The sequence below is a fragment of the Marinobacter halodurans genome, from assembly GCF_004327985.1.
GTDB lineage: Bacteria > Pseudomonadota > Gammaproteobacteria > Pseudomonadales > Oleiphilaceae > Marinobacter_A > Marinobacter_A halodurans.
The window spans coordinates 1-83,462 of sequence record NZ_SJDL01000023.1; the positions used below are offsets into that span (position 1 = coordinate 1).

General features: G+C 61.5%; 88 protein-coding genes and 1 pseudogene. 39 read left to right on the forward strand and 50 right to left on the reverse strand.

Annotated features, from left to right (window positions below; translation table 11 throughout):
• The 4 genes from EZI54_RS14230 to EZI54_RS14245 all read left to right on the forward strand — a co-directional run.
• Positions 1 to 1,133, forward strand: a 1,133-nt coding sequence (locus tag EZI54_RS14230; protein WP_207389221.1) for a hypothetical protein, incomplete at its 5' end; no start/stop codon positions are given.
• A gap of 8 nt (positions 1,134 to 1,141) precedes the next feature.
• Positions 1,142 to 1,579: a hypothetical protein gene (locus EZI54_RS14235; RefSeq protein WP_131482552.1), complete on the forward strand. Its 438-nt coding sequence runs from the start codon at positions 1,142 to 1,144 to the stop codon at positions 1,577 to 1,579.
• Positions 1,572 to 2,036: a hypothetical protein gene (locus EZI54_RS14240; RefSeq protein WP_131482553.1), complete on the forward strand. Its 465-nt coding sequence runs from the start codon at positions 1,572 to 1,574 to the stop codon at positions 2,034 to 2,036. The genes EZI54_RS14235 and EZI54_RS14240 overlap by 8 nt, the downstream gene beginning before the upstream one ends.
• A gap of 62 nt (positions 2,037 to 2,098) precedes the next feature.
• Positions 2,099 to 2,626: a hypothetical protein gene (locus tag EZI54_RS14245; RefSeq protein ID WP_131482554.1), complete on the forward strand. Its 528-nt coding sequence runs from the start codon at positions 2,099 to 2,101 to the stop codon at positions 2,624 to 2,626.
• Positions 2,627 to 2,852: 226 nt separating this feature from the next.
• Here EZI54_RS14245 and EZI54_RS14250 read toward each other — a convergent pair whose 3' ends face one another.
• Positions 2,853 to 4,028: a GNAT family N-acetyltransferase gene (locus tag EZI54_RS14250; protein ID WP_131482555.1), complete on the reverse strand. Its 1,176-nt coding sequence runs from the start codon at positions 4,026 to 4,028 to the stop codon at positions 2,853 to 2,855.
• A gap of 66 nt (positions 4,029 to 4,094) precedes the next feature.
• Complete coding sequence (locus tag EZI54_RS14255; protein WP_131482556.1) at positions 4,095 to 4,637, reverse strand: Spy/CpxP family protein refolding chaperone; 543 nt, start codon at positions 4,635 to 4,637, stop codon at positions 4,095 to 4,097.
• A 213-nt stretch (positions 4,638 to 4,850) separates the two neighbouring features.
• Here EZI54_RS14255 and EZI54_RS14260 point away from each other — a divergent pair, with 213 nt between their 5' ends.
• Both EZI54_RS14260 and EZI54_RS14265 read left to right on the forward strand, forming a co-directional pair.
• On the forward strand, positions 4,851 to 5,537 hold the full coding sequence (locus EZI54_RS14260; protein ID WP_131482557.1) for a response regulator transcription factor: 687 nt from the start codon (positions 4,851 to 4,853) through the stop codon (positions 5,535 to 5,537).
• A complete protein-coding gene (locus tag EZI54_RS14265) occupies positions 5,534 to 6,862 on the forward strand; it encodes a sensor histidine kinase (RefSeq protein WP_131482558.1) in 1,329 nt (442 codons plus the stop codon). Before EZI54_RS14260 ends, EZI54_RS14265 begins: the two co-directional genes overlap by 4 nt.
• On the opposite strand, the gene EZI54_RS14270 is transcribed toward EZI54_RS14265, so the two are convergent.
• Positions 6,818 to 7,030, reverse strand: coding sequence for a hypothetical protein (locus EZI54_RS14270; protein ID WP_131482559.1), 213 nt, complete (start codon positions 7,028 to 7,030; stop codon positions 6,818 to 6,820). The two genes, EZI54_RS14265 and EZI54_RS14270, sit on opposite strands and share 45 nt — an antisense overlap.
• An 86-nt stretch (positions 7,031 to 7,116) precedes the next feature.
• Between EZI54_RS14270 and EZI54_RS14275 the strand changes: the two genes are divergently transcribed.
• The 8 genes from EZI54_RS14275 (at position 7,117) to EZI54_RS14310 (ending at position 12,192) form a co-directional block, all read left to right on the forward strand.
• Positions 7,117 to 7,737 (forward strand): YigZ family protein, encoded by a 621-nt coding sequence (locus EZI54_RS14275; protein ID WP_131482560.1) that lies wholly within the window; start codon positions 7,117 to 7,119, stop codon positions 7,735 to 7,737.
• A gap of 76 nt (positions 7,738 to 7,813) precedes the next feature.
• A complete protein-coding gene (locus tag EZI54_RS14280) occupies positions 7,814 to 8,335 on the forward strand; it encodes a DUF4136 domain-containing protein (RefSeq protein ID WP_131482561.1) in 522 nt (173 codons plus the stop codon).
• Positions 8,336 to 8,348: 13 nt separating this feature from the next.
• Positions 8,349 to 8,699 (forward strand): putative signal transducing protein, encoded by a 351-nt coding sequence (locus EZI54_RS14285; RefSeq protein WP_131482562.1) that lies wholly within the window; start codon positions 8,349 to 8,351, stop codon positions 8,697 to 8,699.
• Positions 8,700 to 8,747: 48 nt separating this feature from the next.
• Positions 8,748 to 9,104 (forward strand): translation initiation factor Sui1, encoded by a 357-nt coding sequence (locus EZI54_RS14290; RefSeq protein ID WP_131482563.1) that lies wholly within the window; start codon positions 8,748 to 8,750, stop codon positions 9,102 to 9,104.
• A 26-nt stretch (positions 9,105 to 9,130) separates the two neighbouring features.
• On the forward strand, positions 9,131 to 9,889 hold the full coding sequence (locus tag EZI54_RS14295) for a glutathione S-transferase family protein (RefSeq protein WP_131482564.1): 759 nt from the start codon (positions 9,131 to 9,133) through the stop codon (positions 9,887 to 9,889).
• Between the two features lie 57 nt (positions 9,890 to 9,946).
• Positions 9,947 to 11,032 (forward strand): DMT family transporter, encoded by a 1,086-nt coding sequence (locus EZI54_RS14300; RefSeq protein WP_278248726.1) that lies wholly within the window; start codon positions 9,947 to 9,949, stop codon positions 11,030 to 11,032.
• Between the two features lie 100 nt (positions 11,033 to 11,132).
• Positions 11,133 to 11,798: a glutathione S-transferase gene (locus EZI54_RS14305; protein WP_131482566.1), complete on the forward strand. Its 666-nt coding sequence runs from the start codon at positions 11,133 to 11,135 to the stop codon at positions 11,796 to 11,798.
• On the forward strand, positions 11,785 to 12,192 hold the full coding sequence (locus EZI54_RS14310) for a hypothetical protein (RefSeq protein WP_131482567.1): 408 nt from the start codon (positions 11,785 to 11,787) through the stop codon (positions 12,190 to 12,192). Before EZI54_RS14305 ends, EZI54_RS14310 begins: the two co-directional genes overlap by 14 nt.
• Before the next feature lie 57 nt (positions 12,193 to 12,249).
• Here EZI54_RS14310 and EZI54_RS14315 read toward each other — a convergent pair whose 3' ends face one another.
• The 3 genes from EZI54_RS14315 to ppnP all read right to left on the reverse strand — a co-directional run bounded on the left by EZI54_RS14315 (position 12,250) and on the right by ppnP (position 15,052).
• Positions 12,250 to 12,768 (reverse strand): DUF2780 domain-containing protein, encoded by a 519-nt coding sequence (locus tag EZI54_RS14315; RefSeq protein ID WP_131482568.1) that lies wholly within the window; start codon positions 12,766 to 12,768, stop codon positions 12,250 to 12,252.
• 196 nt (positions 12,769 to 12,964) lie between these two features.
• On the reverse strand, positions 12,965 to 14,611 hold the full coding sequence (locus tag EZI54_RS14320) for a fatty acid--CoA ligase (protein WP_131482569.1): 1,647 nt from the start codon (positions 14,609 to 14,611) through the stop codon (positions 12,965 to 12,967).
• Positions 14,612 to 14,770: 159 nt separating this feature from the next.
• Positions 14,771 to 15,052, reverse strand: coding sequence for a pyrimidine/purine nucleoside phosphorylase (gene ppnP / locus EZI54_RS14325; RefSeq protein ID WP_131482570.1), 282 nt, complete (start codon positions 15,050 to 15,052; stop codon positions 14,771 to 14,773).
• 66 nt (positions 15,053 to 15,118) lie between these two features.
• On the opposite strand from ppnP, the gene EZI54_RS14330 reads away from it, so the two are divergent.
• Positions 15,119 to 15,625, forward strand: coding sequence for a DUF4112 domain-containing protein (locus EZI54_RS14330; RefSeq protein WP_131482571.1), 507 nt, complete (start codon positions 15,119 to 15,121; stop codon positions 15,623 to 15,625).
• 1 nt (position 15,626) lies between these two features.
• Here the strand turns inward: EZI54_RS14330 and EZI54_RS14335 are convergent, their stop codons facing one another.
• The 6 genes from EZI54_RS14335 to EZI54_RS14360 are packed head-to-tail and all read right to left on the reverse strand — an operon-like array spanning position 15,627 to position 21,426.
• Positions 15,627 to 15,959, reverse strand: a complete 333-nt coding sequence (locus EZI54_RS14335; protein WP_131482572.1) for a Na+/H+ antiporter subunit G — start codon at positions 15,957 to 15,959, stop codon at positions 15,627 to 15,629.
• Positions 15,960 to 15,976: 17 nt separating this feature from the next.
• Entirely contained in the window at positions 15,977 to 16,246 is a 270-nt protein-coding gene (locus tag EZI54_RS14340) for a K+/H+ antiporter subunit F (RefSeq protein WP_131482573.1), read from the reverse strand.
• Positions 16,243 to 16,734 carry a Na+/H+ antiporter subunit E gene (locus tag EZI54_RS14345; RefSeq protein ID WP_423227001.1) on the reverse strand — a complete coding sequence of 164 codons (492 nt, stop codon included), beginning with the start codon at positions 16,732 to 16,734 and terminating at the stop codon, positions 16,243 to 16,245. Before EZI54_RS14345 ends, EZI54_RS14340 begins: the two co-directional genes overlap by 4 nt.
• A 5-nt stretch (positions 16,735 to 16,739) precedes the next feature.
• Entirely contained in the window at positions 16,740 to 18,263 is a 1,524-nt protein-coding gene (locus tag EZI54_RS14350; RefSeq protein WP_131482575.1) for a monovalent cation/H+ antiporter subunit D, read from the reverse strand.
• Positions 18,260 to 18,631 (reverse strand): Na+/H+ antiporter subunit C, encoded by a 372-nt coding sequence (locus EZI54_RS14355; RefSeq protein WP_131482576.1) that lies wholly within the window; start codon positions 18,629 to 18,631, stop codon positions 18,260 to 18,262. The genes EZI54_RS14350 and EZI54_RS14355 overlap by 4 nt, the downstream gene beginning before the upstream one ends.
• Positions 18,631 to 21,426 carry a monovalent cation/H+ antiporter subunit A gene (locus tag EZI54_RS14360; protein ID WP_131482577.1) on the reverse strand — a complete coding sequence of 932 codons (2,796 nt, stop codon included), beginning with the start codon at positions 21,424 to 21,426 and terminating at the stop codon, positions 18,631 to 18,633. The genes EZI54_RS14355 and EZI54_RS14360 overlap by 1 nt, the downstream gene beginning before the upstream one ends.
• Before the next feature lie 577 nt (positions 21,427 to 22,003).
• Between EZI54_RS14360 and EZI54_RS14365 the strand changes: the two genes are divergently transcribed.
• Positions 22,004 to 22,336 (forward strand): EF-hand domain-containing protein, encoded by a 333-nt coding sequence (locus tag EZI54_RS14365; RefSeq protein WP_165495758.1) that lies wholly within the window; start codon positions 22,004 to 22,006, stop codon positions 22,334 to 22,336.
• Between the two features lie 77 nt (positions 22,337 to 22,413).
• Here EZI54_RS14365 and EZI54_RS14370 read toward each other — a convergent pair whose 3' ends face one another.
• On the reverse strand, positions 22,414 to 23,226 hold the full coding sequence (locus EZI54_RS14370; RefSeq protein ID WP_131482579.1) for a crotonase/enoyl-CoA hydratase family protein: 813 nt from the start codon (positions 23,224 to 23,226) through the stop codon (positions 22,414 to 22,416).
• A gap of 86 nt (positions 23,227 to 23,312) precedes the next feature.
• Here EZI54_RS14370 and EZI54_RS14375 point away from each other — a divergent pair, with 86 nt between their 5' ends.
• Positions 23,313 to 25,367 (forward strand): NADPH-dependent 2,4-dienoyl-CoA reductase, encoded by a 2,055-nt coding sequence (locus tag EZI54_RS14375; RefSeq protein WP_131482580.1) that lies wholly within the window; start codon positions 23,313 to 23,315, stop codon positions 25,365 to 25,367.
• 184 nt (positions 25,368 to 25,551) lie between these two features.
• On the opposite strand, the gene EZI54_RS14380 is transcribed toward EZI54_RS14375, so the two are convergent.
• On the reverse strand, positions 25,552 to 26,526 hold the full coding sequence (locus EZI54_RS14380; protein WP_131482581.1) for a GlxA family transcriptional regulator: 975 nt from the start codon (positions 26,524 to 26,526) through the stop codon (positions 25,552 to 25,554).
• 110 nt (positions 26,527 to 26,636) lie between these two features.
• Here EZI54_RS14380 and EZI54_RS14385 point away from each other — a divergent pair, with 110 nt between their 5' ends.
• The 5 genes from EZI54_RS14385 to EZI54_RS14405 all read left to right on the forward strand — a co-directional run bounded on the left by EZI54_RS14385 (position 26,637) and on the right by EZI54_RS14405 (position 31,671).
• Positions 26,637 to 28,442, forward strand: a complete 1,806-nt coding sequence (locus tag EZI54_RS14385) for an acyl-CoA dehydrogenase (protein WP_131482582.1) — start codon at positions 26,637 to 26,639, stop codon at positions 28,440 to 28,442.
• A gap of 126 nt (positions 28,443 to 28,568) precedes the next feature.
• On the forward strand, positions 28,569 to 28,811 hold the full coding sequence (locus tag EZI54_RS14390; RefSeq protein WP_131482583.1) for a hypothetical protein: 243 nt from the start codon (positions 28,569 to 28,571) through the stop codon (positions 28,809 to 28,811).
• A gap of 205 nt (positions 28,812 to 29,016) precedes the next feature.
• Positions 29,017 to 29,334 carry a hypothetical protein gene (locus EZI54_RS14395; RefSeq protein WP_131482584.1) on the forward strand — a complete coding sequence of 106 codons (318 nt, stop codon included), beginning with the start codon at positions 29,017 to 29,019 and terminating at the stop codon, positions 29,332 to 29,334.
• Positions 29,335 to 29,406: 72 nt separating this feature from the next.
• Positions 29,407 to 29,931 (forward strand): DUF4136 domain-containing protein, encoded by a 525-nt coding sequence (locus EZI54_RS14400; protein ID WP_131482585.1) that lies wholly within the window; start codon positions 29,407 to 29,409, stop codon positions 29,929 to 29,931.
• Between the two features lie 108 nt (positions 29,932 to 30,039).
• Positions 30,040 to 31,671 (forward strand): methyl-accepting chemotaxis protein, encoded by a 1,632-nt coding sequence (locus EZI54_RS14405; protein WP_131482586.1) that lies wholly within the window; start codon positions 30,040 to 30,042, stop codon positions 31,669 to 31,671.
• Here EZI54_RS14405 and EZI54_RS14410 read toward each other — a convergent pair.
• The gene (locus EZI54_RS14410; protein ID WP_131482587.1) at positions 31,668 to 32,576 is read right to left on the reverse strand and encodes a LysR family transcriptional regulator ArgP; all 909 of its coding nucleotides are present in this window, start codon (positions 32,574 to 32,576) and stop codon (positions 31,668 to 31,670) included. The two genes, EZI54_RS14405 and EZI54_RS14410, sit on opposite strands and share 4 nt — an antisense overlap.
• A gap of 89 nt (positions 32,577 to 32,665) precedes the next feature.
• Between EZI54_RS14410 and EZI54_RS14415 the strand changes: the two genes are divergently transcribed.
• Both EZI54_RS14415 and EZI54_RS14420 read left to right on the forward strand, forming a co-directional pair.
• The gene (locus tag EZI54_RS14415) at positions 32,666 to 33,298 is read left to right on the forward strand and encodes a LysE/ArgO family amino acid transporter (protein ID WP_131482588.1); all 633 of its coding nucleotides are present in this window, start codon (positions 32,666 to 32,668) and stop codon (positions 33,296 to 33,298) included.
• 48 nt (positions 33,299 to 33,346) lie between these two features.
• Entirely contained in the window at positions 33,347 to 33,709 is a 363-nt protein-coding gene (locus tag EZI54_RS14420) for a DUF4870 family protein (RefSeq protein ID WP_131482589.1), read from the forward strand.
• A gap of 10 nt (positions 33,710 to 33,719) precedes the next feature.
• Here the strand turns inward: EZI54_RS14420 and EZI54_RS14425 are convergent, their stop codons facing one another.
• Positions 33,720 to 34,016, reverse strand: coding sequence for a DUF6316 family protein (locus EZI54_RS14425; protein ID WP_131482590.1), 297 nt, complete (start codon positions 34,014 to 34,016; stop codon positions 33,720 to 33,722).
• A gap of 787 nt (positions 34,017 to 34,803) precedes the next feature.
• On the opposite strand from EZI54_RS14425, the gene EZI54_RS14430 reads away from it, so the two are divergent.
• Positions 34,804 to 36,291 (forward strand): thrombospondin type 3 repeat-containing protein, encoded by a 1,488-nt coding sequence (locus EZI54_RS14430; RefSeq protein WP_131482591.1) that lies wholly within the window; start codon positions 34,804 to 34,806, stop codon positions 36,289 to 36,291.
• A 75-nt stretch (positions 36,292 to 36,366) separates the two neighbouring features.
• Here the strand turns inward: EZI54_RS14430 and EZI54_RS14435 are convergent, their stop codons facing one another.
• The 5 genes from EZI54_RS14435 to EZI54_RS14455 all read right to left on the reverse strand — a co-directional run bounded on the left by EZI54_RS14435 (position 36,367) and on the right by EZI54_RS14455 (position 42,760).
• Positions 36,367 to 37,674, reverse strand: a complete 1,308-nt coding sequence (locus tag EZI54_RS14435) for an MFS transporter (protein ID WP_131482592.1) — start codon at positions 37,672 to 37,674, stop codon at positions 36,367 to 36,369.
• 73 nt (positions 37,675 to 37,747) lie between these two features.
• Positions 37,748 to 38,851, reverse strand: a complete 1,104-nt coding sequence (locus EZI54_RS14440; protein ID WP_207389222.1) for a DUF1513 domain-containing protein — start codon at positions 38,849 to 38,851, stop codon at positions 37,748 to 37,750.
• Between the two features lie 3 nt (positions 38,852 to 38,854).
• The gene (locus EZI54_RS14445; RefSeq protein ID WP_165495759.1) at positions 38,855 to 39,889 is read right to left on the reverse strand and encodes an imelysin family protein; all 1,035 of its coding nucleotides are present in this window, start codon (positions 39,887 to 39,889) and stop codon (positions 38,855 to 38,857) included.
• A gap of 16 nt (positions 39,890 to 39,905) precedes the next feature.
• Positions 39,906 to 41,309 carry a di-heme oxidoreductase family protein gene (locus tag EZI54_RS14450; protein ID WP_131482594.1) on the reverse strand — a complete coding sequence of 468 codons (1,404 nt, stop codon included), beginning with the start codon at positions 41,307 to 41,309 and terminating at the stop codon, positions 39,906 to 39,908.
• Positions 41,310 to 41,461: 152 nt separating this feature from the next.
• Entirely contained in the window at positions 41,462 to 42,760 is a 1,299-nt protein-coding gene (locus tag EZI54_RS14455; RefSeq protein WP_131482595.1) for an imelysin family protein, read from the reverse strand.
• 166 nt (positions 42,761 to 42,926) lie between these two features.
• Here EZI54_RS14455 and EZI54_RS14460 point away from each other — a divergent pair, with 166 nt between their 5' ends.
• The 4 genes from EZI54_RS14460 to EZI54_RS14470 all read left to right on the forward strand — a co-directional run bounded on the left by EZI54_RS14460 (position 42,927) and on the right by EZI54_RS14470 (position 45,597).
• A complete protein-coding gene (locus EZI54_RS14460) occupies positions 42,927 to 43,769 on the forward strand; it encodes a 23S rRNA (adenine(2030)-N(6))-methyltransferase RlmJ (RefSeq protein WP_131482596.1) in 843 nt (280 codons plus the stop codon).
• 74 nt (positions 43,770 to 43,843) lie between these two features.
• The gene (locus tag EZI54_RS14465) at positions 43,844 to 44,254 is read left to right on the forward strand and encodes a DUF1330 domain-containing protein (protein WP_131482597.1); all 411 of its coding nucleotides are present in this window, start codon (positions 43,844 to 43,846) and stop codon (positions 44,252 to 44,254) included.
• Position 44,255: 1 nt separating this feature from the next.
• Positions 44,256 to 44,546, forward strand: coding sequence for a hypothetical protein (locus EZI54_RS24455; RefSeq protein WP_165495760.1), 291 nt, complete (start codon positions 44,256 to 44,258; stop codon positions 44,544 to 44,546).
• Between the two features lie 31 nt (positions 44,547 to 44,577).
• Entirely contained in the window at positions 44,578 to 45,597 is a 1,020-nt protein-coding gene (locus EZI54_RS14470) for an META domain-containing protein (protein WP_165495761.1), read from the forward strand.
• 82 nt (positions 45,598 to 45,679) lie between these two features.
• On the opposite strand, the gene EZI54_RS14475 is transcribed toward EZI54_RS14470, so the two are convergent.
• Complete coding sequence (locus EZI54_RS14475; protein WP_131482599.1) at positions 45,680 to 46,798, reverse strand: TRAP transporter substrate-binding protein; 1,119 nt, start codon at positions 46,796 to 46,798, stop codon at positions 45,680 to 45,682.
• A 66-nt stretch (positions 46,799 to 46,864) separates the two neighbouring features.
• On the opposite strand from EZI54_RS14475, the gene EZI54_RS14480 reads away from it, so the two are divergent.
• Both EZI54_RS14480 and EZI54_RS14485 read left to right on the forward strand, forming a co-directional pair.
• A complete protein-coding gene (locus EZI54_RS14480) occupies positions 46,865 to 47,605 on the forward strand; it encodes a TRAP transporter small permease (RefSeq protein WP_131482600.1) in 741 nt (246 codons plus the stop codon).
• A 43-nt stretch (positions 47,606 to 47,648) separates the two neighbouring features.
• Positions 47,649 to 48,929, forward strand: coding sequence for a TRAP transporter large permease (locus EZI54_RS14485; RefSeq protein ID WP_131482635.1), 1,281 nt, complete (start codon positions 47,649 to 47,651; stop codon positions 48,927 to 48,929).
• 75 nt (positions 48,930 to 49,004) lie between these two features.
• Here EZI54_RS14485 and EZI54_RS14490 read toward each other — a convergent pair whose 3' ends face one another.
• Positions 49,005 to 49,385, reverse strand: coding sequence for a DUF4168 domain-containing protein (locus EZI54_RS14490; protein WP_131482601.1), 381 nt, complete (start codon positions 49,383 to 49,385; stop codon positions 49,005 to 49,007).
• A 274-nt stretch (positions 49,386 to 49,659) separates the two neighbouring features.
• Between EZI54_RS14490 and EZI54_RS14495 the strand changes: the two genes are divergently transcribed.
• Both EZI54_RS14495 and EZI54_RS14500 read left to right on the forward strand, forming a co-directional pair.
• The gene (locus EZI54_RS14495) at positions 49,660 to 50,562 is read left to right on the forward strand and encodes a DMT family transporter (protein WP_131482602.1); all 903 of its coding nucleotides are present in this window, start codon (positions 49,660 to 49,662) and stop codon (positions 50,560 to 50,562) included.
• The gene (locus tag EZI54_RS14500) at positions 50,559 to 50,837 is read left to right on the forward strand and encodes a GIY-YIG nuclease family protein (protein WP_131482603.1); all 279 of its coding nucleotides are present in this window, start codon (positions 50,559 to 50,561) and stop codon (positions 50,835 to 50,837) included. The genes EZI54_RS14495 and EZI54_RS14500 overlap by 4 nt, the downstream gene beginning before the upstream one ends.
• On the opposite strand, the gene EZI54_RS14505 is transcribed toward EZI54_RS14500, so the two are convergent.
• Both EZI54_RS14505 and EZI54_RS14510 read right to left on the reverse strand, forming a co-directional pair.
• Entirely contained in the window at positions 50,838 to 51,605 is a 768-nt protein-coding gene (locus EZI54_RS14505) for an SDR family oxidoreductase (protein ID WP_207389225.1), read from the reverse strand.
• Positions 51,605 to 52,504 (reverse strand): alpha/beta hydrolase, encoded by a 900-nt coding sequence (locus EZI54_RS14510; protein ID WP_131482605.1) that lies wholly within the window; start codon positions 52,502 to 52,504, stop codon positions 51,605 to 51,607. The genes EZI54_RS14505 and EZI54_RS14510 overlap by 1 nt, the downstream gene beginning before the upstream one ends.
• 301 nt (positions 52,505 to 52,805) lie before the next feature.
• Between EZI54_RS14510 and EZI54_RS14515 the strand changes: the two genes are divergently transcribed.
• Together EZI54_RS14515 and EZI54_RS14520 are read left to right on the forward strand one after the other, a co-directional pair.
• Positions 52,806 to 53,840, forward strand: a complete 1,035-nt coding sequence (locus EZI54_RS14515; protein WP_131482606.1) for an alpha/beta hydrolase — start codon at positions 52,806 to 52,808, stop codon at positions 53,838 to 53,840.
• A gap of 24 nt (positions 53,841 to 53,864) precedes the next feature.
• Positions 53,865 to 54,524, forward strand: a complete 660-nt coding sequence (locus tag EZI54_RS14520; protein WP_131482607.1) for a YiaD family glycine zipper/OmpA-like lipoprotein — start codon at positions 53,865 to 53,867, stop codon at positions 54,522 to 54,524.
• 218 nt (positions 54,525 to 54,742) lie between these two features.
• Here the strand turns inward: EZI54_RS14520 and EZI54_RS14525 are convergent, their stop codons facing one another.
• Both EZI54_RS14525 and serA read right to left on the reverse strand, forming a co-directional pair.
• Entirely contained in the window at positions 54,743 to 55,027 is a 285-nt protein-coding gene (locus EZI54_RS14525; protein ID WP_131482608.1) for a sll1863 family stress response protein, read from the reverse strand.
• Positions 55,028 to 55,240: 213 nt separating this feature from the next.
• Positions 55,241 to 56,470, reverse strand: coding sequence for a phosphoglycerate dehydrogenase (gene serA, locus EZI54_RS14530; protein ID WP_131482609.1), 1,230 nt, complete (start codon positions 56,468 to 56,470; stop codon positions 55,241 to 55,243).
• A gap of 222 nt (positions 56,471 to 56,692) precedes the next feature.
• Here serA and EZI54_RS14535 point away from each other — a divergent pair, with 222 nt between their 5' ends.
• Positions 56,693 to 58,087 (forward strand): FAD-binding oxidoreductase, encoded by a 1,395-nt coding sequence (locus tag EZI54_RS14535; RefSeq protein ID WP_131482610.1) that lies wholly within the window; start codon positions 56,693 to 56,695, stop codon positions 58,085 to 58,087.
• 154 nt (positions 58,088 to 58,241) lie between these two features.
• Positions 58,242 to 58,919, forward strand: coding sequence for an SIR2 family NAD-dependent protein deacylase (locus EZI54_RS14540; RefSeq protein WP_131482611.1), 678 nt, complete (start codon positions 58,242 to 58,244; stop codon positions 58,917 to 58,919).
• Between the two features lie 130 nt (positions 58,920 to 59,049).
• Here EZI54_RS14540 and EZI54_RS14545 read toward each other — a convergent pair whose 3' ends face one another.
• The 4 genes from EZI54_RS14545 to EZI54_RS14560 form a co-directional block, all read right to left on the reverse strand.
• A complete protein-coding gene (locus tag EZI54_RS14545) occupies positions 59,050 to 60,489 on the reverse strand; it encodes a carbon starvation CstA family protein (RefSeq protein ID WP_131482612.1) in 1,440 nt (479 codons plus the stop codon).
• Positions 60,490 to 60,600: 111 nt separating this feature from the next.
• Positions 60,601 to 61,293, reverse strand: a complete 693-nt coding sequence (locus EZI54_RS14550) for a response regulator (RefSeq protein WP_131482613.1) — start codon at positions 61,291 to 61,293, stop codon at positions 60,601 to 60,603.
• The gene (locus tag EZI54_RS14555; RefSeq protein WP_242674474.1) at positions 61,290 to 62,942 is read right to left on the reverse strand and encodes a sensor histidine kinase; all 1,653 of its coding nucleotides are present in this window, start codon (positions 62,940 to 62,942) and stop codon (positions 61,290 to 61,292) included. The genes EZI54_RS14550 and EZI54_RS14555 overlap by 4 nt, the downstream gene beginning before the upstream one ends.
• 233 nt (positions 62,943 to 63,175) lie before the next feature.
• Positions 63,176 to 65,212 (reverse strand): NADH:flavin oxidoreductase, encoded by a 2,037-nt coding sequence (locus EZI54_RS14560; protein ID WP_131482615.1) that lies wholly within the window; start codon positions 65,210 to 65,212, stop codon positions 63,176 to 63,178.
• 188 nt (positions 65,213 to 65,400) lie between these two features.
• Here EZI54_RS14560 and EZI54_RS14565 point away from each other — a divergent pair, with 188 nt between their 5' ends.
• Complete coding sequence (locus EZI54_RS14565) at positions 65,401 to 66,033, forward strand: TetR/AcrR family transcriptional regulator (RefSeq protein ID WP_131482616.1); 633 nt, start codon at positions 65,401 to 65,403, stop codon at positions 66,031 to 66,033.
• 100 nt (positions 66,034 to 66,133) lie between these two features.
• On the opposite strand, the gene EZI54_RS14570 is transcribed toward EZI54_RS14565, so the two are convergent.
• The 17 genes from EZI54_RS14570 to EZI54_RS14650 form a co-directional block, all read right to left on the reverse strand.
• Positions 66,134 to 67,060 (reverse strand): pyridoxal-phosphate dependent enzyme, encoded by a 927-nt coding sequence (locus EZI54_RS14570; RefSeq protein WP_131482617.1) that lies wholly within the window; start codon positions 67,058 to 67,060, stop codon positions 66,134 to 66,136.
• 62 nt (positions 67,061 to 67,122) lie between these two features.
• Positions 67,123 to 67,614, reverse strand: a complete 492-nt coding sequence (locus tag EZI54_RS14575) for an aspartate carbamoyltransferase (RefSeq protein WP_207389223.1) — start codon at positions 67,612 to 67,614, stop codon at positions 67,123 to 67,125.
• A 184-nt stretch (positions 67,615 to 67,798) separates the two neighbouring features.
• On the reverse strand, positions 67,799 to 68,725 hold the full coding sequence (locus tag EZI54_RS14580; RefSeq protein ID WP_131482618.1) for a tetratricopeptide repeat protein: 927 nt from the start codon (positions 68,723 to 68,725) through the stop codon (positions 67,799 to 67,801).
• Positions 68,726 to 68,790: 65 nt separating this feature from the next.
• Entirely contained in the window at positions 68,791 to 69,750 is a 960-nt protein-coding gene (locus tag EZI54_RS14585; RefSeq protein ID WP_131482619.1) for a type II secretion system F family protein, read from the reverse strand.
• Between the two features lie 12 nt (positions 69,751 to 69,762).
• Entirely contained in the window at positions 69,763 to 70,746 is a 984-nt protein-coding gene (locus EZI54_RS14590) for a type II secretion system F family protein (protein ID WP_131482620.1), read from the reverse strand.
• Positions 70,747 to 70,749: 3 nt separating this feature from the next.
• Entirely contained in the window at positions 70,750 to 72,111 is a 1,362-nt protein-coding gene (locus EZI54_RS14595; protein ID WP_242674475.1) for a TadA family conjugal transfer-associated ATPase, read from the reverse strand.
• A gap of 10 nt (positions 72,112 to 72,121) precedes the next feature.
• The gene (locus tag EZI54_RS14600) at positions 72,122 to 73,306 is read right to left on the reverse strand and encodes a CpaE/TadZ family protein (RefSeq protein ID WP_131482622.1); all 1,185 of its coding nucleotides are present in this window, start codon (positions 73,304 to 73,306) and stop codon (positions 72,122 to 72,124) included.
• Positions 73,307 to 73,330: 24 nt separating this feature from the next.
• Complete coding sequence (locus tag EZI54_RS14605) at positions 73,331 to 73,819, reverse strand: TadE/TadG family type IV pilus assembly protein (protein WP_131482623.1); 489 nt, start codon at positions 73,817 to 73,819, stop codon at positions 73,331 to 73,333.
• Positions 73,816 to 74,277 (reverse strand): TadE/TadG family type IV pilus assembly protein, encoded by a 462-nt coding sequence (locus EZI54_RS14610; RefSeq protein WP_131482624.1) that lies wholly within the window; start codon positions 74,275 to 74,277, stop codon positions 73,816 to 73,818. Before EZI54_RS14610 ends, EZI54_RS14605 begins: the two co-directional genes overlap by 4 nt.
• A gap of 51 nt (positions 74,278 to 74,328) precedes the next feature.
• Complete coding sequence (locus EZI54_RS14615) at positions 74,329 to 75,537, reverse strand: Tad domain-containing protein (RefSeq protein ID WP_165495762.1); 1,209 nt, start codon at positions 75,535 to 75,537, stop codon at positions 74,329 to 74,331.
• A gap of 34 nt (positions 75,538 to 75,571) precedes the next feature.
• A complete protein-coding gene (locus EZI54_RS14620) occupies positions 75,572 to 75,844 on the reverse strand; it encodes a hypothetical protein (RefSeq protein ID WP_131482626.1) in 273 nt (90 codons plus the stop codon).
• A 10-nt stretch (positions 75,845 to 75,854) separates the two neighbouring features.
• Positions 75,855 to 77,291: a type II and III secretion system protein family protein gene (locus EZI54_RS14625; protein ID WP_165495763.1), complete on the reverse strand. Its 1,437-nt coding sequence runs from the start codon at positions 77,289 to 77,291 to the stop codon at positions 75,855 to 75,857.
• 104 nt (positions 77,292 to 77,395) lie between these two features.
• A complete protein-coding gene (cpaB, locus tag EZI54_RS14630; protein WP_207389224.1) occupies positions 77,396 to 78,190 on the reverse strand; it encodes a Flp pilus assembly protein CpaB in 795 nt (264 codons plus the stop codon).
• Between the two features lie 5 nt (positions 78,191 to 78,195).
• Positions 78,196 to 79,518 carry a P-loop NTPase family protein gene (locus EZI54_RS14635; RefSeq protein ID WP_131482628.1) on the reverse strand — a complete coding sequence of 441 codons (1,323 nt, stop codon included), beginning with the start codon at positions 79,516 to 79,518 and terminating at the stop codon, positions 78,196 to 78,198.
• 29 nt (positions 79,519 to 79,547) lie between these two features.
• A complete protein-coding gene (locus EZI54_RS14640; protein WP_131482629.1) occupies positions 79,548 to 80,069 on the reverse strand; it encodes an A24 family peptidase in 522 nt (173 codons plus the stop codon).
• A gap of 71 nt (positions 80,070 to 80,140) precedes the next feature.
• Positions 80,141 to 80,323 (reverse strand): Flp family type IVb pilin, encoded by a 183-nt coding sequence (locus tag EZI54_RS14645; protein ID WP_131482630.1) that lies wholly within the window; start codon positions 80,321 to 80,323, stop codon positions 80,141 to 80,143.
• A gap of 143 nt (positions 80,324 to 80,466) precedes the next feature.
• Positions 80,467 to 81,294, reverse strand: a complete 828-nt coding sequence (locus EZI54_RS14650; protein WP_165495764.1) for a response regulator transcription factor — start codon at positions 81,292 to 81,294, stop codon at positions 80,467 to 80,469.
• Positions 81,295 to 81,690: 396 nt separating this feature from the next.
• Between EZI54_RS14650 and EZI54_RS25455 the strand changes: the two are divergent.
• Positions 81,691 to 82,328: pseudogene (locus EZI54_RS25455) on the forward strand (IS91 family transposase); the annotation flags it as partial.
• A 266-nt stretch (positions 82,329 to 82,594) separates the two neighbouring features.
• Here the strand turns inward: EZI54_RS25455 and EZI54_RS14660 are convergent.
• The gene (locus EZI54_RS14660; RefSeq protein ID WP_242674476.1) at positions 82,595 to 83,065 is read right to left on the reverse strand and encodes an antibiotic biosynthesis monooxygenase family protein; all 471 of its coding nucleotides are present in this window, start codon (positions 83,063 to 83,065) and stop codon (positions 82,595 to 82,597) included.
• Between the two features lie 7 nt (positions 83,066 to 83,072).
• A complete protein-coding gene (locus tag EZI54_RS14665) occupies positions 83,073 to 83,441 on the reverse strand; it encodes a hypothetical protein (protein ID WP_131482633.1) in 369 nt (122 codons plus the stop codon).
• Positions 83,442 to 83,462 lie beyond the last annotated feature (21 nt).

The window sequence follows — 83,462 nt, forward strand, 5'->3', positions numbered from 1 at the left end:
CAATGAAGAACATACCAAGCCCGATTTCTCCGAAACGGACAGGGTTTTCTGGTTTGATGAAAAGGTGGTTCAACGTGGATAGTGTTGTGGAAATGCCGAGGCAGACAACTGGTTATTATGCCGATACTGCCTATCGACCGGATCGGATACCGGCGCAATCACCCCAACACGAGGACCACAACCAATCCGCGCTGGAGCGTTTTGGCACCGCGCGTTTGCCTTGGGGGCATACGGAACTGGTTGTTCCCATTTTTATTTTCGCGAAGGCCCCCCCAAAACTACTGCGTTGGTATGAGGAGCATGGGGATCCCCTGGAGGGCACTGGCTATCAGGGCCAGATGGATCACGAATGTTTTCGATATGCGCCGCTGGCCAAGCGTTTTCAGCTACTTAACTTGGCAGAAATTTTCTCAAGACTAACGGTTCTTGTTCTTGGTCCTCTGATGATCTTGACACTGATAATTGGATCATTTTTGACCTCGAAAAGTAATTATTGGCACAGCTTGGTATACGATGAATGGCTCTCGACCGCCTTAATCTTTGGTATCCCGATCGGAACTTGGTTGATCTCAAGAGTTCTGGCTAAGTTTTGCTTAGGCTGGTTCCTAAAAGCAGGAAAAGGCCCTCTATGGGAGCTGAACCGCCGCACCGGCATGGTCACCGTATGGACCTATCCTCCCAAATTCCCCTTCATTCCGCGCGGCAAGCCAGAAGTCTTCAAGGCGCCTTTTGTGGAGTTTGACGCCTGGGTCAGTACCCGTGGTGACCGGGCCGGGATCCTGAACCGTCTCCATCTGTTCCATCGTTACAGCACATGTGAAGCAGGTGTGGGGGCTGTCGGTGGAGCGACCAGCATGCCTGAGCCCTGCTACGCCCTTTGGGACTTCGTCCAGAACTACATGGACGTGACCCAGCCCTTGCCTGATATCCCGATCTGGGAAGCCTACCGCCACCTGGACCCGGTCACGGCCGAGCACGACCGGCAAACCAATCGCCCGGAACGCTACTGGCGCGATATGGACGACGATACCTTCAAGGCCTGTGAACGGGAAATGCACAACAGGGTCCGAGCGCTAAGCACACTGGGTCGGCCAAACATCATGGCCGAGAAGACGGTTTACGCGAGCTACTAGCACTCAAGTTGTTCGAGAATCAGGATCCGCTGGTGGTCGAGTCTCACCTGCGCATGGTGGAAATGCGGTCACCGGCCAATTTGGGGCCGGGTATGGTCAAGCTCTGGCGACTATTTCCGCTGGATATTCGAGGAACCAGGGAAAGCATTCTATATAGTGAGCCAACCGACAATGGATACCTTTTTTATCTGGAAGCGCCCGGGGTACATATGGAGGAGCAAAAGGGCATGTTCGGAAACGTGGTCAGTCGGGAAATCGTGACGTACTCATGGAGCGCCCGTGTCCAGATCCGCATTGGCAAGAAGGACGACCTGATGGTTTTCCCTGCGCCCTTGCCGGACTCTTCATTAACGTACGATAAAAACAATGAAGAACATACCAAGCCCGATTTCTCCGAAACGGACAGGGTTTTCTGGTTTGATGAAAAGGTGGTTCAACGTGGATAGTGTTGTGGAAATGCCGAGGCAGACAACTGGTTATTATGCCGATACCGCGTATCGACCGGATCAGATACCGGAGCAACCTCCCCAATATGAGGACCATAACCAATCCGCGCTGGAGCGTTTTGGCACCGCGCGTTTGCCTTGGGGGCACACGGAACTGGTTGTTCCCATTATTATTTTCGCGAAGGCCCCTCCAAAACTACTGCGTAGGCATGAAAAATATGGGGATCCCCTGGAGGGCACTGGCCATCAGGGGCAGATGAATCATGAGTGTTTTCGATACGCTCCGCTCGCCAAGCGTTTTCAGGTTTTAAATCTTGCTGAGATTATATCCAAGTTTATAACGCTCCTATTCGGCCCATTGCTAGCCCTGACGTTAGTTGTCATGTCCTTTGCTACGTCAGATCGTGATTACTGGCAGAGCGTTGTTGATGACTGGTTTTTTTTGCTGTATTCATAGGAATCCCGGCGGGAACTTGGTTAGTTTCATGGATCATGGGGAAACTTTTCTTAGGTTGGTTCTTGAAAGCCGGAAAAGGCCCTCTCTGGGAGCTTAACCGCCGCACCGGTATGGTCACCGTGTGGTCCTACCCTCCCAAATTCCCCTTCATTCCGCGCGGCAAGCCAGAAGTCTTCAAGGCGCCTTTTGTGGAATTTGACGCCTGGGTCAGTACCCGTGGTGACCGGGCCGGGATCCTGAACCGTCTGCATCTGTTCCACCGTTACAGCAAGTGCGAAGCAGCTGTGGGGGCTGTCGGTGGAGCGACCAGCATGCCTGAGCCCTGCTACGCCCTTTGGGACTTCGTACAAAACTACATGGACGTGACCCAGCCCTTGCCCGACATCCCGATCTGGGAAGCCTACCGCCACCTGGACCCGGTGACAGCCGAGCACGACCGTAAAACCAGCCGTCCGGAACGCTACTGGCGCGATATGGACGACGACACGTTCAAGGCCTGTGAACGGGAGATGCACAACAGGGTCCGAGCGCTAAGCACCCTGGGTCGGCCAAACATCATGGCCGAGAAGACAGTTTACGCGAGCTACTAGCACTCAAGTTGTTCGAGAATCAGGGACCGCTAGTAATCGAATCTCACCTGCGCATGGTGGAAATGCGGTCGCCGACCAATTTGGGGCCGGGTATGGTCAAGCTCTGGCGACTATTTCCGCTGGATATTCCAAGGACCAGGGAAAGCATTCTACAGTCCGTCAGCTGGATATAAGTTTTTGCTCAAGGGGGGCTTAAGGCGGGACATTCTCGCACCCTTCCGACAAGTCAGTTTTCCCGCCGGTACGGCAGCGCCTCCAGGGCCGCATCCCGATACCGTTCTATGTCCTCCGCTTCCTCGGCACAGAAATCCGCAATCGCCTCGGCAAACCCGGGGTGGGCCACCCAATGCCAGGAATGGGTGAGCTGCGGCTCGAAGCCCCGCACCAGCTTGTGCTCGCCCTGGGCGCCGGCGTCGAAGCAGCGCAGGCCGCGTTCGATAGCCAGCTCGATGCCCTGGTAGTAGCAGGTTTCGAAGTGCAGGTGCTGGTATTCCTCCAGGCAGCCCCAGTAGCGACCGTAGAGCGTGTCCTCGCCGATCAGGAACAGGGCGCCGGCGATCATCTGGCCGTCTTTGACCGCCATGATCACGTGCATCTGTTCCGGCTGGTGATCGCGCAGGGCCTGGAAGAATTCGCGATTGAGATAGGGGCGTTGCCCGCGTTTGAGGTAGGTGGCCTGGTAGAACACGTGGAACGCATCCAGTACGTGGTCGGGCAGCCCGGCGCCGGGAAAGTGGGCGAACTGGATGCCCTGTTCGGCGACCTGGCGGCGTTCCTTACGGATCGATTTGCGTTTGCGCGACGTGAGCCGGGCCAGGAAATCCTCGAAGTCGGTGTAGTCCCGGTTGAACCAGTGGAACTGGCAGCCCTGGCGGTGAAGGCGGTCCGGCGCATCCAGCAGGGCCTGGTCATTGGCATTGGGAAACAGCAGGTGCCAGGAATGGCAGCCCAACTGGCCGGCGGCCTGATCCAGCAGGTGGTGCAGTGCATCGGGTGTCAGGCATTCGCGCAGTTCGGTATCGAACAACAGGCGGCGGCCCTGGGATGGGGTGAAGGGCACCGCCATCAAGAGCTTCGGGTAATAGTCCATACCGTAGCGGGCGTAGGCGTCGGCCCAACCCCAGTCGAACACGTACTCGCCCATGGAGTGGGATTTGCGGAAGGCCGGGATGATGCCGGCCAGCCGGTCGCCCCGGAAGAACATCAGGTGGGCCGGTGCCCAACCGGTGTCGGCCGTCGTGCAGCCGCTGTGTTCCAGGGCGGCAAAGAACGCATGGCGCAGGAAGGGATTGCCCGTGCCGCTCAGTCGGTCCCAGTCCTCTGCGCGGATGTCATCGATGGAGCCGGCTGACTCCAGGCGCAGGGCCGGGACGTTACTGGCAGAAGTTGAAGTGTCGGTCATGCGTGGTCAGGGAGCTCATTTTAGTGAGAAACGCTCCCCAACCATACGCTATTTCCTGACGTTCGATCACGCTCCGTCGCGATCATCCGAACCGTGGGAGTCTTTCGGACCCGGGCCGTGATGCTCCGGGCCGCCGAAGAGCTCGCGCTCTTCCTGCATGTTGGCCCAGGCCTGGCGCTGTTCGTCGTTCAGCACCTTGTAGATGGCCTGATATCGCTCGGCGCGGGCTTCGACACGCCGGCGGGCTGAATCGGCAGCCTGTTTGGCGGCGGTTTCCACGCGATCCTTGTACTCATCGCTGGTGGGATCACCGCTGTTGAGCATTGGGCGGTCCTGGTCACGCAGGGCTTCGAACTGTGCCTTGCGGTCCTCCCGCGACTTCTTGAAGATGTCGAGGACCTGGCCGCGCTGCGCCTCGGTGAGCTTCAGGCGCTCGGCCATCTCGTTGAAGCGGTGCTTCATCATTTCGCCGCGGTCGCCGTGATGCTGCGGTGGTGGCATGTCGCCGGGGCCGCAGTCCCGGTGTTGTCCGGACCAGGCCAGCGGACTGGCAACGAGAGTGGCGGCGAGGGCAGCCGGGACGAGCAGGCGATGTGTCTTGGCTCTCATGGATGTGCTCCTTGAATGGCTGGGTGGGCAAGCGGGTGCAGCCCTGTGACAACGGTCATGGTATCCACCGCTGTGTCAGCCACTGTCAGGCTCGTGTAAAGGTTGGGTAAATGTGCTGGAGGGTGACGCGCGCGTGCTAGACTGCGTTGCGAACCTGTTTCCGAAACCCAGGTACCGTGGTCGCTTCCCGTTTTTCGAGGAGATGGTTGGGGCATGCAGAACCGGATTCTGCTGGTTGAAGACGATGAAGAACTGCGAAGCCTGCTGTCGCGCTACCTGGGCGGGCAGGGCTTCACCGTGCGCGAAGCGGCCAACGGCAACGACGGCCTCGCGCTGGCCCAGGACGAGCTGGCCGACTTGGTGGTTCTCGACATCATGCTGCCCGACATCGGCGGTCTCGATGTGCTGCGCAAACTACGGGCCCGCACCCGCCTGCCGGTGATCCTCCTCACGGCCCGGGGCGAAGAAACCGATCGTATCGTGGGTTTCGAGGTCGGCGCCGACGATTACATTCCCAAGCCCTGCAACCCCCGGGAGCTGGTGGCGCGCATCCAGGCGACGCTGCGCCGGGTGGCCTGGGACCGGGAAGGGCAGCCGGACCACGGGCGCCGTATCGGCGACCTGCGCATCGAACCCGACCAGCGCCGGGTGTACCAGAACGACAGGCCGGTGGAGCTCACCGCCACCGAGTACGAAATTCTCCGGGTGTTGCTCAGCCGTGCCGGCTCGGTGGTGCGCAAGACCGACCTGATGCAGTGGGCCCTGGGCCGGCGCCTGACCCCGCACGACCGCGCCCTCGACATGCACGTCAGCAACCTGCGGCGCAAGCTCGATCCGGAGGGGGCAAACCGCATCGAGACCCTTCGTGGGCTCGGCTACAGCTATCGGAGTCCGGAATGAAGTGGCGTTTCTACTGGCCGCTGTCCTGGCGGATCTTTTTCCTGGTGTGGTTCGCCATGGCCATGGCCGTGGTGTTGAGTAACGTGGCCATCCAGGAACTGGCGCGCCAGGAGCGTCTGCAGTTGGAACAGCGCGCGGATCTGGCGAAACTGGCCGAGCGCGCTGTCGTCATCCGGGAGTCCGGCAAACCCCGGGAAGCCTTCCGGTTCCTGCGCGAGCAGGGCGAGCGCCATCGCCTGCGGTTGTTGCTGGTGGAAGGCGATAACATGCGTCGTGAGCGGGACGGCGATGGCGAGAGGCCGCCCCACCGGCGTGGTGACTTCTTTGAGCGTCAGCCATTCCAGCCTGCCGTTATCGATGCGCCCGACGGTTATCGCCTGATCGTCTGGCCCCAGGCCGGCGGGGATGGGTGGCTGGATCCGCGCCTGTTCCGCTCGTTCGAACTGGCGCTGACGTTCCTGCTGATCACCCTGGCCTGCTGGTGGATTGCCCGCCGGATCAGCCGGCCGCTGCGGGATGTGGAAGCGACCGCCCGGTCGATAGCGGCCGGTGACGGCTCGTTGCGGGTCCGGGACCGGATTGCCAACCGCCGTGATGAGATCGGCGCCCTGGCCCGGGCCTTCAATGCCATGACGGACCGGCTTCATGCGCTGCTTGAACGCCAGCAGCAGCTGCTGCGCGATATCTCCCACGATTTGCGCACGCCGCTGGCCCGGCAGCGGGTCGCCATTGAACTGGCGCGCGACAGCATGGGCGACCAGGACATACTGGATTCGATCCAGCGCCAGAACGAACGCCTGGAAGCCATGACCGCCCAGATCCTTACACTGCACCGGGTCGGGCAGCAGGACCAGTCCATGGCCCAGGAGCCGGTCAATATGACCCGGGTGTTGACCGAGGTGTTACAGGGCGCCACGGATTATGCCGAACAGCAGCGCGTCGACTGCCACCTGGAAATTGCTGAAGATGCGCGCAACGCCACCGTGCTGGGGGATGAAGCACTGATTTACCGGGCGCTGGACAATGTGCTGCAGAATGCGCTGGACCATACACCGCCGGATCGCACCGTGATGATCCACCTGATGCTGACGGATCGCTGGCTGACCTGCGAGATCGCCGACCAGGGCCCGGGCGTTGCCGAAGAAGACCTGCCCAACCTGTTCGAACCCTTCTTCCGTTCCGACCAGGCCCGTGGTGGCCAGGGCTGGGGGCTGGGGCTGGCCATCAGCCATGACATCATGCGGGCCCACGATGGCCGCATTTCCGCGACCAATGGGCCCTCAGGAGGACTGGTCGTCCGGCTCGACTGGCCGGTCTTCACCTGAATCGTCCGCCATCGGTCGCAGGCGTTCAACGCCGTCGAAGGCGATGCCCTCGGCCAGCTCTTCCTCATCGAACCGGATGCCGCAGCCTGCCTTGACGGTACGTGCCGGCGGTGCCGTGCCGGGGCCCGGGCCATCGGGATCGTCATTCCTGTCATCGCCCTGGTGCATGTCGATTCTCCCGCCGCGCTGTTACTATCCGGAGTGAAGGGCCGGCTTCCGGGAAGCCGCTTGATTGAACAAACGAAATGGTTTGCATGTCTAAAGATTATCCCATTCCCGCCGAGTCGATCGAGCGGGAAATCGAGATCAGGAAGAGTCGCTTTATTGCCAGGGTGGCGCCGGTCAGTAGCCGGGACGAAGCCATGGCCTTCCTGGAACAGGCGCGGGCGGACTTCCCCGATGCGCGCCACCATTGCTGGGCCTACCAGATCGGTCGCCCCGGGGCCGCAACGCAGGCAGCCATGAACGATGACGGCGAGCCGTCGGGCACGGCCGGCAAACCTATCCTGAATGTCATCCAGCATAAGGACATGGGCGATATCATGGTGGTGGTGATCCGCTACTTCGGCGGTATCAAACTGGGTGCCGGTGGTTTGGTCCGCGCCTATGCCGGCGCCACCGAGGCGGTCTTGTCGGACGTTCCGCGTCGTACCCAGGTGCCGGTCCGCCGCCTGCTCGTGACCCTGGATTTTGCGCTGGAGCAGCCGGTCCGGCATTGGTGCGACCAGCATGAGGCGCAGGTGGAAGGGGTGGACTATGGTGAAGGTGTATCCATGCGGGTTGCGATCCCGGAGGTCTGTTTCCCGGATTTCGCCGCCTTCTGCCGGGCCGGGGGCGTCAGGCTCCCGGTTGACGAAGACGATGACTCCGAATAGTAAAGAGTCACGTATTCGCCCGAGGGTGACATGCTGAGAGGGGCCGCATTTCCAGGCTGATACAACGGAGGAATCTATGCGCTACCTGGTGTTGGTGATGTGTCTGGGCCTGTTGTCGGGTTGCGCCAGCATCGTGTCGACCGACTACGATGCCGGTGCCACGTTCAGCCAGTACCAGACCTGGGCGTTCGCTCCCGACAAGGGGCAAGGCAGCTACCTGAGCCTGGACGGCGCCCGGGTCGAAAGCGCGCTGGAGCGTGAGCTGCAGGGCGAATCCCTGAAGAAGGTGGATCCGGGCTCGGCCGACCTGCTGGTGACCTATCGCGTGGAGGAGGCCGAGAAGCTGGAAAGCCGAGGCTTCACCTACGGGCTCGGTTTCGGCCGCAGCAACTGGGGCTGGGGCGTGGCCACGGCACCGGATGTACGCCAGGTGAAGCAGGGCAAACTGGTGGTGGAACTGGTGGATCGCAAGACCCAGCAGGTGGTCTGGCGCGGTGTAAGCCGGCGCTACCTGGATGAGTACCAGTCGCCGCAGGACCGGGTCGAGCTGATCGACGAGGTGGTGGCCGCCATGTTCGAACGCTACCCGCCGGCCTGACGGGACGCCGAGCATGAGCTGGGTCACGGTCGCTCGCTATTCCCTGCCCGTCGAAGCCCACATGGCCCGCGCGCGCCTGGATTCGGAAGGCATCGAGGCGGTGGTGGTGGATGAGCACACCATCGGCATGCAGTGGCTGTTCTCCGACGCCATGGGTGGCGTGCGCCTGCAGGTGGAGGAGGCGCAGGAGGATCGCGCCCGGGCCATCCTGGAGGAGGACCGTTCCGACCTGGTGGATGAGTCGATTGCACCCGGTCAGGCGTCCCGGGACTGTGGTGAAGTACCGCCCCTGTCACGGCTGGTCGAAACCCGCCGCCGCCAGGGATTTTTTATGGCCTTCCTGTTCTGGTTTATCGGCTCGTAAGGTAGGGTTTGGCCCGGTAACACTCGGTTTGTTTCTGGAGATCGTATTTTGAAGAAGAACGCATCAGGGGGCCTGGTCTTCTCCACGGATCAGGGCCGCATGTGTCCGGATTGCCGGCAACCCCTGTCGGAATGTACGTGTGGTGAGCCCCAGGCGCCGACCGGAGACGGCGTTGTCCGGGTCAGCCGCGAAACCAAGGGCCGCAAGGGCAAGGGCGTGACGCTGATTACCGGCATCCCGCTGGCGGGCAAGGAGCTGAAGGATTACGCCAAGACCCTCAAGGCACGTTGTGGCACCGGGGGAACGGTCAAGGAGGGCGTGGTGGAGATCCAGGGGGACCACCGCGATCTGCTGGTGCCCCTGCTTATGGAGAGAGGCTGGACCGTCAAGAAGGCCGGCGGCTGAGTTCGCCCAACAGGAACGGAACGCTTATGGCCAAACCCGTGCTCTACCAGTTCCCGGTTTCCCACTACTGTGAGAAAGTGCGCTGGGCCCTGGATATCAAGAAAGTGGACTACGAGGCGCGCAACCTGCTACCGCTGTTCCACATGCCCGTGATCTTCCGTCGGACCCGACAGAATAAGGTGCCGGTGCTCAAGCTGGATGGGCGCTACATCGCCGATTCGGCCACTATCATCCAGACTCTGGAGGAGCGTTTCCCCTCGGCGCCGGCCCTGTTCCCGAAAGACGAGTCCGAACGGGAAGAGGCGCTGGAATGGGCGGCGTTTGCCGATCGGGAGATTGGCCCGCACATGCGCCGGACCGCCTACTATTACCTTCTCGATCACCCCCGCCTCATGTTCGAGATCCTGACGGAAGGGCAGAATACGGTGGGGCGCATGGCCTTTCGCACCAGCCAGCGGGTGGTGATCCGCGCCATGAAGGAAGGCATGGGGATTACCGAAAGGGGTTACAGGCGCAGCCGGGACCGGTTGGTTGCGGCGCTGGACCGCCTTGACCAGGCCCTGGCAGACCGGACGTATCTGGTGGGCGAGCGCTTCAGCGTGGCGGATCTGACCACGGCGGCTTTGCTGTCGCCCCTGGTCCTGCCACCGGAGGCCCCGTTCCAGTTCCCCGGCGAGATACCGCCAGAGTTGCAGCAGTTCATGGACGAGTTTGCCGAACGCCCCAGTGTCGACTGGGTCCGTCGGATGTACCGGGAGCACCGAGGGCGTCCGGCCACAGCCTGACCCGTCGCCGCCACACGGGTATCATAGACGCCCCTGCCGGACGCGGGGCGTTGCTTCTTGTACAAGGAATCCTCTATGCACATGACTGTTCTCGGCGCGGGTGTGGTGGGCACGACCACGGCCTGGTATCTGCGTCAGGCCGGGCACGAGGTGACGGTCGTGGAGCGTCAGCCCCGGGCCGCCGACAACCTGGAGCAGACAATACGGAACCGGGCGGGGCGTGGTAGCGGTAGAGTTTCCGCCAGGAAACGAGAACCGTCAGAAGGAGTGGGTATGGCGCTGCATCCGGGTTCCCTGCGTATCGTGTCACTGACGACCCTGGCCATGCTGGCCTTTGCTGCCAATTCGGTCCTTGGCCGGCTGGCGTTGGATTCCGGCACCATTGATGCCGCCTCCTTTACCTTCATCCGGTTGTTGTCCGGGACCCTGATGCTGGCGCTGCTGGTGCGTCTGCGCCCGTCATCCGGCGAGGGCAACAGCCGCGGCAGTTGGCTGTCCGGGGCTATGCTTTTCGTTTATGCCATCTGCTTTTCCTACGCCTACCTGTCGCTGGATACCGGGGTCGGTGCGCTGATCCTGTTCGGCATGGTGCAACTGACCATGATCGGCTGGGGTCTGGTACGGGGGGAGCGTCCGTCGCCGATGCAGTGGGCCGGTTCGGTGATGGCCGTTGCCGGACTGGTCTATCTGCTGTCGCCCGGGGTCACGGCACCGTCGTTGGTGGGTGCCTTGCTGATGGCGCTGGCCGGCGTCGGTTGGGGCGTGTATTCGCTGCGTGGGCGGGGCGTCAGCCGGCCGCTGGTGGTCTCCGCCGACAATTTCCTGCGGGCCGCACCCCTGGCGCTGGTGGTGCTGCTGATTGCGATGCCTGCCTGGAAAGTCGACCTGCATGGCACGGTGCTGGCGATCCTGTCCGGCGCGGGCGCCTCCGCCATTGGCTACGCCATCTGGTATACCGTACTGCCGTCGCTGAGTGCCACCCTGGCGGCCAGCGTCCAGTTGTCCGTGCCGGTGATTGCCGCTGCGTTTGGGGTGATCCTGATGGCCGAGCCGGTGACCGTGCGCCTGGTGGTTTCCACCGTGGTGATTCTCGGTGGCATTGGCCTGGTGATCCTGTCGAAGCGCCCGTCGGCGAAGCGGTGATCCAGCACCGTTCACGGTTCGAATAACGGACGGTCGTAACGCGATCAACGATAGCGTAAATTGAGACGCTTGATGCCCAAATTGCCTGCAGGGAGGCTGAATGCTCACCGTCCACCACCTGAATAACTCCCGTTCCCAACGGGTTCTCTGGATGCTCGAGGAAATTGGGCAGCCTTACGAGATCAAGCGCTACCAGCGCGATCCCAAGACCATGCTGGCCCCGGCAAGCCTCCAGGAGGTGCATCCGCTGGGCAAGTCGCCGGTGATCACCGACGGCGACCTGACTATTGCCGAGTCCGGCGCCATCATCGATTACCTCGCGCACAGCTATGCCCCGTCGCTGCTGCCGGAGCGGGGGACCCAGCAATGGATCGACTACACCTACTGGCTGCACTACGCCGAGGGTTCCCTCATGCCCCCGCTGCTGCTGCGTCTGGTTTTCGAGAAGGTCAAAACGAACCCGATGCCGTTTTTCGTGCGTCCCGTTGCCCGGGGGATCGCCGACAAGACCAACGAGATCTTCATCTCGCCACAAATCCGCAACCACATGGACTTTGTCGAGAATCACCTGGCCAGGAACGAGTGGTTCCTCGGTGATAAGCTGAGTGCGGCCGATATCCAGATGAGTTTCCCGCTGGAGGCGTCCCTGGCCCGAGGTATTGTCGGGCGCAACCGCCCGGCGATCCGTAACTACGTGAAACGGTTCCAGGCTCGGCCGGCCTATCAGCAGGCCCTGGAAAAAGGAGGCACCTATGATTTTGCGTAACGCCGGCGCCCGATCCGCCGCGCTTATCGCATCCGTCGTCATGCTTGGTGGCTGTGCCGCCATGCAGCCGGACCTGACGGACAAGCAGCGCGCCAAATTGCAGGGCAGCCTGCAAAGTCAGTTTGGCGTCTACCAGGATTGTATGGTGGCCCAGTCCGATCCCTACGTGACGGTGACATCCGCCCCGCCTTCCGATATTGCCGAAGCGGCGCAGGGCGCGTGCGATGGCCCGTTCCAGGCCTATGAGAAAGCCGTCGTGCGTTACTTCACGTCGGTCGTATCGGGGTCGGGGCAGGATGAGGCCCGGCAACGGGCCCATGAGCACGCCGCCGAGGCCGGCTTGCAGACCCGGCGTCAGATCATCAAGCGGGTACTGGACCAGCGGCCGGAATGAGCCCGGATACAGCGCGGGGAGGACGGTCCTCCCCGGTGCAGATTGGCGCTGCCGTGATCAGGCGGATGATTCCGGCATCCACAGGGAACTGAGGTTGCCCAGCATTTCCTGGCCGACCCCCTGGCCTTTCAGGAAATTGAGCACCAGCGGGGCAAATTGTTCAATTGCGCTGGATTGCAGCCCCAGGGCGCTGAAGGCCTTTTCCACGTCGTCCATCGACGAGATGTTCGAGAGGGCGGAACTCAACAGGTTGTTGGACTGCTCCCCCGAACCGCCCAGCAGGCTGCCCAGGCCGGAGACCTTGTCGGTGATGTTATCGAACGAGGAGGCGCCCAACTGGCTCTTGGCCAACTGGAGCAGGGCGCCGGCCCCACCGGCTGCCTGGGTCCGGGTAACACCCAGGTGGTCCTGCAGGCTGGTGACGAGGGAGCTGGCTTCGCCGCTGACCTTTACGGCGTCCTCGGGCATCAGTACACCGCCGGAATCCAGCTTGTTACCCAGGTCCAGGGCGCCCACGGACGGGGCCAGCAGGTAGAGGCTCGAGACGATCAGGAAGCGTTTGAGAATGGTGTTCATTGTGGCTCCGGCATGTCCATTTCGGAAGAGAAGGGGAAGACGTCGGACATACTGCAGACGCCGTCTTCGCAATGCGTAATCAGCCTTATATATAAGGACTGTGACGTCGGAATGAAAGTTCCGGCGGGTTACGGAAACGCAAGAAAATAAGGGGTTGCCGGCGCCAGGGTCCAGGGTCCCGGCGCCGGCAGGCAGGTCAGGCCAGTTCGTCGCGGATCAGCTTCTTGTTGATCTTGCCGACGCTGGTCTTGGGGATGTCGTCCACAAAATCGATCTGCTGTGGAATCGCCCACTTGTTGATCTCGCCGCTGTCGACGAACTGTTGCAGGTGTTCCTGGATGTCTTCCAGGCTGGCGTCCTGACCCGGGATCAGGACGATCAGCGCGTGCGGGCGCTCTCCCCACTTTTCATCCGGCACACCCACAACGGCGGTGGCCGCGACGGCGGGATGCTGGCTGATCAGGTTTTCCAGGTCGAGCGATGACAGCCACTCGCCGCCGGTCTTGATCACGTCCTTGATGCGGTCGCGGATCATCAGCGTGCCATCCGGATCGATGGTGCCGACGTCACCGGTATGCAGCCAGCCGCCTTCCCACAGGGCTTCGCCCTTCTCGGGTTCCTTCAAGTAACCCTGGGTCAGCCAGGGCGCGCGGGCCACGACTTCCCCCTTGGCGACACCATCGTGAGGCTGCGGCTGACCGTTGGCATCGACGATTTCCAGATCCACCATCGGGTTGGCGATGCCGGTCTTGACCCGCTTGTTGATCTGCTCGTCCAGCGGCAGCCTAACGTCCTCCTCCGTGAGGTAGGTGGTGCTCAGCAGCGGGCAGGTCTCGGACATGCCATAACCCGTGTACAGGTGGATGCCCAGCTTCGAGCCGGCCCGGCACAGGCCCTCGGTCATCGCGCTGCCGCCAATCAGGACGTGCCAGTTGCTCAGGTTGGCGGTCTTGATGGACTCGGTGTCCAGCATCATCTGCAGGATGGTGGGCACGCAGTGGGAGAAGGTGACCTGGTGCTTCTTGAGCAGGTCGACCAGCAGTTCCGGTTCATAGCGGCCCGGATAGACCTGCTTCACGCCCATCATGGTGGCCGCGTAGGGCACGCCCCAGGCATGCACGTGGAACATCGGCGTGACCGGCATATACACGCTGTTGGACCGCAGCAGCGGCATCTGTTCATTGAAGCCCAGGGTACCGGTCTGGGTCAGGGTGTGCAGGACCAGTTGGCGATGGGTGAAGTAGACGCCTTTCGGGTTGCCGGTGGTGCCGGTGGTGTAGAAGGTGGTGGCGACGCTGTTCTCGTCGAAATCCGGAAAGTCGAAGTGGTCGCCGGCCTGGGCCAGGAGCGCCTCATACTCGCCCTTCACCGTATCGAGGGAGGTACTCTTCGCCGAGGTGTTGTCGGTCAGCTGGATATAGCCCTTTACGGTTTCCAGGTTGCCGCTGACCTGTTCCAGCAGCGGCACGAAATCGTCGTGAACCAGCACCAGGTCGTCCTCGGCGTGGTTCATGGTGTACACGACCTGATCCGGTGACAGGCGGATGTTCACCGTATGCAGGATGGCGCCGATCATGGGGATGGCAAAGAAGCACTCCAGGTAGCGGGGGGTGTCCCAGTCGAGCACGGCCACGGTATCGCCCGCCTGGACGCCGGCAGCGGTCAGCGCGTTGGCGAGCCGGTGGATGCGGGTCACCAGGTCGCTGTAGGTGTATTCGCTGCGGTCTGCGTAGACAATTTTCTGGTCGGGGGCGTAGCGTGGTCCGGAAAGCAGTAACCGCTTGATCAAAAGCGGGTAGTTATAGGCGTTGCTGACCGGCGGAATTATTTTTGTCTGCGCCATCGTGAAACAACCTCTTCGTTTTTCGGAAGTGAGTTTTATTTTGGTTGTAGAGGTAATCTGACACAGTTCACGAAAAAGGCAAGGCTGGAACAGGAAAGGATAGGGGCGAATTCGGAGGGGAGTCGGCGGCACTGCAAAGCGCCGCCGCAGGGGACAGCGCTACTCGTAGGTACAGAGGTAGGCCGTATCCACGTCGGCCTTGGCCTTGAAGCTGGCCTGGCCGGCCACTTCAAAGGTTTCGCCCGCGCCGTAGGTCATCCACTTGTCCATTCCGGGAAGGAGAACCTCCAGGGCACCGCTGATCACCGTCATGGTTTCTTTCTTGGTGGTGCCGAACTCATACTCACCCGGGCTGATCACGCCCACGGTGGCCGGCAGGTTCGCCGTCTGGAAGGCAATGGATTTCGCGTTGCCATCGAAGTATTCGTTCACTTTCAACATAGAGATGTCTCCTGAAAATCGGATCGCCTACTATACGGGAAAATTGTTGCCCTGGGATGAAAAAATATGCCTGATCAGACGCCGTCGAATGCCCCGCCAGGCCCGCAGGAGCGCGAGAAGCTGGAAAACGCGCTGGCCCGTCTGGAAAGCTCGGCCCGGCTTCTCGACAGCCAGTTCCGGATCCCCTTCACCCGCATCCGGTTCGGGCTGGATCCGCTGATGGGATTGCTGCCCGGCATTGGCGATGCCGCGGGTCTGGTCCTGTCTCTCTACCTGATGGTGGAAGCTGTTCGCCTCGGCGCCGGCACCCGCCAGGTGGCACGAATGGCAGGCAATGTCCTGCTGGAATTCGTGATCGGTATCGTCCCGATCGTGGGGGACCTGTTCGATTTCGCCTGGAAGGCCAACGACCGTAACGCGGCCCTGCTGCGCCGCCACATCGAAAAGCGGCTGGATCCACCACCCCGGCGCCGGCCGTGGATACAGTACACGCTCATCGCCGTTTTCGGCGCGATGCTGCTGTTCCTGTTGGTGATGATCTGGCGCGCGCTGTTCGTGGCCAGCGGCGCGTAACCTACTGGTCCCAGGGGTGGCCCTTGGTGCCCTCCATCCGGTCCACCTTCAGGTGCATGGCGGCCTTGGCCAGCATGTTGGCGCTGATCGGTGCGGTCAGGAACAGGAAGACCATGATCAGGATTTCCTCCACTTCGAGCGATTTGTTGCCGAACGAGAAGAAAATCATGGAGCTGAACACGATGCCGCCCACGCCGAGGGTCGTGGCCTTGGTCGGCGCGTGCAGCCGGGTGTAGAAGTCCGGCAGGGACAGCAGGCCGATGGCGCCGGCCAGGGCGAACAGGCCGCCGGTAATCAGCAGTACGACAATCAGTATTTCCAGGGCAAGGTGCATGGGTCCTCCGGAGTGGCCTATTCGATCACGCTGCCGCGCTTGAGGTGTTTGGCCAGGGCAATGGTGCCAACAAAGCCCATCACCGCGATCAGCAGTGCCGACTGGATGTAGAGTCGGGAATGGATCAGCATGCTGAACAGCACGATCAGCGCGATGGCATTGATGTAGAGGCTGTCCAGGGCCAGGATGCGGTCCGGGGCATCCGGTCCCTTGATCAGCCGGATCACGTTCAGGATCACCGCCAGGGTGACCATCGCCAGGGTGACCTTCAGTGCGATCGTAATCATTTGAATATCTCCCGCAGCGGGCGTTCGTAGTGTCGCTTGATGGTTTCCACCAGATCGGCTTCGTCGTCCATATCCAGCACGTGGATCAACAGCAGGGTGTTGTCATCGCTGATGTCGGCGCTGACCGTGCCCGGGGTCAGTGAAATGGTGCCCGCCAGGGTGGAAATGGCCAGTGGATGCTCCAGTTCCAGCGGGAAGACGACGAACGCCGGTCGCGGTTTGCGCGTCGGATTAAGGACCAGCATGGCCACGTTCACGCTGGCGACGGTGATGTCCCACACCACGCGGACGATATAGGTCAGGAACCGGAACGGCCGCCGGATGGCCGGGTTGTTGGGCCAGAAGTTTCGCGTAAACAGGGGCAGCAGCCAGGCCAGGGCCAGCCCCAGCACCACGCTGCCGCCGCTGATGCCATTGCTGAGTGCCTGCCAGATCAGGAACAGGGTGATGCTCAGCATCGGATGCGGCAGGCCGAAGCGGCCATTCAGCGCCTTCATAGTGACTCCCTCCGGGTGACCACCGGTGTCTGCAGGATCTCGATGTAGGCCGACGGCGTATGCAGTTGCTCGGCTGTGGCGTCGGCATATCGGTTGATGGGCTCGGCCAGGGCGACGATCACCAGGCTCAGGCTGATCAACGCCCCCGCCGAGACGGTCACGGGCAGGGTCAGGTGCCCCGGATCCTTCACGTGGCCTTCAACGTTGCGCCAGAAGACGATGCTGCCGGCCCGACTGTAGGCGATGACGGTCAGGAAGCTGCCAATCAGTATGACGCTCCACAGCCAACCCATTTCAGGGCTGGGCTTGACCGACTCCAGGATCAGGACCTTGGCGAAGAAACCGCTCAACGGCGGCAGTCCGGCTGCGGCTGTGGCGCCAATCATGAACAGCACACTGAGCAGGGTTCGGCTGCGCATGCGCGGCGCGGTAACGATCCGGTCCGCGGCACTGCCTCGCTGGCGGGCGATCAGGTCGGTCACCAGGAACAGGCCACCCACCACCCAGGTGGTGTTGAGCAGGTAGAACAGGGCGGCGGAGGTGCTGGCCTCCGAGTGCAGGCTGATGGCCGCGAGCAGCGTACCCACCGAGATGATGACCTGCCAGGCCACCAGTTTGCGCAGACCATCAGCCCCCAGCGCGCCGATCACGCCAAAGGCCAGGGTGACCAGGGCCAGCGGGAACAGCCAGTCCATGCCCAGGTTGGCCAGTGGGCCGGCCTGGTCGCCGAAGATCAGCGAGTAGACCCGCAGGATGGCGTAGATCCCCACCTTGGTCATCACCGCAAACAGCGCCGCCACCGGCGCCGTGGCGTTGGCGTAGGCCCGGGGCAGCCAGAAACACAGCGGCAGCAGGGCCGCCTTCAGCGCAAACACCACCAGCAGCATCATGCCGGCGGCCTGCACCAGCGGCAGGTCCTCCGGCGCCACCTGGGGCACCTTGACCGCGAGATCCGCCATGTTGAGCGTGCCCACCACGCTGTAGAGCAGGCCCACACTGATCAGGAACAGGGACGACCCGATCAGGTTGAGCACCACATAATGCAGTCCCGGTACCGAGCGGGCCGTACCGCCGCCGTGCATGAGCAGGCCGTACGAGGCAATCAGCAGCACCTCGAAGGCGACAAACAGGTTGAACAGGTCGCCGGTCAGGAAGGCGATGTTCAGACCCATTAGCTGGAACAGGAACAGCGCGTGGAAATGCCGACCCTGGGCATCGGTGCCGCGGGTCGAATAGATATGGCAGAACAGCGCCAGCAGCGCCGTCATGAACAGCATCAGCGCGGACAGACGATCGAGCACCAGCACGATGCCGAACGGCGGCGCCCAGTTGCCCAGCGCATAGACCCGGTAAGCGCCATCGTCGGCCAGCAGCAACAGGCTGATGGACACCACTAGGATCAGGCTGGTGGTTGCCAGGCCCAGCGTCCGACGCAGGCCCAGCGGGGCGAAACTCAGGAAGATCTGGAGGATCCCTCCCAGCAACGGCAACAGGATGGGGGCGGTCAACCAGTGATTCATCGAGTTTCCTCCGGAGCCGGTTTCGCGCCGGGTTCGGGCCAGAACGCTTCCTTCTGGCCATCCACGTGGTCGTCACCGGTGTCGGCGCGACTGCGCAGGGCCAGCACGACAACAAAGGCGGTCATGGCGAAGCCGATCACGATCGCCGTCAGGACCAGGGCCTGGGGCAGCGGGTCGGTGTAGCTTTTGGCGCTGCCAATGATGGGTTGCCCGGCGGTCACCAGCCGACCGGTGGCGAACAGGAACAGGTTCACGGCGTAGGACAGCATGGTGAGACCCACCACTACCGGGAACGTCCGGGCACGCAGGATCAGGTAAACCCCGGAGGCGGTCAGCGTGCCGATAACGAAAGCAAACAGGATTTCCATCAGGAGTCCTCCGGCATGGCGTTGGATTTCATGGACAGACGCCCAAGGCTGGCCAGGATGGTGAGCGTGGCGCCGACAACGGTCAGGTATACCCCGACATCGAAGGCCATGGCCGAGGCCAGTTCGAAGTCACCGACCAGCGGCCAGTGCATGTGACTGAATGTGGACGTCAGGAACGGGAAACCGAAGGCAAAGCTCGCCATCCCGGTGACCGTGGCGGCCAGCAGCCCCAGGCCGATGGGCGTGGTCAGGCTGAATGGCATGCGCCGGTGGCTCCAGTGCATGCCGCTGGCAATGTATTGGACGATCAGCGCCACGGACGTGACCAGGCCGGCGATAAAGCCGCCGCCGGGCAGGTTGTGGCCCCGCAGGAAGATGTAGACCGATACCATCAGCGCCATGGGCAGCAACGGTCGGGAAATCTGCTGCAGCATGGTCGGATGGGCGTCGGTGGACCAGGGGTGGCCCTGGCCGTCGGTAGGCGGCGCGGCCAGCTTGGCGTCGCGCAACATGGCGAATATGCCCAGTGCGGCGATGCCCAGGACAGTAATCTCGCCCAGGGTATCGAAGCCCCGGAAGTCCACCAGTATCACGTTGACGACGTTGGAACCACCGCCGCCGGAAACGCTGTTCTCCAGGAAATAGCGGGAGATGGAATCGAACGGCCGGGTCAGCATGGCCAGGGTCACCAGGAACATGCCGGCGCCGGCCAGCAGCGCGATCACGATGTCCCGCCAGCGCCGGAAGCGACTGGCTTCCACGGGCGTCCAGGAGGGCAGGTAATACAGGGCCAGCATCAGCAGCACGATGGTGACCACTTCCACCGACAGCTGGGTCATGGCCAGGTCCGGGGCCGAGAAACGGGCGAAGGCAAGGGCCACCATCAGCCCCACCACGCTCAGCAGGATCAGGGCGTAGAGCCGTTCGCGGTGCATGGCCGCGGTGCCTACGGCGCAGGTGATGAGGATCAGACCGGCGACCACGGTCGGGGCGTCCACCGGTGAAATGCCCATCGAGCCAATGGACAGGCCCAGTTCGAACATCGGATAGATGGCCACCACGATGGTAGCCACGATTAACAGCATGGCATAGCGCTGCAGGGAGCCGTTCTCGATGAAGGACGTCAACGCCCGGGCTTTCTCGGATAGGCGGGCAACAACCGCTTCGAATACGGCTTTTTCGTCGATCTCCCGGAAACGTTCATGGAAATCGAAGAATCTCTGGCGCTGGGTATACATCAGCAGACCGCCGAAGAATGCAATAAAGCTCATCACCAGCGGCAGGTTGAACCCGTGGATGACCACCAGGTGATAATCCGGCACATCGCCGGCAAGCGTCGCGGCGGACGCCGCGTTGAGCAGCGGGCCCACGGAAATGGCCGGGAACATGCCTACCATCACGCAGGCAAACACCAGGATCTCCACCGGAATCTTCATGTAACGCGGTGGTTCGTGAGGCGGGTAGATCGGCAGGTCCACCGGCTTGCCGTTGAAGAAGACGTCATGGATAAAGCGCGCCGAGTAAGCCACGGCGAAAATCCCCGCCAGGGTCGCTATGACCGGCGGCACATAGGCCCAGAGCCCGGGCAGGTTCAGTTCCAGCGACTCGGCGAAGAACATTTCCTTGGACAGGAAACCGTTGAGCAGCGGTACCCCGGCCATGGAGGCGGCTGCCACCATCGACAGCGTGGCGGTGTAGGGCATGAACTTCCACAACCCGTTGATCTGCCGCATATCCCGGGTGCCGGTCTCATGGTCGATGATGCCGGTGGCCATGAACAGCGACGCCTTGAAGGTGGCGTGGTTGATCACATGGAAGACCGCGGCCACCGCGGCCAGCTTGGTGCCCATACCGAACAGCAGGGTAATCAGGCCCAGGTGACTCACGGTGGAATGGGCCAGCAGGCCTTTCATGTCATGCTTGAACAGCGCGACATAGGCCCCGACCAGCAGGGTGACCATGCCGGTGAAGCTCACCAGGTAGAACCATTCCGGCGTGCCCGCCAATACCGGATAGAGCCGGGCCATCAGGAAGATGCCGGCCTTGACCATGGTCGCCGAGTGCAGGTAGGCGGACACCGGCGTCGGGGCCTGCATGGCGTGGGGGAGCCAGAAGTGGAACGGAAACTGGGCGGACTTGGTAAAGGCGCCCAGCAGTACCAGTACCAGGATGACCGGATAGAGTGCGTGGGCCTTGACCAGTTGGGCCGCCGCCAGCACATCGTCCAGTTCATAGCTGCCCACCACCTGGCCGATCAGCAGGACCCCGGCCAGCAGGGCCAGCCCGCCACCGCCGGTCACGGCCAGGGCCATGCGGGCGCCACGCCGGGCGTCCTGTTTGTCGTTCCAGAAACTGATCAGCAGGAAAGAGACCAGACTCGTCAGTTCCCAGAAGACCAGCATCAGGACCAGGTTGCTGGACATCACGATGCCCAGCATCGACCCCATGAACGTCAGCAGCAGGGAGTAGAACTTGCCGATGTTTTCGTGCTTTTTCAGGTAATAGCGCGAATACAGGATGATCAGCAGGCCGATGATCAGGATCAGCAGCGCAAACAGCAGGGACAGGCCGTCCAGCCGGAAACTGAGCGACAGGCCGATGTCCGGCAGCCAGCTCTGGGTCTGTACCAGGACGTGTCCGGCTTCGACGGCCGGCCAAAGCGGGTAGAGGGCGGCCAGGGCGATAACCGGGGGCACTGACGAGGCGATGGCAATCGCTGTGCGCCCGGCCTGGGCAAACAGCGGCGCCACAATAGCGCCCAGAAAAGGCAGTAAAACGACCAGCGCGAGGGTCATTGCAACCTCATTCTTCTTGATTCGTGGATGCTGACGCTTATCTATCGACAGGAGCAGCCTGAGTTTAGTCCCCAGGCATGGGCCCTGCACAGCATCAGCGCAATCGACTTGGGATCAGCGGGCGCCGGGAGGATCCGGGAAATAGGGAAGGCGGCCGGGACGCAGGGGGATGAAGGCGTCCGGCTCGGCATGGGTCATGATCGATGTACGGGGCGGTTCGGACATGAATGCTCCGTTTAGGCGGGTCCACTCATTCGGGCCCGTCCTGGTTAATCTTGAGCAATGATGATACGTGGCGTACCGGGCAGGTCAAGCGATTACGGTCGTTATCCGCAGCTTACAGAGGTTTCATTGGCCAGTATCGCCCAGGGCAGCTTCAATGGAAAACAGGAGCGACGGTGAATCCAGACGCGGTTCGTGACCGTAGTTCCGGGTGGATCATGCCGTGGGGTTACGTGGTCCCGGCATATCTGCCGAGGCTGGCGATGCCAGCCAGATGCGACCGACATTATTAGCCGCCAAGTAAGGAGGCCCTATGAAAATCAGGACGATAACGATTGCTTTAGCAACATCAGCTGTGCTTGCAGCGCCCGCGGTCTGGGCCGGCAGTATGAGCCAGGAAGGCTCCAGCCACGCGGATCGCAAGGAGTCGGGCATGGCCCATGGCAAGGGTAAGGCCATGCAGACCATGCACGAGGATTTTGACGCCCTGGATGCCAACAGCGATGGCGTGATCAGCGAAGACGAGCTGAACGTATACGGCAACACCGCTGCCGGCACGGGGGACAGTGAGGCCGAGCGCAACCGCATGATGCTCAAGGCCCGCGATCGCAATCAGGACGGCAAGATCACCCGGGGAGAATTCCAGAAGGGTGCCGACGCCGAGAAACCCTCAGACATGCAGCAGTAACCTGTCTGATTCCTATCAGGTTCCGACGATTGAGCCCGGCCATCGGCCGGGCTTTTTCTGGGCCCCTCGTCCGGGGCTCAGAAGACCCGCCGATCGGCGTATTCCCTGTCGGGCTGCCCACTGTTGCGGGCAATCGCGGTGCGCTGGTTGGCGCGGGCGATGATCTTCTTCTGCAGGCGGGTTTCCCAGTCCAGGCTGGTCTTGTCGTCGGCCTGCCAGGCCCGGTTGAACAGCAGCTTGGCCGCCGCTACGGCATCCGGGGACTGCTGGGCCAGGGTTTCGGCGAAGGTGTAGGCCTCGGCCACCGGATCGTCGCAAACCCGGGTGACCAGGCCCATGGCTTTCGCTTCGTTGCCGTCGAACCGGCGTGCCGTCATGGTCAGTTCCTTGGCCAGGTCGATGGGAATCAGCTCGGGCAGGGTCACGGTCAGGCTCATATCCGGAATCAGCCCCCACTTGGCCTCCATGATGGAAAACTCGCAGTCCGGCGTGGTGTAGCGGAAATCCGCGCCGAGGGCGATCTGGAAGCCACCACCGAAACAGTAGCCGTGGGTCGCGGCGATGACGGGCGCCGGCACTTCCCGCCAGAGATAGCCCACGTCCTGGGCCAGGTTGCTGATCCGGCGCCCCGGCTTGACCAGCAGTTTGAGGAAGTTGACCGGTTTCCTGCTGACCCCTTTGACGTCCAGGCCGGAGCAGAAAGCCTCGCCATTGCCCTTGAGAACGATCGCGCGCACCTGCCGCTCCTTGCGGAGCCTGCGTGCGGTGGCCGCAATGGCCTCAAACATGGGCATGTCCAGACCGTTGTACTTGTCCGGCCGGTTCAGGGTCACGGTGGCGATCCCCCGGTCGATGTCGAGCAGGACCCGATCTGATTGATTATTGGCCATAAATACCACGCTTATTATCCATTAGTCGTAGACGGGCATGCTACCATGTCGGCTCCTGATGAGAACGCGATAAAGGGCACCACGACATGACAACCGCGTATCCCAATCTGCTGAGTCCCCTGGACCTGGGGTTCACTGAATTGAAGAACCGTGTGCTGATGGGCTCCATGCACACCGGCCTGGAAGACCGCTTCTGGAACACCCACAAACTGGCCCGCTATTTTGCGGAACGGGCCGAAGGCGGCGTGGGACTGATGGTAACCGGTGGCTTCTCGCCCAACCTGGTGGGGCAGTTGGCCCCGCTGTCGTCCACCATGAACAACCGGGCCACGGCCTTCCTGCATCGCCAGGTGACCGGGGCGGTCCACGAAGCCGGCGGCAAGATTTGCCTGCAACTGCTGCATGCTGGCCGCTATGGCTACCAGCCGTTGATCGTCTCGGCCTCGGCCACCAAGGCGCCGATCAGCCCGTTCAAGGCGCGTGCCCTGTCCACGAAGGGCGTGGAGCGCCAGATCGACGATTTCGTCAACGCCGCCAAACTGGCGAAATTTGCCGGTTACGATGGCGTCGAGGTGATGGGTTCGGAAGGCTACTTCATCAACCAGTTCCTGTGTGAACGCACCAATAAGCGCACCGACAAGTGGGGCGGCCCCTACGAAAACCGGATGCGCCTGCCGGTGGAGATCGTGCGCCGCATGCGCGAGGCGGTGGGGCCTGAGTTCATCATCATCTACCGGCTCTCCATGCTGGACCTGGTGGACGGCGGTCAGACCTGGGACCAGATCGTGACCCTGGGTAAGGCCATCGAGCAGGCCGGCGCCACCATCATCAACACCGGCATCGGCTGGCACGAAGCCCGGGTGCCGACCATCGTCACCTCAGTTCCACGCGGCGGCTTTGCCGATGTGACCGCCAAGTTCTACGGCGAAGTGGACATCCCGGTCTGCACCACCAACCGCATCAATACGCCGGAAAAAGGCGAGGAGATCCTGGCGGGTGGCAAGGCGGACATGGTGTCCATGGCCCGGCCGCTGCTGGCGGACAGCGAGTTCGTGCGCAAGGCTGAGCAGGGCCGGTCCGACGAGATCAACACCTGCATCGCCTGCAACCAGGCCTGCCTCGACCATGTTTTCCAGGCGAAGAAAGCGTCTTGCCTGGTCAATCCCCGGGCCTGCCACGAAACCGAGTTGACCCTGACCGTCGCCCCGGTGCGCAAACGCGTGGCGGTGGTTGGCGCCGGTCCGGCCGGCCTGGCAGCCGCCACCACGGCGGCCAAACGCGGCCACTGGGTCACCCTGTACGAAGCGGACGGCGATATCGGCGGCCAGTTCAATTACGCCAAGCGCATACCGGGCAAGGAAGAGTTCTACGAAACCCTGCGCTACTACCGCCGCCAGATCGAACTGCTGGGTGTGGACCTGAAATTGAATACCCGGGTCGACGTGGACACGCTGAAGTCGTCGGGCTTTGACGAGGTGATCGTGGCCACCGGCGTGCTGCCCCGGACGCCGAAGATCGACGGCATCGACCATCCCAAGGTGCTGGGCTACCTGGACGTCCTGCGTCGCAACAGGCCGGTGGGCAAGACTGTCGCTGTCATCGGCGCTGGCGGTATTGGCTTCGATGTCAGCGAGTTCCTGACCCACGACGTCAGCCGCCATCTCGAAGGCGAACAGGTCAGCGTGCTGGATTGGCAGAAGGAGTGGGGCGTGAACCCGGAGTTTGACGGCCCCGGTGGCCTGGCGGAACGCCAACCCACCCCGTCACCGCGTAAGATCTACCTGATGCAGCGCAAGACCAGCAAGGTCGGCAAGGGATTGGGCAAGACCTCCGGCTGGGTCCACCGCAGCAGCCTCAAACACCGGGGCGTGGAAATGCTGCGGGGCTGCTCCTACGACCGGATCGACGACGAGGGGCTGCATATCACGATCACGGAAAAGGAAGGCACTCCGGGCGAGAAGCGGGTGCTGGCGGTGGACAACGTGGTGATCTGCGCGGGCCAGGAATCGTTCCGCGCGCTGTTCGATGAGCTTGGCGGCGCGGGCATCCGGGCCCACCTGATCGGCGGAGCCGACCTGGCCGAAGAGCTGGATGCCAAGCGGGCCATTCGACAGGGCACGGAAGTGGCGGCTGGTATCTAGTCAGCTTAATTCGCTGATCTATTAAGCGCCTGAACGCTTCGATGCCGCAACCTCACACAATCAGGAAAGCGAAGAGCCGGGCGTCCGGTACCATGGCGATCCTGTCACGCCCCTGTATCCGTTGCCTCATCGGGAGCGCCGATTATCGCCAGCCGCGGAGCGTTTCGTGGATTTCCCCGCGGGCTCAACGGCCCAGGCGTGAACGGTAGGCGTTGGGGGAGAGTCCCGTGCTGTCCTTGAACAGGCGGGAGAAGGAACTGACATCTTCGTAGCCCACCGCCTGGGTAATCTGTTCCACCGACCGTGCCGTGGTCTCCAGCAGATGGCGGGCGGATTCGATGCGCAGCAATTGCAGGTAGCGATGAGGCGTCTCCCCCGTTGCCGCCTTGAAACGGCGCAACAGGGAGCGCGAACTCAGGCCGGACTGGCGCGCCATGTCATCCATGCTCAGGGGATGGGTGAAGCGGGCATCCAGCCAGTCCTGCAGGGCCAGGATGGTGTCGTCCTGGTGGTAACGCCGGGTCTGCAGGGCGGCGTAGGGGGCCTGGCTGCGACGGCCCGCATCCACCACAAACGCCTTCGCCAGTTCCCGGGCCACCTGGGCGCCGGCGTAGCGTTCGATCAGCAGGATTCCCAGATCCCACCAGGCGGTGCCGCCGCCGGCACAGGCAATCGGGCCGTCCACCGTCACCAGTTGTTCCGGGACGCAGTCCACGTTCGGGTAACGCTGGCGGAACAGTGGGCTGAACCCCCAGTGGGTGGTGGCCTTGCGACCGTCCAGCAAACCGGCTTCGGCCAACAGGAAGGCGCCGGTGCAATTGCTGGCGATGGATTTGCCGCTGTCCGCCTGCTGTCGCAACCAGTCCAGCAGGAGGGAGGCCTGATCCAGCGTTTCCTCGATCGGGCCGCCGATGGTCGGGACCAGGATCAGGTCGCCGGGATCGCTGTCGGCGAGGCTGCCGTGGGCGAGCAGGGCGATACCGTTAAGGCACTGGCAGGGCCCGCCGTCGGCGGTCAGGAGTTGGACTTCAAAGCGGCGTTCCGGTCGTTCCCCCTGGATGCGGGCCCAGGTGACACCGGCCAGCTGGAACAGGTCAATCATGCCGGTGATCGTACTGGCAAGCGCGCCGGGAAAGCCGAGAATCGATACTTTCTGCATAACAGGAGCCATTGGCGATTTTCGCCAGGATTGTGTCAGAAATGACGGTTTTCACCAATGCCGGGGTGTGACACCCTTTCCGCTATTTCCCAACAAAGGCAATAACGACCATGACCGATACGCTGATCAACCGACGCGATCTTGATTTCCTGTTGTACGACGTGATGGATACCGCGTCCCTCAGCGAGCGGGACCGTTTCAGCGAACACTCCCGCGAGACCTTCGATGCCGTGATCGAGACGGCCGACCGCATGGCCCGGGAAAAATTTGCGCCCCACAACAGCGAGGCGGACAAGCAGGAACCGCGGTTTGTGAACGGTCAGGTGGAGATGTTGCCGGAGGTGAAAGAGGCTTTTAAGGCCTATGCCGAGGCGGGGTTTATCGCCGGGCGCTTCGATTACGAGCTGGGCGGTATGCAATTGCCCGAGTCCGTGATCGCGGCCTGCAACGGTTTCTTTACCGCGGCCAACCCGGGTACCGCGGGCTATCCCTTCCTGACCACGGCAGCCGCCGACCTGATTAAGGTGTTCGGTTCCGATGAACAGAAAGCCAAATACCTGCCGCCGATGCTGGATGGCCGCTATACCGGCACCATGGCCCTGACCGAGCCCCACGCCGGGTCTTCCCTGAGCGATATCCGTACCAGCGCCTCCCCCACGGACGACGGGCATTACCTGATCAAGGGGGCGAAGATCTATATCTCCGGTGGTGAGCAGTCCATTAGCGACAACATCGTTCATCTGGTGCTGGCCAGGATCAAGGGCGCGCCTCCCGGCGTGAAGGGTATCTCCCTGTTCATCGTGCCCAAGTTCCTGACCGACGATCGGGGCGGGGTGACCGGCCGTAACGGCGTCGCCCTGGCCGGTCTGATCCACAAGCTGGGCTATCGGGGCACTACGTCGACGGCGCTCAGTTTTGGCGATGACGCCCCGTGCCACGGCTATCTGGTGGGCGAGCCGCACCAGGGGCTGAAATACATGTTCCAGATGATGAATGAAGCCCGCCTGGGCGTGGGCTTCGGGGCGGCGGTGATCGGCTATCGCGGCTACCTGCACAGTCTGGAATACGCGAAGGAGCGTCTGCAGGGGCGCAAGCCGTCGGAGTCCGATCCCACCAAACCGCCGGTACCGATCATCGAGCACGCCGATGTGCGTCGTATGCTGCTGGCCCAGAAGGCCTACGTCGAGGGTGGGCTGGCCCTGTGCCTGTACGGCGCGCGGCTGGTGGACGACCAGAACTCCCATCCGGACGCCACGATCCGTGAGGAAGCCGGTAAACTGCTCGACCTGCTGACACCGATCATGAAGGCCTGGCCGTCGGAGTACGGGACCAGGGCCAACGACCTGGCGATCCAGGTCTACGGCGGCGCCGGCTATACCCGGGAGTATCCGGTGGAGCAGTGCTGGCGCGACAATCGCCTCAATCCGATCCATGAGGGCACCAACGGCATCCAGGCGCTGGATCTGTTGGGCCGCAAGGTCTGGCAGGACCGCAGCCATGGCCTGCAACTGCTGATGCAGCGCATGCAGGTGGACCTGGAAGCGGCGACCACGTCACGCTGCCAGCAATGGGCGCTGTCCCTGAGTGAGACCCTGCAGCGGGCCGTGAAGGTGACCCAGGATCTGGGCGCGGCGTTGCAGAAAGAGAGTCCGGACCGTGTGCTGGCCAATGCGTCCTGCTACCTGCACCTGTTCGGGCACATCTGTGTGGCCTGGATGTGGTTGCGTCAGGCGAATCAGGCTGAAATACTGCTGGCGGATGCCGGCTATGCCGAAGCCGAGCGCAACTTCCTGGAGGGGAAGCTGCAGGCCGCCCGGTATTTCTTCCATTGGGAGCTGCCAACCGTCGCACAGGATATCGTGCTGCTCCAGAACCGGGACGACACCTGCCTGGAGATGCGGGCGGAGTGGTTCTGATACGGCGGTTGCAAACGACCGCCCGGCTCTGGTTGGCTAAAATCCGCATCCTGGACCAGACTGAAAGATGTCCATTTGGACATCTTTCAGTGCGTTTCCGAGTCCTGGTCTGGATGAGAATGCTCCATGAGCCACGCCTATAAACCGATTGACTGCGCCTTCCATGATGCCCTGCTGGAGGCGGCCACCCTGCGCCGCCTGGTTGAGATCGTGTTCCGGAACGAAGCCGGCGAGGTACAGACCTTCCACGATCGCATTCGCGATGTGTTCACGCGGGCCGGCGAGGAGTTCCTGGTCCTCGAACGGGGGCAGATGATCCGGTTAGACCACCTGCTGCTGGTGGACGGCCGCCCTGCAAACCGGGCGTAAAACCCCGCCTGTTTTTTTGGAAATCCCACCCTGTTTCCTGCCCTGGACGGTGCTGCATTATCTGGCCCTAAGGCGCCCTAACTTTTTGTCATAGTTAAAAAAAGCGTAATCGTCCGGTTATTGTGCTGACGTGCCGCAGGCCCCTACACTGCCCGGGCAGTTAAACGATCGTTTGGAATCCAAATCCTTGCTGAGGGAAAGCAATATGAAGAAGCTGATCGCAGGTACATTTGCCGTCATCATGGGTCTGACGCTGGCCGGCTGTAGTGACGACGACTCGACCGCGGAGAACATGCAGGACTCCGCAGAGCAGGCTGCCGATAACGCCGGCGATATGATGGAGGATGCGGGCGATTCCGCGGAAGAGACCTATGAGAATGCCACAGGCCAGTCTGACAGCGCCTGGGAGGACACCAAGGAAGGCGCCGAAGAAGCCGGTGAAGCCGTAGAGGATGCGGCCAAAGACAGCGCGGATGCGGTCAAGGAAGGCTACGAGGAGAGCAAGGACGCGGTCAGCAACTGATACCGGTGGTCTGGCCTTGCGGGATGGTCTCCCCGGTGCTTTGATGGCAGCAATGCCAAACGGAGATGCACCATGGCGACCATCCCGGCTGTTTTCCGCAGGCTTTCATTCCACAGTGATGGCCTGCGACCGATCCTCCTGGCAATAGTCCTTCCCATCCTGGCGGGTTGCTCGCTGCAGCCCCTGCCTCCCATGGCTCTGGACAACGGTGCCCAACCCCTGCCAGATGACGTGCGGACCTTCGCCACCGAAACCCGCCCGGCCCCGGGTCGCAGTCGGCTCCTGGACCGTGTGGCGCAGGAGGCCATCCGACAGATGCAGGCCCTTGGGTATCGGCAGGCCGACAAGGCCCCCGACCTGCGCATCGGTATCCGCATTGATCGTACCGACGCCATCATACCGGTGATGGATACCGTCGAATCCGGTCGCCTTACGCTGGTGCTCTACCATGGCGATGATGTCTTGCGTACCGGCCGTTCCCCCAACCTCAACAGTATTGACCTGGATTTCATGACCCGCGACGAGATCGCCGAACGCGTGCGTCTGTTCCTGGATGGGATACAATTTGTTGCACCGGCTCCGGCAAAAAGCAACTAAAGTACAAGTGACCTCAGACGTCGTGTTGTTAGGCTGGAGACGTCGTCAAAAATAATAAACAGGGTCGCGACGTGAGCGCGATTCATCGTATTCAGAGGCTGGAGTTCAATGAAACTGATTGGTCGTCCGGCGGTGGTTATCGCACTGCTTGCTGTTATGGCGCTGGCGGTTGCCGGCTATTTTGCGGGGCTTGATCCGACGGCGCTGATCATCGGCCTGATATTGGGGCTGGCGGTGGCCACGTTGGTCATTGTGGTGCGGGTGCTTTACCCGATCGAGCAGGGGCTTGTGAGCCTGGAAGCGGGGGAGGAGCCCGGACCGCAGAATCCGGTGGTGAGATTCTGCCCTTCGCTGGCCGGCCGGGGCGGTGGCGGCGACCTGATCCGCTCGCTGACGGCCGGTGCCGATGCCAATGCCATATCCGCCGCTGAAGTGTCCTATGCGGCCGATCACTTGAAAACCCGCCTGGACCGGCAGGTGGAAGAAACGGGCCAGATGGCGGATTACGCCGGCCAGATCACGGCGACCGTCAAGCAATCCGCCGAGCAGGCGTCCCAGGCCGCCGGCATGTCCCGGCATGCCAGCGAGCTGAGTGCCAGTGGCCGGGAGGCGTTGTCCGGTGCCATTGAGGAAGTGCGCCGGGTGCACGAGCAGTCAGCCGAGACCCTGCGCCATATCCAGGAACTGAACGACAAGTCGGAAAAGATCCAGGGCGTGACCAGCGTTATCCAGGGCATCGCCGAACAGACCAACCTGCTGGCCCTGAACGCCGCCATTGAAGCCGCTCGCGCCGGCGACCAGGGGCGTGGGTTTGCCGTGGTCGCCGACGAAGTCAGGCAGTTGGCCGGCCGGACCTCCCAGGCGACCGATGAAGTTGCCGAGACGTTGCAGGCGATCCGTGCCGATACCGGTGTCATCGTGCAGCAGATCGAGAACCTGGCACGAAGTATCGAGAACGGTCTGGAATCGGTTGAGAACGTCGGCGAAAGGCTCAATGAAATTCGGGCGCAGACCGAGCAGGTGGAGCAGCAGGTTGCCGGTATCGCCGAGGGCGACCAGCATAACGAAGAAAGCCTGCAGCATATGTTCCAGGCGATCGAGACGCTCCGGGACGAGATGACCGAGAGCGATACGGCGGTCCAGGGGCTGGCCCAGCAGGCGGCGCGGCTGATGGAGATTGCCGAGAATGCCAACGCCGCTTTTGCCCTGCACAGCGATGAAAGCTACCACCGCCAGTTCTACGAAAAGGCCCGGGAAGGAGCGGACCGCATCGGCACGCTGTTCGAGCAGGCATTGAAGGACGGCTCGCTCACCGAGGCGCAGTTATTCGATAGCCGGCGTGAGAAGATTCCAAACACCACGCCCCAGAAGTACCACAGTGGCTTCGACCGCTTCACGGATCGCCACCTGCACGCCATCCAGGAGCCGGTCAGGGATGCCCACCAGGCGGTGGTCTTTGCCATAGCCACGGCACCGGACGGCTACGTCCCCACCCACAACCGCGATTTCGCCCACGAACCGACCGGCGACCCCAAGGTCGACCTGGTGAAGAGCCGCAGCAAACGCCTGTTCAACGACCGGACCGGCGCCCGCTGTGGCAGCCATACCCAGGACATGCTGTTGCAGACTTATCGCCGCGATACCGGAGAGATCATGCACGACCTCTCCGTCCCCATCTACGTCAATGGTCGCCACTGGGGCGGGTTCCGGCTGGGTTACCGGCCGAGGGAGCAGGCCTAACGAGCGTTGCCGGGCTGCAACAGTCGCTGCGCGGCCGTTTCGATACGCCGGGTCAGGCGCTCCATGAAGTCGCCGCCGTGGCGCCAGTAGTGCCAGTAGAGCGGGACCGTCACCGTGGTGCCCGGAGACAGGTCCACGAGCACGCCATCGGGGACCGTCAGTGTGGTCTCGTGGTTGCCCATCATGTTGTCGGGAATCATGCCGTAGCCCATGCCCGCCATCGCCAGGCGAATGAACCCTTCCGATGAGGGGCACAGGTGATACGGGAAACGGCCGTGATACCCGCACTGGGCCAGGAACCGGTGCTGGAGCTGGTCGTGGGGGCCGAACACGATGGCCGGCGCTTCCTGGAACGCCGCCGGTGTCAGCCCTTCCGGGAAGTACCGCCGGACATAATCGTCCCTCGCCCAGGCCCGGTAGGGCACTTCACCCAGCGCAATGCAGCGGCCGCCGGCCACGGGCTGGTCGCTGCTGCACAGGCAGGCGGCCACATCGCCTTCGCGCATCCGGCGCAGGCCCACATCCTGGTCTTCCACCACCATGTCCAGCAGCAGGCCCTCCTCCTGGCAGAAGGCTCCGACGGCGTCGCCCCACCAGGTGGCCAGGCTGTCGGCATTCAGGGCAATGCGCAGGCGGGTGCGATCCTCCGACAGCGCCGGAATCTGGCGGCGCAGGTCCCGTTCGAGCAGTTGCACCTGCTGGGCATGGTTGAGCAGCCGCCGCCCGGCGGGCGTGGCCTGCAAATGCGGATGGCGTGTCAACACCGGCTGTCCGAGCCGGGATTCCAGCAGCTTGATGCGCTGGGACACCGCCGATTGGGACAGCCCCAGGGCAATGCCGGCCCGTTCGAAGCCGCCGGTTTCCACCACGGTGATCAGTGCTTCCAGGAGTTTGTAATCAAGCATAAGAAAAAATGATGCAGTATTAGCAATATGATTTTTTAGTATAGAGGGATTCGATTAGCCTTGCTCTGGAATCTGATGGAGAGACGTCAATGTTACAGAGCTACCTTACCGGGCTGGTCGTATGCGGCGGCATCATTATCGCGATCGGTGCGCAGAATGCCTACCTGCTGGGGCAGGCGTTCCGGCGCGAGCACCACTGGTGGTCGGCGGCCCTGTGTATGAGTTCCGATGTGGTGCTGTTTACCCTGGGGATGCTGGGCGTGAGCGCGGCCCTGATCGCCTTCCCCTCGGTGCTTGATGTGCTCCGCTGGGCCGGTGTGGCGTTCCTGCTGTGGCTGTCGTTTACGGCGTTCCTCCGGGCGGTCCAGGGACGCGGAGGGCTGACGGCGGAGGAAACGTCACGTCGCAGCCTGGGGGCGGTCATCCTGACCACACTGGCCGTGACGCTGCTGAACCCGCAGGTGTACCTGGACACGCTGCTGCTGATTCCCTCGGTCGGGGCCCAGCAACCGGAGCCGGTGGGCTTTGTGGCCGGGGCGTCCAGCGCCTCGGTCCTCTGGTTTGCACTGCTGGCCTGGGGTGGTTCGGCGCTGGCTCCGGTGCTGGCGCGCCCGGTGGCCTGGCGGGTGATCGATAGCGCCATATCGCTGATGATGCTGGCGATTGCCCTGCACCTGATCTTTAACGGGATCAATCTGGCGGCGTCGGGGTCAACTGTTTGATGGATTCCTCTATACTGCGGGAAACTGGAATGGCCCGAGGTAAGCATCTTGACGGACTCTGACTTTCGACCCGCCGATCCCGATCCCATCGTGCGCCGTGGCGACTCCGGCCGCAATCTGGCGGTGACCGTCTATATCCTCCAGGCGCTGTCGTTTTTTGTCGGCGGTATCAGCGGGTTGGTGGGGGTGATCATCAACTACGTGAAAATGGACGATGTCGCCCGGACCTGGATCGAGCCGCATTTCCGCTGGCAGATCAAGACGTTCTGGATTGGGCTGGCCGGCAGTGTGATCGGCCTGATTACCCTGCCGATCATCATCGGCTGGTTCATCCTGCTGGGCATTTCCATCTGGGTGATCTATCGCATCGTCAAAGGTGCCCTGGCGCTGAATGACGGCAAGGCACCCTGAGCCGCAAGCTTCAGGCGCTGACCCGCATCGTGTGGGAATAGATGCGGGCTTCCATGCAGATGGCACAGTTCTGTTTGTGACAGCTTTCCGGGTCGTGGATATCCATGCCATGACTCTGGGTGCCGTGGTCCCGCCGCAGGACTCCCCGGAACTGCCTGATATGACGGTTCAGTGCGTCTGATGCGTCATCCCGGCTGGCAAATGGCCCCAGGTCGATGTTTTCCCGAGTGCGCACGTACCATCCGAGGACGGTATGCAGGAAACGTTCGCTGCGAAGGGGGGTAGGGGACTGCTCGATAACCGACATGCCGACCTCGCTTTCCTGTCTTGTGTGTTGTCGTCTTTCTCTGGAAATTCGACCTCATAAGGGCTCGACAACCCTCTTTTCCAAAGCGCCCGGCCCAGGAGTGAACCCTGGGGCTCCTTGAATGACCGGCGTCCTTCCTATCATCGATAACGACGTGTCCAATGAATTGGCAGCTGTGACAAACGTCACATTTTTCTCGGTCAACCCGTTGCAAGACACCGGTTGTTACATTCCGGATTGGCCTGCCAGTCACATTCCTGTGGTGTTTCCTGGTGCAGACCTGCATCCATGACCACTCAACACCCGCACTGTATCGCATGAAGCGAATTGATTTAGAGCGATTCAGGGCGGTCTTGCCGAATCAGGCCCGCATTCGAAATTATTTCACATAATTTTACATTTTAACTTTTTGGTAAATTTGTACCAGAAAGTTACATCTTGTCAGGCAATTAGACAGCAAGTTACCGAAGGCATGACTTGGGTGCCGCGACAGGCCGTCACATTTGTCATGGCGAATCCGTACGGGTGTTCACTATTTTGCGGAGCAAGTGGTCGCGGATCGTCGTTCACACAAGGGGACATCCGCGAGCACGAAGAGGCCGGGAGTTGCCTCTTCCTCAGGAAGACGGGCAACGGCATTCGGCCGCCGCCAAAAGCGGTCGGCAGAACGGGCTCTATTACGTCCGCTGATGTCGAACGACACCGAGGAAGGGCGGGAGCGTAATCGTCGGGTCGAGTTTAACGTGATTTCCGGAACTCAGCAGTCAGGTGACAGGGAGAAGTCATCATGACGTACGGAAAACTGAACGTATTGCTGGCGTGTGTGTTCAGTGTGTTGTTGCTGGCCGGGTGCAATTCCGACAGCAGCAGTGGTAACTCCGACTCCGCGGTTGGCGGGGTGGTCGAACAGAATCCCGGCGATGGCGACGGTATCGCCGATGACGACGACAATTGTCCGACGATCTTCAACCCGCTGCAGTCCGATGCGGACGGCGATGGCATCGGTGACGCCTGTGATACCGATTCCGACAACGACGGGCTCAACGATGCCGCCGACAACTGCCCGCTGGTGTCCAATCCGGGACAGGCGGATGCCGATGGCGACGGTATTGGCGACGCCTGTGATAACAACCGGGATGGCGACGGCGACGGTGTGGAAGACACGCTGGACAACTGCCCGGCCGTCTCCAATCCGGACCAGGCCAATGCAGATCGGGACTCCAGGGGCGATGCCTGTGATGAGGATCAGGACGGCGATGGCGTCATGAACGGAGCGGACAACTGCCCGCTGGTCTCCAACCCGAGCCAGGCCGACCGAGATGGCGATGACATCGGTAATGCCTGTGATGCTGACGATGATGGTGACGGCGTCAATGATGAACCTGACAACTGTCCGCTGGTAAGCAATCCCGACCAGACGGATACGGATGGCGACGATGTGGGGGACGCCTGTGAAAACGATTCCGACAGCGATGGCCTGCCGGACGGCCAGGACAATTGCCCGAACGTGGCCAACCCCAACCAGTCGGACCTGGATGGCGACGGCAGTGGGGGCGCCTGCGATGCCGACACCGACGGCGATGGCATCAATGACGAGAACGCCCTGGGCCAGCCCAATGACAACTGCCCGCTGGTGGCGAATCCGGATCAGGCCGATACGGACGGTGACGGTGTCGGTGATGCCTGCGACCTGATCGACAACGCCGATTACGCCTGCGCCATTTCCGGCGAGACGTTCTCACCGATGCTGGTGGTTAACGGCGTGACCGCGTCGTCGGACGAGTCCGGTTGCCTGATCGGTGGTCTGCTGGGCGGCTCGACCTGCGGCGTGAACAACCCGGATTACGTGATCGACAGTGACCTGGGCAACGCGGCCACGATCTACAACACCAACCTGTTGGGCCTGTCGGAAGCGGTCCTGCGGGTGTCCGACGACTCCGGTTTCGTCTATCCGGGGCAGAACGTGCTTGGGGTGGCCATTGCCGAGAGTGCGCAGCTGGTCCAGCTCGACCTGTTGTCCAACGGTTCGCTGACGGTTCGCACACTGCTGGATGGGCAGGTTCAGGAGAGCTCGGACGGTGACCTGGGTGTGGACCTGGACCTGCTGGGGCTGTCCGGCACGCTGGGCGGAAACGAACAGGGCTTCCTGGTTTTCCAGACCTCGAAGCCGTTCAACGAAGTGGAGGTGATCAACGGTGGTTTCGGTCTGCTGTCCGCGCTGGACGAGTTCAATGTCTTCAGCGTCTGTGCCACCCGCACCGGGGTGACCCCGTAACCAGGGCTCCATGCCGCGAGTCGTGTCTCCATGAGATGACGCGCCACTGGGCCGGTTCGTTGCCGGCCCTTTTTTCTATTCGACTTCCCTCAGGCGCACGGCACTGAGGGTTCCCGCCAGCCCCATCAGCCCGAGCAGCACAATCACCGCCGTCGGCGAGATCAGTGACGCCAGCGCGCTGATTCCACCGGTCACCAGCAGCAGGATGCCGATCACCGTATTGCTCACCGAGGTGTAATCGGTACGCTTGGTGCCCCCGGCCATATCAACCAGGTAGGTCTTTCGTCCCAGCCGCACGCCGGCGTGCGCAATGCTCAGGATGAAGAAGGCGAGCGGGTAGAACCAGGCGCTGCGCAGGTCGCCCGTGGACAGCAGGTTCCAGGACCCGATGACCAGGCAGACCCCGCTGGCCAGGGCGGCGCCGCGGATCATGACCTGACGGCTGGACTTGTCCGCCATCCACCCCCAGACCGTGGCACTGACCGAGCTGGCCAGGCTGCTGGCAAGCAGGAAGCCGCCCAGCAGCCAGCCCGTGTGGCCCTGCTCCTGGGCCAGCAGGACAAAGTAGGGCGATGCCAGTGCCGAGCACAGCAGCAGGGCGCGGGTGATCACGAAATGGCGGAAGGGTCTGTCGTCGCGCAGTAGCGATAGGCTGCGGAACGCCTCTTTCAGGGCGTGGCCGCCACCGCCGGTTTCGCCGGGCTCCTCGTCCACGCCGGCAAACAGCACGCTGGCAACGACCCAAAGTACCGCCGCCAGCACCAGCAGGGTGACATAGAAGGTTGTCGTCGGATCGGACTGGTTCCAGAGCAGCAGGACGGTCAGGGCCACCGTGGCCGAACCGCCGACGGTGGTCGCCAGGCCACTGAGCCGGCCGCGCCGGGTTTTTGGAATGCACTTGCCCTGCACATCCTTCATGGCGACGGAGCAGAACCCCCGGGCCAGGGAAAAGAGGATCAGGCAGCCCACCACACCCAGGCCCGCCAGGGTGTCATCCAGCAAGGCGACGCTGGCGGCCATGCCGGCCACGCTGACGGCCTGCCCCAGGCTGCCGCCCACCCAGAACCACTTGCGCACCGGCCGGCGGCGCACCCAGGCGCCGATCACCATCTGCGGGATGAGCGAACCGGATTCCCGGATCGGCACCAGCCACGCGACCAGCCCGGAGGCGCCCACGGCGCCCAGCAACCAGGCCAGCACCGTCTTCGGGCTGATCAGCAGGTCTCCCAGCTTGGTCAGGACCAGGCTGCCTAGAATCAGGAAGAAGTTGCGGGGGACCTCGCGGCAGGCCTCGTCAGAAATGTCCTTGCAGACACGGGCGTCCTCCTCGTTGGCAATCAGGCTGTAGAGTTTTTCCGTGGTGTCCCGCTGCAATCCGGCCAAGATCGACTCCGTTCCCGCTTCAAAGGTACGAAATCATAACAGCCGTATGGACCGCCCGACAGGCGTGGGCGATTCAACCATGGAAGGTAAGGTGGTTGTCCCAGTGGATATCCAGGGTCGCGACGGTCTCTGCTTCAAGTCCATCGGCCGAGATGTGGTGCAGGGAGCCGGTGCCCGAGGAGACGACAAAGCTGCCGTCCGGTAGGGCGAGGGCACCCGCCACGTCCGGTACTTCAAAGTCGCTGACCAGGGCGCGGGTCCGGTGGTTGATCACCACCACGCGATCGCCGCGGGGGGCAGTGACCAGGCTGAGCGGGCTGGCCGGGCTCACGGCGACGCTGGCCACGTAGTTGTGCAGGCTGCGCTGCAGCGACTTGGGCAACCCGATTTCGCGGAAGGTGTCGGTGTTCGAATCGTAGTGGGCGATCAGTGGCCGGGATTCCCAGGTGGGTCCCTGGTACTGGTAGCCGGCGACCACGATGCCGTCGGGGCTGACTCCCAGGTGACGACAGCTCAACTGGTGGTGGGACGGCCTGAAGCGCTTACGGATCCCGCCGGTCTGGCGATCCATCAGCAGCAGGGCCGGTTGCATGGTGTCCGGATTGAGCTTGATGCGGTCGTAATCCGGATGGGTCTGGATGCCGCCGAGGGCGACGATCAGGGTGTTTCCATCCGGGTGGAGTACCAGCTCATGGGGGCCGATGCCGCCGACCGGCATATCCCGGACTGCCCTGTAGTTATCCTCGGCATCGTAGACCCGGACGATGCCCTCGCCGGTGTCGTACCGGTTGACGGTGACGTACAGGTAGCGACTGTCCGGGCTGAATACACCGTGGCCATAGAAGTGATAACCGTCGCCGGCGGCGATGTCGTGGACGATGTTCCCCTGACCGGTATCGACCACATAGACATGGCGGCCCGGGCGGCGGGCAAACAGGATGGCCTGCACCGTGCCGGGGCGTTCACACCCGCCGTGGCAGCGATTCCCCACGGGCAGCAGGAAACGCTGCCGGCCCTGGAGGTCGACACCGGCGATCAGGTGGTGGCCGGTTTCATCGTCAACGGCGCTGAGGATGAGCGGTCCCTTGTCCGCACCGGCAAACGCAAGGCGGCCGTCCAGGCTTCCGGCAACCAGGGTCGCCAGGCTGGCCTGGAGGAATTGGCGTCGGTTCAGCATGAATCAGTCGCCGTCGCTGGCGTTGAATCCGCGGGTGATGCCCAGGGCCGGCGCAATCCGGTCCTCGACCACCTGCTCGAGCTGAATGACTTCGATAAACAGCGACTGCAACTGACGATAGCCTTCGTCGGTTTCCAGGTTGGGGGCCATGGCGTCCGGCAGGCTGTCGGCCTTGGCCAGGGTGCTGTCGGTCTGTTCGACCAGCTTCCCGGCCAGCTCGGGTTTGCCGGCCTCGTTCAACAGCCGGGTCAGGCCGGGCACCAGGTATTGCTGGAAGCCGGCAATGGAGGCCCGCATGGCCGCAACGGAGGTTTCGCTGCGCCAGGCATCGCCCAGGTACTTGTTGCGCTTGTGCGGCGGACGCACGCCCATGGGTGCGGCCAGACGCTTGTCCTGCAGGATCTCGAGGCCATTGATGGCGGCGGCCACGGTCTTCCCGGTGTATTCGTCCATGGACCGGTAATAGTCCCCGAAGGCCTGCCAGTCGCTGGCCAGCGCGTCGGTGGTGTTCGCCAGGTGATGACTGACGGTTTGCAGCAGCCGGCAGGTGCGTTCGGCCGGCAGGGCCCGTTCGCCGGATTGCATGTCGGCGTCGTAGAGCAGGTATTCGATGGCCGGGAACCCCTGCAGGGCTACGCCGGCCTGGCTGACGAAGTCGGCATCGACGGCCTTGTCCCGCTTGAGGGCGTAGCGGACCTTGCGGGCGACCAGATTCTTGTGGTCGGGCCAGAACTGCAACTGCCAGGCGCGGCTGTCCTGCTCAATCGGGCCGAAGTCGACAAAGCGCGCCGCCTGCCAGTTGAGGAAGGCCGCTCTCCAGGCGGACTCGAGCTGCCGGCGGCCGTTGTCTGAAGGGGTGTTGCAGTAGCTGTTTGCGGCCTGTTCCAGGTCATGGGCCGAACCGGCCAGTTGCTGGTAGCCCTGGCCGATGTCCGTGTGCCATTGCTGTCTGGGGGAGGTGGCGGCCGAGACGGTGGCCGTTGCCAGGCTCACGGCGAACGGAATCAGGTAGCGTACGGATCGGGCCAGGGAGGACATGGGCCGGCGTCTCCTGTCAGAGCGAATGGAGGAACTGGAGCAGGGCATCGCGCCGGTCTGCGTCCAGTGAACGGAAATGGTCGGTCGCCGCCCGGGCCTCGCCACCGTGCCAGAGAACGGCTTCCTGGAGGGTGCGGGCCCGCCCGTCATGGAGGAAGCCGGCCAGTGGGTTGACGGTCTGGGCCAGGCCGATGCCCCACAGCGGTTGCGTCCGCCATTCGGTGCCGCTGGCCAGGAACTCGCCGCGATGGTCGGCCAGTGCCGGACCCATGTCGTGCAGCAGCAGATCGGTGTAGGGCCAGATGGTCTGCTGACTCAGGTCGGGCCGGTCGGCCACCGTCCCGGTGGTGTGTTTGGGGGTATGGCAGGCCGCGCAGCCAATATCGTTGAAAATCCGGGCACCTTGCTGCACCGCCGGCCGGTCCATGTCCCGGCGTTCCGGCACCGCCAGGCTGGCGGAATAGAAGCCGATGAAGCGGGCGATCTTGTCGCTGACTTCCGGCTCGCCGCCGTTGGCGAAGCGGTCGCATTGCTGCTCCGCAGAGCAGTCGGTGGCCGGCATCAGGGTGGAGGTCAGGCCCATGTCACCGGCAAAGGCGCCCATGGCCTGTTGCACCAGTGTGGGCTGGCCCGCCTTCCAGCCGAAACGGCCCATGACGGTGTCTTCCTTTTCGACATCCCAGACCCGGTTGGGACGGCCGGAAATACCGTCGCCGTCGGCGTCTTCCGGATCGGCATAGGCCATCAGCCGGGCCTCCGGCACGGCCGCGAGCAGGCCCAGGCCGATCATCGGCGGCGCCACCCGGGGCGAGGTCAGCAGGTCGTCAGGGAGTGGGCCGTAATTCGGGTTGGTGATGTGATAAACGGGACGCTGCAGGGTCACGGTCGAGCCATCGGCCAGGGTCTGGGTGATCGGCTCCCAGGTGATCTCGAGGTCGGCCTCGGGTTTCTGGCCGGAAATGGCCGCCGTCTGCAATTGCCCCCCATACACGGGGGCCGGCTTCAGGCCAACTTTCCTGATGAGTTCGGCATCCCGGACCGGATCCGTAGGCACGGACAGACGCAGGAACAGGGAAACCGGCGTTTCGCCCTCGGCGGGCGGGTTGCCGCGGCCGTCCTTGAGATGGCAGCCCTGGCAGGAATTGGTATTGAACATGGGGCCCAGGCCGTCGCGGGCGGCGGTGCTGGACGGCGCCTCGATCCAGGGGTTGCGGAAGAAGCTGTTACCCACGCTGAAGTCCAGACGCCTGGTCATGGACAGATTGCCCTGGGGCATCGAGTAAGCGTTGTGGTCGAACTGCCTGACCGAACCCTCGCCGCCGCTCAGGGGGGTGTCCTGAATGGGCGGCACGTCGGCGGCGAAACCGGTCCCTGAAAGGAGCAGGGTGGATATAAAGGCAATGTGTCGTGGGATGTTCATACAGCGGATACTATGGTCGATAGAACGGCAAAAGCCCGGCTATGGGTCGCCGGGCTTTTCGATGCAGGGAGTCTACCAGAGTCGATGCGAAAGTCATCTATTTGTTAATGATTCGCATCAGCATGATGGCCCCTGTTCGGACGCGTGCCCTGTCAGAAGGTGTGTCCGGCATCGTCCGGCTTCATGGATTGAATGCCCAGCGTCTCGGACGCCTTCTCGATCTCACCGGTCTGGGTCACCAGGGCCGTGATGGCGGTACTGACCAATTCGGCGCCGCGGGCATTGCCGGGCGCAATCATCATGTCGAACGGCATCGGGTGGTCCTGGTTCTCCGCCGCATCCTTCAAGGTCTGGACGGCATCCATGGTGGCTGCCAGTTCATTGCGAAGCTGGCTGTCCAGTGCCGGATCCTGCTGTGCGACCAGATCGGACAGGGACGGGCCGGAGACCGTGCGGCCGTCGATCCGCGTATAGCGGCCCAGGTAGACGTTCTGGATACCCTTGGCGTCGTAGTAATGCGAGTTGTGGGTGTTGTCGCTGAAGCAGTCGTGCTCGTCCTCGTAGGAGTTGGCTTCCAGCGCCACTTTCATGCGCTCGCCGGCCAGTTCACCCAGGGACAGCGAGCCCATGCCGAACAGCATCTTCTGGATGGCCGCGCTCGGCTCCATGGCCAGCAGTTCGGCGCGGTAGTTGTCGCTGCTGCCCGGTGCCCACTGCGCCGTCATCCACTCGAGATCGGAGACCAGCAGATCGGTGATGGCATCGAGGTAGGCGGCGCGGCGGTCGCAATGACCGTGGCTGCAACCTTCGCCCTGGACATAATCGGTGTAGGGGCGCTCGCCGTTACCGGCATCGAAGCCATGCAGGTCCTGTCCCCACAGCAGGAATTCGATGGCGTGGTAACCGGTTGCCACGTTCGCCTCGGAGCCGCCGATCTCGTTAAGGTCGGCCAGCAGGCCCGATGTCAGGCTGGAGACATCGATGGTTTCCCCGCCAATGGTGATGGACTGGCTGGCAATGATGTTGACGGTCGCGCCGGCGTTGCCCAGCTCGTGCTGGTAGTCGCTGGTGTCGACGTAATCGATCAGGCCTTCGTCCAGCGGCCAGGCGTTGAGCTGGCCTTCCCAGTCGTCCACGATGGCGTTACCGAAGCGGAACACTTCCGACTGTTGATAGGGCACGCGGGAGGCCAGCCAGGCTTGCCTGGCAGCCGCCAGCGTCTGTTCGCCGGGGTGGGCGATGAAGGCGTCCGTGGCTTCATCCAGTGCCCGGGCACTGATCAGCGCGTCCTGATAGGTGGCGTGGGCAATGTCGGTGTAGTTCTCGACCGCACCGGCAGGTGTTGCCGGCTCAGCGGATCCGGATGTGCCCTGCAGTGAGCTGCAGGCCGCCAGCGCAATCGGCGCGGTGATGGCGACGGTCAGCGCCTGGATAGGAAAGCGAGCCCCCATGGAATTCTCCCTGTCAACGAGTATGCGTTAAATGTTATTAATGAGACTAATTTGTATTTGCGATTATAAGGTGATGGATGCGAAATGCAATCGTTTACGTCGTGCTGTTGCCGGAGGCTTGGCAATGCGGCCTAATACCGTTTTCTGATCGGGAGCGCCGCGTTTTATGCTGAGTTATCTTCATGCCTTCCATGCGGGCAACTTTGCCGATGTGCAGAAGCACCTGGGGCTGTTCCTGGCCCTGAAGATGATGCAGGCCAAGCCCTCCGGTATCGCCTGCTTTGACACCCATGCGGGCAGCGCCCGTTATGATCTCCAGAGTGAGCGGCCGCGCAAGACGGGCGAGGCAGAAGGTGGTATCCAGCGGCTATGGCAGATGCGCCGTCACTTGCAGGATCCGGAGTGGGCGTCATTCTGGAACGTCATCGGGGTTGCAGAGGGTGCGGAGCAGGTGCGCTTCTATCCCGGATCGCCGGCCTGGCTCGAAGCATTGGCCCGGGAACAGGATCCGGTGACCGCCTTTGAGCTCCACAGCGGCGAGAGCAGCCTGTTACAGGATTGGGCGCGGGAACGCCGGGCACACGTGGTTGCGGGCGATGGCTTTCGCGGCCTGCTGGCGGAACTGCCGCCTCCGACACCGCGCCTGCTGACGCTGATCGACCCGCCCTATGAAGTGAAGGACGACTACATGACGACGGCGGAGACGGTGATCAAGGCCTGGAAGCGGTGTCGTCACGGCGTCTATCTAGTATGGTATCCCCTGTTACCCGAAGCCCGGCACGAGGCAATGATCCGTCGCCTGCAGGACAGCCCCGTCACCAAAGTGCTCCAGTGCCACTATCTGCTGGATAAGAGCCCGGCCCGAGGCATGTACGGCTCCGGCCTGCTGCTGGTGAATCCGCCCTGGGGATGGGGTGATCGCCTGCAGTCGATGCTGGACGACGTCGCCGCCTGTGGGGCCATCGCAGCCCGCCAGCAAGTGGCCTGGGCCGTCCCGGAGCAGGGATGACGGACGGGGGCGGAAGGGGAAACGGTCTTTTAACTCGCACGGTCCGTGCAACTCACAGCGAAAAGGAGAGCTTGATGACGTCAATCCATCCGTCCCGGCCGAGACTGGAATCGCTGGTCAGGCAGTTTGCGCCGGATGAGCCGGTCGTGATGCTGAACCTGCTGCGTTTCCGTGAGGATGCCGCTTACGCCGAAGAGGACAACGAGGCGCCCTGCAGTGGTCGGGAAGCCTATGCCCGCTACAGCAAGCTGGCCCTCGCCCAGCTCAGCAAGGTCGAAGCACAGCCGGAATGGGTCGGAGAGGCCATGGTGCCGGTTATTGCCCCGGAGGATGAAGACTGGGACGAAGTCCTGCTGGTGCGTTATCCGTCGGCGCAGGCTTTCCTTTCAATGGTTTCCGATCCGGAGTACCAGGCGATCGTCCACCACCGGACCGCCGCCCTGGTGGATTCACGGTTGATCGCCATGCGTCCCAGGAAGTCTTGATATGACAGAGGCTGGCGGCGCCAGGCCACCTTTGCGTGAGCTGGTCTCCAGGGATCAGTGGACGCTCCCGGCAGCCACGGTTCGGCTTACCCTGCGGGATGCCTCCAACGTGTTTGTCGAGCGCGTCCGCCATTCCAACTGGTTGCTGGATGATTTGCCTGAGGAGCAGGACGCGCTGCAGCCCCTGTCACGGCGCCAGCTTGTTTCGGCTTATTTCCAACCTCACGATCCGGGGCAAGGCGGTCCTGCGCCAGATGAACGTCCGCCAGGTCACCACGCCGGTCGTGGCTGACTGCACTTACCCGACGAAAGGACATGTCCCCATGAAACAGCGTCTCTCCATTGCCCTGCTGCTGTCATCCGCCCTGTTGACCGGGTGTGCCGGCGCGCCTGCCGCCCCGGAGTCGGCCGGCCCCTCGACACTGACACCGGGGCGCTACGTCAGCGCCGATGACAGCCAGGTCTGGGTTTTCTGGGGCAACGGTATGTATGAGCGTCGTGTGACCCGCGAGGGGGAGCCGCCCCGCTACGACCACGGCCAATGGTGGCGGGTGACCGACGGCGGCACGGTGGTGGCCCATGGCGGTGGCGAAACACCAACGATGCTGCAGCTCGGGGAGGACGAGACCATCACGCTGCAGGGAGTGGGCGGCTCCGGGTCCGCCGTGCTCTCGCTGGATGACGATGAGCCGGAACCCCTGGAGGACGATCGTCCCATGGCGGTTTGTTTCATGGCCCAGGCTGATGCAGCACTGGCCTATGACCCGATGACCATGCGCAACTGGCCGGTGGCGATGGAGCGGGCGTTCCCCGAGCTTGAGGCGGCATACCGCCAGTCCGGCCGGCGGCCTCCCGAGCGTCTGCCGGTGATCGTCCAGGGGCACTGGGCCGAGGGCGAGGCGCCGGATAGTGACGACCCCCAGCTGTTCCTGGATGTCGGCGGCCTGCAACAGGTGATGGATCTGGGCGAGAACCGGTGTCCGGCAGTGTCGCTGCAGGACGGCAACTGGTACCTGACCCACCTCAATGGCCATCCCGTGCCGGCGGAGCCCGGTCAGCAGCCCATATTTGTCCGTTTTGGTGAAGATCGCCGTGTGTCCGGCCTGGCCGGCTGCAACCGCTTTTCCGGCCCTTTCGAGCGTCGCCGGGACGCCCTCTCGCTTGGGCCGCTGGCGACCTCGCGCATGATGTGTCCACGCCGGGCAGAGACTGAACAGGCGTTCCTGAAGGTGCTGGACGAAACCGAGCGGTTTGCGATCGAGGGGCGTAGCCTGTTCCTGATGGAACAGACCGGGCAGGTATTGGCGGTGCTGGAAATGCGCCCGGCCAAGGCCGAACAGTAAAGACATGCAGGAGTGATAGGAGGCTCCCGTAAAAAAGGCGTGGCCGGAGCCACGCCTTTCGAACAGGAAGCCGTAGTGGGGATTACTCTCCCTGCTCCATTTCGGCTTCTTTCTCTTTCACCATGGAGGTGATGGTGTCGAGGACCTTCTTACCGCGGTCGCCCGCTTCCTTGATGTAGATATCCCGCACCGGCATGCTCGCCTTGCGGAACGCTTCACGCTGCTCGTCGGTCAGCGTGATGATCTTGATATCGCTGTTTTCCTTGATCTTGTCCAGACGCTTCTGGTTGAACTCTTCCTGCTTCTTGTAGATGTAGTCCACCAGGTTGTCGCGCGCGTCGTCCAGGATCTTGCGCTGGTCGTCCGGCAGGCCGTCATACCAGTCCTTGCCGGCAATGACCGTGGAGATGAACTGGGCGTGGTGCGCCATGGTCATGTAGTTCTGCACCTCGTAGAAGCTCATTTCCTCGATCGCGAAGATGGGGTTGACCTGGCCATCGATCTGCTTCAACTGCAGGCCACTGTAGACCTCGGAGTAGGGCATCGGCGTCGGGTTGGCGCCGTAGGCCTTGTAGGACTCGGTCAGGATGGGTGAGGTCATGGTCCGCATCTTGAAATCTTCGAAATCGGCCGGCGTGCGCAGGGCCTTGTTACCGGTCCAGACCATCCAGCCCTCCGGCACAATGCTCAGCAGTTCAAGACCCTGGGAGTTGTAACGATCGGCGAACAGGTCATGCACCTTGTCGCTGGACAGCACTTCCTTGTTCACGTCGTTGTCGTCGGACAGGACGAAGTGAAGGGTGAAAACGCCCACTTCCGGAATGACGGAGGCCAGGTGCCCCGGCGAAGCAAACGCCAGTTCGACAGCGCCCTGCTGTACCAGCTCAGTCAGCTGGGACGAGGTGCCCAGGGAGCCGTAAGGATAGATTTCGACCTTGATGTTGCCGTCGGAGGCCTTTTCAACCTCTTTCTTGAATTCTTTCGCGTAGGCGTCCTGGACACTGCCTTCGATTTCTTCCAGGGCAAAACGCCAGGTGACGGTGTCACTGCTCTTGGCAGCCTGTTCGGAGGATGAGCTTGAGGACTCCTGTTGCGTATTGGCTTCCTTGTTCGCGCTGTCGTCACCTGAATCTGAACATCCAACCAGGATGAATGACATCAGAATGGTCAGGCTTCCAAGCCAGCGAATGAGTGTTCTCATGTTCTTATCTCCTTTGAGTTCTAACCAATGTGCCCACGATAACACACTATCAAATAGACATATTTCTTGAAGTCTGCCATCTATTACAACGTATACTGTATTTACCGGAAAAGAAAATGGAGCGAAACCATGGCAGAATCCAGGGGCGCGTCCGATGGCCCAGAACAAGGGAAGGGGAAGAAAAAAGGGCCCTTTCAAATGATCGATACCGGTCTCAACGTTATTGAGCAGGGTATCCTCATTGTCGGTATTCTAGTGATGGCGATTGCCGCCATCGTTGGTGTATTTGCCCGGAATCTGGGGCACAGCCTCTCATTCGTTGATGAGCTGGCGCAGTTGCTGGTGGTGATCGTCACGTTTGTCGGTGTCGGTCACGGGGTGCGCAACGCGCGCCATATCAGGGTCTCGGCCCTGCATGACCTGCTGCCGCCGCTGGGGCAGAAAATCCTGCTCACGTTCGTGAGTTTTTTTTCCTGCGCGTTGCTGGCCCTGCTGGCCGTCTATTCCATCGACTACATCCAGAACCTGCATAAATCGGGGCGGGTGATGCCATCGATGCAGTTTCCCCTCTGGATTCCTTACCTGATTGTCCCCATCGGTCTGTTTGTTGGATCGGTTCAGTTCTTCCTGGCGGGTGTGCGCAACCTGATCAGCGACGGCGCGTGGCTGTCGTGGCATCACCGGGATGAATATGAAGAGGAGCTGGCAGTCGAAGGTGGCCTGTCGAAGGAAGAGCAGGATTACTACGAGCAACAGGTGGCTGAGGCCGAGAAGAAACAGGCAGGCGGGGAGAAAACCGATGGATAATGTGATGGCTGCCCTGGGCCTGGCCGGCATGTCGACACCTTCCATGGCCATCGTCGTGGCCGTGGTCATGATCGTGCTACTGCTGCTGGGCTTCCCCATGATGGTGCCGCTGCTGGTAGGGGCCATGGTGCTGCTGTTTTCCCAGTTCCCGTTTCTTGAGGGCTCGGTCATTATCCAGCAGATGATCGGGGGGATTTCACAGTCGGTGCTGGTCGCGGTGCCCATGTTCATATTGGCGGCCGATATCATGATCAAGGGGCACACCGCCGACCGACTGCTGGATCTGGTGCAGAAATTTGTCGGGCACTTGCGTGGCGGTTTGCCCATGACCACCGCCATGTCCTGCACCCTGTTCGGTGCGGTTTCCGGTTCCACCCAGGCCACCGTGGTGGCGATGGGGCAGCCGCTGCGTCCCAAGCTGATAGAGGCGGGCTATTCGGACAAGTTCGCCATCGCGCTGATCATCAACGCCAGCGACATCGCACTGCTGATTCCGCCATCGATCGGCATGATCATCTACGGTGTCGTGTCCGGGACGTCGGTTGGCGACCTGTTTATCGCCGGCATCGGCCCGGGGCTGATGATCCTGGCGCTCTTTTCCATCTACTGCTATTACCGCTCGGTCCGCCTGAAGATCCCGGTGATGCCCAAGGCGAGCTGGTCGGAGCGTATGACCGCCCTGAAGAAAGCCGCATTGCCCATGGGCTTCCCGGTCATCATCATTGGCGGCATCTACTCCGGGATGTTCAGTCCCACCGAGGCGGCGGCCATGTCCGTGGCCTATGCCCTGCTGCTGGAGATGGTGATCTTCCGGCAGGTGAAGATCAGCGACCTGCCGTCGGTGGCGTTGTCCACCGGCCTGATCACAGCCGTGGTGTTTATCCTGGTGGCCGCCGGCACGGCGTTCTCCTGGGTGATCTCCTTTGCCAAGATTCCGAACCTGCTGCTGGGTGACGTGGTGGCCAATGCCTCCGACAGTCCCTACTTTATTCTGGCGCTGATCTCGATCTCCTATTTTGTCGGCTGTATGTTCGTGGATCCCATCGTGGTGATCCTGATCCTGACGCCGATCTTCGCGCCGGCGGTTTCCGCCGCGGGTATCGATCCGGTGCTGGTGGGCACGCTGGTGACGCTGCAGGCGGCCATCGGCTCCGCCACCCCACCGTTCGGCTGCGACATCTTTACCGCCGTGGCGATCTTCAGGCGACCCTACCTGGATGTGATCCGGGGGACGCCGCCGTTTATCGTGCTGCTGCTGTTGTCGACGGTGCTGCTGATCGTGTTCCCGCAGATCGCCCTGTTCCTGCCCGGCCTGATGAAGTAGGGCGGATCGGGCACCCACAAAAAACCCCGCTCGCTGTGGCGGGGTTTTTTGTGCCTGATGCAAAAGAAGGGCGGATTACATCAGCGCTTCGACACGGTGCCGGAGCTTCGGCTCGCTGTTGTAGGCGGTCGCGATGGCGTTGTAAGTCGGGATATCCAGGCCCTTGTCCTGGATGGCAGCGACCATCTTGTCGTTGGCTTCGATCTGCAGTTTACGGGCCTTGTCCTTGTCCTGTTCCTTCTTGATCTGGGGGATGTACTCCTCCCGGATGGACGAAATGTCCTTCTGGACCTTGATGAACTTCTTCAGCTCCTGGTCGGAGTAGTTGGTTTTCTGTGTCCCTGTCGCGGCTGGATTCTGGTAGTCCTGGTCCTGAGTCTGCGGATCTGCTGCCAGGGCCGGGCCGGAAGCGAGCAGGGCCATGGATACGGCAACGGAAGTCATGAGGGTTTTCATAGATATCTCCTTCTGGAGGGTGAAGGGCGACGGCCGGCCCACGCCATTGACCGGCCGGTCCGCCCGGGTCCCGGATGGCACAGAGAACCGCGTCGCGACATCCCATCCAGGTCGAACTGTCGTCACCTTGCCACGAGCCGAAACGGGATCAAATTAAGATTTACACATGGTTTGTCCACGCTTCCTACAGGTTGCCCGAACGGTGGCGTCGGGCCTGGCTCTCCGCTATCCTGCGGCCTCTGGCAAGCATCCTGAACCCGTTCCCCGGAGTCCCATGAAGAACCAGAAGCATGCCCTGATGTTCGGCGGCGCGACCGTTTTGCTGTGGTCGACGGTGGCGACGGCGTTCAAGCTGTCACTACGTGAGATGACGCCGGTCCAGTTGATGCTGATTGCCTGCAGTACCTCCGTGGTGGTGCTTGCCGTGATCCTGGTGCAGCAGGGGAAAATGGGCGAGCTGTTCCGCCTGAACCGGAAGCAGTACCTGGCTTCGCTGGTGTTCGGGCTGATGAACCCGGTGCTGTACTACCTGGTGCTGTTCGGTGCCTTCGCCCGCCTGCCGGCACAGGAAGCCCAGCCGCTGAACTACACCTGGGCACTGACCCTGACCTACCTGTCCGTGCCCCTGTTGGGCCAGCGTCTCGGCCGCTCCGATTTCCTGGCGGGGCTGATGTGCTACGGCGGCGTGGTGGTCATTGCGACGCGGGGGGATATCCTCGGTCTCAAGTTCTCCGATCCGCTGGGGGTCATCCTGGCGCTGGCCAGCACCGTGATCTGGGCCTTCTACTGGATTGCCAATACCCGCGACACGCGGGATCCGCTGGTGGGGCTGTTCCTCAACTTCCTGTTGGGCCTGCCGTTCATTGTCGCTATCTGTCTGGCGACCGGCGATTTGCCCGATGCCTCTGCCACCGCGATATGGGCCTCCTTCTATATTGGTGTGTTCGAGATGGGCATCGCCTTCGTATTGTGGATGTTTGCCATGAAGCGGGCAGAGAATACCTCCCAGGTCAGTAACCTGATCTTTATCTCGCCGTTCCTGTCTCTCGTCTTCATCCACTTCATCCTGGGTGAGACCATCTTCAACTCGACATACGTCGGCCTGGTGCTGATTGTGGCCGGCCTCTGGTACCAGCAGCGTGGCCGCAAGGTATCACCGGAGGCGACCGCCGCATGAGCACCTGGCATCTCTACCTGGTCCGGACCCGGAGCGGAGCGCTGTATACCGGGATCACCACCGATGTGGAGCGGCGCTTCTCGGAACACCAGGCCGACGGCCCCAGAGCGGCACGGAGCCTGCGCGGCAAGGGCCCGCTGACACTGGCGTTTGCCGCGGCCGTGGGAGACCGCACCCGGGCGGCCCGGCTTGAGTATGCGTTAAAGCAGTGGCCGCGTCAGCGCAAGGAAGCGCTGGTGTCCGGACAACTGCGTTTGCAGGATGTCGAGGCCTGATCAGCGCTTGCTGATCAGGCCGATCAACTGGCGGGTAAAGGCATTGGGCAGCCACTTGCTGCCGAATACTAGGGATTTGAACTGCAGACTGACCGGGTTGTGCACCTCGTTGCCCTGATGGGCCTTCCATACGGCCTCGGCGATGTCCTCCGGTTCCAGGTTGACGCCCAGACGGTCGATGATCGGGGCGCGGAAGGTCTGCTCCGTGAGCATTTTCGTTTTCACGAACGGCGGCATCATGTCCTGCACGGTAATGTCGTGTTCCTTCCACTCGTTGTTGAGTGCCTCGGTCAGGCCCCGTACTGCAAACTTGGAGGCGGAATAGCTGGCGAAGTAGGGCGTGCCGTAGAGTGCCGAAGCCGAACTCATGTTGATCACCCGGGCCCCCGGCGTCGTTTTCAGCAGGGGGAAGGCCTGCTGGGTCACGTCCATCAGGGCAATCACGTTGATTTCCATGATCCGGCGATGCTCTTCGGCGGGAATCGTCTCGAACTCGCCGATGCGCAGGATGCCGGCACAGTTGAACAGCAGGTCGAGCTGACCGCCGGCAAACTCGCCAAATGCCTGGAGGGCGTCACGGACCGCGGCCCGGTCGGTGACGTCCAGGCCCCGGTGCCAGTGCTGGCCGCCGAGTTCCTCGTTCAGGGCCACAACGGCGGCTTCGTCAATGTCGATCAGTCCCAGGCGCCAGCCTTTCCGGGCAAAGCGGCGGGCCGTGGCGGCTCCGATGCCGGCTCCGGCCCCGGTGATCAGTAGGATCTTTTGCATCATTGCTCCCTCTCGCGTGTGCGGAGAAACCGCGCAATCTGCTCGATGGCCCGGTTGGCGGCCTCCAGCGGCCCGGCGTGGATCTGGAACACGTGCCACAGTCTGTCGAATTCCTGCAGCGTCACATCCACCCCGGCTTCACGGGCCCGGGCGGCCAGACGCCGGGCGTCGTTCAGCAGGATCTCCTGGCTGCCCACCTGGATCAGCATCGGCGGCAGGCCCGACAGGTCCGCGTTGACGGGAGAAATGCGGGGATCGTCCAGGGGCAGGTCGCCCCGGTAGTCCTCCGCTGCGGCCTTGATCCAGCCCAGTTGCAGGACCGGTTCCACGTCCGGTGTATGCACCTCCCCATGGGTCAGGTCGACCCAGGGTGAGAGCATCACCAGGGCGCCGGGCAGGGGCAGTTTGTCCTGCTTCAGTCTGACCGCCAACGCCAGCGTCAGGCCTCCGCCTGCCGAATCCCCGGCGATGCTGATCCGCCCCGGCGTATAACCCTGGCTCAGCAGGTGGCGGTACAGGGTGAGGGCGTCCTCGAGGGCGGCCGGGTAAACGTGCTCCGGTGCCAGCCGGTAGTCCGGCACATAGAGGGTGGCGCCTGTTGCCTTGGCCAGGTGACCGGTCAGGCCCCTATGCGTGTCCGGTGAGCCGATGGTGAAAGCTCCGCCATGCAGGTAGAGCATGGCGCTCTCGCCCTCATCCGGACCGCAGGTGACGATATTGTAGGGGACCCCGTCGATGATGGACGGTTCGAAGCGGACACCCTTCGGCGGTGGCGACAGTCGATAGGCCTGACGGATCAGGCTTCGCAACGCCGAGACCGGCATACGTGGTGTCAGGAAGGGTTTGACCAGGGTCTGCAGGCTGAACCGCAGACTGGCCTGCAACGCCGATTGCAGCATCGCGATCTCCGTTTGTTGTTATGGGCATGTCCAGCGCTCAGGGTACGGGAAGCCGGGCCATGTCTGATAGGTTGTTTTATAGGATTATGCATCCGCCCACCAGATGATTTGGCCGGTTTTGGACGCACGCGTCTTATTTCAGCCAATCCGGCCCGGATGGGCACTGACCGGGTGGCGTGATGTGCTAATGTAGACCTCTCCGCCCCCGGTGACCGGCCCAGATGCCGGGATCGAGATGACAGAGACGTAATACCGGGTCACAGGCCCAGTACGTAGAATATGCAACCAACGGCGAACCACTGTGTATTGGAAGACAGATAACCTGGACATGCCGGAGTGGGAACGGGCGAGTCTGATCGCTCAACTGCCGGCCTTTGATGTCAGCAAGCAGAAGGGCGGCAGCCAGGACGGGCTCCGGCAGGAAGTGGCCGCTTACTGTCGCTTCTATGGTCTGGACCTGTGGGTTGAGCACCCGAATGTGGAATACACGTTGGGCAACCTTCAGGCGGGCAAGCATCGGGTCGCGATCCATTTTTACCGGATTCCGGAAGCCCGCGGCACTGTCTTCATCCTGCACGGGTATTTCGACCATGTCGGCCTTTACAGCCAGTTGATCGACCGCTGCCTGAGCGCCGGCTTCAACGTGCTGGCCTACGATCAGCCCGGGCATGGTCTGTCCAGCGGTACACCCGCATCCATCGGCAGTTTTGCCGAATACCAGCAGGTATTGATGGATGTGCTGGCGGTGGTGCGTCATCGCGTGGACGGTCCCTGGTTCGCGGTGGGGCAGAGCACCGGTGGTGGCGTCCTGATCGATTACCTGCTGCATAATGTACCGCAGGGAACGGCGGAGTTTCGCCACGTGGTGCTGCTGGCACCGCTGGTGCGCCCCAATGGCTGGATCGGGGCCAAGATACTGCACAGTCTGGTGAAGCCATTTATGACCAGCTGGCGGCGCATGTTTTCGGAGAACAGCGGCAATTCCCGTTTTCTCCGGTTCCTGCGGGAGCATGATCCATTGCAGGCGCGCGCCGTCCATGTGAACTGGGTAACGGCCCTGCGCCGGTGGGTGCCCTCGATCGAGGCGGCAGCGCCGGTGCATTATGCCGTCACGGTGATCCAGGGCGAGAAAGACCTGACTGTCGACTGGCAGCACAACCTGAGGATCATCAGGAACAAGTTTTCATCGGTCAACGAACGCCGGCTGCCCAATGGCCGTCATCACCTCGTCAACGAGGCGACGGACCTGCAGGCAACCGTGTTCAATGTGACCATTAACGCCTTCATTGAAGGATGTAGTGACCTGGCCGAGCCCCAGCGTGCGGCTGGCGCCTGATAGATGTAGAAGAAGGAGCAGTGGATGAAAAAAACAATCATGGCCTTGTCCGTAGCGGTCGTTACGCTGAACGGGTGTATGACATACGATCCCTATACCGGTGAGGAGAAAGTCTCCAATGCCACCAAGGGGAGCGTGATCGGTGCCGTCACCGGTGCGGCCATTGGGGCGGCGACCTCCAGCAAGAGTGACCGGGGCAAGGGCGCCCTCATCGGGGCTGCCGCCGGCGGCGCGGCCGGTGGTGGTATCGGCTACTACATGGACCGCCAGGAAGCGGACCTGCGCCACAAACTGGAAGGCACCGGCGTCCGGGTTCAGCGTAACGGCAACCAGATCCAGCTGATCATGCCGGGCAACATCACTTTCGACGTGAATCAGTCCTCGATCCGCTCCTCATTCACCGATGTGCTGGAATCCGTGGCCCTGGTGCTGAATGAGTACGAACAGACCGTCATCCAGATCGATGGCTATACCGACAGCACCGGTTCCAGTTCCTACAACCAGTTGCTGAGCGAGCGCCGGGCCTCGTCCGTGCGCGATTTCCTGCTTAACCAGGGCATCGCGTCCAGACGGACCCGGGCCACCGGTCACGGCGAGAACAACCCGATTGCCTCCAACAGCACCGAATCCGGCCGGGCCCAGAACCGCCGGGTTGAACTGACCCTGGTGCCGATGCAGGGTTAATCACTCCGCCGGGTACAAACAAGCGGAGGCCTCCTGGAGGTCTCCGCTTTCTTATGCTGAAAGATCCGTGATGGTTTTCGGTTTACTCGAGCCTGTAGCAGATGCTTCAGCTTCTGAGGCGCCGAAGGGGCCTTCTTTTCCCTTCGACGAAACCCGGCAGCCCGACGGGCTGCTCCGAAGCTAAAGCGTCGGCTACATTAGCGGGCGATGCCTTCGCGTTAGTTGGTATTACTCGGCAACCACTCCTCAACCCGCTTCTTCAGATCGCTGAGGTGATCCTCACCGGCTTCGCGCAGTTCGCCCATTTTCTGCCGGGCGCTTTCCACGTTGTCTTCGAGTTCCTGGATGCGCTTGGCGAAATCATCCTGGATCTGTGCTTCGGCCTCTTCATCCTTGGCTTTGGCCATCTTCTCGTCGGCCTCGGCGCGCAGGCTGTCGATCTGCTTGCTCCAGTATTCGGTCTGGGTTTCCAGTTTCGTCATGAGCGAGTCTTTCAAAGACATGGTCTTCTCCTTGTGACTGCGAAATTTGAGACGATTTACCCCAATACACCTCTAAACCTTAGGTCGATTCGATGACGAAACAAGGTCAGAACGGGCCGGTCGGGATTAATAATGTGAAAGAAAGTGTCTGCGCGTAAGTGACGGGGAACGGGAAGGCGGGCACAAAAAAGCCGGGCGTCGACCCGGCTTTCTTTATCCAGCGGTGCGCTGTCCTTAGAACAGCACGCGGCAGCGAATGGTGCCACGCACGGACTTGAGTTTCTCCAGCGCCAGTTCGCCGTACTCCTTGTCCACATCGATCACCACGTAGCCGATCTCGTCCTGCGTTTGCAGGTACTGGCCACAGATGTTGATGCCGTTGTCCGAGAACACGCGGTTGATTTCGGACATGACGCCCGGGATGTTCTCGTGGATGTGCAGCAGACGGTGCTGGTTCGGGTGCGACGGCAGCGCCACTTCCGGGAAGTTCACGGAGGACACGGTGGTGCCGTTGTCGCTGTACATCGCCAGCTTCTCGGCCACTTCGCGGCCGATGTTCTCCTGCGCCTCGATGGTGGAGCCACCGATGTGTGGGGTCAGGATCACGTTGTCGAATTCGCGCAGCGGGGAGACGAACTCCTCGTCGTTGGACTTCGGCTCGACCGGGAATACGTCGATGGCCGCACCCAGCAGCTTGCCGCTCCTCATGGTCTCGGCCAGCGCCTCGATGTCCACGACGGTACCGCGGGACGCATTCATCAGGATGCTGCCCGGCTTCATCTGGGCCAGTTGCTCGGCGCCGAACATGTACTTGGTGGCCGGGGTTTCCGGCACATGCAGGCTGACGACGTCAGCCATGTTCAGCAGCTCTTTCATCGAGTTGACCTGCTTGGCATTACCGATCGACAGCTTGGAGACCACGTCGTAGTAGTAGACCTCCATACCCAGGGCTTCCGCCAGGACGCTGAACTGGGTGCCGATGTTGCCGTAGCCGATGATGCCCAGCTTCTTGCCACGGATTTCGTAGCTGTTCTTGGCCGACTTGATCCAGTCGCCGCGGTGCGCCTTGGCGTTCTTCTCCGGAATGCCGCGCAGCAGCAGGATGGCCTGGGCCAGAACCAGTTCGGCCACGGAACGGGTGTTGGAGAAAGGTGCGTTGAAGACGGCCACACCACGCTGGGTCGCTGCCTTCAGGTTGACCTGGTTGGTCCCGATACAGAAGCAGCCCACGGCCATCAGCTTGCTGGCGGCCTCGAAGACCTCCTCTGTGAGCTGGGTGCGGGAGCGGATGCCGATGAAATGGGCATCGGCGATCTTTTCCTTCAGCTCCTCGTCGCCGAGGGAGTGCGTCAGGTACTCGATGTTGGTGTAACCCGCTTCATGCAAGGTATCCAGTGCAGACTGATGAACGCCTTCAAGCAGCAGGATCTTGATCTTGCTTTTGTCGAGGGACGTGTTTGCCATGGGCTTTACAGACCTTTCGTCGCGTGATGTAAAACGTGCGCCCGCCGGGCTTTTTGTCAGCAGGGGCGCCGAACAGGGCGGGTATGATACCATAAACGCCCGTTTTGACATTGTGTTCGGTGACGCCAGTCATCAGGCTGTGAAGCCGCTCGCGAAAGCGCTTCAACCTGGGTCGCCACCGTCCATTGCCCCCTGTAATCCGACAGTGCTACCGAGAGTGCCATGACGCCTGACCAGATTGTTGACGCCCTCAAATCCCTCGTTGACGACGGCAAGGTCCTGACCGATCCCGCCGACCTCGACATCTACGGCAAGGACTGGACCAAGATCTACGCGCCCAGGCCGGTGGCGATCGTGTTCCCCAAGACCACCGAGCAGGTGCAGGCCATCGTCCGCTTCGCCAACGAGAACCAGGTGGCGCTGGTGCCTTCCGGGGGCCGCACCGGCCTGAGCGCGGGCGCCGTGGCCGCCAACGGCGAGGTGGTCGTTGCGTTCGACTACATGAACCGGATCCTTGACTTCAACGCCAGCGACCGGACCGTGCATTGCCAGGCGGGCGTGATCACCGAACAGCTGCAGAACTTCGCCGAAGAGAACGACCTGTACTACCCGGTGGACTTTGCCTCCGCCGGCTCCAGCCAGCTGGGCGGCAACCTCTCCACCAACGCCGGCGGCATCAAGGTTATCCGTTACGGCATGAGCCGTGACTGGGTGGCGGGCCTGACCGTCGTCACCGGCAAGGGCGACATCCTGGAACTGAACAAGGACCTGGAAAAGAACAACACCGGCTATGACCTGCGCCACCTGTTCATCGGCGCCGAGGGTACCCTGGGTTTCATCACCGAAGCCACCATGAAGCTGACCCGCAAGCCGGACAACCTGACCGTGCTGGTGCTGGGCCTGAACGACCTGACCAACACCATGGACGTGCTGCAGACGTTCCAGAAGCAGATCGACCTGACCGCCTACGAATTCTTCTCGCACCAGGCCATGCAGCACGTATTGGCTCACGGCCAGGTGCAGGCCCCGTTCGAGACCGAAGCCCCGTACTACGCACTGCTGGAGTTTGAAGCCATTTCCGACCAGGTGATGGACGAAGCCATGGGCCTGTTCGAACAGTGCGTCGAAAACGGCTGGGTGCTGGATGGCGCCATCAGCCAGAGCGAGACCCAGGCCAAGAACCTGTGGATGCTGCGCGAGGGCATCTCCGAGTCCATCGCCCCGCGCACGCCCTACAAGAACGACATCTCCGTGATCGTTTCCAAGGTGCCCGGCTTCCTGCAGGAAATCGACGCCGTGGTCACCGAGCACTATCCGGACTTCGAGATCATCTGGTTCGGCCACATTGGCGACGGCAACCTGCACCTGAACATCCTCAAGCCCGAAGGCATGGCCAAGGAAGACTTCTTCGAGAAGTGCCAGCAGGTCAACAAGTGGGTGTTCGAGATCGTCCAGCGCTACAACGGCAGCGTCTCCGCCGAGCACGGCGTGGGCATGACCAAGAAGCCCTACCTGCAATACACCCGCAGCGAAGCGGAAATCGCCTACCTCAAGGGCATCAAGCAGGTGTTCGATCCCAACGGGATCATCAACCCCGGCAAGATCTTCGACCTGTAGGACCCCGGCGGTGGGTGGCCGGACACCATCCACCGCCACACTCCCGTAAGATGTGGGCTCGCCTCGAAAACCGCATCACAGCGCCCTCCCGCGACTCCACGATCAAGCCCCCAGATGCTAAAGTCCCCGGAAAACCACGCGTTCCGGAGACCTTATGAAGCAGCACATCGTCGTCCTCACCGGCGCTGGCATGAGCGCTGAAAGCGGTATTGCCACCTTTCGCGACAACGACGGCCTCTGGGAAAAACACAACGTCTACGATGTCGCTACGCCCGAAGCCTTCCAGCGCGATCCGGAGCTGGTCCTGAACTTCTACAACGACCGCCGTCGGCAACTGAAGGATGCCCGGCCCAACCCGGCCCATTACGCGCTGGCGGAGCTGGAAAAGGACTACCGCGTCACCATCGTCACCCAGAACATCGACGACCTGCACGAACGCGCCGGTTCCACCAGCGTTGTCCACCTCCACGGCCAACTGACCCAGGCCCGCAGCGTCCACGATGAGAATCGCCTTTACGATATCGGTTACAACGACATCCATATTGGCGACACCTGCGAACGCGGTGGCCAGCTTCGTCCCCATGTGGTCTGGTTCGGCGAAGCCGTCCCCATGATCGAGACCGCCGCCGAGGTGGTCAGCACCGCCGACCAGCTCCTGATCGTTGGCACCTCGCTCCAGGTCTACCCCGCTGCCGGGCTGGTTGGCTGTGTGGACTTCGACGTGCCCATCACCGTGATCGATCCGGGCGAGGCAAGCGTGTCCCGGGCGCGGGTGATCCGCAAGACGGCGAGTGAAGGGGTGTTGGAGTGGATGGCGTCGTTGCGGCATTAGGCCCCGGAAGCCACCGCAATGTGGTGGGACGTCCTGTCAGCGCCTGTGCGGGTATGGGATCCCGGATGGTTGGGTCTGGTGATTCAATGAGCGTCACCACCGGCCTTTCAGCCGGTGGTGACTGCCCGGCTCAAGCCTGCTCGGCAGCGATGGCCGGTGTATCCAGGTCGTCCTGCTCCCTGCGACCGCGCATCAGCAGCCAGACCAGCATCACCGAGGAGGATGCAAGGCCGATGGGGCCGGCCACACTCAGCGGCAAACCGAAGCCGATCTCGGCGGAAAACAGGTAGGCATTCACGACTCCGGTCATGAAGGTCGCAGGAACCGTGCAAACCCAGTGGAACTTGCCATGGCGCTTAAGCCAGGCCGCGGCGGCCCACAGCATGATGACCGCGGTCATCTGGTTGGCCCAGCCGAAGTAGCGCCAGATCACATTGAAGTCCATCAGGCTGATGGCAAAGCCGACCGCAAACAGTGGCAGGGCGATCATCAGACGTTTGGTGATGGGTTTCTGGTCGAACTTCAGGAAGTCGGACAGGATCAAGCGGGCTGCACGAAAAGACGTATCGCCAGAGGTAATGGGCAGGACGACCACCCCAAGAATGGCCAGGATGCCGCCAATCCCGCCCAGCAGTGAGGTGGCCACATCGTTGACCACGGCGGCGGGCCCCCCCTGGGCAAGGGTGGCGTTCAGGGCTTCGGGGCTGTCGTAGAAGGACATCCCCAGGGTTGCCCAGATCAGTGCAATCACGCCTTCGCCGATCATCGCACCGTAGAACACGAAGCGGCCATTGCTCTCGTTTTCCATGCAGCGTGCCATCAGCGGCGATTGCGTGGCATGGAAGCCGGACAGGGCGCCACAGGCAATGGTGATAAACAACAGCGGCCACAGCGGCAGATCCTGCGGGTGCAGGTTCTCAAGGGTGATGCCGGCGGCGTAGAACGACTTGTCGCTGACCGCCAGGCCAATCAGCAGGCCAACGGACATGAACACCAGCAGTGCGCCGAACAGCGGGTAGAGACGGCCGATGATCTTGTCGATGGGCACCAGGGTGGCGATCAGGTAGTAGCCGAAAATGACAGCCACCCAGACCGGTACCGATGTTCCGGACAGGTTGCCCAGCAGCTTGGCCGGCCCCAGGGTAAAGACGACCCCGACCAGTAACAGCAGCAACACCGCGAAACTGTTCATGAAATGTTTGGCGGCGGTACCCAGTTCGCGACCGACCACGGTCGGTACCGACGCACCACCGGCGCGCACCGACAGCATGCCGGAGAAGTAGTCGTGCACGGCACCGGCGAAGATGGAGCCGAAAACAATCCACAGCAGGGCGGTGGGGCCGTAGAGCGCCCCCAGGATCGGGCCGAAGATCGGCCCCAGGCCGGCGATGTTGAGCAACTGCACCAGATACACCTTCCGGGTGGACATGGGTACGTAGTCAACACCGTCGTTGTTGGTAAAGGCCGGTGTCTGGCGCTCCGGCCTGGTGCCGAAAATCCGCTCAATGATTTTTCCGTAGATGAAGTAGCCGCTGATCAGCAAAGCGACACCCAGTAAGAACCACTGCATGGCTTTCCCCTTATTGTCTTTGTTGGACTGGTTGGAGGGCAAAGCTTACGAAGGGGGTGGCCGGGAGGCTGCCGATTTTTGCCTGAGCGGTCGAATCGGGTTGTTGAGCGGTCAGAATGGCAGCAGGTATTTATCCCTGAGCTGCTTCAGGTAACGACGCGAGACCGGAATCAAAGCACCGTGACGGGTTTCGATTTCGGCCCCGCTCTCTTTCTGGGTGATCGCCCCGATGGCATCGGGGTTGACCAGGTACCGTCGGTGTGTGCGGATGAGTGGCAGGCGCGCTTCCAGCGTCTTCAGGGGCAGTTGGCAGTGGAGTTCCTCGCCACCGACCTGGACCTGGGTGCCGGTCAGGTCAACATAGGCGCAATCAATCTCGGCCGGCGAAACCAGCCGTACCTTGTTGCCCTGGTAGCAGGCCAGCTTCTCCAGGGGCGTTGCCTCGCCAATACCCAGTGCTTCAATCCGCTTCAGGGTGCGGGCCAGTCGATCCGGGTCAACGGGCTTGAGCAGGAAGTCCAGAGCGGCTTCGTCAAAGGCTTCCAGTGCGAACTGCTGGTGGGCGGTCACGAAGACCAGCAGTGGCCGCGGTTCGGACAGCAGGCTGCTGACATCGACCCCGGACAGCCCCGGCATGTCCCCGTCCAGGAAGACCACGTCGGGATGCAGCGATTTGACCTTGAGCAGGGCCTCCTTGCCGTTGCCCGCTTCCCCGACCACCTTGACACCACCGGCTTCGCCCAACAGCGCCGCCAGTTCTTCCCGTGCAAGGGGTTCATCGTCCACGATCAGGGCACGAATCATGACAGGGTACCTCTTGGCCAGGTCAGTTTAGCACGCGTGTATTGCCCCGGCTGGTGCTGGAGTTGGAGGCTGCAAGCGGCGCCCAGGGCGGCGAAACGCTCGCGGACCAGGGTCAGTCCCAGGCCGTCGGTCTGTTGCGGCGCCTGTGCCGCGCTATCCTCCACCTGTACGCAGATATTGTCGCCGTCCAGGTACGCGGAAAGCCGCACCCGGCCGCCGGCTTCGGCACGGCTGATGCCGTGCTTAATCGCGTTTTCCACCAGCGTCTGGATGGCCAGCGCCGGGACCTTCTCGTCCTCCACGTCTTCATCGAGTTCTTCGACGAAACTGAGGCGGTCGCCGAACCGGGCCTTCTCGATTGCCAGGTAGTGGCTGACATGGGCGAACTCCCGAGCCAGCGAAACGGTCACGCTGTTGCGCCCCAGGTTGCCGCGCAGGAACTCCGCCAGGTGGACAATCAGGCCGCGCGCCTCATGCGGTGCCCGGCGCAATACGGCGGCCACGGTATTCAGGCTGTTGAACAGGAAGTGGGGGTTCACTTTGGCTTCCAGCGCCCGCAGCTCGGCTTCTGCCAGCAGCGTCCGGCTGGCCTGCAACTGGCTGTGCAGGATCTGGTTGGACAGCACGCCGGCAATGCCGACGCCCAGACTGCGGTTGAGGTTGCGAAAGAGTTTGTGTTTGGGCTCGTACAGCTTGATGGTACCGATTACCTCCCGCTCGCCCTTCAGCGGCACCACCAGGGAAGACCCCAGCTCGCAGCCGGCGGCTATCGAGCACTGGTAGGGTGTGGTCAGGCCATCGGCGAACACCACCTTGTTGTCGCGAATGGCCTCCAGTGTAATGGTCGACGCAATGGGACATCCCACCTTGTGGTGATCGGCTCCCACGCCGGTAAAGCCCAGAATCCGGTCGCGATCGGTGATGGCCACCGCCGCAACCCCGGTCTCGTCCTTGACCACCTCGGCAATGGCCTGCGCCGAGTGGGCATTGAAGCCGTTGTCCAGCAGGCCGACGCAGCGACGGGCAATGCGCAACGCCCGCTGGGATAGGCGGGACGCCAGCTCATCGGCCTGGAACTTGGCGTCACGGATAAAGCCCATGAACAGCGCCGCTCCCAGGGAGTTGGCCACCATCATCGGCAGGGCAATGGCTTTGACCAGGGCCAGGGCCTGATCAAAGGGCTTGGCCACTACCAACAGGATGAGCATCTGGCTGGCTTCCGCGATCACCCCCAGCAGGAGTGCCTGCCAGGGATTGAAAATCCGCTCGGCCTGGCCGCGTCTCATCCAGAAGGCATGCACCATGCCTGCCAGAAAACCCTCCCAGGTGGTCGAAATGGCGCAGGCCAGATCGGTAAAACCGCCCAGGGAATAGCGATGCAGACCCCCGGACAGGCCGACGGCGGTGCCCACCAGGGGCCCGCCCAGCAGGCCGCCGAGGATGGCGCCGATGGCACGGGTATTGGCAATGGCGTCCAGGGTTTGCTGGCCGAAATAGGTGCCCAGGATGCAAAAGCCGGAAAAGATGGCATAGACCATCAACTTGTGGATCGGCCAGTTGGAGAGATTGGCCAGGGGGCGGAACAGCGGGGTCTTCGAGAACAGGTAGGCGATGAGCAGATAGACGCTCATCTGCTGAAGCAACGGCACTACCAGTCCTACATCAATTGATTCCATCTTTGCCCAACACGGATAGGATCGAAGATCCTGAATATACCAGATGAGCGTCAAAGGGGGCCTGTATCATGTCGACCGGACGGGAAATGCCGGCCCGGAAGCCGACATCGTGGCGCGGGGCATGGCGTGACCTGGCCCAAGCCTTCCAGGCGACATTTGATTCGCTGTAAGGGGCCTGCCGGAGTCACCGGTCAGGCCCTGCAGATTTACATATCCTTCAACAGACGCAGTGCATCGTAGATTGCAGCGTGGGTGTTACGGGTATGGACGGCGTCACCGATCCGGAAAAGCTGGAATTTTCCTTCGGGATTACGGACCACCGACTGCGGCTCACCCGATACCAACTGGTCATGGGATAGTTCACCACGATTGGATGAATGTGGCTTGAGATCGAAATACAGCCCATCGAGGGGGATGATGCCGTGGTTGACGACCACCTGGTCGACTACTCGCTTATCAGTAACCAGACCGTAGTCGCTGCCAATGCGGGCCTCGAGTTCGTGGCCCCGTTTCTCCACGGACTCAAGACGATAGGTTACTGTAAAGGTTGTATCCAGGGCCTGGAGCGTGCGCATGTACGGCACGAGGTTCATCGCCATGACTTCAGGAGCGAATGACCGGTCAGGGGTTATGATTTCAACGGCAGCACCTGTTTTGGCAATAATTTCTGCGGCCTGAAGGCCTGAGTGATCTCCGGCGTCGTCATAGATCAGGACATTTTTGCCGGGTTTGACATCACCAGAGATGATGTCCCAGGCGGAAATCACGTGCTCGTTGCCTTTTGTCAGGACTTCCGTGTCCGGAAGGCCGCCGGTCGCTATGATCACGACATCCGGGCTTTCCGCTTCAACGGTCCCGGCCTCAGCCCAGGTGTTGAATTCGAACCGAACGCCAAGGCGCTCACATTGAGCCATGCGCCAGTCGATGATCTGCATCATTTCCCTGCGCCGTTCACTTTGTGCCGTCAGGCGGATTTGCCCCCCTGGATTGCTTGCGGCTTCGAATACAACAACCTCATGTCCTCTTTCGCCGGCAACACGAGCAGCCTCCAGACCGCCAGGGCCGGAGCCGACGATGACGATCTTTTTGCGTACCCCGGCCTTCTCGATGGTATGCGGCATGCTCTCTTCGCGACCGGTCGCGGCATTATGGATGCAGAAGGCTGCGCCGCCCTGGTAGATCCGGTCGAGGCAATAGTTTGCGCCAACGCAGGGCCGAATCTCATCTTCACGTTTTTCGATGATTTTGCGGACAATGTGCGGATCCGTCATATGGGCACGGGTCATACCGACCAGGTCGACCTTGCCGGAATCAATCGCATAACGTGCTGTCGCCACATCCGGAATTTTCGCGGCATGGAATACCGGGAAGTCCGTTGCGGCCCTGATTTCGCCGGCAAAATCCAGATGGGGGCTATTGGCCATGCCCTGGATCGGAATGACGTCCGTGAGCCCGGGATCGGTATCGATATGGCCCCTGACGACGTTCAGGAAGTCAATCATGCCACTGTCTTTAAGGAGGCGGGACACCTCAAGGCCTTCCTCGTTATCGATGCCGCCGGGCAGGCATTCGTCACCGGTGTATCGTATACCGACGATAAAGTCCGGCCCGACACGCTTACGGATCTCACCAAGGACATCAAACGTGAAGCGCATGCGATTCTCCAGGGAACCGCCGTATGGCCCGTCAAGCTCATTGGTAAGGGGGGACCAGAACTGGTCCATCAGGTGGCCGTATGCCTGCAGCTCAATACCATCCATGCCACCTGCCTTCATACGTTCAGCCGCATCGGCGTAGTCACTGATGATGCGGGCAATATCCCAGTCTTCCAGTTGTTTGGGAAATGAACGGTGAGAGCGCTCCCGCTTGTGTGACGGTGAGACAACGGGCAGCCAGTTGTCTTTGTCCCAGCGGGTACGGCGTCCAAGGTGGGTAAGCTGGATCATTATGGCGGCGCCGTGCTCATGGACGGCGTCGGTCATGTCTTTCATCCAGGGGACGATTTCGTCCTTATAGACGAGCAAATTATTAAAAACAGGTGGACTGTCTCTCGAGACGGCTGCAGAACCGGCCGTCATCGTCATAGCGACACCGCCCCTGGCACGCTCGACATGGTATTCGCGATACCGCCCCTTGGGCATGCCATCTTCAGGGTAGGCAGGCTCGTGAGCCGTCATGATGATACGATTGCGCAGCTTCAGGTGCTTCAGCTGGTAAGGCTGTAGCAGTGGATCACTGGACATGATCGGACTCCTCTATGACTCGGCGAACCACCTGGTGAAAAGGGGGCGGCATGATCATGGGTTCGCGGTTCGATGCCTCGACCTCGATCAAATCAAGGAATGTACAGTGGTGTCAATCAAAATCGACGGTAATGTTTTTTAAATTGACATACCTGTACAGTTCAATGGCTAGCTGGAACAAGGCTGTTATGAAAAGAACGAGTACAAGCGAAAGCGGATGGCGTGGTTCACCGGATTTATGGGTCAGCGCCGCGCGGGATGTTTTTCTTGCGTCGGGTATTGAGAACGTAAAAATTGCGACGCTGTCGAAGCGCCTCAACCTGTCAAGAACCAGCTTCTACTGGTTTTTCAGTGATCGGGAAGAGCTGCTTGCAGCACTGATGAACACATGGAAAGACAAGAATACCGGAGGGATTGTCAGACAGTCTCAGGCATACGCCGATTCGTTGGCGGAAGCTACGTTGAATGTCTTTGATTGCTGGCTTGATGAAACGCTTTTTGATTCGAAGTTTGAATTCGCAATCAGGAGCTGGGCTCTTCAATCAGCAGAGATACAACAGGAGGTGCAGGCGGCGGATGCGCAAAGGCTGGAGGCTTTGACTTCCATGTTTGAACGCTTCGGATATGACAATAAAGCCGCTGATGTGCACGCAAGAACGGTATACCTGGTCCAGATTGGATATATATCCATGCAGGCCAAGGAGGATTTGGCCGTCCGAATGGAGAGGATTCCCGAGTACATAAAAACGTTCACAGGGACCTATCCAAAAAAGAACGAAATTGAGAGGTTCCATCACCGGCACGGCTATGTTCCGCAATGACCGAAGCCGGTCGTCTCTCTGCCTCGCGCCCTAACGCCTGCGGCAAGGGGGCGGCATCGAGTGTTATCGATGCGCGCCCACGATCCGGTTGATCTCCTGGTTATGGGGCGTGTTTGCTGCTCTTCCATTCCCTGATCTGGTCAATCGTGGACGTAGCTCCGCCACATACCACGACCAGGATATTGCTGAAACTTTCGAGTTCTGATGCATTCTCATAGGCCACTGCCAGGCTCGCTCCGCAGGCAGGCTCTACCAAGATGCGATGATCGGCAAGAAAACGCTCGCAGGCAGACAGCGCGCTTTGGTCTGATACCACGACACTGTGGATCCGGTGATTCTTCGACCATTGGAAGGCCTTCTCGCAAACACGCTTGGCACCAAGCGAGGTGGCGATGCTGGTAATCCGTTCCAGCTCGACGGTATGACCGGCCCTTACGGCTGCGTGAAATGATGCCGCCCCGGCCGTTTCCACGGCGAAAACGGGGATATCACTCCACCCGTTGCGATGAAGCCCTTCCACCACGCCTGAAAGCAGCCCGCCACCGCCGACGGAAAGTACCACAGCGTCGGGCTTCAGACCGGAGCGAAAGACTTCATCAACCAGCGTAGCGTGGCCCTGCCAAAGCAGCGGATCATCAAAGGGATGAAGAAACGCATCCGATGCACCAACCAACGATTGTGCAAAGGCGTTGGCTTCCTGCCAGGAGATGCCGTGCACGATGACCTCCGCGTTCTCCAACTGCAGGAGTTCCTTTGCCCTTTCGGTGGTCGTTTCCGGCACCACAACCGTAACCGGAACACCAAGCCGGCGACCAGCGTAGGCGACGGCCAAGCCGGCGTTGCCTCCGGATGACGAAACGAACCTACGGGCACCCTGAGCCAGGTAGGTTTCACAGGCATGGCCAATGCCCCGTATCTTGAATGAACCGGGTGGCTGCAGTGCATCGAGCTTAATCCAGACTGAGCGTCCTGTGATGACGCTCATTGCGCGGGATTCAATAAGCGGAGTCTCAATGTGTAGTTTCATAGGTACCTATAACGCCTAAGCTCAGTTGCCGGTCGGCTGAAGCGCCGTGTTGGGCCTATGCGTTACTCTGCCCTGGCATCGGCGCCGTGCTCGGAGAGCTGGGCGCCGAACCATCGATGTATGGCCGTCAGCAATCGCAGGCTGTTGGTTTTGAAGGTTATTTGTGCACCTTCAGGAAGCTCCGAGTAAGAAACCCCGATTTGCGAGGCACTTGCTTCGAGTTCCTTAAGCCCCGGCATGTCCGAACCATGCAGTTTAGCAGGATCTGAGTAGTCGCCACGTTGGAACCTCCCGGCCTCATGCTCCAGGTGATGCCGTATAAGCGCGACCTGATCGGCATCACGACGGTCTCTGACCAGGATTCGCTCGACACCCCCGGACTCCGTCATCCTGAAAATGTGGATCGTCTTTGACACGTCAAAGGGCATGACGCCGTGGGACATCCCATGAATGCGTTCTTGCGTCGTTTGGGCAAACGCCAACGAGCTGTTTAACAGCAAAAGCACGGTTACCACTTTCGCTATGCAGCAGAAATCAGATCGCGACACGCTCATGGATTTCCCCATCATCTCACAGGATCAATTTATCTTGCCCAACGAGACGGTAAAGAAACAAATTGACCCTCCATGCCACCGCTCTCGCTTTGAACGTGGAAGGGGGGACCGACATCATGTCGATCAACCCCTTCCTATCAGGTGTCAAAGGTGAAGGGGCCCGGAGCCCCGGCCAGGCCTGGACTCACGGATTGCGTTGGGCGAGCAGGCGCTGCACCTGGGCCAGGTTCTCGTGCGCGGTGACGTAGTAACTCGGTGAGGCCTCTGCCGCTTTGCTGAAGAATCGTTTCGCATCGTCCAGCTTTTCAGCATTCATGCAGATATATCCCATGATGTTATAGGCTTCCGCCGTTGGCACCACTTCCGTGAGTACTTCCAACGCTTCGTCGTAGCGCTCTTCGCGGGTATAGAGTTGTCCGAGGTTGAGCCAGGCCCTCTTGTGTCCGGGATCGGCATTCAACGCTGAAAGATACGATTGCTCTGCCTGGTCCCAGTGACCGGCCAGGTAATGGGAATAACCCAGGTTGTTCTGGAGCCGGGCGCTCAGCGGGGACAGCATGAGTGCCGCGTCGTAGTGTTTGACGGCCTCGTCAAAGTCCCCTCGCAGATCCGCGAGGATACCCAGCGCGTTGTGGGACTGGCCTCGCTTCGGGTCCAGTTCTATCGCCCGCTCGAGCAGGATCCGGGCGCGTTCGGGTTGGCGCATTTGCATCAGTACCAGGCCCATGCCCTCCAGGGCGCCGGCATGGTTGGGATCGTTTTTTGCGGCCATCTGGAAGGCCGTGAGCGCTTTGGTCAGTTCCTGTTTCCTGAGGTTGAGTACGCCTATCTTGTAGAAGCTTTCGGCGTTGTCCGGTTCCAGTTCAAGGGCACGGAGGTACTCGAAGATGGCCTGGTCCAGGTCGCCCCGGGCGGCTGCGGCATCACCGCGGGTGATGCCTTCGGCGGCTGAATCAAGTGGCATCAGCGTGGAGAAGGTCAGTTTGGACTTTCCACTGTAAAGATCCGAATAATCATGGTCCTTGGCTGTCGGCGTCGACGCGCAACCGGCCATGACGGCCAGCACCAGCCCGATGCAACTTGCCTTCACCATCCAATCGATATGTTTCATGGTACGACTCCTTAGTGCATCCAACGCTCACGGCCTGCCGCCGCGTGCGATGCTTCGGACTGATGTCAGCCCTTGAAATGGTCGAGAAGGCCGATCACGGCAGGACCGATGGCCACCACAAAAAACGCAGGAAACATGCATAGCACCAATGGGAAGATCAGTTTGGTCGATATCTTTCCGGCTTCCTCTTCGGCTTTTTGCATCCGCTTGTCACGGAATTCCTCGGAATAGATCCTGAGGGAATCCGCGATGCTGTTGCCGAACCGTAGGCTCTGGCTCAGCAGCGTGACGAGTCCGGCAATTTCATCGAGTCCGGTACGGTCGGCAAGATTGTGCAGCGCATCGGCACGATCAACCCCGGCCCGCATCTCGGCGTTAACCAGGGCAAACTCCTGTGCCAGTTCCGGATGTCCCACTGAGATCTCGTCCGCTACCCGCTGCAGTGCGGGTTTAAGGCCGAAGCCCGCTTCGGTGCACACGACCAGCAGATCGAGGGCATCGGGGAAACCGTTGTATAGCAGTCTCTTGCGGCGCTGGATCAGTTTGCCGAGTACGTAGTTCGGGGCTCCGACGCCGATAAGCACGGCCACAGCGCCGGCCTGGAGCGTCTGTGCGGAGGTGAGGGACGGTATCCAGTTAACGATCAGCAAGACCAGCAGCGGCAGCCCGATGATCAGGAGGGTCTTGATGGCGTAGAAGGTGGCGAGCGCGTTGTCACCCCTGAATCCGGCATGCATCAGACGCTCGCGGGTTCGGCCCCGTTCCCCTTCTTTCCTGGGCAGCACGAAGGGCGCCAACTTACCCGCAAGCATGACCACCGACCCTGGGTTGGAGGCTTCATCCTCCTGCCCTGAACCGACGACGGACTTCAGGCGGTTCCGCACGGGATTGAAGATGTTGGAAACGAGGAAGACCATGGCCAGTCCGACGCAAAAAACCGTGATCCCCATGAGGGCGACGAAGATCCAGCCGGCGGCCTGCTTGTCCTGTAGGGTTGAGTCCAGAAGTCCGATCAGATAATCCATGGCATCACTCCTTTAAACCCGGAGGTTGAGAATGCGTTTGATCCAGAAAATGCCAACCACGATCATGACGAGGGAAATCAGCACGATATCCCCGCCGCGTGGACTTTCGGTGAGCATCGGCATGTAATCGGGATTGATCAGGGAGATCATCACGAACAGGGCAAACGGCGTCAGGGTCAGTACCCAGGCCGAGATTCGACCTTCGGCGGATAGCGACCGCACCTTGCGCTGGAAGCGGAACCGTCCCCGGATGACGGCGGCGATTTTTTCCAGGATCTCCGCCAGGTTGCCGCCGGACTCGCGCTGCACCAGCAGCGCCGTGACCAGCGCCATGACGGTGACGCTGGGTACACGGTGCAGCAGGCCCATGAGCGCCGAGCGGACATCGCCACCGTAGTTGATCTCGTTGAAGGTGATGCCGAACTCCTCCCGGACCGGGCTCGGCATTTCGGTGGACACCAGCCTGATAGCGTCGATAAAGGGATGACCCGCCCGCAGCGCCCGGATGATGACATCGACAACATCCGGCAGTTGCTCCTCGATGCGGGCAATCCGGGCCGTGCGTTTTTTCCGGATATACAGGAAGGGCAGCATGAAGCCGACCGGCGCGCCGACCATGGGCGCCCAGGGCGACTTGGTCAGGCTCCAGGCGATACCGCCAACAATGGCGGAGAGTGTGAGGGCCAGCAGGAAGACCCGGTAGGCCGGGGTTTCAAGCCCGGCCTGGGCAACCAGGTTTCTCAGGGGCTCAAGGACGTTCAGTTGCTCGAGCCGCCTTTCCAGCGGATTGAGCTTGCGGGTGTAACGGTCCCGCAGGAGGGAAATGCGTTGCTGGGTCTCCGTGTCGGTGACCAGTGTTTTCATCCGTTGCTGCATTCGCTTTCGCGCACTGCGGCTTTCCCCGAAAACCGGAATCACCAACCCCTGTGAGAGCAGGAATACCGCGATAAACACCAGACCAACAAAGATCCAGAGATTGTCTCCCAGAATGTTCATGGCTCAGTCCTCGAAGTCCGGGTTATAGAGCGAGAGCGGTACATCGATCCCCCGTTGCTGGAGATGTTCATGGAACCGGGGAACGATGCCGGTTGGGGCGTAGCGGCCAACAACCGCTCCGGTTTCGTCCCTGCCGCGACGCCGGAAGGTAAACAGCTCGGACATGGTGACGACCTCGCCCTCCATGCCGTTGATCTCCTGCACGCTGACCAGGCGGCGCATGCCATCCTCGTGGCGCTCCACCTGTAGAACCACGTCGATGGCGGAGGCGACCTGGGAGCGAATCGCTTTGACGGGCATGCTGGCGCTGGCCATCGAGACCATGTTTTCGATCCGGGTCAGGGCATCCCGTGGCGAATTCGCGTGAAGGGTGGTCATGGAACCGTCGTGGCCGGTATTCATGGCCTGGAGCATGTCCAGGGCTTCCGGCCCGCGGACTTCGCCGACAATGATACGGTCCGGTCGCATCCTCAGGCTGTTGCGAACCAGGTCCCGCTGGCTTACTTCGCCCTTGCTCTCGATATTCGGTGGCCGGGTTTCCAGGCGTGCCACATGGGGCTGCTGCAGTTGGAGCTCGGCCGAGTCCTCGATCGTGACAATGCGTTCGTCGTGGGGCACGAAGCCCGACATGACATTCAGCAGCGTGGTTTTACCGGACCCTGTGCCGCCTGAAATCAGAACGTTGAGCCGGCCCAGGACGATGGCTTCCAGCAACTCGGCGATGGGCGCGGTGAGCGTCTGCTTTTCGATCAGCGTGTCAATAGACAGCTTGCCAATGGAGAAACGGCGGATGGACAGTAGCGGTCCATCGACGGCCAGTGGAGGAATGATCGCATTGACCCGGGAGCCGTCCTGCAGGCGCGCATCGACCATCGGGGACGATTCGTCAATGCGTCGCCCGACGCTGGACACAATGCGATCAATCACATTCAGCAGATGGGCATCGTTGCTGAACGAGACGTCCACTTTTTCCAGTTTGCCATGGCGCTCGACGTAGACGCTGTCGGCGCCGTTCACGAGGATATCGGCAATACTCCTGTCTGCGAGTAGCGGCTCCAGAGGCCCGAGCCCGAGGATGTCGTCCAGGATTTGCTTCAGTACCCGCTGGCGGGCATTGAGGCTCAGGGGAACGGAATCGTCCTTGAGCAGCTGGTGGCCGATTGCCAGGATCTGGTTTTCGGCTTCTTCCCGGCCCAGGGTACTGATCAGTGAGAGATCCAGAACCTTCATGAGCTTTTGATGGAGGTTCTTCTTACAGGCCCGTTCCTGCTCTTCCTCGACCCGTCGGGCCTGGTCAGTTGCATGGCTGTGGCCATGGACGCCGAAACGTGTCATGGCGCTGTCATTCATCCCGTTGATGGTCATGGTGTCACCCTCATGTCCTGGCCAGTTTTCGAAGCACTTTGGCAAACCCGAATGTGCCGGCATCCGCTTTCTTTCCACTCAGGGTTTCCGCGAGCTTTGTAACGCTGCGGCTGACCGGTGATGACGGGGCGAAATCCAGCAGCGGTATGCCGAGATTGGCGCTTTCGGCCACCTTGGTGAAATCGTTGGGAATGCAGATGATGTCCTCGATCTCGAGGCTCTTCCGGATGTCGTTGGTTTCCAGGTCCTGACGCTTCTCCCAGCGGTTCACCACCACCTTTATCTGTTTGTGGGAGATGCCCAGGTAGGTATTGAGATAGCGAATCATCTGCCGTGCATCCTGGACGTGGGCGACGCTTTGCTGGACCACAAGCAGGATGCAGTCGGCCGATTCCAGTACGCAGCCGGTCACGGGATCGATCTGCCTGGGCAGGTCGACAACCACTTGCTGGTAGCTCGAGCGGACCAGGTTGATCAGCTTCTTGAGCTGCCCTTCCTCGATGTCGCCGGGAACGACCAGCTGTTGCGAGGTGTCGCCAAGGATGTGAAGGCCGCTTTTGTGCTTGTGCATATGGCCTTCCAGGGCCATGGCATCCATGGACTCGGAGCAGGTGATGGCGTCGACGAGACCACCATCGGGGGGGAGATCGAACAGCGACGACAGGTGGCCGAACTGGAAGTCGAGGTCCAGCAGGGCCACCCGTTGGTCGATGCGGGCGACCAGGCTGTGCGCCAGTGTCGACGCGATGGTGCTTGCCCCGGACCCTCCCTTGGCATTGATGATGGCCGTCAGTCTGGCATGGCCGGTGGCCTTGTCGCCGTGCAACTCATTGGCAATCCGGTTGAGGGACAGCTTCAGGTCGTATTCAGGCAGCGGAAAACTGAAATAATCGCGGGCACAGGCGCGCATGGCCTGGCGCATGACGGCGATATTCTCCGGGCCCACGACAATCGTCGGCGGTCGTTGCTCCAGGGGGTGCTCATTCAGGGCACTCAGTTCATCCTCCCAGGCGCCGGTCACACAGAATATGAGTGCTTCGGGGGCCTCCGGCAGGTTGTACAGGGGATCAGGATTGGCGTTGCCGATATGGCGCAGACTCACCACGTGTGCGGTCGCGCCGACAAGCACCTTTTCCAGTTCCTCCAGTTGACCGGGGTCGCGCCCCGACAGCAGTACTCTCAATGATGGTTTCATGATCCTTACCTCACACCTGCTGATTCAGATCGTGGTTCCAAAACACGCCGTTCCTTCCGGTGAAACACCGAGGCTTTCCCGGGGCAGAACGGTGATGAACGATGGCAGCTCGAACTCCTGGACGAAAAACGGAATGATCAAACGGTGACGAACGCCCGAGACCTCACTGCGCACGTAGGCGATGTCCATGTATTGGGTGGCCGGGTCGACCGGTGTGCCGCTGGCATCGAGATAGTCGATCCGGATATCGGATTCGTTGAGCGCCGGCAGAATCGGACTGGGACCGCTCGATCCCGGTGCGTCGAACATCCCGACCCGGCGAATGGCGCTGTGGTTGACGGGGCACACCGCTGCGACCCGGGCGCTCTTGCGGCTGACCTCGTCCAGGGTGTTCCAGACGAACATCAGGCGACCAAACTCGATGGCGGCGAACAGCAGCACGAAGAACATCGCCCCGACGATGGCGAACTCAACGGTGTGGGCACCGGCCTGATTCCGGGGGTGAATGCTCATAGCGCTCTCATCTCCACGGTGCTGTGCATCTGGAACGACAGGCTCAGGGGTTGGCCGCCATAAAAGGCTGGAATGCGACCCACCAGGGGCACGTAGTCGTAATGGGCGGAAACGCGGATGTGACTGGCATCCGGACTGGTGACCGTCACTTCGGCGGCGCTCCAGTCCGGCAGAAGCGGTGAGCCGGTGCCACCCACGTTGCCGAACACCACGAGGTTGCCGGTTTCCTGCACCAGGGTGCTGTCCAGGTAGATGATGCCGACGCTGCCAATCAGGGCGCTGGAAGCCATGTATCGGGCTCCATCGCGGGTCGCCCGGGTCATGGTGTGATACTGGTGAAAGGCCCAGGCCATCTCCGTTACCGCAAGCGTCACGACGATCAGCAGCGGGGCTGCCACCATGAACTCAAGCATCGCGATGCCATGCTGTTTCTGCTTCAAGCGAGGGTGCTTTTTCATGATTCACCGACTCCTGCGTGATAATGTCGGGGTAAACCACCGCCCGGCCGATCAACTGTCGAGCGTGTCCGGATCCTTGTACAACTGGATGACGTGGGGCCCCGGGCCGGTCACCGGGTTCGGGCCGGGAACCCCGTTGCCGCCGCAGTCGTCCTTGAACTGACCGAAGAACAGGGCCTGGCCGGTCTGCGCCATCTCCGTGATCATGTAGAAACAGGCAAAACCGAGTAGATCAACGCTGCTCTGGCCATTGGCCAGGCCATTACAGTCGCCCACCGGGACCGTCAGAATCCGGCGACCGGGCACACCCGAGGGCGGGGTCGTGGGATCGACGTTGGCCATTTTTGACAGGTACCAGTCCAGGTCAAAGCCGGGCGCCGTTCCGTTCTGGTAGTCGGCTTCGGTGTAGTTGGCGTGGTCGGTAAACCAGTCTGGCGGGTAGTCGCTGGCGTTGACCGGGCCCTTGTAGACCCCCAGTCGGGTGTTGATGCCCTGCGCAAAAGGCCCCACCGTGTTGCCCGGTTCCGTCTCGACCACCTCGCCGTTGCTGAGGCAGCTGTGGTATTTGCCGGCCGCGGCATCACGGACATCGGCACCGCCGGCACTGCCGTCCAGGCGCACCAGGTAGAAGTTTCCGTTCCCCACCTCGGAGCTGGTCCCGGAGCCGATCTTCAGCATTTCCACGTCGCCCCGGGAATAGCCGTACGTGGTGCCGGGCGGAGCCGAAGCCGGGGGCGTTCCGCACACCATCATGGGGGCTACGTTGCAGACGTTGGCGAGGGTGGGGCTGGGGCCGGCCACCGCCGTGCCCGGAATCTCGGTGCGATTCAAGCCGAACAGCGGGGCGAACCAGTTTTTCACGTCGTAGCCGGCCGCCCGCACCCGCACATACTGGGCGGGCAGGGTGGCGGGCACAAACGGGTCGAGGGTCGATGAGAACTCGACGGTGACGGTCAGGCTGCCCCCGTCCAGTGCCTCTCCGAGCGTTGTGTTGCCCGGCTCGGCCAGGTTACTGGCAAAGGTATCGCGGCCGGCCGTCTCGGCAACCAGCGTGTTCCCGGTCTGGTCGAGCACCTTGGCGGCGCTGAGGGCCGCGGCATCCAGGCTGTTCTGGAGCCGCGTTTTCTCAAGGTGCGCGTGGCTCATGTCGAGCGCCAGTGCCGCCATCCCGAGGATGCCGATCAGGGAGATGGCAACCAGCGGCAGAATGGCGCCCCGCTGGTTGTGGCTGGTGGAACGGGTCCGGTTGATTCCAGGCATACTGCTGTCTCCCTTCATCCTCTAGCCGTTGGTGTCACAGCTCCGCGCCACCCATGCCCTGGTAGATCCGTTGCGGGGCAGGCGGCGCGGTCCGTTGGCGTTCCACGGAGCCGGCGGCGCGGGCTCCGTCCATGGTGGGTACGGCCGGCGGCTCTTCGCCCACAGGCCTGTATTTCTGGGAGGCGATCATCGCCCTCACGGAATTCCCGAAGTCGCCTTCGGAGGACGGCGAGGCACATCCGCCCAGTGACACCGCCAGGACGAGAGCGGACAGGGTAAGTGCGGTCTTTGGGTTGCTACGTGTCATGGCGTTCACCTTAGAGTTCGTGTCCGAAATGGCCTTCAACACCGCCTTTGCGCATCGGTTTGGAGGTTGGGGGATCACCCGCGCCGCGTCCTTCTGTGTAGCCCAGCAGGTAGAACTCCAGGCTGCTCGGCTCGACAAACCGGTCGGTGGGCAGTGTGAACTGCTCGCGGTCGGCCGCCTTGGCGAAATGGGGGGTTACCAGGATCACCAGCTCGGTTTTCCCCTGGACATACTCCTGGCTGCGGAACAGTTGTCCCAGGACGGGTACATCGCCAAGTCCGGGAACCTTGTTGACGCGCTCGCGCAGTCGCTCGTTGATCAGGCCGGCAACGCCGATGGTCTGGCCGTTGCCCAGTTCCACGGTCGAGGACGCACTACGGCTGGTCAGCGAGTTGATGAAGAAGGTGGCTCCAGCATCGGCAATGTCCAGGGCAATTGAGTTCTGGTTGCTGAGTTCGCTGACCTTGATGTTGAGCTTCAGGCTGATGGTGCCGGAATCCAGTACGGTGGGGAGAAAGCCCAGACTGATCCCGAAGTCCTTGAACTCGATGGTGACTTCATTGTCCTTGCCTGCGACCGGAACCGGGAACTCGCCGCCGGCATGGAATGTGGCTTCCTGCCCCGTGAGGGTGGTCAGCGTGGGCTCGGCCAGCACCTTGGCCAGGTTGTTCTCCTCGGCCGCTTCGATCACCAGGTCAAACAGGGTGGTGCCGTCCAGGAAACTGGCGAATATACCGCTGGTGTCATAGCCCAGTGGTTCCCGGAGAATCTGCGTCACATTGCCCGGGATATCGGCTCCGCCGCCGGGAACGGGACCGCCGAACAGGGCGGTCGCGCCCCGGCTGGCGCCGGAGGTGAGATTCTTGGATACGTTGAGGACTTCGAACCGGGCACCGAGGTTTTTCAGCAGGTCGCGGGACACCTCGGCCACCTGGACCTCCAGCATGACCTGCTGGGCGCCCCCGACCTGCATCATGTTCAGGACCGTGCCGGGGTTCTCTCCGGCGCCCTGGAAGCTGCGCGCCAGCTGCAGCGCCGCATCGACGCGGGGCGCGCTGCTGACTTCCCCACTGAGCACGATGTCGCCCTGGGCCGAGCGGACTTCAATCGTCTCGTCAGGGAGGATCTGATGCAGGCGTGACTTCAGCCCTTCCAGGTCATGGGTCACCTCGATGCCGAGGACCGCGACCACCGTGTTGCTCTTGTCCCATAGGGTGACGTTGGTGGAGCCGAGCTTTTTACCCACAACGTAGAGCTGGCGGGACCGGAGGATCAGGATGTCCGCCACCTCCGGATTCCCGAGCGAGACTTTTGCCACAGGCTCCTCAAGGTACAGAATCTGGGACTGGTTGAGCGCCACATCCACGACCTGCCGCTCAATGCCCGTCGACACCATCACCTGTGCGCCGGCACCTGAGGCCAGGCCCAGCAGACAGAGTAGAATCAAGCCTGCTGGCGGCCACCACGTGCGGTTATTCGCTGCTGCTTTCATGCTTGTTTTCATCACCTACTTCCCCCTGAGTGACGTCTTGCTCGCGCCGGACGCCCGGCTTACATCGATACCCTGGACGTGCTCACATCGGTTCCCCGGATCACGGTGACGCGCTGTGATCTCGACACAATCCTTTTCGGGGCCGGCTTCGGTTCGGGCGCCTTGGCAACCACCTCCGGTTTGGGCTCCGGCTTCCTGCTGTTGTCGAGCGGATTGCGCAGGGCCAACTGGACCATGCCTTCCTGGGTCGCTCTCACCAGCCGTTCCGCCTCCTTCGGTGAAAGCTCCAGGGTGACCGCGCGCACGATGACGGGTTTGTCTTTCTCCGGTGAGGCGGTCTGGTCGACGGCCAGCACCTTGATGTCTTCCAGGAGCGTTTCTGTCTTGTATTTGCGGTGGTTGCCCTCGGGCTTGGCGGCCACGACATCCACGCGGTTGCCGGGCATCAGGAATCCGGCCACGCCAATCACGTCGTTGACGCGAACGGTGACCGCGCGCTTGTTGGGTTCGATCACCGCAGACAGGGCGCTGCCGCCGCCAAACTCGGTGACCTTCTCCTTCATGACGATTTCATCGGCATAGATGGTGCCCGTGGCCACGGTGCCGTCCAGGCTCTCCAGGTCGTTATAGGCGGTTGCCGGTACCAGGTGCGCCGGCATGCTGGTCACCCGCAGGTCGGTTTTCTCCAGCTTCTTGCCGAACGGAATCTGCATGGCGGCGACCACCACCGGGGTGCCTTCGTCGTCTTTCGATACCGTCAGTCGCTTAAGCGCCCAGCCCTTGGCTACAAAGGCGGCCGCCAGGCCCATGGCGAGGGCAAAGGTCAGCATGACAATGGTTCGTTTCTTGAACATCGTGATCACCTCTCATCCGCAAACTGCACAAAGTAGGTTTTCCAGGCCCAGCGTATGGCGTCGATGCCCAGCTCCGGCGGCTGGCCCAGATAGCGACAGTAGTCGCTGACCAGGCCCAGCAGATCCCGGGGGTGGCATGGCAGCAGGGCGCTTCCCTGCCTGGGATACAACTCGGTCATCATGTAGTGGGTGACTTCCGGATTGTCCTCAATGCCCTGTTGCTCGCAGACTTGCCGCCACAGACGCAGGTAGGGTTCGCTTTCCAGTGAGGAGAAACGGATCTTGTGGCCGATGCGCCTGAGGAAGGCCTCGTCGGCCAGTTCCAGGGGGTTCAGGTTGGTGGAGAAAACCAGGAGCATGTCGAAGGGCACGGCAAAATGCTGCCCGGCCCGGAGGTGGAGAAAATCCCTCTTTTCCTCCATGGGCACAATCCACCGGTTCAGCAGTGACAGGGGCGGCATGGTTTGCCGGCCCAGGTCATCGATCAGGAACATGCCGTTGCTGGCCTTAAGTTGCAGCGGCGCCTGGTACTGCTTTCTGTCCGAGTCGAAGGTGAGGTCAAGCAGGTCCAGTGTCAGCTCGCCGCCGGTGACCACCTCGGGGCGATCACACAGTTGGAAGCGGGGGTCGTGCCCCTGCATGAGATTCACCGGGTTCTGTGCCATTTGCCGGACCGGGTGGTGGAATTCCGGATCGAAGACGGCCACCACAGTGCCTCCCACCAGGATCGAGTAGGGCACGAAGACCGGGTCATTCAGCAGGCGGATCAGCTGTCGGGTGATGTAGCTCTTGCCGCTGCCCGGCGGTCCGTACACAAAGAGGGCCCGGCCTGAATGCACGGCCGGACCGAGCTGGTCAATCAGGGTTTCGTCCAGGACGGTGTTCCGGAACAGGTCGCGGATGTCCCGCGCCGTGACCGAGCAGTGCGAGACGGACTGCTTCTCGATCAACTCCGCATAGGCAGCCAGGGGAACCGGCGCCGGACCGCAGTAGCCATCCTGGGCGAGGGCATCCAGTGCGTCGGCGCGCCCCCGATCGGTCAGTGCATAGCGAATGCCGTGCTCGCCCGCCCCGGCCCCCCTGGCTTCGATACGGGCCTCTTTCCTCAGTCCTGACAGTACCGGCTCCAGAACGGCGCCGGGCAGGCAGAGGTTCTGGGCGAGCAGGGCCAGGGTCTGGTTGCTCTGCTGGGACAGGTGCTTTAGCACCAGGTCCGCGACAAAGAAGAAGTCCAGGCCGGTGGCCTCCAGGCTGTGAGGTCTTGGGCACAGGGCTTCCCGGCTATGTGCGAAGGCGGGTGCTTCGCTTGTGACATCTCGTGCTTCCATGGCTGGGGACTCCTGTCAGGCCGGCCGGATCAGGCCAGGTACCAGAGTGAGAAGAAGGCCCCGCAGGCGATGGCCAGGGCGTAGGGAAAGCGCTCGGCTGCGGCTTCGCCGGGAACGGGGGCCAGGTAGGTCGGCTGGAGATGCGTCATCATCACGGCCATTCGGCTGTAACGACGCAGCAAGGGAATCAGTCCACCTCGTGATGCGATGAACGCCAGTGCCAGCAGGCCACCAAAGACAAGCGTCGCCAGAACGCCGACGAAGGCGCCTAGCGGACCCAGGAGCGATCCGGCGGCGGTCATGAGCTTGACGTCGCCGGCGCCCAGGGCTCCAAAAATATGAAGCGGCAGAAAACAGAGCAGCCCCACGAATGCGCCACCGAATCCATGCACAAGCCCCTGCCACTGCGCAAAGATGATCTGTCCGACCAGCGACACCAGGAGGACGCCCAGCGTGAGCCAGTTGGGAATCCGGTGGGTACGCAGATCCGTGACAACGGCGATCACGAGAGCTGCAGTGAGCAGGGCGAGCATCCATTCGGTAGTGTTCATGGGAGGTGCCTCTTGCCGGTTAGTGAGGGCGGGACCAGAGCGTTCCCGCCCATGCGATCATTCCGAACGACTCAGGGAGTCCCGGTGATCACGGCAGAGATTTTGCCAATCGCAGTCGCGATATCGCCCCCCAGCGTCGTGAAAGCAGCAACGGCGCCAAGGACAATCAGCGAACCCGCAACGGCGTACTCGGACAGTTCCAGGCCTTCTTCATCGCGAAGGAACTGAGACACTTTTGCAGTGAAGTTTTTCATTGTTGAACTCCTACACGTTATTTTCTGAGGTCCCATGTGACGCGCTGTTCAGCGCGTCACAATGTCAGGTTAGGCAGGAGTCACTGGGGGGCGTTAGGAGTATTCCGGTCGAAAAAAGGAAGAATCTTGCAAAAAGTTAATGTTTAGCGGCGCAGGGCCAGGGAGGCACCGAAATCCGTGTGCTCCTCGCGGCGCGAGTCCAGCCACTGCCTGCGGAACTGGGACGGCGTCAGCCCGGTTTGGCGGTAAAACATCTTGGAGAAATAGGACGCGTCCCGGAAACCGACCGTCCAGCACACGTCGGATACGGACGCGCTGGCATTGCGGAGCAGCTCGGCCGCACGATCCAGACGCCGGCGCATGATGTAATCCTGGAAGGTGATGCCGTAGGTCTGTTTGAAGATCCGGCTCAAATGGTAGCTGGTTGTGCTGCATCGCTCGGCGATGTCGCTCTGGTTCAGTTTCTCGTGCAAATGCTGTTCGATGTACGCCACCGCGAGTTCGACCAGTTTGTCGATCACCCGGTGCTTCTGGAATCGGGCATCGTCCGGCAACTGGTGGGGCGGGGTCAGCAGGTTCCGGGTGCTGTCCTTCCTGGGCGCGCTCATCGCATCCGTCAGCATGGAAAGCGATGAAAACACCGCTTCCGGCAAGGCCGGTTTCACGAAATAATCCCAGACCCGGGCCCGCAGCGCCCAGACAGCCAATGCCTCGGAATGCTGTTCCGTGAACATGATGATTGGCACAGAGGGATGGTTTCTCTTGGTGTCGTTGAGAAGCGAGAGCGTGGAAATATCCGGAAAGTCGAATTCAAAACACAGGATGGGTTTCTTGCCATTCGCGTCGATATCGGCCAGTCCGCTTCGTTTATTCCTGCGCTCAACCGGGAACCATGTCTCTATCATTTTTGCCAGCTCTGGATCCGCTCCGTACTGGGTCGCATCCAGAAGTACAACACTGACCGTTTTCATGCGATGAACCCCGCAGCCGTACTGCAAAAAAGCTGTCGATTTTCTTATTACTGTTTTCTGGTTTTTGTGAATGGGCCATACCCTCGAAATAGGTATCACGGCATGGCCTGTCAAATTGACAGGCGGCCATATCCCGTCGTGGATACCGAACGCGCGGGGAATCGAACTCTGGATCTGTCGATATTTTATGAGGTTGCATGAAGCGGTAATGAAACGAAAAAAGATGCAAAATCTAATTGGGTGAATGTGTATCGATTGGGTGTTTGCGGATCGACTCGGTTGGAGATGCTCTGGATGGAGGTGCATTCTCCCCAGAAAAATTGCCAGGGCGCACTACTCCAGTGTTCAGATATCCTGATAACGCCGATCGGCTTAACGGCGCTTGCGTTGCACACCCACTCCCACTCCCGTCGCCTGGCTTTCCATCCCCACGTGCATCTCGTGGTTCCCGGGGGTGGGCTGACCGGGCCTCACTGGCAGGCCCGCACCGGGCACTACCTGTTCAACGGCCGGGCCCTGGCGACGGTGTTCCGGGCCAAGTTCCTCACCCGGATGCGCAAGCAGGGCTTTGCCCTGCCGGACGCCATGCCCCGGCGCTGGGTCGCCCAGTGTGAGCAGTCGGGCGCGGTGATACGGCGCTGACCTATCTGGCCCGCTACCTCTATCGCGGCGTACTGCGGGAGCAGAACATCGTGGATTACGACGGTGAACGGGTGACCTTCCGCTACCAGGACAGCCAGACTCAGGAGTGGCGGACCCTGACCGAACCGGCGGCCCGGTTCCTCTGGCGGGTCCTGCAGCATGTCTTGCCCAAGGGGCTGCGGCGGGTGCGGGAATACGGCTTCCTGCACAGCGGAGCCCGCAAAACCCTGCACCGACTGCAGTGGCTTCTCGACGTGACGCCGCCCTGGACCGGAACGGTGAGCCAACCCCGCAAGCCACGCGCTTGCCCCTGTTGCGGTCAGCCCATGAGCCTTACCTTCTGGCGTCGGCCCTGCCGGTGGCCCGTCATCCGGCGACGATGTCCGGCCTGAGCCTTTCTTTAACTGACATGCACCTCAAAGGGAGAAGCCAACGCACCTTATGACATCACGGCCAGGGCAAACCGGCTGTCGGCTTCACCGACGGTTCCGGGCGCCCCTGTCCTGGCGAAAATGGCCGACAAACGCCAAGGCTAAAGCACCTCTGGGTTCGCCGACGCTATTTCCTTAAATAGAGAAGCACCGGGCTCGTCCAACACCGGATCAGGTCGCGGCTGCGCGCGACCTATCCTTATTTGTTACAAAGCAAGAGCACCCGTTTACCCCCGCGTCTCTGGTGAAAACTGATGCTCGATAACCTCATAGTGCTGCACCGTGAGGTCAGGCTCAAGCTCATAAACCTCGTCTTCTGGGTACAAACGGGCCTGCGAAATATTGTCACCAGCAAACGCCTTGATGGATGCCAGCTTATCCCAGTATGTGATGAGAGTGAGTTCAATTTTGCCGGTGAGGGAACGTCGGAAAATCTGTGCGCCTAGAAACCCAGGAGTTGCGGACGAATCTTTGATGCCGGTTTCGTAAAGATAGCCCGTGAACCCTTCACTGTGGATTTCAGGTATTCGGCATTTCCATTCCCTGGCGATCATTACCACGCACTCTCCCTTGCTTTGTAACGCTGAGCTAACCGGCGCCGGAGCGCAGCGGAGGGAACCAAAAGCGCCACGCTTTTGGCGTCCGGTTGAGCGGTTTGTTAGGTGATTACCACTTGAAAGCAAGATCACCGCCGTCATCCCTATGCTACCCGTCCGTAAGAAATGGGTTGTTCTTTGGTTCGCGGCCCTTGTGACGCAAACAGGCAGAACGAAATATTTCCGCTTTTGTTTCGTTGGTGACGTTGGTAAGGCTATTTAAGTAATCGACTGCTTGGCCTTTTCGCTTCCAGGCCTCCAACGCACCTTCAATGTATTGATTTTTAAGCACTGAATCATTGTTAGCGCTTGCGCTCTCAACCGCTTTTGAAAGCTCCGCAATTTGCTTTGAGGCTTCCGCTTCTTGGCTTCGAGCTATGGTGATTTCTGGTGTATGGAGGCAAGTTGAAGAGGTGGCGTATCCTGTTGGTTGATCTCGCCAGATCACAACCAACAGAGGAATGATACGCCATGTCAAAGTCTACCCTGCACGCTCTTT

Coding starts and splice junctions, on each gene's coding strand:
- EZI54_RS14250 (WP_131482555.1), bottom strand. CDS start 4,028: ATGACCGACACTTCAACTTCTGCCAGTAACGTCCCGGCCCTGCGCCTG.
- EZI54_RS14255 (WP_131482556.1), bottom strand. CDS start 4,637: ATGAGAGCCAAGACACATCGCCTGCTCGTCCCGGCTGCCCTCGCCGCC.
- EZI54_RS14260 (WP_131482557.1), top strand. CDS start 4,851: ATGCAGAACCGGATTCTGCTGGTTGAAGACGATGAAGAACTGCGAAGC.
- EZI54_RS14265 (WP_131482558.1), top strand. CDS start 5,534: ATGAAGTGGCGTTTCTACTGGCCGCTGTCCTGGCGGATCTTTTTCCTG.
- EZI54_RS14270 (WP_131482559.1), bottom strand. CDS start 7,030: ATGCACCAGGGCGATGACAGGAATGACGATCCCGATGGCCCGGGCCCC.
- EZI54_RS14275 (WP_131482560.1), top strand. CDS start 7,117: ATGTCTAAAGATTATCCCATTCCCGCCGAGTCGATCGAGCGGGAAATC.
- EZI54_RS14280 (WP_131482561.1), top strand. CDS start 7,814: ATGCGCTACCTGGTGTTGGTGATGTGTCTGGGCCTGTTGTCGGGTTGC.
- EZI54_RS14285 (WP_131482562.1), top strand. CDS start 8,349: ATGAGCTGGGTCACGGTCGCTCGCTATTCCCTGCCCGTCGAAGCCCAC.
- EZI54_RS14295 (WP_131482564.1), top strand. CDS start 9,131: ATGGCCAAACCCGTGCTCTACCAGTTCCCGGTTTCCCACTACTGTGAG.
- EZI54_RS14305 (WP_131482566.1), top strand. CDS start 11,133: ATGCTCACCGTCCACCACCTGAATAACTCCCGTTCCCAACGGGTTCTC.
- EZI54_RS14310 (WP_131482567.1), top strand. CDS start 11,785: ATGATTTTGCGTAACGCCGGCGCCCGATCCGCCGCGCTTATCGCATCC.
- EZI54_RS14315 (WP_131482568.1), bottom strand. CDS start 12,768: ATGAACACCATTCTCAAACGCTTCCTGATCGTCTCGAGCCTCTACCTG.
- EZI54_RS14320 (WP_131482569.1), bottom strand. CDS start 14,611: ATGGCGCAGACAAAAATAATTCCGCCGGTCAGCAACGCCTATAACTAC.
- ppnP (WP_131482570.1), bottom strand. CDS start 15,052: ATGTTGAAAGTGAACGAATACTTCGATGGCAACGCGAAATCCATTGCC.
- EZI54_RS14330 (WP_131482571.1), top strand. CDS start 15,119: ATGCCTGATCAGACGCCGTCGAATGCCCCGCCAGGCCCGCAGGAGCGC.
- EZI54_RS14335 (WP_131482572.1), bottom strand. CDS start 15,959: ATGCACCTTGCCCTGGAAATACTGATTGTCGTACTGCTGATTACCGGC.
- EZI54_RS14340 (WP_131482573.1), bottom strand. CDS start 16,246: ATGATTACGATCGCACTGAAGGTCACCCTGGCGATGGTCACCCTGGCG.
- EZI54_RS14350 (WP_131482575.1), bottom strand. CDS start 18,263: ATGAATCACTGGTTGACCGCCCCCATCCTGTTGCCGTTGCTGGGAGGG.
- EZI54_RS14355 (WP_131482576.1), bottom strand. CDS start 18,631: ATGGAAATCCTGTTTGCTTTCGTTATCGGCACGCTGACCGCCTCCGGG.
- EZI54_RS14360 (WP_131482577.1), bottom strand. CDS start 21,426: ATGACCCTCGCGCTGGTCGTTTTACTGCCTTTTCTGGGCGCTATTGTG.
- EZI54_RS14370 (WP_131482579.1), bottom strand. CDS start 23,226: ATGGCCAATAATCAATCAGATCGGGTCCTGCTCGACATCGACCGGGGG.
- EZI54_RS14375 (WP_131482580.1), top strand. CDS start 23,313: ATGACAACCGCGTATCCCAATCTGCTGAGTCCCCTGGACCTGGGGTTC.
- EZI54_RS14380 (WP_131482581.1), bottom strand. CDS start 26,526: ATGCAGAAAGTATCGATTCTCGGCTTTCCCGGCGCGCTTGCCAGTACG.
- EZI54_RS14385 (WP_131482582.1), top strand. CDS start 26,637: ATGACCGATACGCTGATCAACCGACGCGATCTTGATTTCCTGTTGTAC.
- EZI54_RS14390 (WP_131482583.1), top strand. CDS start 28,569: ATGAGCCACGCCTATAAACCGATTGACTGCGCCTTCCATGATGCCCTG.
- EZI54_RS14395 (WP_131482584.1), top strand. CDS start 29,017: ATGAAGAAGCTGATCGCAGGTACATTTGCCGTCATCATGGGTCTGACG.
- EZI54_RS14400 (WP_131482585.1), top strand. CDS start 29,407: ATGGCGACCATCCCGGCTGTTTTCCGCAGGCTTTCATTCCACAGTGAT.
- EZI54_RS14405 (WP_131482586.1), top strand. CDS start 30,040: ATGAAACTGATTGGTCGTCCGGCGGTGGTTATCGCACTGCTTGCTGTT.
- EZI54_RS14410 (WP_131482587.1), bottom strand. CDS start 32,576: ATGCTTGATTACAAACTCCTGGAAGCACTGATCACCGTGGTGGAAACC.
- EZI54_RS14415 (WP_131482588.1), top strand. CDS start 32,666: ATGTTACAGAGCTACCTTACCGGGCTGGTCGTATGCGGCGGCATCATT.
- EZI54_RS14425 (WP_131482590.1), bottom strand. CDS start 34,016: ATGTCGGTTATCGAGCAGTCCCCTACCCCCCTTCGCAGCGAACGTTTC.
- EZI54_RS14430 (WP_131482591.1), top strand. CDS start 34,804: ATGACGTACGGAAAACTGAACGTATTGCTGGCGTGTGTGTTCAGTGTG.
- EZI54_RS14440 (WP_207389222.1), bottom strand. CDS start 38,851: ATGCTGAACCGACGCCAATTCCTCCAGGCCAGCCTGGCGACCCTGGTT.
- EZI54_RS14445 (WP_165495759.1), bottom strand. CDS start 39,889: ATGTCCTCCCTGGCCCGATCCGTACGCTACCTGATTCCGTTCGCCGTG.
- EZI54_RS14450 (WP_131482594.1), bottom strand. CDS start 41,309: ATGAACATCCCACGACACATTGCCTTTATATCCACCCTGCTCCTTTCA.
- EZI54_RS14455 (WP_131482595.1), bottom strand. CDS start 42,760: ATGGGGGCTCGCTTTCCTATCCAGGCGCTGACCGTCGCCATCACCGCG.
- EZI54_RS14460 (WP_131482596.1), top strand. CDS start 42,927: ATGCTGAGTTATCTTCATGCCTTCCATGCGGGCAACTTTGCCGATGTG.
- EZI54_RS14465 (WP_131482597.1), top strand. CDS start 43,844: ATGACGTCAATCCATCCGTCCCGGCCGAGACTGGAATCGCTGGTCAGG.
- EZI54_RS24455 (WP_165495760.1), top strand. CDS start 44,256: ATGACAGAGGCTGGCGGCGCCAGGCCACCTTTGCGTGAGCTGGTCTCC.
- EZI54_RS14470 (WP_165495761.1), top strand. CDS start 44,578: ATGAAACAGCGTCTCTCCATTGCCCTGCTGCTGTCATCCGCCCTGTTG.
- EZI54_RS14475 (WP_131482599.1), bottom strand. CDS start 46,798: ATGAGAACACTCATTCGCTGGCTTGGAAGCCTGACCATTCTGATGTCA.
- EZI54_RS14485 (WP_131482635.1), top strand. CDS start 47,649: ATGGCCATCGTCGTGGCCGTGGTCATGATCGTGCTACTGCTGCTGGGC.
- EZI54_RS14490 (WP_131482601.1), bottom strand. CDS start 49,385: ATGAAAACCCTCATGACTTCCGTTGCCGTATCCATGGCCCTGCTCGCT.
- EZI54_RS14495 (WP_131482602.1), top strand. CDS start 49,660: ATGAAGAACCAGAAGCATGCCCTGATGTTCGGCGGCGCGACCGTTTTG.
- EZI54_RS14500 (WP_131482603.1), top strand. CDS start 50,559: ATGAGCACCTGGCATCTCTACCTGGTCCGGACCCGGAGCGGAGCGCTG.
- EZI54_RS14505 (WP_207389225.1), bottom strand. CDS start 51,605: ATGCAAAAGATCCTACTGATCACCGGGGCCGGAGCCGGCATCGGAGCC.
- EZI54_RS14510 (WP_131482605.1), bottom strand. CDS start 52,504: ATGCTGCAATCGGCGTTGCAGGCCAGTCTGCGGTTCAGCCTGCAGACC.
- EZI54_RS14520 (WP_131482607.1), top strand. CDS start 53,865: ATGAAAAAAACAATCATGGCCTTGTCCGTAGCGGTCGTTACGCTGAAC.
- EZI54_RS14525 (WP_131482608.1), bottom strand. CDS start 55,027: ATGTCTTTGAAAGACTCGCTCATGACGAAACTGGAAACCCAGACCGAA.
- serA (WP_131482609.1), bottom strand. CDS start 56,470: ATGGCAAACACGTCCCTCGACAAAAGCAAGATCAAGATCCTGCTGCTT.
- EZI54_RS14535 (WP_131482610.1), top strand. CDS start 56,693: ATGACGCCTGACCAGATTGTTGACGCCCTCAAATCCCTCGTTGACGAC.
- EZI54_RS14540 (WP_131482611.1), top strand. CDS start 58,242: ATGAAGCAGCACATCGTCGTCCTCACCGGCGCTGGCATGAGCGCTGAA.
- EZI54_RS14545 (WP_131482612.1), bottom strand. CDS start 60,489: ATGCAGTGGTTCTTACTGGGTGTCGCTTTGCTGATCAGCGGCTACTTC.
- EZI54_RS14550 (WP_131482613.1), bottom strand. CDS start 61,293: ATGATTCGTGCCCTGATCGTGGACGATGAACCCCTTGCACGGGAAGAA.
- EZI54_RS14560 (WP_131482615.1), bottom strand. CDS start 65,212: ATGTCCAGTGATCCACTGCTACAGCCTTACCAGCTGAAGCACCTGAAG.
- EZI54_RS14565 (WP_131482616.1), top strand. CDS start 65,401: ATGAAAAGAACGAGTACAAGCGAAAGCGGATGGCGTGGTTCACCGGAT.
- EZI54_RS14570 (WP_131482617.1), bottom strand. CDS start 67,060: ATGAAACTACACATTGAGACTCCGCTTATTGAATCCCGCGCAATGAGC.
- EZI54_RS14575 (WP_207389223.1), bottom strand. CDS start 67,614: ATGAGCGTGTCGCGATCTGATTTCTGCTGCATAGCGAAAGTGGTAACC.
- EZI54_RS14580 (WP_131482618.1), bottom strand. CDS start 68,725: ATGAAACATATCGATTGGATGGTGAAGGCAAGTTGCATCGGGCTGGTG.
- EZI54_RS14585 (WP_131482619.1), bottom strand. CDS start 69,750: ATGGATTATCTGATCGGACTTCTGGACTCAACCCTACAGGACAAGCAG.
- EZI54_RS14590 (WP_131482620.1), bottom strand. CDS start 70,746: ATGAACATTCTGGGAGACAATCTCTGGATCTTTGTTGGTCTGGTGTTT.
- EZI54_RS14595 (WP_242674475.1), bottom strand. CDS start 72,111: ATGACCATCAACGGGATGAATGACAGCGCCATGACACGTTTCGGCGTC.
- EZI54_RS14600 (WP_131482622.1), bottom strand. CDS start 73,306: ATGAAACCATCATTGAGAGTACTGCTGTCGGGGCGCGACCCCGGTCAA.
- EZI54_RS14605 (WP_131482623.1), bottom strand. CDS start 73,819: ATGAGCATTCACCCCCGGAATCAGGCCGGTGCCCACACCGTTGAGTTC.
- EZI54_RS14610 (WP_131482624.1), bottom strand. CDS start 74,277: ATGAAAAAGCACCCTCGCTTGAAGCAGAAACAGCATGGCATCGCGATG.
- EZI54_RS14615 (WP_165495762.1), bottom strand. CDS start 75,537: ATGCCTGGAATCAACCGGACCCGTTCCACCAGCCACAACCAGCGGGGC.
- EZI54_RS14620 (WP_131482626.1), bottom strand. CDS start 75,844: ATGACACGTAGCAACCCAAAGACCGCACTTACCCTGTCCGCTCTCGTC.
- cpaB (WP_207389224.1), bottom strand. CDS start 78,190: ATGTTCAAGAAACGAACCATTGTCATGCTGACCTTTGCCCTCGCCATG.
- EZI54_RS14635 (WP_131482628.1), bottom strand. CDS start 79,518: ATGGAAGCACGAGATGTCACAAGCGAAGCACCCGCCTTCGCACATAGC.
- EZI54_RS14640 (WP_131482629.1), bottom strand. CDS start 80,069: ATGAACACTACCGAATGGATGCTCGCCCTGCTCACTGCAGCTCTCGTG.
- EZI54_RS14645 (WP_131482630.1), bottom strand. CDS start 80,323: ATGAAAAACTTCACTGCAAAAGTGTCTCAGTTCCTTCGCGATGAAGAA.
- EZI54_RS14650 (WP_165495764.1), bottom strand. CDS start 81,294: ATGAAAACGGTCAGTGTTGTACTTCTGGATGCGACCCAGTACGGAGCG.
- EZI54_RS14660 (WP_242674476.1), bottom strand. CDS start 83,065: ATGACGGCGGTGATCTTGCTTTCAAGTGGTAATCACCTAACAAACCGC.